The organism is Rhodanobacter umsongensis, assembly GCF_042654965.1.
GTDB lineage: Bacteria > Pseudomonadota > Gammaproteobacteria > Xanthomonadales > Rhodanobacteraceae > Rhodanobacter > Rhodanobacter umsongensis.
In genome coordinates this window covers 1-114828 of record NZ_JBHSMK010000011.1, presented here as the reverse complement: position 1 = coordinate 114828, position 114828 = coordinate 1, and the positions used below count along the sequence as shown (strand labels likewise).

The window sequence follows — 114828 nt, the reverse complement described above, 5'->3', positions numbered from 1 at the left end:
GCCGTCAATCACCTTGTCGGCGCGGGCCTTGACTGTCGCGTTGCGAATGCCGTTGGCGATGATGAAGTACCACGACAGGAACGACATCACGACGAGCGTCACGAAGACGACCCAGCCGAGCCAGTCGAAGTTCTGCATCAGGTTGCCAAAACCCATCTGTTTCATGGCTTCGGCGTTGGTATTGCCACCCATGGCCTGTGCGGCATCGGTTGTTGCAGGAGTCTGTAGGAACATAACGCTACCCTAGGGAAGTCAAGCGTGAACTGTAAACCGTAACCGGATGACGCTGGTTACAGCTGATTGAGATTGAAGTTGACCGGAACGCGTGCGTACCCTTCAACTTTTTGTCCATTTCGAATGGTGGGATTGAAGCGCCAGCTGCGTGCGGCATCCATGGCTGCACGATCGAGTTCATGATAGCCGCTGGACTTGTCGACCTTGATGTCCTTCGGCGAACCATCAACACCCACCAGGATCATCAGTATCACCGTACCTTCGTGCCGTTGGCGAACAGCCTGCGGCGGGTACTTCGGCTGAAGACGACTGTTGTAGCTGAGGTCCGAACTGGCCGTGATCTCCGATGGCGGTGCCGGTGGCGCCGGTGGTGCCGGCGGCGGCGCCTGCACCGCATTCTGCGAGACTTCCTCCACCGGAGGTGGCGGGGTCGGCGGCGGCGGGGTCGGTGGCGGCTTGATCTGCTGGATGATCTTCGGCGGTGGCTGCTTCGGCGGCTCCGGCGGCGGCGGCGGCGGTGGTGGCGGCGGCGGCGGCGGCTCGATGAAGTTCACCTGGACGATGCGTTCCTTTTCCTTGTGATTCTGATTCGGCGGCGCCATGGGCGCCACGATCAACAGAAACGCAAAAGCATGCAGCCCAATGGCTACTGCAAGCGCCCAGGTTCGCTTCCAGCTAAATGGCTCGCGCCCGTTTTCTTCGTTACTTGAGGCCATCTGTCACTTGTCTGAAGCTGATCAATCGGAGAGAACGTTGCCGCAGGACGTACCACGAAACCGTCTGGATTATCTGGACGGAACTCGCCACTGGGGAGACGCGGGGAAAGGTTTTCAACGGTACAACAGCACATGACATTTGTATAGCTGTCCCGGGGCGAATGAATGGACGTCCATCCGCGCCATCGGCCATGTCGGGCCCAACTACTGTCAGCCGGCGCCGGCCTTCTTGAGCCACGCCTGGGCCTTCGCCGCTGTTTCCGGCTGCTGCGCTGCCTTCTTCATCGCAGTGATCGCCGCGGGCTTGTTCTTCAGTCCGCGCTCGGTTTCGGCGAGCAGCATGTAGGCGACGCCTTTCTGCTTGACGCCCTTGTCGATACCCTGCTGGATAAGACCCTTGGCTTGGCCGTACTTGTTCTCGCTCAACAGCAGTCGCCCAGCGCGCAGCGCGGGTTCGCCGTCCTTGGCCAGCGGTACCGCCTTGTTGTAGGCGTCGATTGCCGCACTGGTGTTGTTGGCGAGTTCGGCCGATTGGCCCAGCAAGACGTAGGTATCGGCACTGGGCTTGACCACCCCCTTGTTCATGCCGTCCTGGAGCACCTGGCCGGCCTTGATCGCGTTGGGTGCCGGATCGGAACTGTCCTGCCCGGTGATCAGATACATCTTCGCGAGGCTCACATAGTTCGCTTCGCTCTTGAACGCGCCATTGCCCCGGGCCTTTTCCAGCAACTGGATCGCTTCCGGGTACTTGTGCGCCTGCATCAGCACGGCCGCGGCATTGTTGAGCGCGGTCGGGTCATCGGGGTTGGCGGTAACCTGCTGCTGGGCCAGCGCCGCAGCCTTGTCATCCTGGCCGGACTCCGAATAGCTGGCCATCAGGATCTGGTTCCAGCTCGGTTCCGGTTTGTCGGTGAGCGACTTGGCCTTGTTGATTGCGGCGATCGCCTCGGGGTACTTGCCCAGCCGGTAGTCGGCATTGCCTTCGAGCGCATAGGAGGCCGCGGTTTCCTTCTTGCCTTCCGCGCGCCACTTGGCGAGGGTGTCCAGGGAAGCCTGATATTGCTCATCGGCCATCTGGAACTGCGCCAACATGTATTCGAGCTGGAAGTAGGTGTCGTTCGGCATCACGCCGAGCGCGAGCGATCGTTGCAGGAGGCCGATTGCACCCTTGGTGTCGTTGGCGTTGTACTTGAGGCTGGCCAGACCCTGCAGCGCCAGGGCCTGGGCGTACTTGCTCTTGCTGCCATCGACGATCGGCTGCAACAGTTGCTCGGCCTTCGCCTGATCGCCGGCAGCCACCGCGTCCAGCCCCTCGTTGAGGGCTTTCTGATCCTTGGCACTGGTCAGATCGAGTTTGGGAGCGACCCGGGTCGCGTTCGGGTATTGCACTTCCTGCTTGGGCTTGGTGTCGGAGCCGCGTGCCAATACCGGACTGCTGACGAGGCTGAGCAGCAGGGCTGCGCTGGCCAGCAAGGTTAACCCTGGGGCATGCTTCATGATGATCCTCGTATGTCGGGAGCGCGCGAAAGACGAACGCGCGGGGGTGGCGGAGCGTAACCTGAGGCGGCGGCTGATAACAAGTTGCACCGCCGCATCAAAGATCGTTGCAAATCAATAGCTTGTAGATTCCATTTGCGAAGACGGCGTGATTTGTCCTTTTCACCGACCCGCCGCACGGCATTCGCCGTGAGAACCCGGGATTCACCGCGGTGATGCCGTCGAAGGCAGCCGGCCAGCCATAGGGCGCCCGACCTGCCCAGGATTCAGATGTCCAGATTGGCCACCTTCAGCGCGTTCGCCTCGATGAAATCGCGGCGCGGCTCGACCGCTTCGCCCATGAGCATGGAGAACATCTGGTCGGCGGCGATCGCATCCTCGATACCGACCTGCAGCATACGCCGCGTTTCCGGGTTTACCGTGGTGTCCCACAGCTGTTCCGGATTCATTTCGCCTAGGCCCTTGAAGCGCTGGATGCTGCGCCCCTTCTTCGCCTCTTCCAGCAGCCAGTTGCGCGCTTCAACGAAACTCAGCACCCCGCGCGAAGCATTGCCCCGACGCGCCACCGCGTCGGGCTGGATGAGCCCGGCGATCTGCTGGCTGATCATCAGGATGGCGCGGTACTCGTTGCTGCTGAAGAAGGGCTGCGGCAGGAACCATGTATGGCTGAGCCCATGTTGCTCTTTTACCACTTCGATGGCCGCGGGCTGCTCGCCGGAGGCCGGACGCAGCAACATTCTGTAGTGCGGTTTGCCCAAGCCGCTGGCCGCGAGCCGCTGCGTCGCCGCCTCCAGCCATCCTTGCATGGCAGCCGGGTCACCCCACAGGGCGGGTTCCAGGGGCGTGTGTTCCAGCAAGGCGTTCAGCACGCCTGCGTCGAAGCGATGTGCCAGCTTGGCGATCTGATCGAGTGCTTGCTGATAGCCGCGCAACAGCTTCTCCAGCGCTTCGCCGGCGATCGGGGGCGCGTCCGGGCTGTAGGTGAGCGTGGCGTTGTCAACGGCGCTGGAGATCAGGTAGTCGTTCAGCGCCGTGTCGTCCTTGATGTACAGCTCCTGCTTGCCCTGCTTCACCTTGTACAACGGCGGCAAGCCGATGTAGATGTGGCCGCGCTCGATAAGTTCGGGCATTTGCCGGTAGAAGAAGGTCAGCAGCAGGGTGCGGATATGCGAGCCGTCGACATCCGCATCGGTCATCAGGATGATTCGGTGGTAGCGCAGCTTATCGGGGTTGTACTCGTCCTTGCCGATGCCGGTGCCCAACGCGGTGATCAGCGTGCCGACCTCGGCCGATGCCAGCATGCGGTCGAAGCGCGCCTTCTCGACGTTGAGTATCTTGCCCTTCAGCGGCAGCACAGCCTGGGTCTTGCGGTTGCGACCCTGCTTGGCCGAGCCGCCGGCGGAGTCGCCCTCGACCAGGAACAGTTCGCACAGCGCCGGATCTTTTTCCTGGCAGTCGGCCAGTTTGCCGGGCAGGCCCGCAATGTCCAGCGCGCCCTTGCGCCGGGTCATCTCCCGCGCCTTGCGCGCGGCTTCGCGGGCGCGCGCCGCATCGACGACCTTGGAGGCGATCGCCTTGGCTTCATTCGGGTGCTCGAGCAGGAATTCGCCGAGTTTCTCGTTGACGACCTGCTCCACCACCGTCTTGACCTCGGACGAGACCAGTTTGTCCTTGGTCTGCGAGGAGAACTTCGGGTCGGGCACCTTGACCGACAACACCGCGATCATGCCCTCGCGCATGTCGTCGCCCGAGAGCGATCCCACCTTGGCGGTCCTGGCCAGGCCCGACTTCTCGATGTAGCCCTGCAACGAACGGGTCAGCGCGGCCCGGAAGCCGGTCAGATGGGTGCCGCCGTCGCGCTGCGGGATGTTGTTGGTGAAGCAATACATCGACTCCTGGTAGGAGTCGGTCCACTGCATCGCCACTTCCACCACGATGCCATCCTGCTCGGCCGTCAGGCTGATCACGTTGGGGTGCAGTGCAGTCTTGAGCTGCGCCAGATGCTGCACGAACGAGCGGATGCCGCCTTCGTAGGCAAACGTGTCCTGGCGACCTTCGGCGCGCTCGTCCTTCAGCTCGATGGTGACGCCCGAGTTGAGGAACGCCAGTTCGCGCAGGCGCTTGGCCAGGATGTCGTAATGGAACTCGATGTTGCTGGTGAACGTGGCCGGGCTGGGCCGAAAGCGCACCAGGGTGCCGCGCTTGGTCGTCGGTCCGACCACCTTGAGCGGATACAACGGCTCGCCCAGGGAATACTCCTGCTGGTGCTCCTGGCCGCCGCTGTAGATCGTCAGCCACAGGTGGTCGCTGAGGGCGTTCACTACCGACACGCCTACACCATGCAGGCCGCCGGAGACCTTGTACGAGTTGGCGTCGAACTTTCCGCCCGCGTGCAGCACCGTCATCACCACTTCGGCGGCTGAGCGGCCCTCTTCCGGATGGATGTCGACCGGAATACCCCGGCCGTTGTCGCTGACGCTGACCGAACCGTCCTCAAGAATGACGACTACCACCTTGTCGCAATAGCCGGCCAGCGCTTCATCGATCGCGTTGTCCACGACTTCAAACACCATGTGATGCAGGCCGGTGCCGTCATCGGTATCGCCGATGTACATGCCGGGGCGCTTGCGCACCGCTTCCAGGCCCTTCAGAACCTTGATGTTGCTGGAGTCGTAATGGGATTCGTTGAGAGGTTCGTTCATGCGTTGACCGTTTCCTGACGCCGTGACCCGCCCGAAACGGCGTCATGAAAAGCCGGGCAAGGGTTATGCAATCTTTGGGAGATGCAACCTTTTGATTATAGCAGGCGCGTCACTTGGCCTTGTTCCACGTGGAACACCCGCGAGGGCACGTTGGTCAATGCCTGCGGCATTTCGGTTCCCGTGAGCAGGACCTGCGCCCCAGCCGCAACCAGCTGGGCGACCACTGCACCCTGATGGGCCTGATCCAGTTCGGAGGCGAGGTCATCCAGACACACGATAGGCCATTCGCCGCGGTGCTCCGCGTACAGCTCGGCTTGCGCCAGCAGGCAGGCCAGCGCGGTGAGCTTTTCCTGACCGCGTGACAGGTGTTCTCGCAGCGGGGCGTGCTCGAACGCAATCGACCAGTCCGCGCGATGGGCGCCCGCAGTGGTGTGGCCGCGCGCCCGGTCCCTGCCCCGCTGAGCCCGCAACTGCTGGGTCAGGTCCTGGTCATCGGACCATCCCCGACGGTAGCGCAGATCGAGCTCACCCAGTTCCGGCAGCAGGCCGGTCACACTTGCTCGCAGTTTGGGTCGCAACAGATCCAGATACGCCTGACGCTGTCGATCGATGTGCGCGCCGGACAATGCCAGCTCCGCCTCCCAAGGCTCGAACAGCTCGTCGGCAGGCATCGACGGCGACCGAAGGAGACTATTGCGCTGCTTCAGGGCTCGCTGATGGCGACGCCAATGCGATAGGAAGTCATGTTCCACGTGGAACACGCCCCAATCGAGAAAACGGCGACGCTCCTCGGCGGCGCCCGCGATCAGCGCGTGCGAACCGGGCTCGAAACAGACCACCGCACACTCGCGCACCAGCTGACCGATGGCGACGTTGACGCCTTCCACCCTGGCTTCCCAGCGGATTCCGCTCCGGCCGAGCCCCACCCGACAGACGCGATCATCGGCGTGACGGACTTCAGCGAACACCGATAGTCGGGCGGCCCCACGCGATAACAGAGCCTCCCTGGCGCCACTACGAAACGAGCGTGCATGCGATAGCAGGAAGGCCGCCTCGAGGATGCTGGTCTTGCCCGCCCCGTTGGCGCCCACGAAAAGATTGATTGCGGGGTCAAGCTCAACATCGGCATCCGTGATGCAGCGCAAACCCTGCATGCGCAGTTGTTCCAGCCTCACGCGACGGGTACCCACAAGCAGCAACGCCGGAGTTCCTGCGTGGAACCCCGGCGTTGCCTGTGTTTGTTGCGCGTGGCAAACGACATGCGGGCCCGGTCAGAGCCGCAGCGGCATGATCACGTGTCGGGCGTGCTCGTTGTCGTGCTCCTGGACCAGGCAGCTGGACTGGGCATCCCGCAGGCTGAGCCTGGCTTTGTCTCCACGCAGGGCCGCCAAGGCATCGAGCAGGTAGCCGACATTGAAGCCGACCGCCAGATCCGACACATGAGTTTCGGCCTCGACTTCCTCGACTGCTTCTTCCTGCTCCGGATTGTGCGCAACGATGCGCAGCTTGCCCGGCGACAGCTCCAGTCGCACGCCACGGTACTTCTCGTTGGACAGAATCGCGGCACGCTGCAAGGCGCCGCGCAGGACCTCGCGGTCCAGAGTGGCAGTCTTGTCCGCGCCGAGCGGAATCACCGCCTCATAATCGGGAAAGCGGCCGTCGATCAGCTTGGAGGTAAACACCACGTCGCCGCGGCGGACACGCAGGTGGTTGCGCCCGAACTCCAGTTCCACCTGACCGTCCCCGGTTTCCAGCAAGCCGACCAGTTCGTTGACGCCCTTGCGCGGAATGATGATCTGCCGACGCGTGGTAACCGAGCTCTGCAGCTGGGTCTCCTTCATCGCCAGACGATGGCCGTCGGTTGCGACGCAACGCAGCGTGTGTTCCTGCAGATCCAGCAACATGCCGTTCAAGTAATAGCGTACGTCCTGGTTCGCCATCGCGAAGGCGGTGCGCTCCATCAGATCGCGCAGGGCCTCCTCCGGCAAGCTCACCTTCTCCACCAGTTCGATCTCGTCGACCGTGGGAAACTCGCTGGCGGGCAAGGTCGTCAGCGTGAAACGGCTGCGCCCGGCGTTGAGGGCGACGCGGTCGCCATTGAGCTTCAGCTCGATCCGGGCGCCATCGGGCAACGCGCGCACGATATCGAATAATTTGCGCGCCGGGATGGTGATCTCGCCGTCGACCAGCTTTTCAGCGTCCGCCGTGGCGACCATCTCCACTTCAAGATCGGTACCCGTAAGCGACAATCTGCCACCACCTACCTTGACCAGCAGATTCGCCAGCACGGGCAGAGTCTGGCGGCGTTCCACCACACCGACGACCTGCTGTAGCGGTTTGAGCAGAGCTTCTCTTTGAATGCTGAATTGCATGGCTTTGCTTCCCCTATACCTGCTGTTCTGTCTTTAAAAGAAGTTTAGTAGTTGTTGTAGGCACTGTGGGTAACTTTTAAATATGAAATTTCTATTTACAATCAATAACATGAACGAAATTTAAGTTGTGGCCCCGGAGGCTGGCTGGCTGTGGGCCATTTGTGGATAACTTGCCAGGCCGATCCATCCACCCATTATCCACAGCTTGGCGCACCGGTTATCCATAAACTTTGGCGTCCGCACGGAATCAGCCGGTCAGTATGCGGATCAGCTGTTCCCAGTCCTGGCGCATGCGTGGATCGGTCTCGATAAACTTGCGGATCGTCTTGCAGGCGTGCATCACCGTGGTGTGGTCGCGCCCGCCGAACGCTTCGCCGATCTCCGGCAGGCTGTGTTCGGTCAGTTCCTTCGACAGTGTCATCGCGATCTGCCGAGGACGCGCCAGCGAGCGCACGCGACGTTTGGACAGCAGGTCCTGCAAGCGTACGTTGAAGTACTCGGCGGTCACTTTCTGGATGTTGGGGACGGTGATGGCCTGGGCATGCGTCGCGAGCAGATCGCGCAGCGTTTCCTCGGCGAAATCGGTGGTGATCGGCTTGCCGTAGAAATTCGCGCGGGCCGCGAGCGTATTCAGCGCGCCCTCCAGATCGCGCACGTTGGAGCGGATGCGCTTGGCCAGCAGCATCGCCACGTTTTCATCCACGGCCACGCCCTTCTCGTGTGCCTTGGCCAGCAGGATCGCGGCGCGCGTCTCGAAATCCGGTGGCTCGATCGCCACGCTCAAGCCCCAGCCCAGGCGTGATTTCAGCCGCGGCTCCAGCTTGTCCACCTCCTTCGGGTAGCGATCGCAAGTCAGGATGATCTGCTGCTTGGACTCGAACAGCGCGTTGAAGGTGTGGAAAAACTCTTCCTGCGTGGTGTCCTTGCCGGCGAAGAACTGGATGTCGTCGATCAGCAACGCGTCGACCGAGCGGAAGCGCCGCTTGAACTCGTCCATGCTCTTGGCGCGCAAGGCCTCGATCATCGAGCCGACGAACTGTTCCGAACGCAGATACATGACCTTGAAATCGGGGTTGCGCTCGCGCATCAGGTTGCCGGCCGCATGCATCAAATGAGTCTTGCCCAGTCCGGTGCCGCCGTACAGCAACAACGGGTTGTAGGCGCGGCCGGGGTTGGTCGCCACCTGCATGGCGGCGGCCTTGCCCAGCTGGTTCGACTTCCCCTCGACGAAGGTCTCGAAGGTGTAGTGGGGGTCCAGGTTGTGTGCAAACGGCACTGCCGGCGCGGTCGCGGCGCGGGCTACCGGCGCGGCTGCCTGCTTGCCGGGCACCGGCGGCCGCGCCGAATTGGAGCCCACATCCAGGCGTACCGGCCAGGCCGTGCCATGCAGTTGCTGCAGCACCGTCTCGATCCGCGTCAGATAGCGCTCGCGCACGGTGTCCAGGGTGTAGGAATTGGGCGCGAACAGCTGCAGGCCGCCGGCATCGTCGCGCGCCTGCAATGGCATCAACCAGGTATGCAGGTCTTCGGCGCTGACATCGCCTTCGAGGCGCTCAAGGCAGCGCCGCCACAGATCACTCATGAATAAAATAGCCACAGCTTCGGGGCGCGTGCGCGCGGGGATGGGCTAGTCTAGCAGCCGGTGCCGGCATCGCCGGGCAGGATATCCACAAGGCTATCCACAGCTTTGCCGCTGGCGTCATTTGACAGCACCGGCGAATACCCCACATACTTTCCAACCTTTTTATCCACATTCCCTTCGGAGTAAGCCATGAAGCGGACCTTCCAGCCCAGCAAGCTCAAGCGCGCTCGCACGCACGGTTTCCGTGCCCGTATGGCCACCGCCGACGGTCGCAAGATCCTCAATGCCCGTCGCGCCAAGGGCCGCAAGCGCCTGATCCCGTAAACAGGGCGAGCGTGATGTCCAGCGCCGGGTTTCCGCGCGATGCGCGGTTGCGGCGGCCAAGTGACTTTGCCGCCTTGCGGACAAGCAGCGGACGCGCAGGCGGCCGCTGTTTTCATATGCGTTATCGCGACAACGATCTGGGTCACGCGCGGCTCGGCCTGGCGATCTCCAAACGCGTTTCCAAACGTGCGGTCGAGCGCAACCGCATCAAGCGATTGCTGCGCGAATCGTTCCGGCGCGTGCGTCATCAACTGCCGGCGGTCGACCTGATGGTGATGGCGCGCGAGCAGGCCGCCGGCGTCCCCGGCGCGCAACTGTTGATCGAGATCGACGGGCTGTGGAAAAAGCTGCTGGCGAGCCGGCCCGCGACGTCCGCACCATTGAAGCCGGCTGACGACACCACCACAATCGTCCGTTGACCTTTTCCTTTCCTGTCTCCGCGGCGTTGGCATGTGTCGTGGCGTTACCCGGATCTGCTACGCGATGAATCAAACGCGCACCTTTCTCTTGTTTGCCCTGATGGCCGTGGCCTACCTGCTGTTCATCGCCTGGGAGAAGGACTACGCGCCGCCGCCGGCCCGGCCCACGGCCGCCGGCGCGAGCAGCGCGGCCATCCCGTCGGCGGACGGCAGCGTGCCAGGTGCCATCCCTAGCGCGAGCCCTGCCGCAGCGACGGCTGCCGGCCCCGCGATCGCCGCCGCCACGCACGCCGGACAAATGCCTTCGCAACTGATCAGCGTCGATACCGATGTACTGCACCTGCTCGTGGACACGCGCGGCGGCAGCGTGGTGCATGCGGATCTGCTGGCGTATCCGAAAGCGCCGCGTGCGCACAAGCAGCCGAACCCGCCGCCGACCGTACTGCTGGCCAACGACGAGGCGCACTTCTTCGTGGCGCAAAGCGGCCTGGTCAGCAGCAGCGATACCGCGCCGCAGGATCAGCCGAATCATCAGGCGCTGTTCCAGAGCGCCCAAACGACCTACGCGCTGCCCGACGGCCAGAACGAACTCCATGTCGAGCTGACCTGGCAGGATGCTGCCGGCCTGAAGGTCACCAAGACCTACAGCTTCCGACGCGGCAGCTACGTGATCGGCGTGAGCCAGCGCATCGACAATGGGGCGGCACAGACATGGCAGGGCAATGCCTATCAGCAATTGCTTCGGGTCGAGCCACCGCATACCGGCAACTGGCTGACCAATATGTCCAACCCGGAGTCGCGCAGCTTCCAGGGTGCCGCCTGGTACACCGGCGAGAAGTTCGAGAAGCTGCCGTTCAAGGATTTCACCGAGCCGAAGGACCGGCTGGACAGCCAGATCAAGGGTGGCTGGGCGGCGATGCTGCGGTTGTACTTCTTCGCCGCATGGATTCCGCCGACCGACCAGACCGACCACTACGTCACCGAAACAATCAACCCCGACAGCGCACAACCGCGTTATCTGATCCGCGCCGTCGGTCCCGCCCTGAGCGTGGCGCCGGGTCAGAGCATCACCAGCCAGTCGCGCCTGTACCTCGGGCCGAATGTTCAGGGCACTCTGGACGTGATCGCGCCCGGACTGGACCTGACCATCGACTACGGCATGTTCAAGATCATTGCCGTGCCAATGCACTGGGTGCTGTCGCAATTCCACGCGATCAGCAAGAACTGGGGACTGGCAATCATCCTGCTGGTGCTGCTGATCAAGGGTGTGACCTGGAAGCTCACCGCGGTGCAGTACAAGTCCAGCGCCAAGATGCGCAAGCTGGCTCCGCGCATCCAGGCGCTGAAGGAGCGCTACGGCGACGACAAGGTCAAGATGCAGCAGGCCACCATGGAGCTGTACAAGAAGGAGAAGGTCAACCCGATGGGCGGCTGCCTGCCGGTGCTGATCACCATGCCGGTGTTCTATGGTCTTTATTACGTCCTGACCTACAGCCTGGAACTGCGTCATGCCGCGTTCCTGTGGATTCCCGACCTGAGCGCACCCGATCCGTTCTACATCCTGCCGGTCATCTATGCGCTGGTGATGCTGGGCACGCAATGGCTCAATCCGGTTGCCGCGGGCATGGATCCGGCCCAGGCGAAGATGATGAAGGTGATGCCGTTGCTGTTCACGGTGATGTTCGCGTTCTTCCCCGCCGGGCTGTGTCTCTACTATGCGGTCAACGGTCTGGTCGGTCTGGGCCAGCAGTGGTGGGTCACCCATCACGTGGATCGCGAGCAGGACGTGGCCAAGGCCGTCTGATTCCGATCCATTCAGACGCCCGCAATCAGCCGCGATCGGGCGACCGTCGCGGCTGACTTCGTTTAGAGTCCATCCGCCATGGTTGAGCACACCACCGACACGATCGCCGCGATTGCCAGCGCGCCCGGCGCGGCTGGCGTGGGCGTGGTGCGCGTATCGGGCCCGGGCGCTCCCGCGATCGCGCGGGTCTTGCTCGGTCGCATGCCGCAGCCGCGCCACGCGCATTTCGCGGCCTTCCGCGACGGCGCGGGTGAACTCATCGATCGCGGCCTGCTGCTGCATTTCCCGTCACCGGCCTCGTATACCGGCGAGCACGTGCTGGAACTGCAGGGCCATGGCAGCGCCGTGCTGCTGGATCTGCTGCTGCGCCGCGTGTGCGAACTCGGTGCGCGACTGGCGCGGCCCGGCGAGTTCACCGAACGCGCCTTCCTCAACGGCAAGCTCGACCTGGCCCAGGCCGAAGCCGTCGCTGACCTGATCGCGGCGCGTTCGCACGCCGCCGCGCGTGCCGCGCTGCAATCAATGGAAGGTGTGTTCTCGCGCAAGGTCGAGGTGCTGCTGCAATCGCTGATCGCGCTGCGTGTGCACATCGAGGCCGCGATCGACTTCCCCGAAGAGGAAATCGACTTCCTCGCCGACCCCGCCATCGGCCAGCAACTGCAGGCCGTGCGCAGCGAACTGGCCGAGCTGTTGCGTGAAGCGCAACGCGGCCTGCGCCTCAACGACGGTCTGCGCGTGGCGATCATCGGCCGCCCCAACGCAGGCAAGTCCAGCCTGCTCAATGCGCTGGCCGGCAGCGACCGTGCCATCGTCAACGCTGCCGCCGGCACCACCCGCGACGTACTGCGCGAAGCGCTCAGTCTCGACGGCATTGCGCTGGAACTGGCCGATACCGCCGGCCTGCGCGACACCGATGATGAAGTCGAACGCGAAGGCGTGCGCCGCGCCCGCGGCGAACTGCAGCGCGCCGACGTGGCGCTGCTGGTCAGTGATGCCGAACACGCCGACGCCGACCTCGCTTTCTTGACGCCATTGCCGGCAGAGATCGAGCGCGTGGTGCTGATCAACAAGATCGACCGCGACGGCCTCGCCCCGCACAGCGAGAAGCGTGGCCACGCGCGCTGGCTGTGGGCTTCCGCCAAGACCGGTGCCGGTCTCGAGTCCCTGCGCGACCACCTCAAGCATCTGGCTGGCGCGGGCAGTGGCGAAGGCATCTTCAGCGCGCGCCGCCGGCACGTAACGGCATTGCAGCAAGTTGCCGCGCATCTCGACCAGGCCGCCCACGCGCTGGCCGGAAGCCGCGCCGGCGAACTCGCCGCCGAGGAACTACGCCAGGCCCAGCGCGCACTCGGCGAAATCACCGGCAGCTACTCCAGCGATGACCTTCTCGGCGCCATCTTCGGCAGCTTCTGCATCGGCAAATGAGGCAGGGTTTCGGCCCATTGCGTCATCGGTCATCCGGTCGACGCATGGACGTCCAACCCCACACTGCCTTTTTGTTGGAGAAGTCCCGGCTGCGAATGCGGCGGATCGAAATCCACACACTCAATGGATCAGGCCAGCGCGATACCTGCCGTCGTCGTACGCCATCGGCAACCAGGCGTAACGCAAGGCCGGCCCCGCTCCCGCAGGCATGGGGGCGACAACCATCTCCCGGGCATACTGGCGCAAGGCCAGTCCCAATGGCGGGTCCGGCACTGCATCCAGCAACCACATGTCGGCGAGCGAGCCGTCCCGATTGAACGCAAGCAGATAGTCGGCAAAGCCCGCGCGGGGTGCGAGACGACCGCTCGGCGGCAGGAAGGCCTTTGATTCTGGCCAAGGCATCAGGCCATTTGGGGCGGAGGCGCCGCCATTGCCCGCCCTGATTGCGGCGTCGTTCGACGCAATGAAACTGTTCACATCGCTCATGATTTCCGGCATCGTCGATCGTCCGAGCTTGTCGGCAATACGCTGTACCAGCTCTGCCGCGTAGCCGTGGTGCGGGCGTACGCCGTGAGGCAGCAGCAGCTCGTAATGGCCGTATATCTGCGCCCAGTTCATCGCCTCTCGATACTCGTGCATCGCCAGTTCGACCTCGGCCATCTTGGCCATAGCCCGAACACTGCCACGCGTGGCGGCGTTGCCCAGATACAGGCTGGCCTTGATCAAGTCACGCGGCACGAATGAGCCATGCGCGTGTTCGCCCATGTGATAAAGCGAACCCAGCAAATACAGTTCGTGCTGGTTGCCCGTCGCCTGAGCCGCCTGCTCGATCCGGGACAACGCCTGTTGCCGCTGCGCGGTCGGGATGCTGTCGTTCAGCACCTGCGCCCAGGACGCATCGAGAGCGGCTTCATCCGGTGCGGCAGCGCCGACCGGAGGTTGCGTTGTGCCCGCGGCGGCGACTGCGATGTTTTGGCAGGGAACGAGAAGCATCGCCAGGACGATGACGAGGGTGGGCCGGTACGCCTGTCTCATCGTGCGGTCTCCTTACCGCCGGTTGTATCGGCGGTGAAGCTCACTTTACTGCGCCAGCAGGTGCTCCACCTCATGCAGGCGCGGCATGCCGGCCTGCGCGCCGAGCTTGCCCACCGACAGCGCAGCCGCGGCGCAGGCTTTGCGCACGGCTTGGGGCAGGCCCTCGTGCAGGAACACGGCGAGCGCGGCGTTGAAGGTATCGCCGGCGCCGGTACTGTCGACCACCTCGACCTTGAAGCCGGGTTGATGGATCGGCTCGCCTTGCTCGCGGTACCAGGCGCCGTCGCCGCCGCGGGTAAGCACGACGGGGCACGGCGCACGCTGCATCAGGGAGCGGAAATCCTCGCCGGGACCGGCACCGAGCAGGATCGCCAGCTCGTGCTGGTTCGGGGTGACGTATCGGGCGAGCCGCAGCCAGTCGGTGGGCAGTTGCTGCGCGGGCGCGGGATTGAGGATCACCGGCACGCCCAGGCGCTGGCCGAGGCGCAGCGTGGCTTCGACGGTCTCCAGCGGGATCTCCATCTGCACCAAGACGACATCGGCGCGTGCGATCAGCGCATGCGCCCGTTCGACCTGCGCGGGGGTGACCCGCGCGTTGGCCGCAGGCACCACGATGATCTGGTTTTCGCCACCCGCGACGGTGATCGACGCGGTGCCGCTGGCGCAGCCGTCGAGCATGACGAGGTGGTCGAGATCGATGTTCTCCGCGGCCAGGCCGTCGCGCAGCTGCCGGCCGAACGCGTCATCGCCGATGGCACCGACCAGTGCCACTTCCCCGCCAAGACGCGCCGCGGCCACAGCCTGGTTGGCACCCTTGCCACCGGGTAGGGTGAAAAAATGTTCGCCGAGGATCGTCTCGCCGGGGCCGACGAAACGCGGCGCCTGGGTGACGAGATCCATGTTGATGCTGCCGACGACGGCGATGCGTGTCATCTGTTGAGTCCTGCCCTGGTGCTGGCTTCGCTGCGGAAGGGCAAGCTTAACCGTTGGCGCGATGGCGCCGAAACCGCCGCCGGCGGCACGGTGGGCCGCGCCGGACGATGCGAAGAGCGGCCCCTGCGTTGCAGGAGCAGGGTTTCAGGGCGAGGGCACGCGACCGATGCCGGTATCGCCGGGCAGCAGCTCCGGCGCGGGACCCGCCACGGCCAGCAGCGACTGCGCGTAGCTGTCCTCGATGCTGACGGTGGACACTTCATCCCAGCCGAAAAACGAGGCCTCGCGCATCCACTCCGCGTCGGGGCTGAGTTCCTGCATGTTGAAACCGTCTTCCTCGACGCTGACCAGCCGGCCGATGTAGCAGACCTCGGCCTCGTCTTCGCTGTCCACGTGCACGCCAATCACCGGCGCCTGCGCGCCAGCGGCCTGGATCACTTCGCGGATGTTGTCCAGCGGAAAGCCACGCGGCGGCCGCGGCAGGATGTGTTTCAACGCCAGCGCCTTCTCGAAGAAGACGTGGTGCTTGTCCGGCGCCTCCAGTTCGGAAATGTCGCGGTGGCGCATCACGTACATGCCGTCGTAGGTGATGCCGTCGCCGACGACCCACAACAGAAAGAATTCCCGGCCGACGCCGCCCACGTAACCGCAGAAGCTGCCGTGTTCGAGATCCTCGCGCCACAGCCGCACCAGCGTCTGCTGCTGCTGGGCTTCGCGCAACTGGGCGCGCAGGCCGGTGTTTTTCAGTTCGATGATATTGCTCACAGTATCCATTTTATCAGATGGCGCCGACCGGCTTGTTAGGGCTCACGGGTCACAGGATGTAGCGGCTGAGGTCTTCGTTCTGGACCAGGCTGCCCAGTGTTTTGTCCACCAGTTCGGCGTCGATCTGGTATTTTTCGCCGGACTTGTCCGCGGCCTCATAGGAGATCTTTTCCAGCAGGCGTTCCATTACCGTATGCAGCCGGCGCGCGCCGATGTTCTCGGTGCGTTCGTTCACCTGGAACGCCACCTCGGCCAGCCGGTCGACGCCGCTGTCGGTGAAAGTGAGGCCGACGCCCTCGGTGGCCAGCAGCGCGGTGTACTGCTTGGTCAGCGCGTTGTGCGGCTCGCGCAGGATCCGCTTGAAATCGTCCACGCTGAGCGCGGACAGCTCCACACGGATCGGCAGGCGGCCCTGGAGTTCGGGGATCAGGTCGGACGGCTTGGCCAGCGAGAACGCGCCCGAGGCGATGAACAGCATGTGGTCGGTCTTGATCGGGCCGTACTTGGTCGACACGGTGGAGCCCTCCACCAGTGGCAAGAGGTCGCGCTGCACACCTTCGCGGCTGACCCCGGCGTGGCCGTGGTCGCCGCGCTGGGCGACCTTGTCGATCTCGTCGATGAACACGATGCCATTCTGCTCGGCGGCCTCCATCGCCTGCGCGCGGACCTCCTCGTCGTTGAGCAGCTTGCCGGCTTCCTCGTCGATCAGCAGCGGCCGCGCCAGCTTGATCGCCAGCTTGCGCTGCTGGGTCTTGGCGCCACCGATGCTCTGGAACATCTGCCGCAGCTGGGCGCCCATCTCCTCCATGCCGGGCGGCGACATGATCTCCACGCCCACGTTCATGGCGAAATCCAGCTCGATCTCGCGCTCGTCCAGCGCACCTTCCCGCAACTGCTTGCGCAGCTTGTGGCGGGTCTCGTTCTCGATGGCAGGTGCGGGCGCGTCATGGCTCCAGTCGGTCGGCGTCTGGCGCCGCGGCAACAGCGCGTCGAGGATGCGGTCCTCGGCACGATCTTCGGCTTGCGTGCGGACGCGCTTGGCCGCCTGCTCGCGAGTCAACTTGTACGCCACGTCGGCGAGATCCCGGATGATCGATTCGACGTCCTTGCCGACGTAACCCACCTCGGTGAACTTGGTCGCTTCCACCTTCACGAACGGCGCGTTCGCCAGCGTGGCCAGGCGCCGAGCGATCTCGGTCTTGCCCACGCCGGTGGGTCCGATCATCAGGATGTTCTTGGGCGTGACCTCGTTGCGCATGCCAGGCTCCAGCTGCATGCGCCGCCAGCGGCTGCGCAGCGCCACCGCCACCGCGCGCTTGGCGTCGTGCTGGCCAATGATGTAGCGATCGAGTTCGTTGACGATTTCGCGGGGAGTGAGTTCGGACATGGGCTGCGCCGGGATTCGTTAGGGGGTCGGGATTCGTGACGCTGTGGGACGGCGGGTTCCGGCGAGGCGAACCCCGCCACTCCGATTCACAGTTCCTCGATCGACACGTTGTGGTTGGTGTAGATGCAGATGTCGCCGGCGATCTTCAGCGCCTTTTCCACGATGGCGCGCGCATCCAGTTCGGTGTTGTCGAGCAGCGCCATCGCCGCCGACTGCGCGAACGGGCCGCCGGAACCGATCGCGATCAGGCCGTGCTCGGGTTCCACCACGTCGCCGTTGCCGGAGATCAGCAGCGACACGTCCTTGTCCGCCACCGCCAGCATCGCCTCGAGCTTGCCGAAGCGGCGATCGGTGCGCCATTCCTTGGCCATCTCCACGGCGGCGCGGGTGAGGTTGCTGTTGTGTTTTTCCAGCTTCTGCTCGAACAGTTCGAACAACGTGAACGCATCGGCGGTGGCGCCGGCAAAACCGGCCACCACGTCACCCGCCTTGCCGAGCCGGCGCACCTTGCGCGCATTGCCCTTCATCACCGTATTGCCCAGCGTGACCTGGCCATCGCTGCCGATCACGACGCGGCCTTCGCGACGCACGCAGACGATGGTGGTGGCGTGAAACGATTCCATGGAAGCTCCGCGAGATGACTTGAACCGACGACATGGGGCCGTGGTGGTTTCGCTTCAATGTCGATGGAAGCTACGCGCCGATGTCACTACGGGGGGTAAGGCCGGGCCTGGGCCCGTTACGGCTTGCGCTTCGCCCTTGGGTGCGCTGCGTCGTAAACCTTGGCCAGGTGCTGGAAATCCAGATGGGTGTAGATCTGCGTGGTGGCGATGTCCGCGTGGCCGAGCAATTCCTGCACCGCGCGCAGGTCGCCGGAGGACTCCAGCATGTGGCTGGCGAACGTATGGCGCAGCAGATGCGGATGGATGTGCTTCGGGATGCCCTGCTGCAGCGCCAGCGTGTTCATGCGCAGCTGCACCGTGCGGGGGTTGATCGGCGCACCACCGCGACCGCGGAAGACCGGGCCATCGGCCGGCATGCCGGTTTCCGCGCCGAGTGCGCGCAGCGCGGCAATCGCGTGGCGACCGACCGGCACGATGCGGGTCTTGCTGCCCTTGCCGAGCACGCGCACTTCGCCGCCGTCCAGATCCAGATCGATCCAGCGCAGGCCAACCAGCTCGGACAGACGCAGCCCGCTGGAATAGAACAGCTCCAGCATCGCGCGGTCACGCAGCGCCAGCTTGCCGCCGCTGTCGGTCTCGACCAGCGCGGCGGCCTCGTCCACGTCGAGCACCTGCGGCAGCTTGCGGCGCACCTTGGGGCCGCGCACGCCGAGCATCGGCTCGCTGGCCAGCGAGCCCTCGCGGCGGAGTTGGCGAAACAGGCTGCGGCAGGACGACAGCAGCCGCTGCAGACTCTTCGGCGCCAGTCCGCTGCGGTGTTCGGCGGCGACAAAGGCGCGCATCCGGTTCGCATCCAGCGCATCGAACGAAGCCAGCTCCTGTGCATGCATGAATCGCAGCAGCTTGGCCAGGTCGCGGCGGTAGCCGGCTACCGTGTGCGGCGAGGCGTGTCGTTCGTCGGCCAGGCGCGCCAGCCATTGCTCGACCTGTGCTTCGGGCGTCATCGCCGGCTCAGGAGAGATCCCGCGAGCGCGCCAACGCGGCGGTGATGGTGGCGGAGATCATCTTCAGGAACAGCGTGCCCATGCCAGGCTGGAAGCGATCCGGATCGTGGCTGCCGATCGCCAGCATGCCGGAGTCGCCCAGCCGCATCATCGCCACCGAACGGATCTGCGTGGCCGTGGCGCCGAACAGGCGCTCCAGTTTCTCGGCCGACAGCCGGCCGGAGACCGGCTCGTTCTGTTCGAGAAACTCGGCAAACTCCGGCAGTGCTTCGGGACCGCGCACCTGCTGCAACCATTCGGCGCGCGGCAGTTGCGGTTCGTCGTCGAACAGCACCAGACGCACCTGCTCGGTGTGGAAATCCGCGCTGAGCTTGGCTACGACGCTGCGCGCGGTTACCTCCATCGTGTTGGCGCGCAGCAGCGCCACGGTGAGCGCATGCACGCGCTCCATCAGCTGCTCGTTCTCGGCGGCGATCCCGATCAGTTCGGCCAGCCGGCGCTCCAGCTCCGCGTTCTTGTCGCGCAGGCTCTGCAGTTGATAGACCGCCAGCGACGACACCGCGCCCTGCTCGCGCGGCATGGTGAGTTTGGCGGCCAGGTCGGGATACTCGCTGAGAAACTCCGGATGGCGTTTCAGGTAGGCGGCGACCACGCGGGCCTGGGTGGCGTCGTCGAGCAGCGTTGTTGCGGTCATGCAGGGGTATCCTCGAACCAGGGCGGACACGCGGGAAAGCGTGCCGTCGGGCTGGAGTGTGCGATGGACGCGGGCGCGCTTCAACCGCCGCGTCAGGCGGGGCGGCCCGGAACGGTCCAATCGCCCTCGAAGACGAACGCGGCCGGACCGGTCATCCACAGCGTGTGGCCGGGGCCGCTCCAGTCGATCTGCAGGGTGCCGCCGGGCAATTCGACCTGCACGCGATCGTCGACCTCGCCGCGCTGATGCAGCACCGCCATGGCGGCGCAGGCACCGGTGCCGCAAGCCTGCGTCCAGCCTGCGCCGCGCTCGTGCACGCGCAGGCGCAGATGGCCTCGATCGCGCTGCTGCACGAAGCCGGCATTGACGCCTTGCGCGAAGCGCTCGTGGTGCGACAGCAGCGGACCGAGCCGTGCCAGCGCCGGATCGTCCAGGTCGTCCACCACCATCACCGCATGCGGATTGCCCATCGACACCGCGCCGATCTGCAGCGTGTCCTCGCCGACGCGGATGTCGTGGCGATCTGCCGCCGCTTCGGCCGCGAACGGAATCCGCGCCGGCTCGAACCGCGGCTCGCCCATGTCCACGGCGACTTCGTTGGCGCCGAGCAGGCGTACTGTCACCGGGCCGGACGGGCTCTGGATCCGCACGCTGTCACCGAGCGCCAGCGCGCCGGCGCGATGCAGCCACGCCGCCACGCAGCGCACGCCGTTGCCGCACTGGCCGGATGGCGAACCGTCCCCATTCCAGATGCCGTAATAGAACGCGCACGATGCATCGCGCGGCGGCTCAACGCTCAGCAGCTGATCGAAGCCGACACCGGTGTGGCGGTCGGCCAGCGCGCGGATCTGCGCCTCGTCCAGCGCGAAGCCATCGCGCCGGCAATCCAGCACGACAAAGTCGTTGCCGATGCCGTGCATTTTCGAAAAGTGCAGCTGCATGGCGAGAGCGCGTTCAGTGCTGGCTGTCGGCAGGCGTGTCGACGGTGGCCGCGGCGGCCGGCGCGGCGGATTGCGCCGGGGCCGGCACCGCAGCCGGCCTGGCCGGTGGCAGCGTCAACGGACCCTTGTTGCCGCAACCGGCAAGCGTGGCGACAACGAGACAAAGCGGCAGCAGCAGGAGGGATCGGCGCATGGCGAGGGTTCCTTGAGACCGTCGCAGTATAGCGATGCCCGCTGCATCGGCCGCAGCCTCACGGCATCGCCCGTTATGATGCGTGCACAAATCGCACGTCGATGCGGTGAGGGATTCAAAGATGGACTGGAGCACGCTGTTGCGCATGCCGATGACCGTGCTGCTGGTACTGGCGGCGGTCTTGGCGCTGATCACGCTGGTGCAGCTGGTGGTGCTGCGCCGCCACCTGCACCAGCGCCACCACCTGGCGGCCAGCTGGCGCGCGCTGCTGTGCGTGGTCTTCTTCACGCTGACCCTGCTGCTGGCCGGTACCGGGGCCGCCTTGCGCGGCTATCGGCTGCTCGGCGAGGAAGCGCCAGTGGTCGACATCGACGCACGCATCCTGTCGCCGCAGCGCTGGGCGCTCACGCTCAGCTGGCCCGACGGCAGCACTCGCCAGGTGCCGCTGTCCGGCGACGATTGGCGCGTCGAGGCGGTGGTGCTGAAGTGGAAACTGCCCGCGCTGCTGGCCGGCATGCCGCCACTGTACCGCCTCGACCGCCTGTCCGGCCGCTACGACGACGCCGCGCAGGAAGCCGAGGCACCGCGCACCGTGATCAGCTTCGGCGAAGCCGGCACGTTCGACCTGCTCACCCTCAGCAAGCAGTACCCGCGGTGGCTGCCCGAGGTCGACACCGTCTACGGCAGCGGCGCGTTCCTGCCATTGGTCGACCAGGGCCACTACAGCGTCAGCCTGATGCGCACCGGCGCTCTGGTGGCGCGTCCGGATGAGGCGACCGAGCGGCGCATCGGGCAGCCGTTGGGTGGTTAGGACGGGGTGTAGCTGAGAAGGCGCTTGCGGAAGGGTCTGGCGCGAGACTAACCGGCGCGCGGCCCTGGCCAGTGCGGAGGAGCGGCCGGATCCTCGATGGTCATATTGGCGCCCTCCGTTGCACGTACGGGAACCGACGTGGCGTCGAAACCTTCCAGGCAAAAGACATTGACACCGAAGTGGTCGGGGGCCGCGCGCTTGCGATGGAAGACGTAGATTCCGCACCGGCGGCAGAAGTAGTGTTTTGCGCGGCGCGTATTCCACGCATACAGCGTCAACATCTCCTCGCCATCGAGCACGGTAAGCGACTGCTCCGGCACCTTCGCCATCACCGCGTTCCGTTTCGCACACAGCGAGCAGTCGCAGGTGGTGAGTTCCGCGATTGCCCCCTCCACGCGAAACCGTACCGCGCCGCAATGGCAGGATCCTGTGAACATCACGGGATTTCCGCCTCGCCTTCCAGGTAGAAGGCGCAGCCACCCTCCAGTTCAACGCGATCGCCAGCCAGCCGGCAGATGATCTCCCCACCGCGCCGCGAGGCCTGGTAAGCGCGAAGCGCCGTCTTGCCGAGTCGTTTGGCCCAATACGGCGCCAGCGCGCAGTGCGCACCGCCGGTCACCGGGTCTTCCGGGATGCCCTTGGCCGGAGCGAAGTAGCGGCTGACGAAGTCGTAGGTGTCGTCGCCCGGCGCGGTCACGACCACTCCTTTGTGGTCCAGGCGGGCGATTGCCGCGATATCGGGAGCCAGCTCGCGCACGCGTTGTGCACTCTCCAGCACAGCGATGTAGTTGAAAGTATCGCTCAGCACCTCGACCGGAACGGCGCCCAGCGCTTCCCTCAACCCGGGCGGCGAAGCGACGGCTCTGGACGGCCGCATCGGGAAATCCATGACGTAACCCCCAACGGTCCGGCTTACCGTGAGGGGGCCGCTCGCCGTGTGGAAGATGACCGCGTCGCGCTCAGGCTCCAGCCGGTCCAGGACTACCGCGGCGCTCGCCAGGGTGGCATGACCGCAAAGCGGCACCTCGACGGTGGGCGTGAACCAGCGTAGACGATAGTCGCGGCCTTCGGGAACCAGGAAAGCTGTCTCGGCGAGATTGTTTTCGACGGCAACGGCCTGCAGCGTCGCGTCATCCGGAAAGCGGTCCATCAGCACCACCGCGGCCGGGTTTCCTGCAAACCGGCGGGTGGTAAAAGCGTCAATATGGAATATCGGCGTTCGCATGCGGCACCTTGCTGGAAGGCCATTCGGGCCTGCGCGGCGGGAAGAGAAGGTAGAACGCTCGTCAGCAGGACGGCGAGCAGGACAAGCTGACGCTCATGTCCACTCTCCCGTTGAATGTAACGCCTGACGACTGCTAAATCCCGAAGCGCTCATCGGCTGCGCTGCCCGCCTTTTCGCCAACGGTGCCGTTGGCGAAAAGGCGTCGATGCCGCTTCAGGCGGCAGCGTCGGTGCTGCAAGTGACGCCAGCGCAGAAGAACCGGCGGCATCACCGCTTTGTCCGGCAGCGTTGCCGCCAGCAAGTGACACCCACGCCGCATGCAGCGACAACGCCGCGACGCGAAGCGCCGAATAGGCACGGTGCGGCTTCACCCGCTCAGCCCAGCAGCTTCTCGTAGCGCCAGCCATCGGCGCCATCCTGGTAGTACGCCGGCAACGCGCCAATGCGGCGATAGCCGAGTCGCTCGTAAAGCTTGATCGCGCTGTGGTTGTCGGTGCGCACTTCCAGCCGCAGCGCGCGGCAGCGGCGCTGCTGCCCGGCGGCTTCGGCAGCTTCGAGCAGGGCGGTGCCGACGCCCTTGCCGCGCGCCTCGGGCTGGGTGGCGAGCGAATACAGCCGCGCCACGCCGCTGCGCTTGCGGAAGAACAGCACGGCGGTGCCGAGGAAGTTGCGGTGGTTGGCGCTGGCCACCAGCACCAGCGCGGAGTCGCTGTCGAGATGGCGGCGGTACTGCTCGCGGCTCATGCGGTCGCTGTCGAAAGTACGGTCCTCGAGCGTCACCAGGTCATCGAGGTCGGACGTTTCGGCGCGGCGGACGCGCACGCTGGCGGTAGCGGGATGGAGATGCATGCCTGAGGTGGATATCCTGCGCGGCGCGTCGCGCGGCGTCGTGGGGCAGAGGGGCGGGGTGATCGGCACGCGCGGACCATAGCAGGTCGTTGGAGAAGGGCGTGCGTGCCCTCCGACAACTTGCCGAGTCCGGCACCTGTCCGGCCTCGGCCCCGACGAATCAACCACGCCAACATATCGTCCTTCGACAAACCCGTCGGCAGTCGCGGCCATGAAGAGCCGGCGATTTCCGTTAGGCTTGCGGGCGTTTAGTCGAGCTTCAGCGCTTTCGCTTGTACCGCGGCGGCCCTGTGCCAAACTGCGCGCCTTGCGCCAACCAGCCGCCCGCCTGCGGGCCCTCGCCGTAAACCCGCATCGCCCGAGTGGTGTCATGACCCGTCTGGTCATCGTTGTCGAAAAAGCCTCCGACTGGAGCTCGTACTACCCGTCCGTCGACGTGATGAGCGCGATGGACTATCTGCGCGAACCGGTCGGGGGCGACGACGAGCGCACCCACGTGATCAACCTGTGCCGCAGCTACAAGTACCTGGGCACCGGCTACTACGTGTCGCTGCTGGCCGAGGCGCGCGGGCACAAGGTGATGCCCTCGGTGCGCACGGTGAACGACCTGCGCCGGCGCTCGCTGTACGGTGTGGACATCGAGGATCTCAATACCAAGCTCACCCATTTCCTGCCGGCCGGGGGACGCGACACCACCGACTTCGGCATCCTCGTCTACTTCGGCGAGACCGCCTATCCCGCGCTGCAGGATCTGGCGCGGCAGGTGTTCGAATCGTTTCCCTGCCCGCTGCTGCGCATCGAGTTCGAGCGCGAGCGCGTGTGGCAGGTCAGCGCGATCAAGCCGGTCGGCCTGCAGACGCTGGACGACGCGCAGGAAGATGCGTTCGCCGAGGAGCTGGACCGCTTCTCCAAGAAGCTGTGGCGCAAGCCACGCGCGCGCAAGCTGTACCGCTACGACATCGCGATGCTGGTCGACCCGGCCGAGCAGATGCCGCCGTCGAACAAAAAGGCGTTGAAAGCCTTCGTCGCGGCCGGCAAGGAACTCGGCATCGAGGTCGATCCGATCGGCAAGAACGACTACCAGCGGCTGGCCGAGTACGATGGCCTGTTCATCCGCGAGACCACCGCCAGCGACAACCACACCTACCGTTTCTCTCATCGTGCGGAGAAGGAAGGCATGGTGGTGATCGACGATCCCACCTCGATCCTGCGTTGCACCAACAAGATCTTCCTCAACGATCTGATGGTCTCGCGCAAACTCGCCGTGCCGCGCACCGAGATCCTCTACCGCGACGACAGCAAGGGCATGAAGGACGTGATCGCCAAGCTCGGCTTTCCGCTGGTGCTGAAGATCCCCGACGGCTCGTTCTCGCGCGGCGTGGTCAAGGTGGAAGACGAGGAGGCTTTGGCGCAGGCGGCCAGCGGGCTGTTCCAGCACAGCGCGCTGCTGCTGGCCCAGGAATACGTCTATACCGAATTCGACTGGCGCGTCGGCGTGCTCAATCATGAGCCGCTGTACGCGTGCAAGTACTACATGTCGCGCGGCCACTGGCAGATCTACAACCACGGCGCCAAGGGCACCGCGAAGTCCGGCGGCTTCGAGACCATCGCGGTGAGCGATGCGCCGGCGGAGGTGGTCAAGCTGGCGCTGAAGGCGACCCAGCCGATCGGCGACGGCCTGTATGGCGTCGACCTGAAGCAGGTCGGCAGCAAGCCGGTGGTGATCGAGGTCAACGACAACCCGTCGATCGACGCGGGAGTCGAGGACGCTCATCTCGGCGATGAGCTCTATCTGCGCATCATGCGGGAGTTCCTGCGCCGGATGGAACGCAAGCGACAGGGCGTGAAAGGCTGATCCCCCGCCCCCGCCGCTTCCATGTGAGGGGCTGGAGCTTCAATGCCACACCGTCGCGTGGAGCGTGCGCCGCCGTGGCTGGAACAATGCCAGCATTCGACGCGGCAACGCCGGCTCCAGCGCCAGCAGCACGGCCAGCGGTGCACCGAGCAGCCAGAACGCCGGCGTCCAGCCAAGCAGCCCGGTATGCAGCGGAACCAGCGTGGTCAGCAGCAAAGCGCTGCCGCCCAGCAGCCACAGCATGGCGGCGCGCAGCATGCGTTGATGATGCCGCGTGGGCGGGGATGGCGTATGCATGGGTCGTCTCCTTGCGGCGTTGAAGACCGCACAATGCGCGGCGGCCATCTCACGGACTGCGACGTGGCAGGTGCGCTCCGGCGCAAGGCCGACTTGTAGAATGGGCCAGGCAACCAGCCAGGAAATATGCATGCCATCCACCCAGTTCGCCGTGTTCGGCCATCCGATCGGCCACAGCCTGTCGCCACGGATCCATCAGGCGTTCGCACGGCAGTTCGGCATCGAGCTCGACTATCGGGCGATCGACGCGGCGCCGGCCGACTTCATCGCGGCCGTGCAGCGCTTCTTCGCCGAAGGCGGCCGCGGTGCCAACGTCACCTTGCCGCACAAGGCCGCCGCGTTTGCGCTGGCGGCCACGCGCAGCGAAGCAGCCAGCCGGGCCGGCAGCGCGAACGTGCTGACGCGGCTGCCCGATGGCCGCCTCGCCGCCCACAACACCGATGGCGCCGGCATGGTGCGCGACCTGACCGAGCGTCACGACATGGATCTGCGTGGCCACACGGCGCTGCTGCTCGGCGCCGGCGGCGCCGCGCATGGGGTGGCGTGGAATCTGCTGGACGCCGGCGTGGCGACGCTGACCATCGTCAACCGTTCCCCCGAAGCGGCCGATGTGCTGGCCGACGCCATTGGCGATCCGGCGCGTGCGCACACGCGCTACTGGGAGGATCTGGCCAGCATCGGAAGCTACGACCTGATCGTCAACGCCACCTCGGCCGGCGTGCTGGGTGCTGCGCTGCAGCTGCCGTTCTCGCTGGTCGGTTCCCGCGCGCTCTGCTATGACCTCTCCTATGGGGCTGCGGCCGGCAGCTTTCTCACATGGGCGCGGACGGCTGGTGCGCGTTCCGCATTCGACGGGTTGGGCATGCTGGTGGAAACCGCGGCCGATGCGTTCGAACTGTGGCATGGCCAGCGACCGGATACCGGGCCGGTCTATCAATCCCTGAGCCAACCCGCGGCGTGAGCGCACCGAGCTGCCGGGCCGGCTGCGGCGCCTGCTGCATCGCGCCGTCGATCAGTTCGCCGATCCCCGGCATGCCCAATGGCAAACCCGCCGGCGTGCGCTGCGTGCAGCTGACCGGCGACAACCGCTGCGCGATCTTCGGCCGGCCCGAGCGCCCTTCGGTGTGCGGCAGCTTGCGTGCCGAGCCGGCCATGTGCGGCACGGACCGAACCCATGCGCTGGCCTGGCTGGCGCAGCTGGAGATGGCGACGGCTGCGCGGTGACGCCGCGCAGCCACACGGCTGAAACACAAGCTGGCTAACGTGGCGGCATCCGCCGGGAGCACGTCGATGACGGACACTCCTGCGCGCGGCCGTTGCTTGTGCAGCAGGTGTCATGCCCGATTTCCGCTTCGCTTCATCGCACCGATATGCGCTTGCCCTCGTTTCGGCGCTGGTATTGGCCCTCGCCGGCGGCATGTTCTGGTACAGCCGCGCCATGGCGAATGCCTCGTTCGATGATGCGGTAGCGTCGCCAACGGAGGCGACGGCTGCGCCTGCCGACGATGCGCAGAGCGGCAGCGGGATCTTGCTGGGGCTGGCCCGCGAAGCGATGCATGACGGGCGCCTGGTCGCGCCAGCGGGCAGCAACGCCTATGAGTTCTATCTCAGCGTATTGCAGCTGGAGCCGGAGAATCCGACGGCCAGGGACGCATTGCGCGAATCCTTCCCGCGCGCCGCGGTGGAGATCGAACGCACGATCAATCGGAAGGACCTGGAAGAAGCGCGCCGCGAAATCGATCTGCTGCGCGAGTTCGACAGCGACAACTTCACCCTGGCCCTGCTCGGCGGCAAGCTCTCGGCGGCGCGCACCATCGTGATGAAGCAGCATGAGGCAGAGGCGGCTCGCATCCAGCAGTCGTCCGCCCGGAATGCGGCGGCGCTGTAGCCCGCAAGACACGTCGGCGCAGCAACCGCCCGGGCTTCTTCAGCAGCAAATCCGCCTGCCCGGGCTGCATGAAGTCGACCACACGAACCCGCCGCACCATCATCAGAGGGACGCCAGATAGTCGTCCTTCAGCCGCACGTAGTGGTCGGCCGAATAATGCAGCTGCTCGATCTGGCGGTCGCTGAGCAGGCGCACGAATTTCGCCGGGTTGCCCAGCCACAGCTCGCGCTCGCCGACCACCTTGCCCGGCGGGACCAGTGCGCCGGCGCCTACGAAGCCGTACTTCCGCACCACCGCGCCATCGAGAACGCTGGCGTGCATGCCGATCAGGCAGTAGTCGCCGATCGTGCAGGCGTGCACCACGGCGGCGTGGCCGATGGTGACGCCCTCGCCGATCAGGCACGGAAAGCCCGGGCCGTATGGGCCGGCGTGGGCGACGTGCACGATGGCGCCGTCCTGGATGCTGGTGCGCGCGCCGACGCAGATGTGATTGACGTCGCCGCGGAGCACCGCGCCCGGCCAGATCGACACATCGTCGCCAAGCGCGACGTCGCCGATCACGCTGGCGGCGGGATCGATGTAGACCCGCTCGCCGAGGGTGGGGGCGATGCCCTTGAAGCTGCGCAGGGATTTCATCCGGGCATGGTAGCGGCCCGCGAGCCCGGCGTGGCGCGTGCGCCGCCAGGCACGGGCGCGATCCGCGGCGCCGTCACGACCCATCGCTTGATTTCGCTCCGCCTGATCGCCACGCTGGTGGTCCGCCTAGGAGCCTTCATGAGCCACGACAACCCCTTGCTGGCCGACCACACCCTGCCGGCGTTTTCGCAGATCCGGCCGGAACATGTCCGGCCGGCGATCGATACGATCCTGGCCGATTACCGCGCCGGCATCGATGCGCTCGTTGCTCCCGGCGCGCCGCGCGATTTCGCCACGGTGATGTTGACCCAGGAGCGCCTGGAGCAGCGTCTGGCGCGCGCCTGGGCGCCGGTGTCGCATCTGCACTCGGTGGCCGACAGCGAGCCGTTGCGCAAGGTGTATGGACCGGCCGAGGAGGCGCTGACCGATCACGCGATCGAGCTGGGCCAGAACCGCGATCTGTATGCCGCCGTGCAGGCGCTGGCCGACGCGCCGGACTTCGGCACCCTGCTGCGCGCGCAGCGCGCGCTGGTCGAGCATGCGCTGCGCGATTTCAGATTGTCCGGCGTGGCGCTGGAGGAGCCGGCGCGATCGCGCTTCCGCGAAATCGGCGTCGAGCTGAGCAAGCTGGCCACCGAGTTCTCCAACGCGGTGCTCGACGCCAGCGAGGCGTGGCACGAGCACATCACCGACGAACGCGACCTCGCCGGCATCCCCGAATCCGGCCGCGCGGTGCTGCGACAGTACGCCGAGGATCAAGGCCTGGACGGTTTTCTGGTCACCCTGAAACAGCCCAGCGTGCAAGCGGTGCTGACCTATGCCGACGATCGCGGCTTGCGCGAGCGGGTCTACTGGGCCTATCAGACTCGTGCTTCCGACCAGGGCCCGGATGCCGGCAAGTTCGACAACAGCGCGCGCATCGAAAGGATCCTGGCGCTGCGCCATGAAGCTGCGCAATTGCTGGGCTTCGCCAACGCGGCGGAGGAGTCGCTGGCGACCAAGATGGCAGCCTCGCCGACCGAGGTGATGGAGTTCCTGCACGACCTGGCGACCCGCGCCAGGCCGGTGGCGCAACAGGAGCTGGCCACCTTGCGCGAGTTCGCCCGCAGCGAGCTCAAGCTCGACAACCTGGAGTCGTGGGATGTCGGCTATGCATCGGAGAAACTGCGTCAGCAGCAATACGCATTGGACGAGGAACGGCTGAAATCGTACTTTCCGCTGCCGGCGGTGATCGAAGGCCTGTTCGAGCTCACCTCGAAGCTTTACGGCATCTCGCTTGCCCGCCGCGACGACATCGACGTGTGGCATCCGGATGTGCGCTATTACGACGTGCATGATGCCGGTGGCCGCGTGTTCGCCGGCGCCTATCTGGATTTGTACGCGCGCAACGGCAAGCGTGGCGGAGCATGGATGGATGTCTGTCGCGCGCGGTTCGACGACGGCGCACAGCAGCAGCCGGTGGCGTTCCTGACCTGCAATTTTGCGCCGCCGACCGAGGGCAAGCCGGCGCTGCTCACTCACGACGACGTACTCACCCTGTTCCACGAGTTCGGTCACGGCCTGCATCACCTGCTCACCGGGATCGCGCTGCCGTCGATCGGCGGCATCGACGGTGTCGAGTGGGACGCGGTGGAGCTGCCCAGCCAGTTCATGGAAAACTTCGGCTGGAACCGCGAAGCGCTGGATCTGTTCGCCCGCCACCATGAAACCGGCGAGCGTCTGCCGGAAGAGCTGTTCGAACGCATGCTGGCCGCACGCCACTTCCATGCCGGCCTGTTCCTGGTGCGCCAACTGGAATTTGCCCTGTTCGACTTCCTGCTGCATCTCGACTACGACCCCGCCGCGGGCGCGCGAACGCTGGTCGTGCTGGAGCGCGTGCGCAAGCAGGTGGCCGTGCTGCATCCGCCCGCCTGGCAGCGTTTTCCTCATGGCTTCAGTCACATTTTTGCCGGCGGCTATGCGGCCGGCTACTACAGCTACCTGTGGGCCGAGCTACTGTCGGCCGATGCATTCGGCGCCTTCGAGGAGCATGCGGCGGACCACGGCAGCGTGATCGACCGCGCTACCGGCGAGCGCTTCCGCCGCGAGGTACTCGCCGTCGGCGCCAGCCGGCCTGCGCTGGAAAGTTTCATCGCGTTCCGCGGCAGAAAGCCCGAACCTGACGCTTTGTTGCGCAGCCACGGGCTGGCTTGATGCCCGTTCGCTCACCCCGGACCGAGGCCGGGCAGGCTCTGCGCGTCGGCCCGGGCGACGGGCAACGTCGTGGGCTGGCGGCAATGGGCGGGCGGCACCATGTCGCCTTCGCTGACCCGTCATGCGGAGGGCGGCGTTCAGCGCAGCCGGGGTGGGGTGACGAATGCCAACGTCCAGACGAAAAAAAAGCCCGCCGAAGCGGGCTTTTCAAGATCGCTCAATTCCCGGGGGAATTAGGCAACCTGGACTTCCTCAGCCTGCAGGCCTTTCTGGCCCTTGGTGACGATGAACGTGACGCGCTGGCCTTCCTGCAGGGACTTGAAGCCCGTGCCCTGGATCGCGCGGAAATGCACGAACAGGTCGTCACCGCTTTCCGGGGTGATGAAGCCAAAACCTTTGGCGTCGTTGAACCACTTGACTGTACCGCTCTGACGATCCGACATGTAACATTACCTTTGAAGCATGGATGGTTTGCGGCTTGGAGCGTAGGCACCTGGCCGCAATAGGAGCAAGAAGAGGAGTTGCCTCGGACTCTTGCTTTCCCAGCATACACCGGAATATCGGCTTTCGGTAAGTTTTTCGCGCAATTCCTCCGATATTGGTTCGCGCCGGCGCCAAAACCCGGCCAAGTCCCCTTTCAGGCGCATTGTAGCGCCATGGCGTGCCGCTGGCCCGGCGCGAAGCGCTGCCTTGCGCCGGGCCTGATCCGGCGCGCGCGGGAAAAACCGCGTTGACGCATCCCTTACAATGGGGTGATGAAGATCGCCTCATGGAACGTCAATTCGCTGAAGGTGCGCCTGCCGCACCTGACCCAGTGGCTTGCCGACGCGCAACCGGACATCCTGGCGCTGCAGGAGACCAAGCTGGAAGACGCGAAGTTTCCGCTCGACGAGCTGGCCGCGGCGGGTTATCGCGCGGTGTATTCGGGCCAGAAGACCTACAACGGTGTGGCGATCCTGGCCCGTCACCAGCCGATCGACCTGGTCACCGATATCCCCGGCCTCGCGGATCCGCAGCGCCGGGTGCTGGCCGCCACCATCGGTGCCCCGGAAGCGGATCCCGCCCAGGCCTTGCGCGTGGTGAACCTTTACGTGGTCAACGGCAAGGCCGTCGGCGACGAGAAATACGCCTACAAGCTGGACTGGCTGGCGAAGGTACGCGAATTTCTGGCTGGCGAGCTCGCGCGTCATCCCCGGCTGGTGGTGATGGGCGATTTCAACATCTGTCCGGACGACCGCGACGTCTACGATCCGGTTGCCTGGGGCGAGGATATTCTGTGCTCGCCGCCGGAGCGTGCCGGACTCAAGGCGATCACCGATCTGGGCCTGCACGACAGCTTCCGCCTGTTCGAGCCGGGCAACGGCCACTTCAGCTGGTGGGACTACCGGCAAGCCGCATTCCGCCGCAACATGGGTTTGCGGATCGATCTGATCCTGATCGGCGAAGCGTTGAAATCCGTCGCCAGGGCCGCGGCGATCGACCGCGAACCGCGGCGCTGGGAGCGTCCCTCTGACCACACCCCGGTGACGCTGGAACTGGATATCTAAGGCAATGACCGCAAAAACCGAATGGCCCAGCTCGCTGGACGACAACGAACTGGATGAGCTCGATCGCTACCTGCGCGCGCACACCGGCGAGGGCGACCTGCTGCTGGACGGCGTGCACGGCCTGCTCAGCGCGCTGGCGGTCGGCCCGTTGCTGGTGCTGCCGGACGAATGGCTGCCCGAGGTGCTGCACGAGCCGTTCGCCGATGAGAGCGAAGGCAACCGTGTGCTCGCCTTGCTGGCCAAGCTCAATGATTCGATCAGCGCCGAGCTCGACGTCGAGGCTTACGAGCCGATCCTCGGCGAGGTCGAGACGGAAGGTGGCCCGGTGCTTTCCGCCGCCGGCTGGTGCGAAGGTTTCAGCCGTGGCATCGACCTGCGGGCCGCGTTGTGGGAAAACCGCCTGGCCGAAGATCCGCAACTGATGGAATTGCTTGGACCGATCATGGCGTTGGCGGTGGACGAAGGCATCCTCAGCGCCGACACCGAGTTCGAGAAGCTAAGCGAGGACGAATACGACGAATGCCTGGCGCAGGTGCCGGCCGTGCTGGGCGCGGTGAACCAGTACTGGCAGGCCAAGCCGGCGACCGAGGCCGAGGTGGAGACCATGATGCTGCAGCAGCGCCCGGACAGCACCCCGGATGACAACGCGCCGCCGCGCCAGCGCAGCGGCCACTGGGTGCACTGAGAAGCACCCACAGCAGCCCGCTGCGGGCGATGCGCCGGCTGTGCATATCCGGAGCCGGAGAGCATCATCTCCGGGCAGGCCCTCCTGCGATTTCGCGAGCCCATCCATGTCGGAGATCGGCCTGTACGCCCCGCTCAATACACTCAAGCCGGTCGCCGCGGGCATCTGGATCGTCGACGGCCCGATCGTGCACATGGCGGCGCTTGGCATGCGTGCGCCGTTTCCCACCCGCATGACCTTGGTACAACTGGCCGATGGCGGGCTGTGGTGCCACTCCCCGGTCGCACCGGACGAGGCATTGTTTGCGGCGCTCGACGCGCTCGGCCCGGTGCGGCACCTGGTGTCGCCGAACCTGCTGCACTACGCGCACATCGCCGCGTGGAAACAACGCTACCCGCGGGCGGTCGCATGGGCTTCGCCAGGGGTGCGCGAGCGTGCCGCCAGCCAGCGCATGAAGGTGCACTTCGACGCCGATCTCGACGACGCGCCACCGCCCGACTGGGTCGCCACGATCGACCAGCTGCGTTTTCGCGGCAGCCGCGTCATGCAGGAATTCGTCTTCCTGCATCGCGCCAGCGCCAGCGTGATCGTGGCCGACCTGATCGAGAATTTCGAAGCGGCGAAGCTGCCCACGCCGATGCGCTGGATGGCCCGGCTCGGCGGTGTGCTCGATCCGGACGGCAAGGCGCCGCTGGACATGCGCCTGACCTATGTCGGCCACAAAGAGGCAGCACGCGCCTGCCTCGCGCGGATGCTGGCGTGGCAGCCGCAGCGGGTGATCATGGCCCACGGCCGCTGCTACCTGGACAATGCCGCGGCGGAACTGGACCGGGCGTTTCGCTGGCTCGAATGAGATCAGCGTTGCCGTGAGGGAACTATCCGTTCCGGCGCCGATGCTTGGCTAAGTGCCCCCGTGGGGCCATCTTGGTGGTCAGTCCTTCCCCTGCCGGAGCAAGCCATGAGCGATCGCCACCTCACCCGCCGCATCCGCGGTACCGACACGTCCGACGGTGCCGGCGTGAAGCTGAAGCGCATCATCGGCCAGGCCGGGCTGGACATGCTCGATCCCTTCCTGCTGCTGGACGAATTCCGCTCGGACGACGCGGGCGACTACATCGCCGGCTTTCCGGAGCATCCGCATCGCGGCTTCGAGACCGTCACCTACATGCTGGCCGGCCACATGCAGCACCACGACAACCACGGCAACCGCGGCGACCTCACGCCCGGCAGCGTGCAGTGGATGACCGCCGGCCGCGGCATCCTGCACTCGGAAATGCCGCAGCAGGAAGATGGCCTGATGTGGGGTTTTCAGCTTTGGGTGAACCTGCCGGCGAAGGACAAGATGACCGCGCCGCGCTATCAGGACATCGGCCCCGAGCGGATTCCCGTGGTCCGGCCGGCCGAGGGGGTCGAGGTCAAGGTGATCGCCGGCGAGCTGGCCGGCGCCACCGGCCCGGTCGAGGGCATTGTCACCGCACCGGTGTATCTGGATATCGGCCTGCAGCCGGGCGCTGCGCTCACGCTCGACTTGCCGGCGGGTCATCACGGTTTCGCCTACGTGTTCGAAGGCCAGTCGGCACTGGTCGGCGGCGAGCAGCTGCGTCGCAGCGAGCTCGGCGTGCTGTCCGACGGCGAACAACTGCAGCTGGCCGGCGGCGACGAGCCGTCGCGCCTGCTGGTGGTCGCCGGCAAGCCGCTGAACGAAAGCGTGGCGCGCTACGGGCCGTTCGTGATGAACACGCCCGAGCAGATCCACGAAGCGATCGCCGATTTTCGTGCCGGCAAGTTCTGAACGGAGAGAACGCTCTTCGCCATCGCCCTTCTGCCTTGCGGGGAGAGGGGCAGCGCGGAGGGCGCGCTCTTTCGCTGGAACGCGCGCTCACCCCTTCACGCTGCCCAGCAACAGCCCTTCCAGGTAATACCGCTGCATCGCCAGGAACACCAGCAGCACCGGCAGCACGGTGACCACGGAGCCGGCCATCATCAGTTCGTTGTCCTGCGCATGCTCGCGCGCCAGCGAGGCCAGCCCGATCGGCAAGGTGTAGTGCTCCTGTCCGGTCAGCACGATCAGCGGCCACATGAAGTCGTTCCAGGCGGCCAGGAAGGTGAAGATCGCCAGCGTCACCATGACCGGCTTCAGCAGCGGAAGCACGATCTGACCGAAGATGCGCCACTCGCCGGCGCCGTCGATGCGCGCGGCTTCCAGCAGCTCGTCGGGAATGCCGCGCGCGTACTGGCGTACCAGGAAGATGCCGAACACGGTCGCCATGCCGGGCACGATGACGCCGGCGTAGCTGTTGACCAGGCCGATGTATTTCAGCAGCAGGAACAGCGGCAGCATCGCCACCTGCGCCGGAATCACCAGCGCGCCGATCAGCGCCTGGAACAGCCGCTCGCGTCCGGCGAAGCGCAGCTTGGCGAAGGCGTAGCCGGCCATCAGGTTGAACGCGAGCGAAAGTGCGGTGATCGTGCTGGAAACCAGCAGGCTGTTGAGCAGGTAGCGGCCCATCCCGGCATGCACGAACAGCTCGCGGTAGTTGCCCCAGCTGGCATGGCGCGGCAGCAGCGGCGGCGGCAGCGCGCTGGCCTCGCCGGGCGCCATGAACGATACCGACAGCATCCACAACAGCGGGAACAGCGCGACCGCTGCCGCGCCGATCAGCAGGCCGTTGATCAGCGTCTTCGCCAGACGCAGGCTCACGACGTGTCTCCGCGACGGGTGAGTTTCAGCATCAGCATCGTCACCGCGAACATGATGATGAACAGCAGGAACGCCACCGCCGAAGCGGAGCCCAGGTTCCACCACTTGAAGCCTTCGTCGTACATCAGGTACAGCACGCTGGTGGTGCTCTGCAGCGGGCCGCCCTCGGTCATCACGTAGGGCTCGGCGAAAAGCTGGAAATAACCTGACACGGTGAGGATCGACACCATCAGCATCGTCGGCGCCAGCATCGGCAAGGTGATATGGCGGAACTGCCGCCATGGCGAGGCGCCGTCGATGCGCGCGGCCTCGTACAGATCGATCGGAATCGCCTGCAGTCCGGCGAGGAAGATGATCATGTTGTAGCCGAAGTTCTTCCACACCGCGAACGCGATGATCGTCGGCATCGCCCAGTGCGGATCACCGAGCCAGTCGATCGGGTGGATGCCGAGATGGCCGAGCACGAAGTTCGCCATGCCGTACCTGGTGTTGAACAGGTAGCGCCAGATCACCGCCACCGCCACCACGGTGGTCACCACCGGCGCGAACAATGCGGTGCGGAAGAACGGCCTGGCCCGCGCCAGCGGTGAGTTCAGCAGCATGGCGCTGCCCAGCGATGCGGCCATCGACAGTGGCACGCCGACCGCCACGAAATACACCGTATGCCCCAGCGCCGACCAGAACAGCGGCCGCTGCAGCAGCGCCCAGTAGTTGCCCAGCGCGACGAAGCGCAGGTTGCGGATATCGGCCAGCGCGTAGAGGTCGTAGTCGGTGAGGCTTAGCGCCAGAGCGGCGATCACCGGCAGCAGGAAGAACACGCCCAGCACCAGCAGCGCCGGCGCGAGGAACAACCACGCCGCACGTTGCCGGTTCATCGCGCACTCGCCGCCGACGGCTGCGGATGATCGAGCACCCAGCGGCGCTTCTCCAGGATCAGGTCGGCGCGGCGGTCGATCTCGACGACCGCCTGATCCACGGTCAGTTGCCCGGCAACAGTCTGCGCGGCCACCAGCTGCATCTCGTTGGCGATGCGCTCCCACTCCGGCACCGGCGGCGCCGGCTTCACCCGTTCGAGCTGATCGCGGAACGCACGCGCCTTCGGGTCGTTGCGCAGCGCGCCGCCGTCCCACGACGCGCGCCGCGGCGGCATGTCGCCGAGCAGGTCGTAGAAGCGTTGCTGCACCGCCGGCTGCGACAGGTACTCGATCAGTGCCCACGCCTCCTGCTTATGGGGCGAGTTGCGGAAAATCACCAGGCTGGAGCCGCCGGCCACCGCCGCACCCGGACCCTCGGGGCCGGGCAGCGGCGCGGTGGCCCAGTCGTCCTGCTGCGCGGCCGGCAGGCGCGAGCGGAACTCGCCGATATTCCACGGACCGGACAGATAGAACGCGTACACGCCGCGGCCGAATTCCGACCAGGGATTGCCCGCTTCCACGTTGGTGATCGCCGGTGCCTGTCCGAGCTTGAACGTGTCGACATAGAAGCTCAGCGCATGCCTGAAACCGGCGCTTTCGAAATTGCCGTAGCGGCCGCCATCGCGCAGCAGCGGATCGGGTTGCTGCAGGGCCAGCGACATCAGCTGTTCGTATTCGTTGGTCGGCAGCAGGATGCCCCAGCGGTGGCGTTGCGCGTCACTCAGCGCGGCCAGCATCTGTCGCCACTGTGCCCAGTCGCGCGGCGGCGCATCGAATCCGGCGGCCTTGAGCAGGTCGCGGCGATAGAACAGCAGGCGTGTATCGACGTACCACGGCACACCGTACAGCGTGCCGTCGATCACGTTGGTGGCCCAGATGCTGGCGAAATAATCGTTCTGCCGGACTACGCCCGAATGGTCGACGCGCGATTGCAGCGGCTCGAGTGCGTCCAGCGCCACCATTTCCGGCAACCAGGTATTGCCGAGCTGGGTCATGTCCGGCAGCGAGCCGCCGGCGAACGCGGTGAGGAGCTTCTGGTGCGCCGCTGTCAGCGGCAGCTGCTGCACCTTTATCTGGATGTCCGGATGCACGCGCTCGAAATCCGGCAGCAGCCTGGCGATCGCTTCACCCTCGCGGCCGATGGTCCAGACGGTGAGCACCGGGCCGTCGGTGGTCGTTTTCGTGCAGCTGCCGAGCAGCGGCGTACCGATGGCCAGCCCCGCCACAAGCAGGCCGCGCCGCCAGCCGATGGCGGCGCCGGCGATCACGGCCCGGTCGTTGCCTGGCCGAGCCAGCCGCCGGTGAAGCCCGCGCGTTCGAGCCCCTTGCGGATGTACGGATTCTTCTTCATCACCTTCCACACGAAATCGCTGCGCCAGTTTTCGATCATCAGCACGATCGGGCCCTGGTCGATGCCCAGCTGCACATTGTCCACCCAGCCCATGGGCAGCAGTTTGCCGGTGCGCAGCACCGTACGGGTGTGAAAGCTTGGATTGAATGCATCGACGAAGCCGTACTGGTTGTAGATGCCCTTGCCGTAAAGCCGCTTCATCTCCGCCAGCGCGGGAATCACCAGCTCCGGTGCAAACGCGATCGAGCCCGCCGCGGCGGTCGGTGCGATGGTGCCATCGTCGACGATCTCATCCAGCCCTGCACCACGAGCGGTATAGCCCTGGAACTCCTCGCGGCGGCCGTGGCCCTCCACGACGATGCCGCCGGGACCGTTGCTGGCGGTCAGGCCCCACACGTTCTTGCCATAGCCGGTCCAGCCGCCCGGGTTGGCGATGGCGTAATTGCGCTGCGCGATCACGGCGCGACGGCTGTTCTCGAAATAATCCAGACCGTGTTCGCGGCTCCAGGCATCGCGGATGCCGCGGAAGTCGATCCAGCTCTCGCTGTACTGATGGCCGAACAGCGGCGCGAAGTTGAGGAAGGTCTGTCCCTCGAAGGTGCCCCAGGTTCGCTGGTTTGTGGAAAGCCACGCCGTCCACGCCTCCGGCCCGACCGGATGGGTCGGCGAGCCGAGCGCGAGGATGTACACCAGCATGGCTTCGTTGTAGCCCTTCCAGTCGGCCGGGATGAACTTGCCGCCGGGCGTCCAGCCCATGCTGATCAGCGGCGCACGCACCTGCGCCCAGTTCCAGTTGACGCGGCGGTAGATGCGGTCGGCCAATGTGCGGATCTCGCGTTCGGCCGGCGTGTCGCGGTCGTAGTAGGACTGCGCGAACAACACGCCGCCGAGCAGCAGCGTGGTATCCACGGTGGACACTTCGGTCCAGCGCGCAAAACGCTTGCCGCTCTTCATGTCGAGGAAATGGTAGAAGAAGCCCTGGTAGCCGCTGTCGTCGTCCTCGCTGTCGCCCTGCGGTGCGCGGTCGAAGAATCGCAGCGTGGCGAGGGTGCGCTCGGCCGCCTGCGGGCGGGTGATGTAGCCGCGCTCCGCGCCGATGCCGTAGGCGGTCAGGCCAAAGCCGACCGCGGCGATGCTGGAGAACGACTCGCCGGGATAGTGGTCGGGGACCAGTCCGTTGGCGGGATTCGCGCTGTCCCAGAAGAAGCGGAAGCTGCGCTGTTCGAGATCGCCGACCAGCGCCGGGACGGCCGGTGCGCGGATGGCGGGTGCGGCGACGGAGTGTCGTGCCACGCCTGGCATGGCAGCGAACGTCAGCGCCGTGCCGAGCAGGGCGCCGAGCCAGGCATTCCGTTTGAAAATCTTCATCGATACTCAGGGGGTGTGCGGCGGGTTGGCGGCCTATCGAACCGCCTCCTCAGGTGCTCTCGTCTGGCCATCCATACGTCCGCCCGCAATCTGCGGGCGGACGGGAAAGGCGGCGTTGCAGCGTGCCGCGTTGATCAGAACGTATACCGTGCGCCGACCTGGAACCGGCGGGTCTGGTTCGGGTCGGCGCTGGTGGCGCGGCCGAAGTCGGGGTTCGGGTTCATCGTGCCCCAGTTGTACTGGTTGTTGATGTAGCCGTTGTCGACGTCGCGGTTGAACACGTTCATGACGTCGAAGCGCAGCTCCAGCGCCTGGCTCTCGCCCCAACGGAATTCCTTGGCGATCGACAGGTCGAGGTTGAGGTACTTCTGCCCGTACTTGCCGTTCTTGCGATAGATGCAGTTGTAGTCGCAGTTCGGCACGTTGGCGAAGTAGTCGTACGGCAGGCCCGAACCATAGGTGAAGATGCCGGTGAGGCGCGTGTCCCACGGCCCGCGCACGATGCCGTTGAGCACCAGGTGGTGCTTCTCGCCCACATGGTCGGCCGGGTAGCCTGCCGGGTCGACATAGTCGAGCGAGTAGTTGTCGCCACCTTGCTGGCGCGCGCTCTGGTAGGTATAGGCCAGGCCCACGCCCCAGCCGGAGGCCTCGGTGTAAGGCTTGTCGATGCTGACCAGCACATTGCTGGACTGGGTCTTCTTGGATACGTTGTGCAGCACCATGCCGTAGGGACTGCCGGGCATCACATCCAGGGTGAAGCCGGGTACCGGAAGGCGGTTCCACACCCAGGTGAACTGGTCGTAGCCGAGCACGCGGGCCAGCGTCAGCGAGGCGTTCCAGTCGCCCATCACCTGGCGGATGCCCAGGCTGAACTGGTCGGTATGCGGGGGCTTGGTCTTGTTGGCGACTACGTCGATTTCCGAGCTGAAGCCGGCCTGGCCGGAGGCGAGCAAGGTATTGAGGCCGTCAGGCGTGAGATAGCGCGGGTCCCATGCGATGGTGCCCGGGGTGACGCCGCCGGGGCTGAACAGGAACGTGTAGTTGGGCACCAGCGAATGGAGCTCTTCCTGGCTGATCCAGTCGAACGGGGTGCGGTCGTAGTAGCGGCCGGCGCCGCCGAAGAGTGTGGTGCTCTGATCGCCGTCCTTGCTGACGTCCAGCGAGAAGCCCAGCCGCGGCTGCACCGCACCCTTGTAGCCGTCGCGGTTGTGGCCGGTGCTGATGTAGTTCTGCAGGCCCAGGTACTCCAGCGTGGGGACTTGCGCGGCTGGCGTCACGTAATCCTTGTTCAGCGCATTGGTCTCGTAGTCCCAGCGCAGGCCCAGGTTCAGCTGCAGGCGGTCGGTGACGTCCCAGTCGTCCTGGACATACAGGCCGAGCTGGTTGGTGTGCAGGTTGGCGTTGGCGCCAGTGGGCGAGTAGACCGCCTTGTAGGGCGAATTGAAGCCACCGGGGTAGGCGGCGTCTTCGCTGAAGTAATAGGTCGGCACGGTGGCGCTGTTCTGTTCCAGGGTGATGCCGTAGGTGGCGTATTTCACGCCCGCCTTGATGGTGTGCTTGTCCAGGCCGAACCAGGTGAAGTCGTCGCGCAGGGTGCGCTGGTTCTGCCCCTTGTCCTGCAGGTCGCTGCCGCTGCCGATCACCGCAATGCCCGGATCGTAGACGCTGCGCACCGAGCCGGATTCGGCCGAGGTCGGATGCCATTTCGCGTTGCCGGCGTCGAGCAGCAGGTCGTTGGTCCAGCTGTCGCCGCGCGACTGCCACTTCAGGAGCAGGTCGTCGACGTCGTTCTTGCGGTTGCTGCGCGCGCTGTAGGTAGTGGTGCCGCCGAAGCCGAGCTGCTCGCTGTCGCGCCGGGTGGTCAGGCTGAGATCGACGTTGTTGTCGTGGTTGGGCTGCCAGCTCAACTTGCCGAAGAAGGCCCTCTCGTTGAACGGCGCGGAGAAGGTGCCGTTGTACTGGGCGAAGCGCGGGTCGTTGATCTGCACCGTGTTGTTGGCGGTGTCCTTGCGTTCCTCGTAGTTGATGAAGAACTGCACGGTGTCCTTGATGATCGGGCCGCCCAGGGTGAAGCCGCGCTGTTCGCGCTTGTAGTCGGGCTTCTTGACGTGGTTTTTCTTGTCGAACGAGTTCTGCGCGATCATCGACTGGTTCTGGTAGTAGTCGTAGGCCGAGCCGTGGAACGCGTTGGTGCCCGACTTGGTGACCGCGGTGATGATCGCGGTGCCGGCCTGTTCGTACTCGGCCTTGTAGTTGTTGGTCAGCACGCGGAATTCCTGCACCGCCTCCTGCGAGAACGGGTTGCCGCGGGTGGAATCCTGTCCGGCGATACCGCCCTTGAGCACGTTGTTCTTCAGGCTGGCGCCGTCGATGAATACGTTTACATTCTCAGCCGATTGGCCGCCCGCGGAGAAGGTTTTCGTGTTGGGATCGCGCGAAGTGGTGACGCCTGGCACCAGTTTGGCGAAATCGAGAAAGTTGCGCTCGTTCTGCGGCAGCGTCTGGATCTGCTTCTGGGTGATGTTGGCGGCCACCTCGGAGGTGCGGGTCTCGATCAGCGAGACCGCGCTTACCGTGACGCCCTGCAGGTTGGTGGCATTGGCCGCACTGGCGGTGGCCGTGTCCAGGTTGAGGTTCAGCGACTGGCCCACTTGCACCGTGACGGTGCGGCTGGCACTGCTGCCGTTGCCGCTGGCAACGATCGTGTAGCTGCCGGGCGCCAGGCCGACCAGGGTGTAGTTGCCATCGGCACCGACCTTGCCCCGGTTGACGAAGCCGGTGGCGGTATTGGTGGCGACCACGGTGGTTGGTGCCTGCCCTTGCGGCGCCGTGATGTGGCCGCGCAGGGTGGCAGTGGTGGTCTGGGCGCCGGCGAGGCCGGGCAGAAGAAGCGTAGCGACGAGCAGGCCGGCGCAAGCCAGCGAGATCTGTCGGGATAGCATGCGTTGCTTGACCATGATCTGACCCTCTCCCGTAATCAGTGCAAGTAGTTTGGTGTTCTGATGCAGCGTTGCTTTGATGCCGCCTGTAAGCGAGCGCTCCAGGCGGCGCTCGCGCTGAAACCGCTTCGTTGCCGCCGCGGTTTCGGTCGGCAGCGTCCTGCGCCGGCCTGAATGTCTGCGCTATCGGGGTATGGCCACGGTGGACCCGCGCACTACCAACCTGGCCGCGACACGGCGGTGAACGCCGGCTTTCGGCTGGTCGGGTCGGTCGATCTGTTCCCCGAGCAACTCCATCGCCTGGCTGCCGAGCTCGGCGATCTGCACATGGATGGTGGTCAACGGCGGCGTTACGTAGCGCGCCATCGGCACGTCGTCGAACCCGCTGACGGCAATCTCCTCGGGCACGCTGATGCCGGCCTCGCGCAGCGCGGCCATGCAGCCGATCGCCATCATGTCGTTGCCGGCGAACACCGCGTCTGGACGGGGCCGCATCGCCAGCACCTGCTGACCGGCGCGGTAGCCCGATTCCTCGCCGAAGTCCCCGCGCAGCATGATCACCGGGCTGTCCGGCGCTACGCTCGCCAGTGTTTCGCGGTAGCCGAGTTCGCGCTCGGCGGCATCGCGATTGCCTGGCGGTCCCTGGATGAACACGATCCGCTGGTGACCGGTCGACAGCAAATGTTCCACCATCAGCCGGGCGCCGCCGTCGTTGTCCACCGAGAGCGCGCAGTAGTCGTCGTCGGCCAGCCGCGTATTCATCAGCACCGTGGGAAGTCCCAGCGGCAGGTTCTGGCGCAGGAACGCCGCATCGGCATGCGGCGACATCAGCAGCAGCCCGTCGACCCGGCCCTGCATCGCGCGCAGCGCCACCGCGGCGGCGGCGGCATCGTCATGCGAGCTGGAAACCAGCAGGTGCAGGCCGCGCGCGCGCGCGGCGAGATCGATGCCGCGGATCAGCTCGGAAAAGAACTCGCCGTACAGGTCCGGCAACAAGGCGCCGATGGTGTGGGTGCGGCGGGTGATCAGCATGCGCGCGGCGGCGTGCGGCATGTATCGCAGCCGCGCCGCCGCCTCGCGGATGCGTGCGCCGGTTTCGGCGGTGACGCCGCGACCGCCATTCAGCGCGCGCGACACCGACGCCACCGAAACCCGGGCTTCACGCGCCACATCTTTGATGGTTGCTGTCGCCATGCGAGCTTGCCCGGATCCGCCGAAACCCAGCAGTGGCGGCAACGTAATCGTTTTCATGCCGAGTTGTAAAGTGCCTGTAAAAAAAACAAGAGCACCGCTGCGCTGCCGAATGTTGCTGCCGCTCTGTCGACCCCGCGAACCGCCGGGCCGGCGGCACGTCGAAGCGATCCGCGGCTGGTTGTGCTACCCAAGGCTGCACTCGGCGACTGGATGCCGAGCCCTGACCGCGGCGGATCAAATCCGTGAAGGGCGCCACACTTTGGGCCGTTCCCGTCCCTTGTTAAAAATTTCGTCCAGCCGTTAAATCAAGGTTAATCTTCGCGCACTCAGGCGACTGTATCCTCAAGTTCCCGCGGCGCCGAACGATATACGGACAAGCCCCTGTTTTGAATACCATGATGACCCTCCTGACCCTGCTTCTCGTACTTCCCGCCGTGCTGATCGCCAGCGCGGTGAAGGTCGTGCCAGTCGGTCAGGTCTACAGCCTGCACCGGCACGGCAAGCCGGTGCGGCTGCTGTCGTCGGGCATGCACCTGGTGTTGCCGTTGCTGGACCGGGTGGCCCACAAGATCAACCTGGCCGGGCAAACGCTGCGCTTCGAGGAGCCGCTGGCCAACGCGCACGATGTGCGCGGCACGGTGTACTGGCAGGTGCTCGAACCCGAGCGCGCCGATGCGGTGTTCGAGCAGGTCGATCAGCTGATCCGGCGTGGTGCGCAGGAAGCGCTGCGCGGCGAGCCGGCCGGCGAACAGGTCGATCGCCGTGACCTGGGCGCACGGGTGAAGCAGTCATTGAACAGCGCGTTGCGCGAGCGCGGCATGATGGTGACGCGGGTCGAACTCGACGTGGCCTGAACAGGAATGGCGTGAGGCGCCCGAGAGCGCCCGCGCTGCAGGGGATTGCTTGTCTTCGACCCGCCACGGCGGGTTTTCTTTTCTCGCGGCTCCTGGCGCGGTTGGCAAGGCGGGTGCCAGCCGCGGATACTTTGCGCCCCACGCCCCGAGCGACCCCGCATGACCACCCGCGATGCGCTGCAGACGCAACTCGAACAAGGCATTGCCGCGCTGGGCCTGCACCTGCCCGCCGACGCAGTGCCGCGGCTGCTCGACTATCAGGCCTTGCTGGAACGCTGGAACGCGGCCTACAACCTCACCGCCGTGCGCGATCCGGCGGAGATGGTCACCCGCCACCTGCTCGATTCGCTGGCGATCCTGCCGTATGTGCAGGGCCGGACGCTGGCCGACCTGGGCACCGGACCGGGCCTGCCCGGCATTGTGCTGGCGATCGCCGCGCCGGGCCGGGAGATCCTGCTGGTCGATTCCAACGGCAAGAAGGTGCGCTTCCTTCGCGAGGCGATCCGCGCCTTGAAACTCGACGGCGTGCGCGCCGTGCAGTCGCGGGTGGAAGACGTCGAGGGCCAGTACGACTGCGTCACCGCGCGCGCGTTCGCCAGCCTGGCCGACATGCTGGGTTGGGGTGGCCACCTGCTGGCCCCGGATGGCATCTGGCTGGCAATGAAGGGCAAGCGGCCGGACGACGAGCTGGCGGGCATCCCGGCCGGGTTCGGGTTGCGCGGCACCCATGAGCTGGCGGTGCCTGGCCTGTCGGCGGAACGGCATCTGCTGGTGCTGGGGCACGCCTGAGTCAGGCGCTGCCGGATCCGGAACGGCAGCACCGCTTGCCGGCCCTCTTACGTATCGAGCACGCCACCGTTGCTCTCGATCACTCGCGCATACAGCTTGGCGCTGGCCTTGGGCGTGCGCTTCTGGGTGGCGAAGTCGACGTGGTACAGGCCGAAGCGTTTGGAGAAGCCCAGCGACCACTCCAGGTTGTCCATCAGCGACCACGCGTAATAGCCCTTGAGGTTTACCCCGGCCTCGATCGCGCGGTGCAGCGCCTTCAGGTGCTTGCGCAGGTAGTCCGTGCGCAGCGGGTCGTCGAGCGCATCGTTCTCGGCGACCGGTGGATCGTAGAATGCCGAGCCATTTTCGGTGATGTACAGCGGGATGTCGCCGTAGCGCTGCTTGAACCAGGTCAGCGTGTCGGTGAGGCCCTGCTCGAACACTTCCCAGCCGGTCTCGGTGTGGGTCCTGTTCGGTTGGCGTACTGACACCGCCTGCAACGGATAGGCGTTGGCGTCGTGCTTCACCACCGCGCGGGTGTAATAGTTGATGCCGACAAAGTCCACTTTCTGGTTCGTCAGCTCGAGGTCCTCCTCGGGGAAATCCGGCCAGGCTTCGCCGAAGATCTCCCGCAGTTCCGGCGGGTAGCTGCCCAGCAGCGCCGGATCGGCGAACTGCAGGTTCATGTAGGCGTGGGCGCGGCGGGTGGCGGCGAGGTCCTCGGCGCGGTCCGAGTACGGATACTTCGGCTCGATGTTGAACACCACGCCGATCTCGTGCCGGCCGTGCGCCCGATAGGCCTGGATGCCGGCGCCGCTGGCGCGCATCAGGTTGTGCCCGGCGATCGGCGCCTCGAACTTGTTGCGATGACCGGGCGCCAGCGCGCCGTGCAGGTAGCCGCCGTCGGTGACCACCCAGGGTTCGTTGAGGGTGGACCAGCGCGGCACGCGGTCGTCCAGCGCCTTGAACATCACCTCGGCGTACTCGGCGAACCAGTGCGCGCTGTCGCGGTTGAGCCAGCCGCCGCGGTCGTCCAGTGCGGCGGGCAGGTCCCAGTGGAACAGCGTGGCGTTCGGCGCGATGCCGTTCTCCAGCAACTGATCCACCAGCCGCGAATAGAAATCCAGCCCCTTCGGATTGACCCGGCCGGTGCCTTCCGGCAACACGCGCGCCCAGCTGATGCTGAAGCGGTAGCCGCGCAGGCCCAGCGCCTTCATCAACTGCACGTCGTCCTTGTAGCGGCGGTAGTGGTCGCAGGCGATGTCGCCGGTGTCGCCGTTGGCCATCATCCCCGGCGTATGCGCGAAGCGCTGCCAGATGCTGGGGCCGGCACCATCGGCCAGTGGCGAGCCCTCGATCTGATAGGCCGAAGTGGCCGCACCCCAATGAAAGCCGTCGGGAAAGCGGAAGCTGGGGCGGGTCATGCGGGTTCCTGCGGCCAAAGCGCTTGATGTAAACGATTACATCGGCAGAATAGCGGAATGTTCCGTCGATGTGCAGACAGGCGCATGCTGCGGCGATGCGGCCGCCGTGGCCCACCCCCACCGGAGATGTCCATGGCTGCCGTGCGTCTGGACCAGCTGCGCAAGGTCTATCCCAACGGTCACGTCGGCGTGGCCGAGGCCAGCTTCGAGATCGCCGACGGCGAACTGCTGGTGCTGGTGGGGCCGTCCGGCTGCGGCAAGACCACCTTGCTGCGGATGCTTGCCGGGCTGGAGTCGATCAGCGGCGGCACGCTCAGCATCGACGGCCGGGTGGTCAACGCCGTGGCGCCGAAGGACCGCGACATCGCGATGGTGTTCCAGAACTATGCGTTGTACCCGCACATGACGGTGGCCGAGAACCTCGGCTTCGGCCTGAAGTTGCGCGGCCACAAGCAGGCCGACATCGACCGGCGCGTGATGGCGACGGCAAGGACGCTGGAGCTGGAATCACGCCTCGCCTCGCGCCCCGCCGCGCTGTCCGGCGGCCAGCGCCAGCGTGTGGCGCTGGGCCGGGCGCTGGTGCGCGACCCCAAGGTGTTCCTGCTCGACGAGCCGCTGTCCAACCTCGATGCCAAGCTGCGCCTGTCGATGCGGGTCGAGATCGCGCGGCTGCATCGCCAGCTCAAGGCCACCATGGTCTACGTCACCCATGACCAGATCGAGGCGATGACCCTGGGCCAGCGCATCGTGGTGCTGGACGGCGGCGTGATCCAGCAGATCGACACGCCGATGAACCTGTACGAGCGACCGGCCAACCTGTTCGTGGCCGGCTTCGTCGGCAGCCCGGCGATGAACCTGCTGCATGGCGCTCTCCGATACGACGGCGGCTGGATATTGGCCACCGCAAGGGGCGGCATCGCGCTGGGCGAGCCGGCGCAGGCGGCGGCGTGGCAGCCATGGCGCGATCGCGAGGTGGTACTCGGGATTCGCCCGGAGGACCTGCGGCCACGGGACATGGGCAGCGTCGCGCTCTGTGCGCAGTTGGAAGTCATCGAGCCGGTCGGCAACGAGATCTTCCTGAACCTGCGCCACGGCGACCAGACGCTGGTCTCGCGGGTGCCGCCGCGGCCTTTGCCCGAGCCGGGCAGCACGTTGCCGCTGGAGCTGGCGGCCGGGCGGCTGCACCTGTTTGACCCCGCCAGCGGCAGGCGGATCGCGACCTGAGGGCGGGCAGCACTGGGCAGAGTGAGGCATTACACTAACCCTCTCCACGCGTACGGTAGCCCTCCATCCATGGCCCGCATCATCGCTGTCGCCAACCAGAAAGGCGGCGTCGGCAAGACCACCACTGCCGTCAATCTCGCCGCTGCGCTGGCCGCCGCGAAACGAAAGGTATTGCTGATCGACCTGGATCCGCAGGGCAACGCCACGATGGCCTCGGGCATCAACAAGCGCGACATCAAAGCTAGCGGCTGCGAGGTGCTGCTGGAGGAAGTGGAGATCGCCGCGGCGATCGTGCCCACCGACGCGCACTACGACCTGCTGCCGGGCAACGGCGACCTCACCGCCGCCGAACTGAAGCTGATGGACGCGCTGGCACGCGAGCACCGCCTGAAGGAACTGCTGGCGAAAGTCTCGCCGAACTACCACACCATCCTGATCGACTGCCCGCCGTCGCTGAACCTGCTCACATTGAACGCACTGACCGCCGCCGATGGCGTGCTGATCCCGGTGCAGTGCGAATACTTCGCGCTGGAAGGCCTGTCCAGCCTGCTCGACACGGTCAAGGCGGTGCGTCACCGGCTGAACCCGAAGCTGGAGATCGAAGGCCTGCTGCGCACCATGTACGACGTGCGCAACAACCTCGGCAACGAGGTCTCGGCGCAGCTCACCCAGCATTTCGGCGACAAGGTGCTGCGCTCGATCATCCCGCGCAACGTGCGCCTGGCGGAGGCGCCCAGCCACGGCCAGCCGATCCACCTTTACGACCGCAGCTCGCGCGGCGCGATCGCCTACATCGGCCTGGCCGGCGAAATCATCCGGCGCGAACGCGCGCTGGGCCGCCCCGATCGTGTCGATGCGGCCGACGACATTGAACCGGCAACGGCGCCTGCGCCGGTGCACGGCGACAGCGGCCCGGCGCTCAAGGCGCCGGCTGCCAACCAACAGGAATGAGCATGGCTGCTGCGAAAAAACGTGGATTGGGACGCGGGCTGGACGCCCTGCTCGGCGGCGACGGCGAGGCCTCCTCCTCGGTGCTGGCGCAGGAAGGCGAGCTGCGCATGCTGCCGATCCAGCAGATCCAGCCGGGCAAGTACCAGCCGCGCCGGCACTGGAACGACGAGGCGTTGGACGAACTGGCGGCGTCGATCAGGGCACAGGGCCTGATCCAGCCGGTGGTGGTGCGCGAGCTGGGCAGGAACAGCTACGAGCTGATCGCCGGCGAACGCCGCTGGCGTGCCGCCCAGCGAGCCCAGCTGAGCGAGATTCCCGCGCTGATCAAGAAGGTCTCCGAAGAAGCCGTGCCGGCGATGGCATTGATCGAGAACATCCAGCGCCAGGACCTCACACCGCTGGAAGAAGCCGACGCGCTGAAGCGGCTGATCGACGACTTCGACCTCACCCACCAGCAGGCCGCCGACGCGGTCGGCCGGTCGCGCGCGTCCGTGTCGAACATGCTGCGCCTCACCGAACTGCCCGCGTCGATCAAGAAACTGCTCGACGAAGGCAAGCTGGAAATGGGCCACGCCCGCTGCTTGCTGACCCTGCCCGAACGGGACGCGGAAAGCCTGGCACTGGAAGCGGCACGCAACGGCTGGAGCGTGCGCGAGCTGGAGGAAACGGCCCGCCGCGCGCAGAACGCACCGAAAGGCAAGGCGAAAAACACGCCCCCGCGCGATGCCAACATTGCCGACCTGGAACGCCAGCTCAGCGAACGCTTCGCCACCCGCGTCGAGTTGGCGCAGGGCCGTGGCGGCCGCGGCAAGCTGGTGATCCACTATCACAGCAATGACGAGCTGGACGGGATTCTCGGCAAGATCCGCTGATGTGCCTTCCCCATTGGGGGCCGGATCGGCAGGATGGCCGATTTGCACAGCGACGCCGCCCGGAGGATGAGCGCCATGGATGGCGCCGATGAAGGCGGCGCGCAGTGCCAAAGGAGGCTGCGTGCGAAGCGAACTGTCCATGCTCGCGCCAGCCTGCGCACCCTCGCCCGGCCCTCCCCGCCGCGAAGAAACCCCAAGGTCTCCAAAGGGAGAGGGCTACATCGCGGCCACCAGGCATTAAACTGCCCTGCTGCCGCGCCAGGCGCGGCATCTGCCCCTGCTGAAAGGCGTTCCCTCATGCCGCAACTTTCCGTCGTCGTGCCCGTCTTCAACGAGCGGGACAACATTCCGCCGCTGCTCGCCGAAATCGCCGCCGCCCTGCGTGGCCAGGTCGACTACGAGGTCATCTACGTCGACGATGATTCCAGTGACGACAGCCGTGCGGTACTGGCCGCGCAGAAGGCGAGTCACCCCGAGCTGCGCGTGCTTCATCACGTCACCCGCAGCGGGCAGAGCACGGCGGTATGGAACGGCGTGCGCGAGGCGAGGTCGCCATGGATCGCCACACTGGACGGCGATGGACAGAACGATCCGGCCGACATCCCGAAGCTGCTCGCCGCGCGCCATGCGGCGCCGGCGCAGACGCGACTGTTCGCCGGCTGGCGCACCGCCCGCCGCGACAGCTTCAACAAGCGCCTCTCCTCGAAGGTCGCCAACGCGGTGCGCTCGCGCATGCTGCGCGACGCCACCCCGGATACCGGTTGCGGATTGAAACTGTTCGAGCGCGAGGTATTCCTGCGGCTGCCGTATTTCGATCATATGCATCGCTATCTGCCGGCGCTGGTCAAGCGCGCCGGTTTCCAGAGCCAGAGCGTGCCGGTCGGCCATCGCCCGCGCACGGCCGGCGTGTCCAAGTACGGCATGCTGGACCGGTTATGGGTCGGCCTGGCCGACCTGCGTGGCGTGGCGTGGCTGATGCGCCGCGGCAAGGTCACCCAGGTCGAGGAACTCTGATCCAGAGCAAGCCGGGCGGATCTGCGCGACGTATGCTGGAAGCTTCCGCTCGACCGTCCTTGCGGCGATGAAGCGGGCACACCAGACCCTTCGCGGGCCGATCACAGCGGGAGGCCGCCAGCCGTGGGCATCATTGTCAAACGTGTTTACGAGCCAGCCGCGAAAGCCGATGGCTATCGCGTGCTGATCGACCGGTTATGGCCGCGCGGGCTGACGAAGGATGCGGTGCCGCTCGATCTGTGGGCCAAGGAACTGGCCCCCTCGACCGCGTTGCGAAGATGGTTCGGGCACGATCCGATGCGGTGGGACGGCTTTCGCCACCGCTATGCCAGCGAGCTGGATGCACTGGACGAGCACTGGCGACCACTGGCCGAGCGCTCGGCGCGGCATCCGGTCACCCTGCTCTACAGCGCCCGCGACGAGGAGCACAACAACGCGATCGCGCTGAAGGCTTACCTCGACAATTGGTTGCGCATGCATGGCCCGCGGTGAGGCAATGCCCGGCTCAGCCCTCGCGCTGCGGCGTGCCGGATCGGGGCCAGTTGACCAGCGCGATGCGCGTCTGCTCGCGACCCCTTTCGATCAGCTCGCGCGCGCGGTAGAACTCGTAGGCACTGGCCATGTTGCGCGGCAGCTGGATCAGCAGGTCCGGCTCGTAGGCGGACAGGCGCAGTCGCGAGAGGTTGGCCTGCATCAGATCCATCGACTGCGCCAGCAGATCGAACGTGCCGGCCGCAGGCGGATGGTTCTCGCCGTGCGGCATCAGCCGGCTCATGAATTCGCTGACCCGCCGACGGTAGCTGCCGTCGGCACCCGGCTGGCCGGGTGGGGGCGGCGGTGCGACCGTCACGGCCGGGCCATCCACACTCACCGCCAGCAGGTAGTCGGCTGTTTCGCGGATCAGCGGTGTCACCGGCACCGGATTGAGCAGGGCGCCGTCGATCAGGCGGCGGCCATCGATGGTGTGCGGGCGGAACACCGTGGGTATCGCGATCGAGGCGCGGATCGCGTCGAACAGGCAGCCGCGGGTCAGCCAAACCTCGCGCTCGCGATCCAGGTCGGTGGCCACCGCGGTAAACGCCAGCGGCAGGTCCTCGATCTGGGTGTCGCCGATCAGCGCACGCAGGGTCTCGATGATCCGCTCGCCCTTGATCAGGCCGCCGCCGGAGAACGTCCAGTCGAGCAGCCGCAACACGTCGAACTTGGCCAGCGCGCAGACCCAGTCGCGATAGACGTCGAGCTTGCCCATGGCGTAGATGCCGCCGATCAGCGCACCCATCGAGCTGCCGGCGATCGCCACGATCTCGAAACCCTGCGCATCGAGCTCCTCGATCACGCCGATGTGTGCCAGCCCTTTCGCGCCGCCGGCGCCCAGCGCCAGCGCGATCGTCGGCTTGCGCAAGGCGCTGGTCTCGGCAGGTTCGTCACGCGGGATATCTGCAGGCATCGTTGGGTCGTCACGGCATGTGGGCGGTGGTCTGTGCTGAAGTCGGCCGCCGTGCAACCGGCGCGGCTTCCGCCATGATGCACCTCAACCATGACCATTGCGCACGCCACCATGTCCATCGTTAGTCATCCTGTTGACCCGTCGCGCACGCGGATGTGCGCCGGCGCCGGTGCGCCCGCGTGAGCTGGCAGGCATGGGCCACCGTAGCGATCATCGTGGTGGCGATGGGCATGTTCGCCAGCGAAAAACTGCGCATCGACCTGGTCGCGCTGATCGTGCTGGGGGCGCTGGTGATACTGGGCATCGTGAGCCCGGTGGAGGCGTTGTCCGGCTTCAGCAACGAGGCCACGGTGACGGTGGCGGCGATGTTCGCGCTGAGCCTGGGCATCGAACGGTCCGGCGTGCTCGACCCGCTGACCCGCCTGTTGATGAAGATCCGCAAGCCGTGGCTGCTGACCCTGGCGATGATGCTGGCGATCGCCCCGCTGGGCGCCTTCGTCAAGAACATTGCGCTGGTCGCCACGTTCCTGCCGCTGGCCTTGCGCGTGTGCCAGCGCACCGGCACGTCGCCGGCGCGCGTGCTGATGCCGATGGCGTATGCCGCGCAGATGGGCGGCGTGTGCACGCTGATCGGGACCTCGTCGAACCTGCTCGCCGACAGCCTGGCGCAGAAACACGGCATGGCCGCGTTCGGCGTGTTCGAGTTCACCCGCATGGGCGCGGTGCTGGCGGTGGTCGGCATCATCTATCTGATGCTGGTCGGGCGCCATCTGCTGCCCAGGCAGATCGACGCGGCGCTGCCCGATGACATTGATACGGGCAAGTACGTGGCCGAGCTGGAGCTCAGCGGAGAATCCCCCCTGGTCGGCACGGCGATCGCCGACGCGCGGCTCGGCGAGAAGTTCGGGGTCTATCCGCTGGAGCTGCTGCGTGGCGAACGGCGCATGTGGTCGCCGCGCGAGCAGCAGCTGCAGGCGGGCGACGTGCTGCTGGTTCGCGGCGACTGGGGGAAGATCGAGGAGTTCCAGCGCCGCGCCAAGCTGCACAATGCGCCGGAGCGTCGCTACGCCACCGACAGCGACCAACCCCGCGTGCTGGCGCAAATGATGGTGGCGCCGGCCAGCCTGGTGGATGGCCGCACCCTGGCCGAGATCGGTCTGGACTGGCGCTACCGCGCCACCGCGCTGGCGTTGAACCGCCGCGGCGAGGTGCTGCGCGACAAACTCAGCGAGACGCGTCTGGCGGTCGGCGACGTGCTGATGGTGCTGGTCGACGATGAGGCGATGCCGAAGCTTCGCAATGACGACGCGTTCATCGTGCTCAACGAACGCGAGGACGTCCGCGGCATGTCGCGCAAGGCGCTGCTGGCCGCCGCGATCATGGCGGGCGTGGTGCTGGCATCGGGCATGCACTGGCTGCCGATCCCGATCGCCGCCGTCTGCGGTGCGGTCGCGATGGCGCTGGGCGGGTGCTTCGGCCGCAAGGACGTCTACGAAGGCATGGACTGGAAAATCATCATCCTGCTCGGCGCGATCCTTCCGTTGGGGCTGGCGATCGAAAAGACCGGATTGTCCGCGGTGGTGGTGACTGCCGCCATGCATCTGGTCGGCGGTCACGGACCGCTGGCCGCGCTGCTGATGGTGTATCTGCTCACCGCCCTGCTCACCGAGCTGATGGGGCACAACCCTTCGGTGGTGCTGATGGTGGGCATCGCCGCCACGGTGGCCCACGCCACCCACGTCGACCCGCGGCCGTTCGTGGTCGCCGTGGCGTTCGCCGCCGCCACCTCGTTCGCCACCCCGGTCGGCTATCCCACCAACACCATGGTTTATTACGCCGGCGGCTACCGCTTCACCGATTTCATGAAGGTGGGCATCCCGCTGATTGCACTGTTCTGCGCGCTGTCGATGTGGTTGATCCCGATCTTCTGGCCGTTTCATCCGGCCGCGCACTGAACGTCTTTCGCCGCTCTTCCTCGGGAGAGGCGCACGTTGCACCGGGCCGGCTGCGAAGCCCGCTTCGGTCGCCTTTGTGCAGGGCTCCCGCCCTCGCCCTGGCCCGAGGGGCGGCGAACGGACGGTGCGGGTTCGTGCTTTCGTGTGAGCGACGGAACAGCGTGCCGAGGGCAGGCGGACGCCGGGTCTATTGATAGCCGTCCCGCGCCAACTGCAGCAGGATCTTCATTTCTTCGCGCAGCGACAGCGGCGACATCACTTCGGCGTCCGGTCCGTACTTGAGCACGTCCATCAGCAGCTCCTTCGAATTGGAGTAGGGCACCTTCAACTCGTACTTGCCATCGGGCAGCCACTCGCCCTTCTGCTGCGAATGCCAATGCTCGTCGGCAACCCAGCGAGCGGCGTGCGGCGAGAAGCGCAGGGTCGCCCACGCCTTCGGCTTGCCCGCGAAGATGCCGTAGCTGGAAGCGAGCAGCTCGTTGAGGTCGCCCTCCGCCACATCGATGGCGGCATCATCCAGCGACTGCGCCTCGACGATGCGGTCCACCGCAAAACTGCGCAGCGCCTCGCGGTCGTGATCCCATACGTCCAGGTACCAGTTGTCGCGGTAATGGGTCAGCCGCTGCGGTGACACGGTGCGCCGGCTGTCGGCATTGGTGGTGCGGGCGCGATAGCGGAAGCGCAGCTGTTTGCGCTCCAGCACCGCGCCGGCAACGATGCGGAACACCTGTTGATCGAGCTTGCGCTCACCCCAGGGAATCACCCGGATCCGCTCGATCGGCAGCGCCTTGCCACTGTCGTGGTGCGAGAGCAGCCCTTCCATGCGCGCCTTGAACGGCGCCAGCGCGCCGGCCAGCACACCCGGACCGGAACGGCTGATCAGTTCGTTCAACGCCAGCAGCGCGGCCAGTTCGTCGGAGGTCAGCCACAGCCCGGGCAATTCGAACTTCTCACCCTCGCCCACTTCGTAGCGGAACGCGGCCTGGTCGGTGCCGGCGCTTTCGATCGGCGCGCCCAGCGCATCGCGCAGGAAGGCCACGTCGCGGTACAGCGTGGCGCGCGAGCATTCCAGCTCGCCGAGCAGGCGCGACAGCGGCACCGGGTAGTGCGCCGATTTCAACAGCCGATGCAGGGTCAGTATGCGTTCGTAGCGATCCATGGGGTTTCGTCGAGGCATGCGTGGGTGCAGCGTTGTAGCATGGGTGTGCCCTGCGGTGCCCGCAAGTCCATCACGCGCAGAACGATGCCGCGGCGCGATCGCCGGCCCCTCCTTGGATATCCAGCCGGTTCATCGATGCAGCCAGCCCGCCATTTCCACCACACCGCGCCCCCGGCGAATGATCCCGACATGCCGTCGACGTGCTGGCGTGCGGAATCGGTGGCGCCGTTGTGGCGGATCCTGGCGGCCAGCGGTTTCGGCCTGTGGGCATGGCTGGGGCTGGCGCTGTTGCTTGGCCTGTATCCCGCCGGCCGCAACGGCACCTTGATGCCCTTGCTGGTGGGTACGCTGTTGACCGGCACCGGCCTGCTCGTGGCCTGCCTGCCCTGGCGCATCGCGTCGGACTGGTACGGCTGGCGTCCGCGGCGCGACAGCCGGCCGAACCGCGCGGCGTTGCTGGCGCTGGCGACGTTTCTGCCGATGCTGGCCGTGGCGGGCCTGGCGCGGGGCAACAACATCTTCTGGGCGACGCGACTGGCCGGCGCGGCACTGACCGCCTGCAGCTTGTCCAGTCTGGCTTATACCGGCTATCGCTTCTGTCGGCAGCTGTCGCCGCCGGCGCAGCGCGTGGCCACCTCGCTGCCGATCAGCCGGCTGGTCTTTGCCGGTTACGCCGGCGGCCTGTGGCTATGGCTTTGCGTGCTGGCGCTGGGAGAGTCGACGCCGCGGCACGGCTTGTATCCATGGATTGTGCTGTTGCTGGCGCTGGCCCTCCTGCTGGGTCTGCTGGAGGGGCTGGCCTGGCAAGCGCTGGCCGGCTCGGCCAGTCATGGCGGCGTGGCGCGCGAGCAGGCGCTGCGTCCCGCGCGTTTCGCGGCGGCGCTGTTCACCTACGTGATTCCATGCATTGCGCTGCTGCTGACCCGGCATGAAGGCATCGACCTGATCGCCGCGGCGTTGGCCGTGCCCAGCTGCCTGCTGGGCAAATGCGTGGAGCGGAGCCTGTACGAATCGCTGCTGGTGCACGGCACCGCCGCTTGATCGATCGCCGCGGGCAGTGGCCCCATTCATTACGAGTTCAAGCCTTCCCGTTAAGGTAGCGGGCTACGATTATTTAACAAGCGGACCCCTCCCCGATGAAAAAGACCTTGATTGCCGGCCTGCTGCTGGCCGTGTTTGCAAGCTTCGCCGCCCAGGCCCAGGACACTGCCTCCGATACTTCCGGCAACGGCGGCTGGAGTGGTTCGGGCGAATTCGGTTTTGCCTCCGCCACTGGCAATTCGCGCTCGCAGAACATCAACGCCAAGCTCGGCCTGAACCAGGAGAACGAGCAGTGGAAGAACACTTTCTTCGTCGACGCGCTGCGCTCCAAGAGCCAGCAGAAAGTGGTCGACTCGGCCGGCAACACCATCGAGCAGTTCAACACCACCGCCAACCGCTATGACGGCGGCGCCTCGGTCGGCTACAAGCTCGACCCGCGCAGCTACATCGTCGGTGCCGCGCGCTACGAGCACGACGATTTCGGCGCCAACCAGTGGCAGGGCATCGTCTCGCTCGGCTACGGCTACATCGCGTTGAAGGACGAGCGCAACGAGCTGTCGTTCGAAATCGGCCCTGGTTACAAGCGCTATCGCCCGGCCGATGTCGACGTGGTCGTCAACGGCGCACTGGTGCCGCAGCGCCAGGCGACGCAGAGCGAAATGGTGGCCCGCGGCCTGGTCAACTACAAGTACAAGCTGAGCGCCAACACCGCCTTCGAGGACACGTTCCTGATGGAAGCGGGTTCAAAGAACACCTACCTGCAGAACGACGCCGGCCTGGCCGTCAGCATGACCAAGAAGCTGGCGTTGAAGGTCGGCTTCCAGGTCCGGCACAACAGCGACGTCCAGCCGGGCACCAAGAAGATGGACACGCTTACCACGACGAATCTGGTCTACAGCTTCTGAATTGGCCGGTATGGCTGAGCATGACGGCTGAGGAAACGGCTCGGCAAGCTTGACCGCGACAGGCGTTACAGCCCCAGAAAGTCGCTTGCGCCCTGGTCCAGCAAGGCCGCTGCCACCTTGCGGCCAAGCGTCAGCGCCTGGTCGCTCGGGCTGCTGCCTTCGGCCCGCAGCAGCCGGCCGGTGGCGGCGTCGCCGACCAGGCCGCGCAGATGCAGGCCATGTTCGCTGAGCACGCACCACGCGCCGACCGGCACCGTGCAACTACCGCCTAGCGCATGATTCATCGCCCGCTCGGCGGTCACGGCAAGCCGGGTATCGGCGTCGTCCAGCGCGGCCAGCAAGGTCAGCGCCGCCGGGTTGTCGCTGCGCGCCTCGATCGTGATCGCCGCCTGCCCCGGCGCGGGCAGCCAGTCCGGAGCGGCCAGTCGCGAGCGGATGCGCGCGGCCAGGCCCAGGCGTTCCAGCCCCGCGCAGGCCAGCACGATCGCGTCGTAGTCGCCAGTATCAAGCTTGCCGAGCCGGGTGCCGACATTGCCGCGCAGATCGAGCAGGACCAGATCCGGCCGCAGCGCGCGCAACTGCGCCTGCCGCCGCAGCGACGAGGTCCCTACCCGCGCGCCGTGCGGCAACGCCGCGAGATCCGCCCAGTCGTTGCTGACGAATGCATCGGCGGCGTCCGCGCGCGGCAGCATCGCTGGCAACGTGAAGCCTGGTTCGAGCTGCGCGGGTACGTCCTTCAGCGAATGCACGGCCAGGTCGGCGCGGCCTTCCAGCATCGCCACTTCGAGTTCCTTGAGGAACAGTCCCTTGCCGCCGATGGTGGCCAACGGCTGATCCAGGATCTCGTCGCCGCGCGTGCTCATCGGCACCAGCTCCACCGCCAGCCCCGGATGCGCCGCGCGCAGCAGCGCGGCGACATGCTCGGCCTGCCACAGCGCTAGCGCGCTCTTGCGGGTGGCGATTCGCAGGGTGGAAGGATTCATCGGAACTCCGCACGGTTCGGCAAGGTCGCATTGTCGCTTAGTTCGCGCGTGGCGGCGCAGCGGCGTTTGGGCGCAGCGGCTGTCACGCCGATGTTCGCCGGGCTACGATGGGACGGCATTCCACGGGAGTTTCCTCATGCAAAGCGGCAATCCGGCACTGAACAAGAACACCTTCCTCGATGCGGCCAGCGGCGCGCTCGTCGCGCATGGCGACGAGGCCATGACGATCAACGGCACGATCAACCGCACGGGTTTGCTGCTGATCCTGGTGCTGGTCGGCGCCATGTTCAGCTGGAGCCGGTTCCATGGCGCGGAAAGCGCGCCGGCGATGCTGCCGCTGGTGCTTGGCGGCGCGATCGGCGGGCTGATCCTCGGCCTGGTCACCGCGTTCAAGAAGACCTGGGCCCCGGTCACCGCACCGCTGTACGCGCTGGTCGAAGGTGTCTTCATCGGCGCGCTGTCGGCGATCTTCGAGCTGCGTTACCCCGGCATCGTGATGCAGGCGGTGGCGCTGACCTTCGGCACCATGGCGGCGATGCTGCTGGCCTATCGCAGCGGGCTGATCCGCGCCACCGAGAAGTTCAAGCTCGGCATGGTTGCCGCCACCGGCGGCATCATGCTGCTGTACCTGGCCAACTTCGCGATGGGTTTCTTCGGCCACTCGATGGGCTTCATCAACGGCAGCAGCGGCATCGGCATCGCGTTCAGCGCGGTGGTGGTGGTGATCGCGGCGCTCAACCTGATCCTCGACTTCGACCTGATCGAGACCGGTGCCCAGCAAGGCGCGCCGAAGTACATGGAGTGGTACGGCGCGTTCGCGCTGGTGGTGACCCTGGTCTGGCTGTATCTGGAACTGTTGCGCCTGCTGTCGAAGCTGCAGTCGCGCAACTGAACTGAAAGGGCAAAAAGAAAGGCGCGGGTGACCGCGCCTTTCTTCTGTCTGTCGCTCAAGCCTGCGCCGTCGACTCCGCCAGTCGCGGATCATCCGACGGCTGGCCGCCGTGGCGGTCGGCGGCCAGCAGCAGGTAGAACGCCGGCACCACGAACAGGGTGAACACGGTGCCGATCGCCAGGCCGGTGGAAATCACCAGGCCCATGTTGAAGCGGCCTGCCGCGCCGGCGCCGGAAGCGATCACCAGCGGCAGCACGCCCAGGACCATCGCCGCGGTAGTCATCAGGATCGGCCGCAGGCGTACCGCCGCGGCGTGTTCGATCGCCTCGCGCTTGGACATGCCGGCCAGTTGCGAGTGGTTGGCGAACTGCACGATCAGGATGCCGTGCTTGCTGATCAGGCCCATCAGGGTCACCAGGCCGACCTCGGTGTAGATGTTGAGGCTGGTGAACAGGTTGACGAAGATCAGTGCGCCGAACAGCGCCAGCGGCACCGAGACCAGGATCACGATCGGATCGCGCAGGCTGTTGAACTGCGCGGCCAGCGCCAGGAACACGATGATCACGGCGAACAGCAGGGTCGCGCCGAAACCGCCGGACTCCTGCGTGAACTGGCGCGACTGGCCGGCGTAGTCGACGTTGTAGCCGGTCGGCGCGACCTGCTTCACCAGGTCGCGCAGGTAGTTCAGTGCATCGCCTTGCGACATGCCGCTGACGCCGGAAATCGTGGCCGAGTTCAACTGCTGGAAGCGGTTCAGCGACTGCGGCACCACCTGCCTGGTGATCTTGGCCACGGTCGAGGCCGGGATCACCGAGCCGTCCGGCACGCGGATGTAGTAGTCCAGCACCTGGTTCGGATTGAGGCGGTCGGCCTGCAATACCTGCGGGATCACCTTGTACGAGCGGCCGGAGATCGAGAAGTAGTTGACGTAGCCACCGCCCAGCGCCGAGCCCAGCGCGGCGCCCACGTCCTGCTGGGTCAGCCCGAGCGTGGTGATCATGTCGCGGTCGAGGCTGACCGTGCCCTGCGGCTTGTCGACCTTGAGGTCGGAGTCGACGAAGTAGAACTTGCCGCTGGCCTGCGCCTTCTGCAGCACCTGCGAGGCCACCTCATTGAGGTTCTCGAACGGCTCGGTGGTGGTGATCACCACCTGGATCGGCAGGCCCGACGCGCCGGGCAGCGGCGGGAACTGGAACGCGGCCACCCGGCCGCCGGCGATGCCGTTCCACTTCTGCTGCAGGACCTGCTGCAGTTCGTGCGCGCTGCGGTGGCGCTGGTCCCACGGCTTGAACAGCACGCCGCCGATGCCCTGGTTGATGGTGGGCACGCCGGTCAGCTGGAACATCTGCTCGTATTCCGGCAACTGTCTGGACAGATCGAACATCTGCGTCGCATAGACATTCATCTGCTGCGCCGTCGCGTTCGGTGCGCCCACGATCTGGCCGACCACGATGCCCTGGTCTTCTTCCGGGGCCAGTTCGGACTGCGCCGTGATGCCCAGTGCGACAGTGGCCAGCAGCAGCAGCGCGCTCATCACGATGACGACCGACTTGGTCGACAGCGTGTTGTGCAGCACGCGCTGGTAGCCGTGGTGCACGCGATCGAACTGGCGGTCGATGAACTGCACGAAGCGGCCGCTCTCCTGCTCGTTGCGGAAGAACTTCGAGGCCATCATCGGCGACAGGGTCAGCGCGACCACCGCCGACACCGTCACCGCGCCGGCCAGGGTGAACGCGAACTCGCTGAACAGCGCGCCGGTCAGTCCCTTCTGGAAACCGATCGGCACGTACACCGCGATCAGCACCACGGTCATCGCCAGGATCGGTCCGCCCAGCTCGCGCGCGGCAAGCAAGGCGGCCTGCAGCGGCGTCTTGCCTTCCTCCTTCATGTGCCGGTCGACGTTCTCCACCACGATGATCGCGTCGTCCACCACCAGGCCGATCGCCAGCACCAGCGCCAGCAGGGTCAGCAGGTTGATCGAGTAGCCCAGCGCCAGCATCACGAAGAAGGTGCCGACCAGCGACAGCGGCATCGCGATCACCGGGATGATCACCGCGCGCAGGCTGCCGAGGAACAGGAAGATCACCAGGGTGACGATCAGCAGCGCCTCGGCCAGGGTCTTGATCACCTCGTTGATCGAGCTGTTAACGAACTCGGTGCCGTCGTAGACGATCTGTCCGGTCAGCCCGCCGGGGAGCTGGCTCTGGATCTCCGGGAACGCCTCGCGCACGCGCCTGGCCACGTCCAGCACGTTCGCGTCGGGCGCGACCTTGATGCCGATGAACACCGAACGCTTCCCGCTGAAGGCCACGTTGAAGTCGTAGCTTTCCGAACCCAGCGCGACCGTGGCCACGTCCTGCAGGCGCACGATCGCACCGTCGACCTGCTTGATCGCCAGCTGCTTGAACTCCTCGACCGAATGCAGGTTGCTGTCGGCGGTCAGGTCGACCGTCACCGCCTGGCCCTTGCTGGAGCCGACCGCGGCCAGATAATTGTTGGAGGCCAGCGCCGCGTTCACATCGCTGGCGGTGATGCCATGTGCCGCCATCTTGGCCGGGTCGAGCCAGGCGCGCAGGGCGAACTGGCGTGCGCCGAGCAGCTCGGCGGTCTGCACGCCATCGATCGAATCGAGCTTGGGCTTGACCACCCGCGCCAGGTAGTCGGTGATGTTGTTGGTGGGCAGCACATCGCTGTAGAAACCCATGTACATCGCGTCGACGGTCTCGCCGGTCTGCACGTTGAGCACCGGCTGCTGCGCCTGCGGCGGCAGCTGGTTCTTCACCGAATTCACCTGGGTGGTGATCTCGGTCAAGGCGCGGTTGGCGTCGTAGTTCAGGCGCAAGGTCGCGGTGATGGTGGACACGCCCTGCACGCTGCTGGAGGACAGGTAGTCGATGCCCTGCGCCTGCGAGATCGCCTGCTCCAGCGGTTGGGTGACGAAGCCGGCCATGGTCTGCGCGTCGGCCCCGTAGTAGGCGGTGCTGATGGTGACCGTGGCATTCTCGGTCTTCGGGTACTGGCGCACGCTCAGGCTGCTGACGGCGCGCACGCCGAGTACCAGGATCAGCAGGCTGACGACCACCGCCAGCACCGGCTTGTTGATGAACAGGTCGGTGAATTTCATGGCGTTCGCTCAGTGCTCCTGCGGCGCGGGGTGGGCGCTGTCGGCCGGCTTGACGCGGTTGTCGATCGCGATCGGCGCGTCGTTCTTCAGCTTGATCTGGCCACTGGTCACGACCGCGGTGCCGGGCTCGATGCCCTTGAGGATCGCCACCTGGTCGCCGCGGGTCTCGCCAACCGTGACGAAGGTCTGCTTCACCGTGGGCGGCAGCGGCTGGCCCTTGTCGTCCTTGCCTTTGGACGGCTGCACCACGTACACGGTGTCGCCGTACGGGTTGTAGACGATCGCCGCCTGCGGCAGGGTCAAGCGGGGCTGCTGGTTGCCGACATCGACGCTGACCTTGGCGAACATGCCCGGGGTGAGCGCCTTGTCGTGGTTGGGCACGGTCGCCTCGACCTGCACGTTGCGCGTGCCGAGATCGACCTTGGGGCTGATCGCACTGAGCTTGCCGCTGAAACTGCGGCCGGCATACGCGTCCAGTTTCAGGTTCACCGCCTGGCCCACCTGCAACCGGCCCAGTTCGCTCTGCGGCACGTAGAAATCGACGAACAGCGGATCGAGCTGTTGCACCGTCACCACCATGGTGCCGGCGCTGAGATAGTCACCCGGGCTGGTGGTGACGATGCCGGCGCGGCCGGCAAACGGCGCGCGCAACTGCTTCTTGGCCACCACCACTTTCTGCTGCGCCACCGCGGCCTGCCTGCCCTTGAGATCGGCGGCGGCGGCGTCGTAATCGGCCTTGCTGATCGCCTGCGCCGCAAGCTGCTTGCGCGCCCGCTCGAAGGTCAGCTGCGACAGCTGGGCCGCCGCCTCCAGCTGTTGCAGCTGGGCTAAGTCGTCGCCGTCGCGCAACTGCAGCAGCAGCTGGCCCTGCTTCACGTCCTGGCCGGATTTCAGGTTCACCTCGGTGACCAGGCCAGCCACATCCATCGCCAAGTCGGCGCCGTTGGCTGCACGCAGGGTGCCGACGGCGCTCAGTGCGGGTTGCCATGGCTGTGCGCGGGCGTCGGTGGTGCTTACCGTGAACGGCGCCGGCTTCGGCATGCCGTGGATCATGCGCATGACCAGCAACACCTTGATGCCGGCGATCAGCGCGATCAACAGCAGCACGCCGACGATCATCCAGATCATGCGCTTGGTGGTGCTGGGCTTCTTGTCGACGCGCGTAGGCATGCGCGAACTCCTCAGTGGGGTGCAGTGGGTGGTGGGGTGGGCGTGTTTGCCGCGGGGTTGGCCATGCCGGCATCACTGCGCCAGCCGCCGCCTAGGGCGGCATACAGCGCGGCGGTATCGGCCAGTCGCGCGACGCGCGCCTGGATCAGGGCGATGCGCGCCTGCTGGAAGCTGCGCTGGGCATCGAGCAGGTTGAGATAGCCGGTCGAACCGAGCTGGAACTGGCTGTCGGTGAGCGCGAGCTGCTGCGATGCCGCGCTCTCGGCGACGACCTGCGCGGCCAGTCCTTCGGCATCGTATTGCAGCGCCTGCAGCGCATCGGCGACGTTCTGGAACGCGACCAGCACGGTCTGCTGCCAGTCCGCCACGGCCTTGTCCAGGCCGGCCTGGGCGGCGCGCTTCCTGTGCAGCAGCTCGCCGCCGTGGAACAGCGGCTGGGTCAGGCCCAGGCCCAGCGACCAGGCGCCGGAGCCGGCGGAGAACAAGTCGCCTGCGCGCAACGCCTGCGAACCGGCACTGCCTGACAGCGTGATCTGCGGCAGCATCGCCGCGGTGGCCACGCCGACCTGGGCCGACGCTGCATGCAGCTGTGCCGAGGCCGCACGGATATCCGGGCGCTGCTCGACCAGGCCCGAAGGCAAGCTGACCGGAATGTCGCGCGGCAGGCTGATGACATCCAGCGTCAGCGGCGACAGCTCCAGCTGGGCCGGCGTGATGCCCAGGTAGGTCGCCAGCTGGTTCCGCGTCGCGGCGAGCTGGGCGCGCAGTGGCGGCACGGTGGCCTGGGTGGCGGCCAGCTGCGCGCGCACGGCCAGCGTGTCCGATAGCGACTTCGAGCCGATCTGCTGTTGCTGGCGGGCGATCTGCAGGCTCTTGCTCTGGATGTCGAGGATCTGTTCGGTCGCGCGCAGCTGCTCGCGCAGCGAGGCCTCCCGCAGCGAGGCGGTGACCACGTTGGCGGCCAGGGTCAGGTAGGTGGTGTCGAGCTGGGCGCGCTGGTAGTCGGCCAGCGCCAGCTGCGCCTCGATCCCGCGGCGTACGCCGCCGAACAGATCGAGGGTATAGCCGACACTGACCGAGGCGTTGTAGACGGTGAACGGGCCCGGCCCGGCGGAGCCCACCGACTGCGTGGCGGACTGTTTCTGGCGGGTGGCGCCGGCACCGGCGTCCAGCGACGGGAACAGACCGCCGTGGGCCGCATTGGCGTTCTCCTGCGCCTGGCGCAGGGCGGCCTGGGCCGACGCCACGGTGGGGCTATGGCTGAGCGCCGTGGTCACCCGCCGGGTCAGCTCGGCATTCCCGAACGTCGTCCACCAGCGCGCCGGCACATCGCGGCCTTGCAAAAAACGCTGCGCGTCACCGCCGGCAACCCTGATTGCCGCGGTACCGGCCGGCAGTGGCTGCGCCGTAAAGCGGTCCACCGGCGGCGCAGCGGGGCGCCGGTAGTCGGGACCGACCGCGCAACCGGCCAGCGCCAGGCCGGCCAGCAACGCGAAAGCGCCGATCAACGAGACAGGTTTGGCATCAGACAGAAGAAGGGACAAGGGGATAGCCTGGGCAAGGGAGCACCGGGCCGGCAAAATAGCAGACTGGATAGTTCAGATATATAGGGCAATCGTCACAAACTTCGAATTTCTCGACCGGGTCGGCCCCGGAGCCGGCAGATGCCGGCTCCGGGGCCGCACGATCACCGATCGCGGCCGGGCAGCGCGCCATGCTTGCCGGCCTGCGGGCGCCGATCGTCGGCGGCCGCGCGGCCACACCAGAGGAAGGCTAGCCGTGCCCCTGCGAGGGGCGTCACCCGGCCAGCAAGGCGTGCGCCCGCGCCACCACGTTGGCGACCGTGAAACCGTACTCGCGCAGCAGCACGTCGGCCGGGGCGGAAGCGCCGAAGTGGTCGATGCCGAGCATGTCGCCGCGGGCGCCGACGTAGCGCTCCCAGCCCTGCGCCACGCCGAGTTCGACCGCCAGGCGCGCGGTGACCCGGGGCGGCAGGACCTGGTCGCGATAGTCTTGCGGCTGGGCGTCGAACAACTCCCAGCTGGGCATCGACACGCAACGCACGGCGATGCCGTCGGCCTGCAGTTTCTCCGCCGCGTCGAGGATCAGGCCGACCTCGGAGCCGCTGGCGATCAGGATCAGCGACGGCTTGCCGTCCTTCGCGTCGCCCAGCACATACGCGCCTTTGCGCAAGCCCTCGGCGCTGGCGTAGCGGATGCGGTCGAGCGTGGGCACGTCCTGCCGGGTCAGGGCCAGCGACAGCGGGTGCCCGGTCGATTCCACCGCGACTTTCCACGCCACCGCGGTCTCGTTCGCGTCGGCCGGACGGATCACCGTGAGGTTGGGGATGGCGCGCAGGCTGGCCAGTTGCTCCACCGGCTGGTGGGTGGGGCCGTCCTCGCCCAGCGCGATGCTGTCGTGGGTGAACACGTGCACGACGTGCAGGCCCATCAGCGCGGCGAGGCGGATCGCCGGACGCATGTAGTCGGAGAAGATCAGGAAGGTCGCATCGAACGGGATGAAGCCGCCGTGCGCGGCCAGGCCATTGCTGATCGCGGCCATCGCATGTTCGCGCACGCCGTAGTGAAAGTTGCGGCCGGCGTGGCTCCAGCCGCCGCCGTCGGAACCCTGCTTGTCCTCGTCCGGCGGCTCGACCGCCGGGTTGAAGTCACCCAGGCCCTTCAGCGCGGTATGGGTGGACGGATCCAGATCGGCCGAGCCGCCGCACAGCGCGGGCAGCTTCTGCGCGAACGCATTCATCACCTTGCCGCCGGCGACGCGGGTGGCCATGCCCTTGGCGTCGGCGGGGAAGACGGGAACGTCCGCATCCCAGCCGGCCGGCAGGTCGCCGCGCAGCCGCCCCTGCAGCTCCGCGGCCAGCTGCGGGAACGCCCTGGTATAGCCGTCCAGACGGCTGTTCCATGCCTGCTGCGCCCTGGCACCGCGATCTTGCGCTTCGCGCATGTGTTTCAGTGCGGCGTCGGGCACCAGAAAGTCCGGTTCCACCGGCCAGCCCAGCGCCTGCTTGGTCTTCTTCACATCCTCGACGCCGAGCGGCGAGCCGTGCGCCTTGTAGCTGTCCTGCTCGGGCGAGCCGTAGCCGATATGCGTGCGCACCAGGATCAACGACGGCCGCGTGGTGTCGGCGCGGGCGGTATCGAGCGCGGCGTTGATGGCGTCCAGGTCGTTGCCGTCGGAAACGCTGATGGTCTGCCAGCCGTACGCTTCGAACCGCCTGGCGCGGTCCTCCGAGAAGGTCATGTCGGTGCCGGCGGACAGGGTGACGTCGTTGTCGTCGTACAGGCAGATCAGCTTGCCCAGCTTGAGGTGGCCGGCCAGCGAGGCCGCTTCGCTGGCCACGCCTTCCATCAGATCGCCATCGCTGACGATCGCCCAGGTGTGGTGATCGATGATCATGTGGCCGTCGCGGTTGTAGCGCGCGGCCAGATGCGCCTCACCGATCGCCATGCCCACCGCGTTCGCCAGGCCCTGGCCCAGTGGCCCGGTGGTGACCTCGACACCGGGCGTATGACCGAACTCGGGGTGCCCCGGTGCCTTGCTGCCCCACTGCCGGAACTGCTTGATGTCGTCCAGCGACAGGTCGTAGCCGGTGGCGAACAGCAGGCTGTACAACAGCGCCGATCCATGGCCGGCAGACAGCACGAAGCGGTCGCGGTCGACCCATTGCGGATCGGCCGGGTGGTACTTCATGTGCCGCGTCCACAGCGCGTAGGCCATCGGCGCGGCGCCGAGCGGCAGGCCGGGGTGGCCGCTGTTCGCCTTCTGCACCATGTCCACCGACAGGAAGCGAAGCAAGTTGATGCATTGCTGGTCGAGGTCGCTGGACATGGGATTCTCCGGTGGGGTGGTTTCGCAGTGGCGGTGGGAGCGACTTCCGTCGCGATGCTCCATGGTTCTGCCGATACAAGGGCGATCGCGGCCGACGTCGCGCCACTGTCTTCGGCGTGCGATCAGGCAATCGCGCTGTCGACGATCTTCTGTGCTTCGGCCAGCAGGCTCTGCAGGTGTTCTTCGCTCTTGAAGCTTTCGGCATAGATCTTGTAGATCGCCTCGGTGCCGGACGGGCGCGCCGCGAACCAGCCGCTGGCGGCGATCGCCTTGATGCCGCCGATCGCCGCGCCATTGCCGGGGGCCTTGTCCAGCACCTGTTCGATTTTTTCGCCGGCGAGCTGGTCGCTCTTCAGCTGGCCGGGCGACAGCTTCGCCAGCTTGGCCTTCTGTGCCGGCGTGGCGGCGGCCTCGACGCGGTTGGCGTACGGCTTGCCGAGCTCGTCGGTCAGCCGCGCATACAGTTCGCCCGGGTCCCTGCCTTCGCGCGCGGTGATTTCGGCAGAGAGCAGCGCGGGCACCAGGCCGTCCTTGTCGGTCGTCCATACCGAACCGTCGCGTCGCAGCAGCGAGGCGCCGGCACTTTCCTCGCAGCCGAAGCCGAGCGAGCCGTCGAACAGTCCCTCGGAAAACCATTTGAAGCCGACCGGCACTTCGTAGAGCTGGCGGCTGAGCCGCTGCACCACGCGGTCGATCAGCGCGGTGCTCACCACGGTCTTGCCGACCGCGGCATGCGCGCCCCATTGCGGCCGGTGCCGGTACAGGTAGTCGATCAGCACCGACAGATAGTGATTCGGTTCCATCAGGCCGCTGCTGCGGGCGACCACGCCGTGGCGGTCGTGGTCGGTGTCGCAGGCGAACGCCACGTCGTACTGGTCCTTCGATCCGATCAGCCGCTGCATCGCGTACTTCGACGAGGGATCCATGCGGATCTTGCCGTCCCAGTCCACGCTCATGAAGGCGAACTGGGGATCGACTTCGTCGCTGACTACGGTGAGGTCGAGCTTGTAGCGCTCGGCGATCGGCGCCCAGTAAAGCACGCCGGCGCCGCCCAGCGGATCGACGCCCATGTGCACGCCGGCGCGGCGGATGAGGTCGAAGTCGATGATGCTGGCGAGGTCGGCGACATACGTGTTGAGGTAGTCGTGCTCCTGCGTGGTCGCGGCCTTGCGCGCCTGCGCGTACGGCATCCGCTTCACGCCTTTGAGGCCGCCCTCGAGCAGCGCGTTGGCGCGGTTCTCCACCCACTTGGTGATGTCGGTATCGGCCGGGCCGCCATTGGTCGGGTTGTACTTGAAGCCGCCGTTGTCGGGCGGGTTGTGCGACGGCGTAATCACGATGCCGTCGGCGAAACCGGCGTCGCGCCCCTTGTTGTAGACCAGGATCGCGTGCGAGATCGCCGGTGTCGGGGTGAACTCGCCGGCCGTGGAGATCATCGTGCGCACACCGTTGGCGGCCAGCACCTCCAGCGCATTCTCGAACGCCGGCTGCGACAGCGCGTGCGTGTCCGCACCGATGAACAGCGGGCCGTCGATCCCTTTCGACTGGCGGTATTCGCAGATCGCCTGGCTGATCGCCAGGATGTGCGCCTCGTTGAAACTGCGCTCGAACGAGCTGCCGCGGTGGCCGGAGGTGCCGAACGCCACGCGCTGCGCCGGCACCGACGGGTCGGGCTTCAGGTCGACGTAGGCGGCCAGCAGTTTCGGCACGTCGACCAGGATCGACTTCGGTGCCGGCTTGCCGGCGAGTGGGCTGATCTTCTGGCTCATGCGTTTCCCGTGGTCGCGTCATCGCGCAAGTGGCGATAGCGACGGATCAAGGTGTTGGTGGAGCTGTCGTGGCCCAGCTTCGGTTCGCCCGTCGCGGTCAGCTCGGCGATGGTGGTCTTCGCCAGCTGCTTGCCCAGCTCCACGCCCCACTGGTCGAACGAATCGATGTCCCAGATCACGCCCTGCACGAATACGCTGTGCTCGTACAGCGCGATCAGCGTGCCGAGCACATGCGGGGTCAGCCGCGCGGCGAGAATCGTCGTGCTGGGCCGGTTGCCCTCGAACGTGCGGTGCGGCACCAGCGCCTCGGGCGTGCCCTCGGCGCGCACCTCGTCGGCGGTCTTGCCGAACGCCAGCGCTTCGCCCTGCGCGATCAGGTTGGCCATCAGCAAGTCGTGCTGATCGCCGCCGTCTTGGGCAGGCAGCGGATTCAGCGTCTGGCTGAAGCCGATGAAATCGCACGGCACCAGGCGCGTGCCCTGGTGGATCAGCTGATAGAACGAATGCTGCCCGTTGGTGCCCGGTTCGCCCCAGTAGATCGGCCCGGTAGCGTAATCGACGGTCGCGCCGTCCAGCGTGACGTGCTTGCCGTTGCTCTCCATCGTCAGCTGCTGCAGGTACGCCGGAAAGCGCTTCAGGTATTGCTCGTACGGCAGCACCGCAACGGTGGCCGCGTCGAGGAAGTTGCCGTTCCAGACCGCCAGCAGACCCATCAGGGCGGGCAGGTTGCGTTCGAGCGGCGTGCGCCGGAAATGCGTGTCCATCGCGTGGAACCCGGCCAGCATCTCGCGGAAATGCGTCGGGCCGATCGCCAGCATGGTCGACAGGCCGATCGCCGAATCCATCGAGTAGCGCCCGCCCACCCAGTCCCAGAAGCCGAACATGTGGGTGGTGTCGATGCCGAACCTGGCCACTTCACCGGCGTTGGTGGAAACCGCCACGAAATGTCTGGCGACCGCCTTCTGGTCGCCCAGTGCGTCGACGCACCAGCGCCGCGCGGCGTGCGCGTTGGTCAGCGTCTCCAGCGTGGTGAAGGTCTTCGAGCAGACGATGAACAGCGTTTCGGCGGCGTCGAGATCGCGCGTGGCTTCGACCAAATCGGTGCCGTCCACGTTGGAGACGAAGCGGAACGTCATCTCGCGCCGGCTGTAGGCGCGCAGCGCTTCGTACGCCATCACCGGGCCGAGGTCCGAGCCGCCGATGCCGATGCTGACCACGTTGCGGATGCGTTTGCCGCTGTGGCCCAGCCACGCGCCGCTGCGCACCTGGTCGCAGAACGCGGCCATGCGATCGAGCACCGCGTGCACGTCCGGCACCACGTCGTGGCCGTCCACCAGGATCTTCTCGGTGGCGGGTGCGCGCAGCGCCACGTGGAGTACCGCGCGATCCTCGGTGGTATTGATCCGGTCGCCGCGGAACATCGCCTCGATCCGCTGCGGCAATGCACAGGCTTCGGCGAGTTCGCGCAGCAGGTGTAAGGTGTCGGCATCCACGCGCTGTTTGGAATAATCCAGGTACAGGCCGACGTCCTCCACGGCCAGCCGCTCGCCGCGGCTGGGATCGGCGGCGAACAGCTCGCGCAGGTGTTTCGCTCCGATCGTGGCGTGGTGCTGCTTCAGTGCCTGCCACTGCGGCAGCCGGGTGAGTTTCGGGTGGCTCATCGCAGCGCGGGCCCGTTCGACTTGTCGGCGAGCGCGCCGGCCTTGTCGGCGATCCGCTGCAGCAGCTGATGCCACGATTTGACGAATGCCTCGGCACCTTCCTGCTGCAGCTTCAGCGCCAGCGCATCGATGTGCACGCCGGCATCGGCGATCTGGGCCAGCATCGTGTCGGTGTCGCCGCCGTCGAGCGCCATCACGCCGTGCAGTTCGCCGTGGTCGGCGAACGCGTGCAGGGTCTTCTCGGGCATCGTGTTGATGGTGTCGGGCGCGGCGAAGGCGCTGATGTACAGCGTGTCGGAGGCCGCCGGATCCTTGGTGCCGGTGCTGGCCCACAGCAGGCGCTGCGGCATCGCGCCGGCGGCGGCGAGTTTCTTCCAGCGCTCCGACGCCAGCAGCTTGCGGTAGGCGCGGTACGTCTGCTGGCCCACCGCGATGCCGAGCTTGTTGTGCAGCGCCTCGGGCAACTGCTTGTTGGCGGCCACGTCCCAGCGGCTGATGAACAGCGAGGCCACCGAACCGACCTTCGGGTCCAGGCCGGCCGCGACGCGCCGTTCGATGCCGCGCAGGTAGGCGTCGGCGGCGGCCTGGTACTGGTCGCAGGAAAACAGCAGGGTCACGTTGATCGGGATGCCGAGGAAGATCGCCTCCTCGATCGCCGGCACGCCCTCGGGGGTGCCGGGAATCTTCACGAACAGGTTGTCGCGGCGGCCCTGCGCGTGGATCTTCTTCGCTGCAGCTACCGAGCCGGCGGTATCGGCGGCCAGCAGCGGCGAAACCTCCATCGAGACCCAGCCATCGACATGATCGGTGGCGTCGAACACCGGCTGGAACAGGTCGGCGGCGCGGCGCAGGTCTTCCAGCGCCAGCTCGGTGAACAGCGCCTCGCCGGACAAGCCGGCCAGGGTCTTGGCGTGGATGCCGGCGTCGTAGGCGTCGCCGTCGCCGATCGCGGCATCGAAGATGCTGGGATTGGAGGTGAGGCCGGTGATCGAGTCCTCGGCGATGTAGCGCGCGAGCGTGCCGTCGTCGAGCAGGCTGCGGGTGATGTTGTCCAGCCACAGGCTCTGGCCGAGGTCGTGCAATTGCCGGGTCGCTTTCATGCTTGCTCCATGGCTCCAGTTCGATGCGGATTCGGTTTCGGTGCGGGCAGGCCTTCAGCCTGCCGGAAGACTGATGACGGGCGCGTCCTGCAGGAAATCGGCAAGCTTACGCCCGCGCAGATCGCCGATGCACGCGATGGTGATGTCCGGCGCGGGGTCGATGGTTTCGTTTGCCGCCTCGGCAGCGTAGTGGCCCTGCTGCACGAACACCGTGGTCAGCCGCTGGCCCAGCCGCTGCTTCATCTCGGCCAGGACATGCGGCTTGTCGTCGATCATCACGTAATGCGCAGCCGGGTAGCGCTGCTGCATCGCCACCAGCATGCGCTGCTTGTGCAGGTAGATCAGTACCTCGCCGCGCAGCGCGTCCCAAAGGCCGGCGCGCTGGATCTTGCGCGGCTGGAACACCACGTCGCCATCGGACAGGATCGCGGCGGGCCCCAGCGTGCGCAGGTGCGCGATGGTCTCCAGTGCATGCGGATACAGCCGTTCGGCGAACGGATACTCCAGCAGGTACTTCGACATCTGCAGCAGCGAGGGGTCGTTGTCGAGGCCCTCGCGGAAGTGCTGCAGCGCGCCGAGGTAGTCGGCGTAACCGAGCTGGTCGCGCAGTCGCGCGTAAATCGCCCAGTAGCGGTCGCGCGCGTCGGCACCAAAGGCCTGCAGCAAGGTGTCGCCGAGGTCGGCGGCGAAGCGGTCATTGTCGAGCAGGGTGTTGTCGACGTCGAGCAGGAATGCCACCGACGCAGCCGAGTCGGCAACGGATTCATGGCGGCTCAGCATGGCGCGCTCTCCTCGGTCTTCGGATCGTGCCAGCCCTCGTCGCCGCTGACGACTTTCGCCGCGGCAGGCGGACCCCAGCTGCCGGGCTCGTAGAAGCTCACGCCGTGCTGGTCGTGCAGCACCGGATCGACCACCGCCCACGCCGCCTCGACACATTCGTCGCTGGTGAACAGGGCGTTGTCGCCGCGGATCGCGTCGCCGAGCAGCCGCTCATACGGCGACATTTCCGGTGCCGACGCATGTCGCGCCACCAGCTCCACCGCCTCGCCCTGCATCGCCTCGCCGGGCTTCTTGACCCGTGCGCCCTCGGCAATGACCACCTCGGGGCTGAGCCGGAAACGGAAGTAGTTCGACTGCGTGGGGCCGATCTCCTCGAAGATCGGCAGCGGCGGCGTCTTCATGTCCACCATCACCTGGGTGGTGGTAATCGGCAGGTTCTTGCCAGCCCGGATATAGAACGGCACGCCGGCCCAGCGCCAGGTGTCGATGTACAGGCGCAGCGCCACGAATGTCGCCACATCGGAATCCGGCGCCACGCCATCGATCTGGCGATAGCCGTTGAACTGGCCGCGTACCACGTCCTTCGGATCCAGCGGGCGCATCGCGCGGAACAGCCGCAGCTTCTCGGCGCGCAGCGATTCGGGATCGCCGCCCACCGGCGCATCCATCGCCAGCAGCGAGGTCACCTGCAGCAGGTGGTTCTGCAGCACGTCGCGGATCGCGCCCACGCCCTCGTAGAACGAGCCGCGGCCGTCCACGCCGAAGTTCTCGGCCATGGTGATCTGCACGCTGTCGATGTAGTTGCGATTCCACACCGGCTCCAGCACGGTATTGGCAAAGCGGAAGTACAGCAGGTTCTGCACCGGCTCCTTGCCCAGGTAGTGATCGATGCGGAAGATCGCCGACTCCGGAAACACGCCGTGCAGCGTGCGGTTCAGCGCCCGCGCGGAAGCGAGATCGCGGCCGAACGGCTTCTCCACCACGATGCGCGCACTGTCGGCGCAACCGGCCTGCTGCAGATTCGTTGCCACCACGCCGAACAGGCCCGGGGGGATCGCCAGGTAATGCAGCGGCCGCTGCGCATCGCCCAGCGCCTGCTTCAACTTCTTGAACGTGGCCACGTCGTTGTAGTCGCCATCGACGTACTGCAGCCGCGCAGCGAGCTTCGCAAAGGCCGCCTCGTCGACGCTGCCGCCGTGGTCCTTGGCGGCCTGCGCCAGGCTGTCGTGGGCGCGCTGGCGCAATTGCTCGACGCCCCAGCCCGAATGCGCCACGCCGATGATCGGCAGGTCCAGTCCGTCGCGCAGCATCATCGCCTGCAAAGCGGGGAAGATCTTCTTGTAGGCCAGGTCGCCAGTGGCGCCGAAAAAGACCAGGGCATCCGAGCGGGGTGTCGGCATAACGGGCGTTCTCTCCATGGGATTTGGCCGTGTGCGCTGCAAGCGCAGCGCACACGGCACACGATGCGAAATGGGATGTTGCCTCAACCAGGTCGCACCGGCGGTTTACCTTTCAGCCTGCGCGCCGGCAAGTTAAATTGATGCATAAGCCCGACGTTCCGCGGCACGAACCAGGGGCTCCGCCGATCCAGCCGTCGACTTCAAACGAGATGCTGCCGCCACGGCAGCGGCCCTCGTAGTTCATGCGCCCTCTCCTTGCCTGCCATGTTCCCGGAAGCGCCGGCGCCGGCGACGAACCGGCGCGTCCTCCGCTCGCCGCCGCGCAGCGGTCGAGCCGGAATGGTACTCAGGTGCGCGGATGGTTGAGCTCCACGGTGTGTTCCGCGCCGTCATCGGTCAGCGGAAGGCGGCCATCCGCCTGCGCCACGCCATCCAGCCACACGGTACTCACCGTGCCGGGATCGCTCTGGCGCAGGTTGATGCGGTACAGCGTATCGCGATGCCGATAGTCCAGCGAGAAACCTTCCCAGTCCGCCGGCAGCACCGGCGTGAAGCGCAGCTTGCCGGCTTCGAGGCGCAGGCCGAGCAGGGACTCGACGATCAACCGGTACATCCAGCCCGCGGAGCCGGTGTACCAGCTCCAGCCGCCGCGGCCGACGTGCGGTGCGACCGCGTAGACGTCGGCGCTGACTACGTAGGGCTCGACCTTGTAGACGTCCATCTGCGCGGCGTCGATGCCGTGGTTGACCGGATTGATCATGCGCAGCAGTTCCCACGCGCGGTCGCGGTCGCCCAGTTCGGCGAAGGCCATCGTGGCCCAGATCGCCGCGTGCGTGTACTGCCCGCCGTTCTCGCGCACGCCGGGCACGTAGCCCTTGATATAGCCGGGATCGAGTGCGGACTTGTCGAACGGCGGCTCCAGCAACTGCACCAGGCCGGCATCACGGCGCACCAGATGCTGGTCGAGGGAGTTCATCGCCTGCAGCCGTCGCTCGGGCGAGGCGATGCCGGACAGCACGGACCAGCTTTGCGCGATGGAGTCGATGCGGCATTCGTCGTTGCTGCTGGAGCCCAGCGGCGTGCCGTCATCGAAGTACGCGCGCCGATACCAGGCGCCGTCCCACGCATGCTGCTCCAGCGCCACGCGCAGCTGGCCCACCTCGCCTTCGCAGCGTTGCGCGAAGGCTTCGTCGCCGTGCAGCCGGGCCACCTCGGCAAAACGTGAGAGCACCTCGCAAGCAAAGAAGCCCAGCCACACGCTTTCGCCGCGGCCGGCCTCGCCGACCCGGTTCATGCCGTCGTTCCAGTCGCCCGCGCCGATCAGCGGCAGGCCGTGCACGCCGCGCGGCAGGCTGTGCTCGATGGCGCGCACGCAGTGCTGGTACAGCGTCTCGCTGAGGCCCGACGGCTGTGGCAGGTCGTAGTAGGACTCCTCGCCGGGATGCAGCGGGCGCCCTTCGATGTAGCCCACACGCTCGTTGAGCACGCCGGTGTCGGCGCTGGCCAGCACGTAGCGGCTGGCGGCCAGCGGCAGCCACAGGTAATCGTCGGAACAGGCGGTGCGCACGCCGCGGTCCAGCGGCGGATGCCACCAGTGCTGCACGTCGCCTTCGGGGAACTGATGCGCGGCGCACAGCAGCAGCTGCGCGCGCGCCAGCTCCGGCGCGGCGTGCAGGGTCGCCATCGAATCCTGCAACTGATCGCGGAAGCCGAACGCACCGCCGGACTGGTAGTAGCCGCTGCGCGCCCAGATCCGGCAGGCGATGGTCTGGTACATCAGCCAGCCGTTGGCCAGCACGTCGAGCGCCGGCTCGGGCGTGTGCACCTGCACGGCGCCGAGCGTGCGCGCCCAGTGCGCGCGCACCTGGTCCAGCGCCCGGGCGGCGCTGCCGCTGCCGCGAAACCGTTGCACCAGCGCGCTGGCGTCGGCGGCGTCACGGCCCAGCCCGAGCCGGAAGATCACCTGGCGCCGCTCGCCGTCCTCCAGCGTCACCGCCATCTGCAGCGCCGCGCACGGGTCCAGCCCCGCGCCGAGGCGGCCGGACAGGTGCGCGCGCGCCAGCCCGGCGGGTGCGGCGGTGCTGCCGTTGCGGCCGATGAACTCGCGGCGATCGCCGTCGATGCCGCGGGCGGGATCGTCCACGTCGAAGAACGCCACGCGGTTCGGGAACTCGGTGTTGTAGGCATTGCGGGCGAACAGCGCGCCGCTGGCCGGATCGGACTCGGTGACCACATGCATCGAGGTGCGCTCGCGCAGATCGCCGAGCAGCCATTCGACATAGCCGGTGACGCTGAGCCGGCGTTGCTGGCCGGATGCGTTGTGCAGTTTCAGCACGGAGAACTTGACCGATGAATCCAGCGCCACGTAGATCCACAGTTCGGAATGGATGCCGTCCTCGTCATGCTCGAACACGCTGTAGCCGAATCCGTGGCGGGTGGTGTAGCCGCCGTTGCCGCGCGCAGGCAATGGCGTCGGCGACCACATGTGGCCGGTTTCCTCGTCGCGCAGGTAGAGCGCCTCGCCGCTGCCGTCAGCGACCGGATCGTTGTGCCAGGGGGTGAGGCGGAACTCGTGCGCGTTCTCGCCCCAGGTGTAGGCGCTGCCGCTTTCGGAGATCACCGTGCCGAAGTGCGGATTGGCCAGCACGTTCGCCCACGGTGCCGGCGTGGCGTCGCCCGGTGCCAGCGTGATCACATACTCGCGGCCATCGGCGCTGAAGCCGCCGAGCGGGTTGGCCAGCTGCAGCGCCGGTGGCGTGGCAGCGACCGGCGCGACCGACGGAACGCGCGGGGGCTGGCTGGCTTCGAAGCGCGGTGCGTGCGTCTCGGCGCGGCGGCGGCTGATCTGTTCGGCCAGCGTGCCGCGATTGTCGGTCAGGATGATGCGCGCGCTGGCCTGCATCACCATGCGGTCCTCGCTGGACAACTGTTGCGCCGGGCGCACGAAAATGCCGCCCGGCCGGTCGAGCAGGCTGGCCTCGCTGCCCGAGGCGATCAGGCCCATGATCTGGTCCTGCAGCTCCTGCCGGTAGCCGGCGCGGTCCTCGTTCCAGATCACCAGATCCACCGCCAGCCCTTTCAGCCGCCAGTACGCGTGCGCCTGCACCAGCTGGCGCACCAGTTCGATGCGCGCCGGGTTGGCGATCTGCAGCAGCACGATCGGCAGGTCGCCGGAGATCGACTGCCCCCACAGGCCGGACTGCCCGCGGCGGTTGCCGCGCAGGATGCCGGGCTCGGCGCGCAGGCTCGCGTTCGGGTAGATGATCGAGGTGGCCATGTGTTCGTACAGCTGCGCATCGGCGAGGCTGGAATTGAGCTGGCGCAGCAGCACCTGGCTGTGCGTCCAGGCCAGGTCGAACACGCGATCGGCGAGGTGGCGGTCGCGGTACTTGCCGATCAGCTGCAGGCAGCCGTCGCGGCTGTCGGCCAGGCCGGTGACGAAGTCGATGGTGGCCGACTGCTCCGGCTCCAGCGTGATGCGGCAGCGGATCGCCACGATCGGATCGAGCACCGACCCTTCGCTGTCGGAAAGTTGCGCCTGCTCGCGATCGAGCATTCGCGGTTGCGCCAGGCTGCGGCCCCGGCCGATGAAACGGGCGCGGTCTGTCTCGTACGAGATCGCGTCGATGTCGGCGTCGTGCGCGGCCAGCAGATGGCACATCCAGGGCACCTGTTCGTTCGCCGCGCGCGGCCGCCGCGTGCACACGATCGCCTGCAGCTGCGGCACCAGTTCGGTCTGCACGAACAGCTTGCTGAAGGCCGGATGCAGGGCATCGGCGAGCGAGGACGCCAGCACCACTTCGGCGTAGCTGGTCAGCTCGATCGTGCGCCGCGTGCGGCTGCGGTTGGTGATTCGGGTGCGGCGCAGTTCGATGTCATCCTCTGGCGACACCACGATCTCGGTGTGCGCATCGAACTCGCGCTCGCGCACGCGAAACTCGGCACGCGCGTCGGAGAAGATCGCCTCGAACAGCTCGGTCTTCTTCAGCGTCGGTTGATACGCGGTGGACCAGTACTCGCCGCTGGCCACGTCGCGCAGGTAGCAGAACATGCCCCAGTGATCGCGGGTGCTGTCCTCGCGCCAGCGGGTCAGCGCCAGCTCGCCGCGGCGGCTGTAGCCGCCGCCGGCGCTGGAGACCATCGCGTGGTAGCGGCCGTTGGACAGCAGCTGTACGGCCGGCCGCGCCCGGTCCGGGTCGGTGAACACGCGCAGTCGCGCTTCGGCCGCGCGCGTCTGGCCGTCCACTTCGGGGAAGCCGGAGGCGTGCAGGTACTCCGCCGCGGTCTTCGGCACCCGTTCCTGCAGCAGCAGGCTGGTGGCCTGGAACTGTGGATCGGATTCGAACCGCCGCTGCATCGGCCGCTCCAGCAGTGCGTACGCCAGCGCCAGCAGGCTCATGCCCTGGTGGTGCGCCATGAACGACTGCACCAGGGCGGAGGACTGCCCCAGCGGCAGCCGGGCCGGCGTGTAGTCGATCGCTTCGTACAGCCCGTAGCGGCCCGCGGCACCGACCTCGGCCAGCCGCTGCAGGTTCTTGGTTGCGGCCGCTGGCGCCACCATCATCGCCAGCGCGGTCGCGTACGGCGCGATCACCACGTCATCGCCGAGGCCGCGCTTGAGGCCCAGTCCGGGCACACCGAAGGCGCGATACTGGTAGGTGAAGTGCGCATCCAGCGTGTTGTAACCGGATTCGGAAACGCCCCATGGCACGCCGAGCTGGCTGCCGTATTCGATCTGGCGCGCCACCGCGGCGCGGCAGGTCTGGTCAAGCAGGGTGCCTTCGTAGCTGGGCATCACCAGGGTCGGCATCAGGTATTCGAACATCGAGCCGGCCCACGACAGCAACACCGGCTCGCCGCCACTGGTGGTCAGCAGGCGGCCGAGCGAAAACCAGTTGTCCTGCGGCAACTGGCCCTGCGCGATGCCGACGAAACTGGCCAGCCGCGCTTCCGAGGCGAGCAGATCGTAATAGCTGGTATCGAGGCGACGGTCGTCCACGTTGTAGCCGACTGCCAGCAGGTCGCGCGCGGTGTCGTACAGGAAGCGGTAGTCCATCAGCGCCAGATCGCCGGCCTGCTGGGCCAGCAGCTCGATCGCCGCGATGCGGTCGCGGGCGCGCTCGCGCGTACCCTCGGCGCCGGCGATGGTGGGCCAGCACAGCGGTTCGATCCATGCCAGTTGCCGCAGCGTGGGAATCCCGTCGAAGCTGGCCTCGTCATCCGACGGATCGAGATTGAACAGGGCCGCTTCATCGCACAGGTCGCTGCATTGCTCCAGCAAGGCGGCAAGCCAGAACTCGGTATCGGAACCGGTTTGCGGAGCCAGCGATTGCGCCAGCGCATGCGCATGGTCCAGCTGCCGCTGCAACAGGGCCAGCGCGGCGCCGGTGGTCGCCGGCGGTGCCGACAGCGCCGCCTGCAGTTCGCGCTGCATCGGCTCCAGCATGTCATCGCGACCCGGCTCGAGCGCGTTGCCCAGCACGTGCACTGTATCGAGCAAGCCCTGCAGCACGCGCGGCTGGAACACCGGCTCGTTGATCAGCGCCAGCAGGCCCGGGCGCAAGGTCAACAGGTGGCCGGCGAGGTTGCCGCTGTCCACCGCCGAGATGTACAGCGGCGCCAGCGGCTGCAACGTCTGGGTGTCGTACCAGTTGTAGAAATGGCCGCGATGCCCCGGCAGCAGCTGCATGGTCGCCAGGGTGTGATGGGTGCGGTCGAGCAGGCGGTTGACGCTGAGGAAGCCAAAGTCGAAGGCGGCCAGGTTGGCCAGCAGCGCCATGCCGATGTTGGTCGGCGACGTGCGGTGGGCGATCACCGGGCCCGGGCGCTCCTGCAGGTTGTCCGGTGGCAGCCAGTGCTCGGCGGGGCCGACGTGGGTCTCGAAGAACGCCCAGGTGCGCCGCGCCAGCTCGCGCAGGAATCGCGTCTGCGCCGGCGTGGGGGCGAACTCGTCCGCCTTGCGCGGCTGGCTGACCCACCACGCCAGCGTGGGCGACAGCAGCCACAACAACAGCAACGGCGCGGCCAGCAGCAACGCCATCGGCCGCTCCAGCATCAGCGCGACGCCCAGCAGCGCAGCCAGCAGCGGCCCGATCCACATCAGCCGCCACAGCGCCGCCGGCGCATTGCTGCCGCGCCGCTCGACCTCGCTGGATGTCTGCCACTGCAACAGATGCCTGCGGCTGATCCCCATGCGCCACAGCGTCCGGCCGATCGCGTCCAGCTGGTACAGCATCTCGTGCGGCAACCACGCCAGCCCCAGCGCCATCCGCGCGAAGTGCTGCATGCCGGCCTTGAAGCCGGCGCGCAGGTGCTGATCGATCTGCACATCGCGCGGCTTCTGCACCAGTTCCAGCAGGGCCGACAGCAGCGGCGGCACCAGCACCATCGACAGCACCGCCAGCGTCCACGAGAACACCGGCGAGATCGCCAGCCAGCCGGTCACCAGCAAGACCAGCAGCGACGTCGGCACCAGGCTGCGGCGCAGATTGTCCAGGATCTTCCAGCGCGACAGCGCGGTCAGTGGATTGCGGCGCCAGCCGTCGCGCGCGGTCGGCGCCCACGGCAGCAGCCACGGCAGCAGCTGCCAGTCGCCGCGGATCCAGCGATGGCGGCGCTTGATGTCGGCGCCGTAGCGCGCCGGATACTCCTCGAACAGCTGCACGTCGCTGAGCAGGCCGGCACGCGCGTGGCAGCCCTCGACCAGATCGTGGCTGAGGATGCGGTTCTCCGGAAAGCGCCCGTCCAGGCTGAGCTCGAACGCATCGACTGCGTAGATGCCCTTGCCGATGAACGAGCCTTCGCGGAACACGTCCTGATAGACGTCCGAAACCATCTGCGTGTACGGATCGATGCCGGCGTCGCTGCCGTACAACTGGGCGTAGCGGGAGCGTGCGCTGCTGGGCAGGCTGATCCCCACGCGCGGCTGCAGGATGCCGTAGCCGGAGACCACGCGCCGCTGCCGCGGGTCGTACACCGCGCGGTTGAGCGGGTGGTCGATGGTGCCGACGAAGGCCTGGGCCGAATCGCGCGGCAAGCCGGTGTCGGTGTCCAGCGTGATCACGTAATGCACCGGCGGCAACGCGGCGATGTCGCCGACGATGAGCATGAAACGGTCCTGCGCATTGCCGCGCAGCAGCGCGTTGAGATCGGCCAGCTTGCCGCGCTTGCGCTCGTGCCCCATCCAGCAGCCTTCGGCGGCATTCCAGCGGCGCGGGCGGTGGAACAGGAAAAAGCGGTCCGCCTCGACGCTGGCGTAGTGCTCGTTGAGCGCTTCGATGCGCCGCTGCGCCAGCCCGAGCAGCGCGGCGTCGCCGGGCAGGGTTTCGCTGCCCGCGTCGGCGAAGTCGGTGAGCAAAGCGAAGTGCAGATGCTCGTCGCGGTTGCCGAGGAAACGCACCTCGAGCGCCTCCACCAGATCCTCGACATCCTGCGCGCTGGCGAACAGGCTGGGGATCGCCACCAGCGTGCGCGCGCTGGCCGGGATGCCGCGCGAGTAGTCCATCCGCGGCAGCAACTGCGGCGCCACCGCCATCGTGGTGGTCCAGTTGAGCAGGCTCAAGCCAAGCTGGCTGGCCAGGATGATCGCCGGGATGGCGATCGCGATCACAGCCCACAAGGAAAGGCCATCGTGCGCGGCCGCGAGCACCAGCGGCCGCGCAAATGCAAACGTCAGCAGGGCCAGCAGGCCCAGGTAGATCGGCAGCGGCGCGCGATCGAAACCGCGCCGCAACTGCTCGGCCAGCTGCGGGCGAATGCCGAGCTGGCGTTCGAGCTGGCGCCTGCCGCGGTCGATCAGGTACAGGCCGACATGCTGCGCCACCGCGCCGGTCGACGCGTCCGGCTCGCACAGCGCGACGGCCGCCGAGGCCACCTCGAACTCCGTCAGCCGGTGCTGGCGGGCGAGCGCCTCGACCACGTGGCGATAGCGGTCGCGCGTGGCGAAGTCCATCGCCGCGTAGACGCCGGCCGGATCCTGTCGCAGCCGTTGCTCGACCACGCTGCTGTACTCGACGAACTCGCGCCAGTCGATCGCGGACAACGCGCGCAGGCTGCCGATGCTGTTGCTGATGGTGACCTGGTTGGTGGCCTGCTGCTGCGCCTCGGACTGCACCAGGTGCTCGATGCTCTGGCCCGATTCGGCCAGGCGCTGTTCGATCCAGCTCAGCGGCAACGCCAGTGCCGGGCTCTGCCCTTGCAGCCGGCGCGCCATTTCGGCCACGAACGGGCCGGTCATCGGCGGCTCCGAGCGGGCCATGTCGGCAACCACCAGCACCACGCTCTTGGGATCGCGTTCGGCGGTCGCGGTCATGGCGTCGGCCCAGCGCACCGCCTTGCCGCGGTAGCGCCAGTCGGCCATCACCCGCGCGGCGACGCGGCGCAGGTTCTCGATCAGCGCCAGCCGCAGCATGATCGGGATCGCCCACAGCTCGCCCAGCTTCAGCGGGGTCACGCTCTGGTAGGCGCCGATGAAGCGGCGCAGGCTGCTGGTATCGACGCGGCCATCGCCGTGCGAAATGATCTCCAGCGCGATGTCGTACACGCGCGGCAGGCCCGCCGACGGCCCGCTTTCCAGCCGCGGCAGTTCGCGGCTGTAGCCCTTGGGCAGATGCCGCCGGGCCAGCCGGATCTGTTCCTCGATCAGGTAGAAGTTGTCCAGCAGCCATTCGCCGGCGGGCGTCACCCGCCGCTTGCGCCGGCTGGCGTCGGTCAGCCGGTCGCAGGTATGCGTGAGCACCGCCTCGTTGTCGGCCAGCCGGGTCAACAGCAGGTCGGCGCTGGCGCGCGCGGCGACCCGGTGCTGGCGGGCCAGGGTCTGGCCATGCCGTTCCATCTGCTCGGCACTGAACAGCTCCGAGCGCAGCGCCGGCTCCTGCTCGGGCCGCGCCAGCGCCGCCGCGCGGCGGCGGCGGAACGCGCGCAAACGCCGCAGCTGGAGCAGATCTAGAACGCTGCCGATATTCAACTGCACTTTCCTTGGGGGTGGATGGCCGGATGCCGCCCGCGGCGGGCTGCCGTGGCCGCCGGCTTCCGCTCGGACGGTACGCCCCTGCGTGTGAAGAGCGCGCACGCTACGATGTGCGCTCACCCCGTTGCCGGAGTCGTGCCGTGCCGTTGTCGATCCGCCCCGCCCGCCCTTCCGACCTGCCCGAGCTCGTTGCATGGAATGCCGCGATGGCGTGGGAAACCGAACACCGGCAACTGGATCGCGAGACCTTGCAGCGCGGCGTCGCCGGCGTGTTCGAACACCCCCGGCGCGGCTTCTATCTGATCGCCGAGCGCGACGGCGTGGCGGTGGGTGGGCTGCTGGTGACCTACGAATGGAGCGACTGGCGCGACGGCGATTTCTGGTGGATCCAGAGCGTCTACGTGCACCCCGACGCGCGTCGCGGCGGCGTGTTCCGCGCGTTGTACGCCGCCGTGGCGGAGCGCGCGGCCGCGGCTGGTGCGGTCGGTGTGCGGCTATATGTGGAAACCGACAATCGGCGTGCGCAGGCGACCTATGAGGGTCTCGGCATGCAGCGCTGCCACTACGCGATGTATGAGGCGCTTGCGTAGGCGCGTACCGGCCGGCTTCGGCGCCCCCTGGCGATCACTGCATGCTCACGCCGGTTCGCCCAGCAGCTTCTGGAATTCCGCCGCCGGCAGCGGTGCGCCGTACAGGAAACCCTGCAGCTGCGAACAACCGGCGAGGCGCAGGAACGCGCCCTGCTCGCGCGTTTCCACACCTTCGGCGATCACCAGCTTGTTGAGGCTGCGCGCCATCGCGATGATCGCGCTGGTGATGGTAGCGGTATCGCGATCGCTGGTGAGGTCGCGCACGAACACGCGATCGATTTTCAACGCGTCGATCGGAAAATGCTTGAGGTACGACAAGCTGCAGTAGCCCGTGCCGAAATCATCCAGCGACAGCCGCACGCCGCGCTGCTTGATCCGCTGCAGCAGGTCGGTGGTGGCGTCGCCGCCGGACATCACCATGCGCTCGGTCAGTTCCAGTTCGAGCAGGTGGGCGGCCAGCCCGGTTTCCTTCAGCACGCCGTCGAGCCAGCTGTAGAAATCGGCATGCTGGAACTGCAGCGGCGACACGTTCACCGATACCGCGACGGGCTGCCCGCGCAACTGCCACAGCTGTGCCTGCTTGCACGCCTGGCGCAGCACCCACGCGCCGATCGGCAGGATCAGGCCGGTATCTTCCGCCACCGGGATGAACTGGTCCGGTTCGTACTGCACGCGCCCGTTCGCATGCCAGCGCAACAGCGCCTCGGCGCCGACGATGCGGCCGCTCTGCGCATCCACCTTCGGCTGGTAGTGCAGGCTGAGCTCGCGCCGCGGCAGCGCCTGGCGCAGCGCCGTCTCGATGCGCCGCTGTGCGCGAGCGCGTTCGTTCATCGAAGCGGTGAAGAAGCGGTAGCCGTGCAGGCCTTGCGCCTTCGCCGCGACCAGCGCGGTTTCCGCGTGCTGCAGCAGGCTTTCCGATTCCAGCGCGTCGTCCGGGTAGATGCTGATGCCGATGCTGATGCGCAAGCCGAGGTCGGCGATGTGGATCTGTTCGACCTGGTTGATCAGGTTCTGGCACAGGCTGGCCACTTCGCCGACGCTGTCCAGGTGCGGCAGCACCACCACGAACTCGTCGCCGCCATAGCGGCTGAGAAATTCCTCGCCGGGCAGGCAGCGATGCAGTTGCCCGGCCAGCGCGCGCAGCACGTTGTCGCCCGCCGCGTGGCCGTGCAGTTCGTTGATCCGCTTGAAGTGGTCGATGTCCAGATAGACCAGCGCCGCGCGCTGCTGGCGGCGGCTGGCGGTGGCCAGCGCCTGGGCGATGTGACCGTGCAACTGGCTGCGGTTGGGCAGCCCGGTGAGCGTGTCGTGCTGGGTCAGGTGGATCATCTTCAGCGCCAGCGCGCGCGTTTCGCTGATGTCGTGGAACACCAGCACGCCGCCGATGACATTGCCGGCGTGGTCATGGATCGGCGCCGAGGAATCCTCCACCGGCGTGTCGAAGCCGTGGCGGTGGCGCAACAGCGTCTTGCCGGCCAGGTCGACGATGGTGTTGCGGCCGATCGCGGCACGCAACGGATTGGCCACCGGTTGGCCGTGCTCGGCGTCGAACAGCTGGAAGATCTGCTCGATCGGCCGGCCCTGCGCTTCGTCGCTGGTCCAGCCGGTCATCGCCTCGGCGATCGGGTTGAGCGAGGTCACGCCGAGCTGCGGATCGGTGGTGATCACCGCGTCGCCGATCGAGCGCAAGGTGACCTCGGCCAGTTCCCGTTCGCGATGCAGCGCCTCCTCGAACGCCTTGCGCTGGCTGATGTCCTGCACCTGCGACACGAAGTACAGCGGTGCGCCGCGCTCGTCGCGCACCAGCGACACGGCGAGCAGGATATGCACGACGTGGCCGAGCTTGTGGAAATTGCGCTTTTCCAGCTGGTACGACTCGCGCTGGCCGGCCACCAGCTCGGCCATCAGGCCCTGGTCGGCGGCGAGGTCGTCCGGGTGGGTAAGCCGGGCGATGTTCAGCGCCAGCAATTCCTCCTCGCGATAGCCCAGCATCTGGCACACCGCGGCATTGACGCGCAGGAAATGGCCGTCCGGATGGGTCAGCGCCATGCCGATCGCGGCATGCTGGAACGCGCCGAAAAAGCGCTGCTCGCTCTCGTGCAGCTGCAGCTCGAGAGTGTGCCGCTCGGTGATGTCGATCAGTGCGGTGAACACGCCACGCACGCGGCCGTCGGTGTCGAAATCGGGCTGGAAATTGCCGTGCGCGTAGCGGCGCTCGCTGCCGTTGTACAGCTCGCCCTCGAAGCTCGCCAGCGCTCCGGCGTAGGCCTTCTCCAGCGCCGGTGCCGCGCGGTGGTAATTGCGCTGGCCGACCACGTCGACCAGCCGGCGCCCGAGCAGGACCTGCGGGTCGACGCCGAGCCAGTCGCGATGGATTTCGTTGGCATAGCGGAACCGCTGCTCCGCATCCAGATAGGCAAGCAGCACGGGCGCGCCGCGCGATATTCGCGCGGGCCAGTCCGGCCCGTGCGAAGGTGATGGCAATACCTCGGCAGACTTGGGCGGCCGCATGGTCTTTCCGTCAACGGGTGCGCGCCCCCTGTCGGCGCCCTCGCATCATGCGCCGAGTTTCCGCCCCGATACAAACGTCCGGGCTCGGCCGGCGCCGACCGGCTCAGTGCAGCGTGCTGGCCGGCGCGCCCAGCCGGCCGTCGTCATCCAGCACCACGCGGCCCAGCGCGTGCAGTTCGGCGGCGATGCCGTAGCGATCGGCCAGCAAGGCCAGCAACGGCGCCAGCGCACCCGGCTGCAGGGGATAGCCGTGCGCCAGCGCCAGCGCGTTGCCGCCGTCGCGCTGCGCCACGGTGATCGCGATGATGCCCAGGCCGGCCGCCTCGTGCGCGAACAATGCCGGCGGCTCCCTGCCGGGCACGGCGGCGGCGAGGGTTTCCAGCACATAGCCCGCCCCCGCCTCGACCGCTTCGCCGGCATCCGCCTGCAGCGACAGCGGCAGCCGATGGGCGGCGAGCAGGGCGGCGTGCTGGCGCAACTCGAACAGCACGCCGGCAAGTGCGTGCGCCCGTTCCGCGGCATCCCCGGTTTGTGCTGCCAGCCAGCGCGACGGTGACTGGGCCAGCACGGTGCCCTGCTCGTAGCGCAGGCTCAGCCCGCGCGCGCTCAGCGTCGTTTCGCTGCGCTCGGGGCTAAGCAGCGCCGATTCCAGCAGTGTCCACAACGACGCCAGGTTGACGTGTTCGTACTGCACGCAGGTCAGCGCCAGCAGATCGTTGCGGCTGAGGTAACGCACGTGCTCCAGCCGGATGCCCAGCGTGCGCATCAGCCAGTCGGCGGTCAACGCGCTGGCTTCGCCGCGCCCGACCAGCTGGATTTCAAGTTCGCCGGACAATTCGTCCGCCAATGATTCGGAGGCCAGCAGGCTCATCGGCAACAGGCGCATCGGACCCCCGGCGAAAACGGACGAAGGTTCCAGCGGCTGCGCCGGCATGTGGCCTTCGTGGCTGCCGAACGCGACCACGTTGTCCAGCTGGCCGCGCGGCACGCGGCGGGCCAGTTCGTCCAGCGTCGCCCATACCGGAAAGCCCGGGCGCAGCAGTTCGACTTGATCGAACAGCGCACCCGCCAGGGCCAGCCGGGCGGCATCGACCTGCGGCACCAGCGCATGCAGGTCGGCGGCGACCAGCTCCGCCAGCTCGGCGGCTTCGTCGCGGCTCAGGGTCGTTCGCGGAGGCGGCTCGCCGGCCACCGGCTCCAGGGCCAGCACGATCGGCAGGGCGAGCAGCGTGTGAGCTTCCACGGCGGCAATCCAAACGGCAAAGGAGATCGATTCTATCAGTGAGGACCTGCCGATCCGTCCGGCAGCCGCGGTGCGACCACCGGCACGCGCGCCGGACATCATGCCGACCGTGCTGAACGGATCAGCACATCGTCGGTCGTTCCGGGCTTTCGCCGCGCGGCATCGCGGGTTAGCCTTGAACGACTTGAGTGGTGGACAGTTTCGAGCATGGAAAACACGCAAAGACGCGTCGGGGTGATTGGCGGCCTACGCATTCCGTTCTGCCGCAACAACACGGCCTATGCCGACGTCGGCAATTTCGGCATGTCGGTCAAGGTGCTCGGCGCGCTGGTGGAACGGTTCGGACTGCACGGCGTGGAGCTGGGCGAAGTGGCGATGGGTGCGGTCATCAAGCATTCGTCGGACTGGAACCTGGCACGCGAGGCGCTGCTCAGTTCCGGGCTGGCACCGACCACGCCGGGGATCACCACCGCGCGCGCCTGCGGCACCTCGCTGGACAACGCGATCATCGTGGCCAACAAGATCGCCGCCGGCCAGATCGCCGCCGGCATCGCAGGCGGTTCAGACACCACCTCCGACGTGCCGATCGTCTACGGCACGCGGCTGCGCAAACGGCTGTTGGCGATGAACCGCGCGAAGACGCCGCTGGACAAACTGCGGACGGCGCTGCGCGGATTTTCCCTCGGCGAATTGAAGCCTTCGTTTCCCGGCGTCGCCGAGCCACGCACCGGCAAGTCGATGGGGGACCACTGCGAGCAGATGGCGAAGGAGTGGCACATCGGCCGCGAGGCACAGGATCAGCTTGCACTGGACAGTCACCACAAACTCGCCGTTGCCTACGACGCCGGCTTCTTCGACGATTTGCTGGTGCCGTTCCGCGGCTTGAAGCGCGACGGCTTCCTGCGCCCCGATTCGACCCTTGAAAAACTGGCTTCGCTGAAGCCGGCGTTCGACAAGACCTCCGGCCACGGCACTCTCACCGCCGGCAACTCCACCGGGCTGTCCGATGGCGCGGCCGCCGTGCTGCTGGCCAGCGACGCGTGGGCCGCGCAGCGCGGCCTGAAGATCCAGGCGTATCTGCGCGACGCCGAGGTCGCCGCGGTGGATTTCGTCCATGGCGAGGGCTTGCTGATGGCGCCGACCATCGCGGTGCCGCGCTTGCTGGCGCGCCATGGCCTCAGCCTGCAGGACTTCGACTATTACGAGATCCACGAGGCGTTCGCGGCGCAGGTGCTGTGCACGCTGCGCGCATGGGAGTCGGCCGACTACTGCAGGAACCGGCTCGGCCTCGACGCACCGCTGGGTCCGATCGACCCGGCCAGACTCAACGTGCACGGTTCCAGCCTCGCCGTCGGCCATCCGTTTGCGGCCACCGGCGCACGCATCATCGCCACGCTGGCGAAGATGCTGGAGCAGAAAGGGTCCGGTCGCGGCCTGATCTCGATCTGCACCGCCGGCGGCATGGGCGTCACCGCGATCCTCGAGCGGCCATGAAGGCGAGCGCCTGACCGTGCTTCGCCTGCGCACCACCACTGGCCTGAGCATGCTGGCACTGGCGATCGGCATCGCCGGCACCGGCTGGCTGAGCACGCTGACCGGCGACTGGCAGGGGCCGCCCGCGCGCTTTGCGGCGGCGCGGAGCCCGGCGCCGCGCGCCCTGCCCTCGCCGCGGCGCTCGCACGCTTCGGTCCGGGTGGTGCGGACGTCGCGGGTACTGCCGGATCTTGTCGCCGCCCAGGGTGATGCGCAGGCCAGCGAGCCTGCCGCATCGGAACTCGTGCCGCTGGCGATGCCCGGCGATATCTCGCAATCGTGGGAAGAGCTGCGCGGCCATCTGGACGGCCGCGTGTTGCTGCATGTCGGCGTCGATGGCAACGGCCGGGTCAGCACGGCCAGCGTGAGCGAATCCAGCGGCGATCCGGTTCTCGATGCGCACGCCCTGCGCAGCGTGCGCGGCTGGCGCTTCGCGGTGCCGTCGGACCACCCCGACGGTCTCAGCGGCATCTTGCTTATGCGCTTCTCTTCCCAGGGCAATCGCGTCGCGCAACTGCCGTAAGGTGCTGGTCCAGGGGCAGCGCGGCAGGAACAAGGGTTTCGTCTGCCCTGGGCAGCCGGGCTGCTCTTCTCTTTGGACAAGCAGGAAGGGAAGTGCCTCACCCTCCGCGGAAGGGTGCAAGCTCCGCCCCGGAGCTCCGCTTCGAGGCATCGGGCGAGCGAAAGCACTTCAGGCTGCCTGCTTCGACAAAACCCGCAGCGCAAAATCACAGCACGCCCTTGGCCCCTACCCCGAACGCCGTGAACAGCCGCGTGATGATCAGTTTTGGCGACAGCGCCACGTCGGGGAAATCGCCGACCGGTGCGTAGCAGGCGTAGAAGTTCGGGTCGGTGGCGCGCAGCGGCTGGCAGTCGGGCTTGAGATCGAAGCTGGTGGCGTAACGGAACGGCCACAGGTCGAACAACGGCAGGCTTTCAGAGACGGTGCCGATCACCTGGTTGAGATCGCTCAGCACCGGAATCACCGCCCGCCGCGGAGCGATCACCCAGGCATTCTCCGGCTGGGTATCGCGCAGGATGCTGCGACGCAGCTGGTCGGCGAACGTGCGGTCGTAGACGATCACGCCCGCCTCGGTGTTGTAGTGGTCCGAGCGCGGGTCGAAGTTGTGCGAGCCGACCATCGCGAACGCATCATCGATCACGATCGACTTGGCGTGCAGGCCGAAGCGACGGCCTTCGCTAAGCAGCGGCGCCGGCCGGTTGTTGCTGCCGCGGCTGCCGAGCAGGTGAAAGCGCGCCTGCGAGGCGCTGGCCGGGCTGGCGGTTTCCGATGGCAGTTGCAGGGTGTCCGTGCCGAGATTGGCCAGCTGGTTGTCCACCGCGGGACCGGACGCGTGCGGTTTCAGCTCGTGGATCTCGAAGCCGAACTTCTTGAGGTAGCGCTTGCGGTGCTTGTACGACATCGCATACACGGCGAATGCGTCGGTCGAGGCCAGCGAGTTGGTCGACACGATCACCCGCGGCGGCTCCGCGCGCCGGTGCAGTCGCCTGAAGATGCCCTGGGCGCGCTTGCTCATCACCAAGTACGGCGTCTGCAGCAGCACTTCGCGCCTGGCGCCGGCGATCATGCGCATGATGTGGTGGGTGAAATCCAGCGCACGGCGCTTGTCCGGCTTGGTGGTCTTGGCCGGCAGGTCGCTGAAATAGTCGACCTTGCCGGTCTGCAGCGTGGGCTCGACCAGCCACGCCTGCAACCAGGCCGGATCCGCGGCCACCTGTTGCAGGCGGGCCACCCGCAACGGCCGGCGGTAATGCGGCGGTTGCCAGACTGGCGTGGCGGCATCGGACAGGATGCGCTGGTTGACGTCGCGCAGGTGGGTCAGCGGTTCGGTGCGCTTGTGCTGCCAGAACAACTCGAAGCTGGCGGCCATCTGGCGGGCGGCAGGGCCGCCGACCATCACGTCCCGGTCCACGTAATCGAAATCGTCATCCCAGTTGAAGTAGCGGTCCTGGTAATTGCGCCCGCCGGTGATGCCGATGGCGTCGTCCACCAGCATCAGCTTGTTGTGCATGCGCTGGTTGAAATGCATGAAGCAGCACAGCACGCCCGCGGCGAACTCCAGCGGCTGGGTGTGCGCCTTGTGGAAGGTGGGGTTGTACAACCGCACCTGCAGGTTGGCGCTGACCCGCGACAGCCGGTCGAGCAGATCCATGTTGTCCAGCGAGAACAGCTGGTCGGCCAGGATACGCACCTGCACGCCGCGGCGGGCCGCCTGCACGAGTTCGTCCAGCACCAGCTGGCCGGTGTCGTCCTGGTCCCAGATGAAGGTCTGCACGTCGATCGACTGTTGCGCCGCGCGAATCAGGTTGATGCGCGCGGCCAGCGCCGGCTCGCTGTCGTCCAGCAAGGTCACCACGTGCACCGGCTGTTGCGGTGTGGACGCGGCCAGCGCCTGGAGGGCTGCGGCGCGCAGCGGGGAAGGCACGGCGCAATGGTCGGGTCGGGCACAGGTGGTGCTGTGGTCGACGGTAGCGGCGACTACCGTGTCCGCGCGCCGGATCTGCGTGCGGGACAGCGTGCAGCCCTGCAGCAGCAGGGCGCCGAGCAATAGCGGGAGGAGGACGAAACGTCGCGGGAAATGGGGCATGCGTGGATGATACGGAAGATGCATGCGGCATCCGTGACGGCGCCCCGGACAGGCGCCGCTCAAGCGCGCTCGATGGCGGGTGCGGGCGGCCGCGTCACGGCGGCGCCGATCGCGGGAGTGGTTGTCAGGGCGACCAGAACGCATCCAGCCTGGCGTTGCCCGGTTCCAGCGAGCCGTTCAGATGCAGCACGGCCAGCGCCCCCAGCGGCATGCCGCGGAACTCGTCGGAACGGCCTTCGACCAGCAGCGCCACCAGCCGCTCGATGCCCGGGTTGTGGCCGACCAGCATCACGGTGCCGGCGTCGTCATGCTGGTCGAGCAGAGCCAGCAGTTCACCGGGCGAGGCATCGTAGATCTCGCCCAGCATCAGCGGAACCGGTGCGGCGTCGATCGCGGCCAGTGCCAGTCGGGAGGTCTCGTCGGTACGGCGGGTCGCCGAGCACAACACACGCTCGGGCCGCACACCGTGCGCAGCCAGCCAAAGCCCGGCGGCCTGTGCCTCCTGTTCGCCGCGGGCGCTCAGTGGGCGCTGCTGGTCGTCGCCGGTGGTTTCTATCGGAACGGCTTCGGCGTGCCGCAACAGAATGAGTTCTTGCATGGAAGGCTCCGGAGTGGACGCGCGGGCGCGCGATGGCGGCATCAAGAGGGGTCGGTCAGTGCTGGCGCCTGATCCAGCGCAGCAGCGGCTTCCAGTCCTGCTGGTGGTTGCGTACCTGCTCGGACTGGTAATCGAAGATGCCCTTGCCCAACGCGCTCAGCAGCACATAGGCCTGGTTGTCGCGCAACTGCGCGACGACCGGAAATGCCGATTGTTCGGCGAGCTGGGCGATCGCGTCCTGGCTGGCGTTTGTCCACGGCTTGAGCCGGTTGGCGACCAGCGCCACCGGCAGCTTGCCCCGGCGAATGCGGTTGATCGATTGCAGTTCCTCGATGAAACCGAGCGTGGCGTGCAGATCGAACGAGGATGGCAGCACCGGCACCAGCAGCACGTGCGCCTGCTCCAGATAGGGTTCCAGCTCGCGCTCGCCGGAGCCGGCGGCGGTGTCGATCAGCAGTTGCTGGGTGTCTGGCGGCAGTTTCTGCAGCGAGCGGCGACCGCCTTCCAGCGCCAGCACACCGGGGACGTTGTCCGGCCTGAGCGTCGCCCAGCGAAAACTGGACCCTTGCCGGTCGGCGTCGACGATGGCGGTGTGCTGCCCGGCCTGTGCCCACTGCGCGGCGAGCTGTGTCACCAGCGTGCTCTTGCCGCAACCGCCCTTGCTGCTTGCCACCAGCGTCGTAAGCATCGACTCACCCTTGTCGCGGAAGGTGGCCCAAGCCTACACGGCCGCGGATGCCGCGCAAAGCGGCCCGGCGGGAGGCGTCAGCCCGCCTTGTGCGGTTCCCAGCCGGCCGGCGCGTCGACCGGAATGCCGCCATCGCGCAAGGCGGCCAGAAGCAGGCTCATCTCGGTGCCGCCGTTGCGGGCCAGCGAGAGCAGGTGCTGGGCGAGCGCCGGATCCTCCTGCGCCCGCGCCAGCAGCTGGGCGAAGCTCTGCACCTGCCAGATCAGGTTGCGCCGGGCGGCCTTCGCCTCCTGCTGCTGTGCCGGATCGTCGGCCAGCACTTCGCGCAGATGCAGGCCGAGCGAGCGTGCCAGCGGGCTGGAACCCCATTCCAGGGTCTTGCCCAGCTTTACGCAATCGGACTTGATCGAGGCATCCTCGGCAGCGTTCTCGCACAGCTTGGCGATGAGTTGCAGGGTCGGTTGCGGCTGCGTGCTGGCGACGCCGTAAACCAACATGGTCTGCATGCCAACCGCGCCGGCCTTCGCGGCCGGATCGAAGGTATCCGCCGGTGGCGGCAGCACTCCGATCGAGCTGGCCAGCGCCTTCAGGCTGGTGCCGGTGTAGTCGTCGTACAGTTTTGCCGTGGCGGCCTTGCTCAGATCCTCGCGGGCGGCCTCCTGCTTCATGTCGTGGGCGTCGGCGCCCAGCTTGAGCAGCCAGACCGCGGCGTTGTCCGGCGCCTGGGTGAGCAGTTGGTCGAGTGCGGCGGTATTCGGACAGGCGTCGGCCTTGGCGTCGCAATCGGCCAGTCGCACCCAGCTGACGGCGGCATCCGCGCCCTCGGCCTGTGCGGCACGCCCGATCAGCCCGTGGAAGCTGTTGCTGGGCGGCTGGTTGAACAGCGGCCGGGCGAGCAGGGCGGCACCGAGCAGCGGCAGGGCATCGGCCCGTGGCGCGAGCACGCTGACCAGATCGCGTTGAAAAGCCAGCTGGGCGTCGTCGCGCGCCCTTGCCTGCCTGTCCGGTCCGGCGTGACTCCTGTCAGGGACCTTGGCGGCAAATGCCGGCGCGACCAGCAGCCACAGCGCGCAGGTCATGGCGAAACAGCGCAATTCACGCATCATCGATCGAATCCGCAATCAAAGCGTTCAGCATACCTCGCGCAGATTAAGCGCGGCTGATGCGGATGCCGCCGGAACCCGGCAGGTGCCCCAGCTTGTTAGGATGTCCGTTTCGGCGCACGGCCGCGCCCTCACGACCGGAGACGCTCAGTGGATCATTTGTCGACATTTGCCGATGGCGCGCCGTGGTTCGCCGGCTGGGGCACGCTGGCCCTGATCAATGCCGCGCTGGCGCAGGGCAGGAACCGCAGCGGTTTGCTGTGGTTCCTGCTGTCGCTGCTGCTGGGGCCGATCGCCACGCTGCTGCTGGTGCTGCTGCCCAAGGTGCGCAACACGCTGTTTTGAGAAGCACCCTGGCCGGATGGGAACCCTCGCGGCTTACTCGCCCAGCGCCTCGCGCATGAACTCCGGCTGCGCCAGTGCGCCCTTGTGGATCTCGGCGTTGTAGTAGCGGGTGGGGAAGTTCTTGCTCAGCGCGCCGCGCTCGCGGAAGCCGGACAGGTCGCCGCCCTTGCGCGCCATGGTGCAGCTCCACCAGCCGGTCGGGTAGCACGGCTGCGGGAACGGCAGCGTCTTCACCGCGCTGAAGCCGCTGGTGCGCATGGCGGAGCGCATCGACTTGATCAGGTCCAGATGCGCCAGCGGCGATTCGCTCTGCTGCACCAGCAGGCCGCCGTGGCGCAGCGCCTTGTAGCAGCTGGCGTAGAACGCGGCGTTGAACAGGCCTTCGGCGGGGCCGACCGGGTCGGTCGAGTCGACGATGACCAGGTCCAGCGATTCGGGTTCGGCGTCGGCCATGTACTTGATGCCGTCGATGAACAGCAGCTCGGCGCGCGGGTCGTTGTTGGATTCGCACAGTTCGGGGAAATACTGCTCGGCCAGGCGGGTCACGCGCTCGTCGATCTCCACCTGCACCGCGGACTCGACTTCCTCGTGCTTGAGCACCTCGCGCAACGTGCCGCAATCGCCGCCGCCGATGATCACGACGCGCTTGGCGCGCGCGTGGGTGAACAGCGCCGGGTGGGTCATCATCTCGTGGTAGAAGAAGTTGTCGCGGGTGGTCAGCATCACGCAGCCGTCGATCACCATCAGGTTGCCCCAGTCGGTGGTCTTATGGATCTCGATGGTCTGGAACGGGGTCTTCTCCGCGTGCAGCAGTTGTTCGGTGCGGAAACCGATGGAGGATCCGGAAGCCTGGTGGGCTTCGGTGAACCAGCTGGGCTGCGACATGGCGGACGTTCCTGACGAATCGGTGGGAAGGACAAGACCGCCAATTGTAATGGCAACGACGGTGGACGTACCGGCGGTGCCGCCGAACGCATTGCGCATATCGTCACAGGCGCCCATTACAATGACGGTTGGTCATGCCGGCGCAGCGCGTCGGCGGCCGACAAGCCCGATCGGCCCCGCGGCGTGCGAGGCTTCCGGTCGCTCGGGCTCGTGCTCTTCGAGAGCAGCACCGTCAAGGCTCGCCGCTGCGACTGCATCATCCGTTGGTAAAAGGAGCAACGCTGATGGCGAACCATTGGAATACCGACTCTGCCCGTCATACCTACGCCGTGCCGCATTGGAGCGACGGCTATGTGGACGTCAGCGATGCCGGCGACATCGTGATGCGCCCGCGCGGCGCAAACGGCCCGGCTCTCTCGCTGCCGCAGATCGTCGAGCGCGCCCGCGCCGACGGCCTGCGTCTGCCGCTGCTGGTGCGCTTCCCCGACATCCTGGCCGACCGCCTGGCGCGGCTGCAGGACGCGTTCGCCAGAGCGATCGCCGACCATGACTATGCGGGCGGCTATACGGCCATCTATCCGATCAAGGTGAACCAGCAGCGCGGCGTGGTCGGCGAGCTGGTCGCCGCCGGAACACACGGTTTCGGTCTTGAAGCGGGCTCCAAGCCGGAGCTGATGGCGGTGCTGGCGATGGCGCGGCCCGGCTCCATCGTCATCTGCAACGGCTACAAGGATCGCGAATACATCCGCCTTGCGCTGATCGGGCGCAAGCTCGGCTTGCGCGTGCACATCGTGATCGAGAAGCTGTCGGAGCTCGACCATGTGCTCAGCGAGGCGAAGGCGCTCAACGTCGAGCCGCTGCTCGGCGTGCGGGTGCGGCTGGCCTCGATCGGCGCCGGCAAGTGGCAGAACACCGGCGGCGACAAGGGCAAGTTCGGGCTGTCCCCGAGCCAGGTGCTCGGCCTGATCGAACGGCTCGACGCGGCCGGCCTCAAGCACACGCTTAAGCTGCAGCACTTCCACATGGGCTCGCAGATCTCCAACGTGCGCGACATCGCCAACGGCATGCGCGAGGCCACGCGCTATTTTGTCGAACTGACCCGGATGGGGGTGCCGCTGGAGATCGTCGACGTGGGCGGCGGCCTCGGCGTGGACTACGAAGGCACCCGTTCGCGCAGTCACAACTCGATCAACTACTCGATCGAACAGTACGCCGCCACCATCGTGCAGTCGCTGGCCGAGGCAGTGGCTGAAGAAGGCTTGCCTGCACCGCACATCCTCACCGAAGCCGGCCGCGCGATGACCGCGCACCACGCGGTGATGGTGGTCAATGTGACTGAAGTGGAGCCGGTGCCGGCCGGCGCGATCCCGCCGCCCTGCGCGGAAGAACCCGCCGTGCTGCGACGGTTGCGCGAGGCCTGGGACGAACTCGATCGGCGTCCCGCGCTGGAGCTGTTCCACGAAGCCCAGCATCATCTGCAGGAAGGCCAGACGCTGTATGCGCTGGGCCAGCTGGCGCTGGCCGACCGCGCGCGGCTGGACGAGATGTTCTACGCGATCGCCGGCGCCGTGCGTGCGCGCCTGTTGCCGGCCGAGCGTTCGCACCGGCAGGCGCTGGACGAGCTGGACGAGAAGCTGGTCGACAAATACTTCGTCAACTTTTCGGTGTTCGAGTCGATCCCCGACGTATGGGCGATCGGGCAGATCTTCCCGATCGCACCCATCGCCCGGTTGGACGAGCCGCCGACCCGCCGTGGCGTGATCGTCGATCTCACCTGCGATTCGGATGGCCGCATCGACCACTACGTCGATGCCGACGGCGTCGATGTCAGCCTGCCGCTGCATGAGCTCAAGGGCAGCGAGAGCTACCGTCTCGGCATCTTCATGGTGGGCGCCTACCAGGAGACGCTGGGCGACATCCACAATCTGTTCGGCGACACCGATGCGGTCAATGTGCGCGTCGACGGTGATGGCTACACCTTTGCCCATGTGCGCCGTGGCGATACCACCGACCTGATGCTCGATTACGTCGGCTACGACCTGGAGGCGTTGCGGCAGAGTTATCGCGAGCGCATTGCCAGCGCGGGCGTGACCGGCACGGAATCCGGGCAGCTGTACGACGCGCTCAACGACGGGCTGACGGCGTACACCTACCTGGCCGAGGACACCCATTGATTCAAAGCCCCTCTTCCGTTGGGAGGGGTTGGGTTGGGGGTTCGGCCGAAGCGTGGATGCTCCGGCCATGCCGGAGCCCTCATCCGCCGCTTCGCCCACCTTCTCCCGCGGGGAGAGGGGAAAAATCCAGCCCTCTGACTTCTCGAAGGAGCAACGCATGACGAGTCTCAACGGCAAGGTCGCCCTGATCACCGGCGCGGCCAGCGGCCTCGGCAAGGCGATCGCCGAGCTGTACGCGACGCACGGTGCCAGCGTGGCGATCGCCGACATCGACCAGGATGCCGCAGACAAGGTGGCAGCCGGGATCAACGCGGCCGGCGGCAAGGCGATCGGCATCGCGATGGACGTCACCAGCGAGGACGCCGTCAACGCCGGCACCGACAAGGTGGTCGCGACGTTTGGCCATCTGGACGTCCTTGTCTCCAACGCCGGCGTGCAGATCATCAACCCGATCGAGCAGTTCGCCTTCGCCGACTGGAAGAGGATGCTGGCGATCCATCTCGACGGCGGCTTCCTCACCACCAAGGCTGCGCTGAAGCACATGTACAAAGATGACCGTGGCGGCATCGTGATCTACATGGGCTCGGTGCACTCGCATGAGGCGTCGAAGCTGAAGTCGGCGTACGTCGCCGCCAAGCACGGCCTGCTCGGCCTGGCCCGCACGCTGGCCAAGGAAGGCGCGCCGCACAACGTGCGCTCGCATGTGATCTGCCCGGGCTTCGTGCGCACGCCGCTGGTCGAGCGGCAGATTCCCGAGCAGGCGAAGGAGCTCGGCATCACGGCAGACGAAGTGATCAGGAACGTGATGCTGAAGGACACCGTCGACGGCGTATTCACCACCGTCGAGGACATCGCGCAGACCGCGTTGTACCTCGCTACCTTCCCTTCCGCGGCGTTGACCGGTCAGTCGATCGTGGTCAGCCACGGCTGGTTCATGCAGTAAACAGGGCTGGCGGACTCAGTCGCGGTGCACCTGCAAGCCGGCCGCCGACTGGCTGACCGGCATCACCTCGATGCGGTTGATGTTCAGGTGCGGCGGCAGGCTGGCGATCCACCAGATCGTCTCCGCGATGTCGCCGGCGGTAATCGGCCGTGCCCCCGCGTAGAGCTGGTCCGACGCAGCCTGGTCGCCACCCGTGCGCACCAGGGTGAACTCGGTTTCGGCCATGCCCGGTTCCACCGAGGTCACGCGCACGCCGGTGCCGTGCAGATCGCTGCGCAGGTTCTGCGAGAACTGCGTGACGAAGGCCTTGGTGCCACCGTACACGTTGCCGCCGCGGTAGGCGTAGCTGGCCGCGATCGAGCTGATGTTGACGATCGCGCCGCGGCGCTCGATCAACTGCGGCAGCAGCAGGTGGGTCAGCGTCACCAGCGCGGTGACGTTGACGTCGATCATCTGCTTCCACTGGGCCAGATCCGCCTGTTGCGCCGGCGCGGTGCCCAGCGCCAGGCCGGCGTTGTTGACCAGCAGGTCGATGCCCGCGAAGGCCGGCGGCAGGTTCGCGTGCGCGGTGCGCATCGCGGCCTCGTCGCGCACGTCGAATGCCGCCGCATGCACCCGCTCGGCATCGTGCCGCGCCAGCAGCTGCTGCAACCGCTCCATGCGCCGGCCACTGGCGATCACCCGCCAGCTGCCAGCCAGGAAGCGTTCCACGGTGGCCGCGCCAAACCCGGAGGTGGCGCCGGTAATCCAGACTGTCTTGGTGGTCATGCGGGAAAGTTTAGCGGGAGACGACGGTGGCAGGCCTAGCGGCCTTCCTTCAGTGCAATCGCATTTATCCCTGCCGATGCCAGGCGCTGCTTGGTCGATTCCAGTTCGGTCGCCGAACGGAACGGGCCAAGACGCACGCGGTGGTAAGCCTGCCCGCCGATGTTGACCGATTGCACGTTGGCGACAAAGCCTTGCATGGCAAGTTTCGCCTTCAAGGTTTCGGCATCGGCCGCGTTGGGAAACGCGCCGACCTGCAGCAGGTAGCCACTGCCGGTCGCCGGCTGCGGCACGGCGGTGGCCGGGGCGGCGGTGATGTTCTCGCTGACCGCGGCCGGGGCGTTGCTCGGCGGCACAGCTGCCCGCTGGGCGGCAACCTGCTGTTGGGCCTGCAACTGCTCGGCCTGCTGCCTTTGCTGCTGCTCGGCACGCGCCTGCGCGCTGATCTCGGCGTCGGGGATGCGCACTTCCTTCTCGGACAGCACCGAATAGAAATCGAACTGCGGCTTCTTCGGCGCGCTGTCGCCGGCGGCCGGTTCAACGACGCCAGGTTCGCTGCCGCGCTCGGCGGTGGCCTGCGGGTTCGCTTGGGGGCCGCTGGGCTTGTTCATGCTGGTCAGCAGGCTGCCGCGCATCATCACCGCCATCAGGATTGCGCCGGCCACCAGGCCGATGACGGCGTAGCCCCAGCCCGGGAAACCGTTGTTGCCATTGCGCACGGCCTGCCGGCCCTTGCCCTTGCGTGCTGCCATTACATCTTCTCCGGGGCGTTCAGCCCCAACAAAGCCAGGCCATTCTTCAACACTTGCCGGGTCGCCACCACCAGGGCCAGGCGCGCATTGCGCAGCGAAGCGTCCTCGACCAGGAACTGGTGCGAGTTGTAATAGGTATGGAACGCGTTGGCCAGCTCGCGCAGCCACGCGGCGACCAGGTGCGGCTCCAGGTTCGCCGCGGCGGCATCGACCAGTTCCGGATATCTGGAGAGTTCGGTGAGCAGGATCTGCTCATGTTCGTTATCCAGCCGTGCCAGGTTGGCGAGACCGTCGGCCAGGTCGAACGTGAAACCCTTCTCGGGGGCCTGACGCAATACGCTGCAGACGCGGGCATGCGCGTACTGGATGTAGTAGACCGGATTGTCGTTGCTCTGCGAACGCGCCAGGTCGATATCGAACACCAGCTGCGAATCGGACTTGCGAGCGATCAGGAAGTAGCGCGTGGCGTCGCGGCCGACTTCATCGATCAGGTCGCGCAGAGTGACGTAGCTGCCGGCGCGCTTGGAGATCTTCACCTCCTCGCCGCCCTTGATCACCGTGACCATCTGGTGCAGGACATACTCCGGCCAGCCCGGGGGAATGCCGCAATCCAGCGCCTGCAAGCCGGCTTTCACCCGTGCCAGCGAACCGTGATGGTCCGAACCGAGTTCGGTGATCGCGCGCTGGTAGCCGCGCTGCCACTTGCTGCGGTGGTAGGCCACATCGGGCAGGAAGTAAGTGTAGGTGCCGTCGGACTTGCGCATCACGCGGTCCTTGTCGTCACCGAAGTCGGTGGTGCGCAGCCATAGCGCGCCGCCTTCCTCATAGGTGTGGCCGTGCGCGACCAGTTCGCGCACGGTCTCTTCCACCTTGCCCTCGCTGTACAGCGAGGACTCCAGGAAATAGGTGTCGAAGGTAACGCCGAACGCCTGCAGGTCCAGATCCTGTTCGCGGCGCAGGCTGGCCACGGCGAAGTGGCGGATCGCGTCGAGGTCGTCGACATCGCCGGCAGCGGTTACGGTTTTGCCGTCGGCCACCACCGATTCGCGATCGAGATAGGCGCGCGCCACGTCGGCAATGTAGTCGCCGCGGTAGCCGCCCTCCGGCCAGCCACTTTCCTCCGGGGTGATGCCGCGCGCCCGCGCCTGGACCGAAATGGCCAGGTTGGTGATCTGCACGCCGGCGTCGTTGTAGTAGTACTCGCGCCGGACATTCCAGCCGGTGGCATCAAGCAGTCGGCTCAGGCAGTCGCCGATCGCGGCGGCACGGCCATGGCCGACATGCAGTGGGCCGGTCGGGTTGGCCGAGACAAACTCCACGCCGACGGTCTTGCCCGCTCCGCTCTGGTTGCGGCCATAGGCTTCACCCTGCGCCAGGATGCGGCGCACTTCGGCGTGGTACGCGCCAGCGGCCAGATAGAAATTGATGAAGCCGGGGCCGGCGATCTCCACTTTGTCCACCAGGGCGTTGGCGGGCAGCGCCGCCACCAGCTTCTCGGCCAGCTCGCGCGGTTTGGCGTGCGCCTGCCTGGTCAGCAACATCGCCACGTTGCAGGCGAAATCCCCGTGTTCGCGACTGCGTGCGCGCTCGATCACGAAGCCAGGCAGGCTCAGGTCGGCAGGCAGGGTGGCAATGTCTTGCAGGGACTGGATCGCCCGCAGCACCAGTTCGCGCAGCTGTTCTTTCACGGATGGGCTTGGTTTCGTGATGGAACCGGCAATCCTAACAGACCGTCGCGCGAGCGAGAGGCGCCGAGCCCGCGACCCGCGCCGGGGCGGCGGCGCTGGCTTCTACCGCCGGCAGGTTGCGCCGCGCCTTGTGGATAAGTCTGTGGGGAAAGCTTGCCGGCGGGGGGTCTGTTCTGGAGGCTCGCCGCCGCACGCTGGTTCGGCAAGCCAATTAAGTCAAAAATATCAGCGACCTACATAGACAACCTGCGGACGGAGACACGATGCGCCCGGTAGACGCTGTTTTCTCGATTTGTGCATAAGTATCGGCGACTTGGGGATACTTCATGCGCGCGCCAATGTCATCGGCCGGTCACGTGGCGCTGCGACACTGCCGCGGCCTGGACATGACTCCCCTCCATGAAAGGCACCGGAGACGCCGCTCTCTCCACCTCCCAAAATCGGCCCCGCGGCGTGGATCATTTCACGCCGCTTTTTTGTGGCTTCGGCGGGTAGTCAGATCAGGCCACGGGCGGCCATCGACACCGGCTCGCCGAAGCCGATCACCAGATGATCGAGCACCCGCACGCCGACCAGTTGCAGCGCGTCGCGCAGCTCATGGGTGATCGCGCGGTCGGCCGCGCTGGGTTCGGCCACGCCGGAGGGGTGGTTGTGGGCAAAGATCACGGCGCAGGCATTGTGCTGCAGACAGGCCCGTACCACCTCGCGTGGATGCACGTTGGCGCCGTCGACGGTTCCGCGGAACAGTTCCTCGAATGCCAGTACGCGGTGGCGGTTGTCCAGGTACAGGCAGCCGAACACCTCGTACGGCAGGTGGCGCAGCCGCGCGCGCAGGTAATCGCCACTGTCGCGCGGATTGCCCAGGCCGGGTCTTTCCTGCAGCTGTTCGGCCAGGCTGCGCCGGGCCAGTTCCAGCGCGGCGGCGATGCGCGCGCGCTTGGCCGGACCCAGCCCGCCGGCACGGATCTGCTGCTCCGGGCGGCTCAACAGTGCACCGAGACTGCCGGCGTTGGCGAGCAGTTCGCGCCCCAGCGCCAGCGCGTCCTTGCCGCGGCTGCCGCTACCCAGCAGCACCGCCAACAGTTCGGCGTCGGACAGCGCGGCGCTGCCGCGCGCCAACAGTTTTTCACGGGGACGTTCCCCTTCAGGCCAGTCGCGAATGCTCATGCCTGCAAGTTGCCGCACGGCGCCCTCGTCAGGCAGCGGTGCCGAGGAATGAATCCGGTAAGCTACGGCTCTGCCCGATTGTCAGGCCCGTCTTACATGAGTCTTGCCCAACGCCGCATCCTGCTGGGAGTGTCCGGCGGCATCGCCGCCTACAAGTCCTGCGAACTGGTTCGACGTCTGCGCGATCTCGAAGCCGAGGTGCGCGTGGTAATGACCGAGGGCGCCACCCATTTCGTCAGCCCCACCACGTTCCAGGCGCTGTCCGGGCAGAGCGTGCGGGTGAGCCTGTGGGACGCGCAGGCCGAAGCGGCGATGGGGCATATCGAACTGGCGCGCTGGGCCGAGCGCATTCTGGTCGCGCCGGCCAGCGCCGACCTGCTGGCGCGACTGGCGCACGGCCAAGCCGACGACCTGCTGACCACGCTGTGCCTGGCCAGTGCCGCGCCGCTGTATCTGGCACCGGCGATGAACCAGCAGATGTGGGCACACCCCGCGGTGCAGGCGAACATTGCCACCTTGCGCCAGCGGGGCGCGCAGCTGCTGGGGCCGGCGGTGGGTGACCAGGCCTGCGGGGACATCGGCAGCGGCCGCATGCTGGAGCCGCACGAATTGCGCGACGCGCTGGCTGCCTCGTTCGGCAACCAGTCACTGGCCGGCTTGAGGGTGCTGGTCAGTGCGGGGCCGACCTACGAAGACATCGACCCGGTGCGGTTCATCGGCAACCGCAGTTCCGGCCGGATGGGTTTCGCGGTGGCCGAGGCGGCCGCGCAGGCGGGTGCGGAAGTGACCCTGGTGGCTGGACCGGTCAGCCTGGCCACGCCGGCCGGCGTGATGCGACGCGTCGACGTGCGCAGCGCCGCGCAGATGCACGCGGCGGTGATCGGCGCGGCGGTTCATGCGGACATCTACATCGGTGCGGCCGCGGTGGGCGACTATCGCCCGCTCGAGGTGTCCGCGGTGAAACTTAAAAAGCGCGATGGCGACGACCTGACCCTGCGCCTGGGCGAGAATCCGGACATCCTGGCCAGCCTTGCGGCGCAAACCGAGCACCCGTTCCTGGTCGGATTCGCTGCGGAAACGCATGATGTGGCGGACTATGCGCAGGGCAAGCTGCGCCGGAAGGGGCTGGACATGATTGCGGCAAACCAGGTGGGCGGTGGCCTTGGTTTCGAGGCGGCCGACAATGCGTTGACCCTGTACTGGGCCGACGGCGCGGCCGAGCTGGCGCGGGCGGCGAAACCCGAGCTGGCGCGCCAGCTGATCGCCCACGTGGCTGCACGCTACCGGGCGACGCGCGGATGACGATCGATGTCGAGCTGAAGATCCTCGATTCGCGTCTCGGCGACAGCATTCCGCTGCCGCAGGCCGCCACGCCCGGCAGTGCCGGCATGGACCTGCGCGCCGCGCTGGATGCGCCGCTGACCCTGGCGCCGGGCGAAAGCGCCCTGGTGCCCAGCGGTATCGCGATCCACATCGGCGACCCGGGCTGGTGCGCGCTGGTCGTGCCGCGCTCGGGGCTGGGCCACAAGCACGGACTGGTGATGGGCAACCTGGTCGGGGTGATCGATGCCGACTACCAGGGCCCGCTGATGATCTCCTGCTGGAATCGCGGCACGCAGTCGTACACCATCGCGGTGGGCGACCGCATCGCCCAGTTGCTGCTGGTGCCTGTTGCGCAGGCGCGGCTGAACATCGTGTCCGATTTCGCGGCGAGCGAACGCGGCAGCGGCGGCTTCGGTTCGACCGGTATCCAATGACCAGGCGCGGACTCGGCATCCATGGGATGCGCGCGCCAACACAGCCGCGGGGGCGGGTATGGCGATGAACATCGCGAGGGAACGGCTGCGCAATCTGCAGATCGACTGGCGGGCGTTGTTTCCCCTGGCGGGCGCGACCCTCCTGCTCATGCTGGGGCTGTTCTGCGCCTGGCAGACCTGGCTGATCGCCGACGAGAGCAGCGCGATCGCACGGGTTCATGCAGCCCAGGATCAGGCCGTGCAGGCCATGGCCGACGAAGTTGCCGCACAGCGCGGCAAGGTCGAGAAAGTGCTCGCCGGGCTGGACCCGGCCACCTTGATGAGCGATCCGGTGCAGTCCGCGGCAGCGTTGCGCCTGCAATTGCCGCAGGCCAAGAAGCTGGAGTTGTACAGCGGCGACCTGAATGAGGTGCTGAAAGCCAATTATCGCGAGTTCGGTTATGCCAAGGCGGCCCAGTTGATGGCGGCGCAAAGTAGCGAAGGCGTGCCGCTGGCGCAGAGCGTTTCGTACGGCGCCGGTGATCGCCGGCTGAGCCTGGTGATGCCGCTGGGGCCACCGCAGCAGGCCCAGGCGTGGGCATGGGTCGAACTGCCGTTCGCACCGTTGCGGCAGCGTTTCGAGACGATCTCGCCCGCTGGCGGCCGTCTGGACCTGCGCCAGGGCGACGAGCGCGGCAATGTGCAGCTGTTTTCGCACGGCGCCTCTTCGGCGGAAGCCGAGGCGACCAGCAAGCCGGTCGCCGGCAGCGTGTTCAGCGTCGGTGCCGGCCTGCCGAGCGCCTTCATCGTGCTTCCGCGCGTGTGGCCGCTGGCCGCGTTGCTGGCGCTGCTCGGGTTGGGCGCCGGTGGCTATCTGTTGCGGTTGCGCACGCGTCGGGGCGAGCCCCTCGTCGATGAACCCGAGGAGGTACCCCTGCCTGTACGGACCCAGCGCGCCGCGGCAGCGACCAAGCCCCCGATGCCGCCAGCCGTTCCGTCGCAGGCCACGCCGGTCGCCGCGGCGACCGCGGTGGATCCCAGCATCTTCCGCGCCTATGACGTGCGCGGGGTGGTCGGCAAGAGTCTGAACAAGGAGGTGGCGCACGCGCTCGGTCAGTCGATCGGCACGCTGATGGGCGAGAAGGGTCTACGCGAAATCGTGGTGGGTCGCGATGGTCGGTTGTCGGGGCCGGAGCTTGCCGGCGCGCTCGCCGACGGATTGCGCGCGGCCGGCATCGACGTGATCGACATCGGCGCCGTGCCCACGCCGGTGGTCTATTACGCAGCCTATCGTTTCAATACCGGCTGTGGTGTGGCCGTCACCGGCAGCCACAACCCACCGGACTACAACGGCTTCAAGATCGTGGTCGGCGGCGAAACCCTGTCCGAGGGAGCGATCCAGGATCTGTACCAGCGCATTGCCAGCGGCGCGCTAGAGAACGGCGGCGGCGGCGGCCTGCGCCAGGTCGACGTGGCACCCGACTACATCGAGAAGATCGTTTCCGACGTGCTGGCCGAGCGTCGTCTGAAGCTGGTCGTCGACTGCGGCAACGGCATTCCCGGCGCGATCGCGCCGCAGGTGCTGGAGGGCGTCGGTTGCGAAGTGGTTCCGTTGTACTGCGACGTCGACGGCAGTTTCCCCAACCACCACCCGGATCCTTCGGACCCGCACAACCTGGAGGATCTGATCCTGTCGGTGAAGCGGACCGGCGCCGACCTGGGCATCGCCTTCGACGGTGACGGCGACCGCCTGGGCGTGGTGACGCAATCCGGCGAAATCATCTATCCGGATCGTTTGCTGATGCTGTTCGCGCGTGATGTGCTGTCGCGCCAGCCCGGCGCCACCGTGATCTATGACGTCAAGTGCACCAGCCACCTGAAAGGTCAGATCCTCGATGCCGGCGGAAGCCCGCTGATGTGGCGTACCGGTCATTCGCTGATCAAGGCCAAGATGCGCGAGACCGGCGCCGAACTGGCTGGCGAAATGAGCGGGCATTTCTTTTTCAAGGAGCGCTGGTTCGGTTTCGACGACGGTATCTACGCCGCTGCGCGACTGCTGGAAATACTCGCGGGCGACCTGCAGGGGCGCAGCCCGGAGGAGATCTTCGCGACGTTGCCGAGCACGGTGTCCACTCCCGAGCTCAAGATCGAGCTGGACGAGGGCGAGCACTATCGTTTCATGGACAAGCTGCGCCAGCAGGCGAATTTCGACGAAGCCACCCTGATCACCATCGACGGCCTGCGCGCCGACTGGCCGGATGGCTGGGGTCTGGTGCGCGCATCCAATACCACGCCGGTGCTGGTGCTGCGTTTCGAAGCGGACAACGCGGCGGCGCTGAAGCGCATCCAGCAGCTATTCCGCACGCAACTGCTGGCGGTGGACGGCAAGCTCAAGCTGCCGTTCTAGAAACGGTGGGCTTCGACGACATCGAGGTTCATGCCAGGTCCCCTTCTCCCCGTGCGGAGAAGATGTTGCAGGACACTTGAGCGAGCTTGCCGGGTTCGTTGCGCTACGTTCCGAGGGCTGCGCAGCGCAGCCCTCGCGTTGGACGGAAGCTGGAGTGCCTAGCTCACCCCTGCTCCGCCGACTTGTTCTGAGCCGCCTTGAGCTCACGGTAACGCGCCAGTTCCTTGGCTTGCTGTTGCACGGTTTGCTCGTGCAGGCCCTGCTGGCGGTGCAGCGTGTTGCGTAGTTCGGTCACGACGCCGCGTTGCTCGGCAATGCGGTCGGCCAGGTACTTGGGTACCGGTTGCTTGGCATTCTCCAAGTCGGCGGCGCGGCCGAGCAGATCGGTCAGCGCCTTTTCCTGGCTGCGCAGGTTGATCTGCGTGGTGTGGATCTGCTGGTCGATGGTATCCAGCGACTGCTGCTGCGAGATCCGGTAGGACTCTTCATCGGGGTAAGCCGCCAGCATCTGCGCTTCGGCATCGATGATCTGCTGGGCCGCGCGCTGCCTTGCCGCTTGCTCCTCAGCCAGTTTGTTGGCGGCGGCTCGTTCCTGGGCGTTCAACTGGCGCGGCACGTGCTGCACCACCAGGCCGCGGTCGTTGACCAGGTCGTAGCCGAACTTCATGGCATCGGCGGTCAGGCTGTCGCTGAAGTGCATCAGGCCCTGCCCGTCATGCCACTTGTAGCGGATGCTGCCGGTGTTCTGCGCGTGCGCCGTCACGCCTGCAAGCAGCATGAAGGAAGCAACGACAAGCAATGATCTACGCATGAGATTCCCCTTGCCCTCCAGTATAGCCATCGCCATCGTGCTGCCTAGCCGTGCATTCGGGGCAACGATCGCCACCGTGACCGGGTTCGCTGGAGTTTACGCAGCCCATGGTGAACTCAGCGCTGAACCCCGTAGCGTTGACGGTAGGCCAGCAGGCGGGCGTGCTCGGCGGCCAGGGCGGGATGTTCTTCGGCATAGGCCAGCACGTCGTCGAGGCCGGTGATCGCGATGACCGGGATGCCATAATCGGCCGCCACCTCCTGCGCGGCGGAGCGTTCGCCCTGGCCGCGTTCCTGCCGGTCCAGCGCGATCAGCACGCCCGCGGGCGTCGCGCCGTTGGCGCGGATCAGGGCCAGCGACTCGCGCACCGCCGTGCCGGCCGTCATCACGTCATCGACGATCAGCACGCGGCCGGTGAGCGGCGCACCCACCAGCACGCCACCTTCGCCGTGATCCTTGGCCTCCTTGCGGTTGTAAGCCCAAGGAAGATCGCGGTTGTGCTGCTCGGCCAGCGCGATGGCGGTAGCCGCGGCCAACGCGATGCCCTTGTAGGCCGGGCCGAACAGCATGTCGACGGCGATGCCGGAATTCACCACGGCGGCCGCATAGGCGCGGCCGAGGCGGGCCAGCGCGGCGCCGGAATCGATCCGGCCCATGTTGAAGAAATACGGGCTCAGGCGGCCTGATTTCAGCGTGAACTCGCCAAAGCGAAGCACTTCGCGCTGCAGGGTGAGTTCGATGAAGTCGCGCTGGTAATCGTGCACGGGTCGTCTCGCTGAGTGGAATCAGGTGAGCGCAGCAGCAGGAGCCACTGGCCGGAACGAGCGCCATGGTACAGCCGGCCACCGTCGCCGATGCCGGCACGGGCTTTCTGGCGCAGGGGTTTCCGATCGCGCCGGTGCCGGGATGTGCCTCGCAGGTCGGCGGAGCGGCACCGACCTTGCCCCTTCGCGATCGCGGGTGCCGCGGTTGTTATGATCACCCATCACGACTTCAGGACAGTCCATGCGCATCATCAGCCTCAACGCCAACGGCATCCGCTCGGCCGCGACCAAGGGCGTGTTCGACTGGCTGCACAAGCAGAACGCCGACGTGGTCTGCCTGCAGGAGACCAAGGCACAGGAACATCAGCTCGCCGATGCGATGTTCCGACCCGACGGCCACCACTGCTTCTACCGCGACGCCAGCAGCAAGAAGGGCTACAGCGGCGTGGCGATCTACGCGAAGCGCGAGCCCGACCAGGTGCTGACCGAGCTGGGCTGGGACGAGTTCGACAACGAGGGCCGCTACATCGAGGCGCGCTTCGGCAATCTCAGCGTGGTCTCGCTGTACTTCCCGTCCGGCTCCTCCGGCGACGAGCGCCAGCAGTTCAAGTTCAAGGCGATGGAGTGGATCACGCCGATCTTCGACCAGTGGCTGGCCAGCGGCCGCGACTATGTGATCTGCGGCGACTGGAACATCGTGCACACGAAGAACGACATCAAGAACTGGTCGTCCAACCAGAAGAACTCCGGCTGCCTGCCGGAAGAGCGCGCCTGGCTGGACCTGCTGTTCCAGCAGCGCGGCTGGGTCGACAGCTTCCGGGCGATCAAGCCGGAGGCGGTCGAGTACACCTGGTGGTCCAACCGCGGCCAGGCGCGGGCCAACAACGTGGGGTGGCGCATCGACTACCAGGTGTGCACGCCGTCGCTGCGCGGGCGGCTCAAGGATTGCGCGGTCTACCGCGGCGAACGCTTCTCCGACCACGCGCCCTACATCGTCGACTATGCCGACTGAGCCGCTGCCGGTGCGGCCGGCGAAGCCATCGGTATGGCGGGCGTTTGCGCAGCCGGCGGCGTGGACGATGTTCCTGTTCGGCTTCTCCTCGGGGCTGCCGTTTCTGCTGGTGGCCGGCACGCTGGCGTACTGGCTGAAGGAAAACGGCATCGTGCTGAAGGACATCACGATGATCGCCAGCGCCGGCATGGCCTACGCGCTCAAGTTCGTGTGGGCGCCGCTGCTCGATCACTGGCGGATCCCTGGCTTCGCCCTGTTGGGCCAGCGCCGCGGGTGGCTGCTGTTCGCGCAGTTGGGCGTAGTTGCCGGCCTGCTGGCGATGGCTTTGTTGACGCCGACGCTGCTGGTGCCGTTCGTGATCGCCACGCTGTCGGTGGCGTTGTTCGGCGCCACCCAGGACATTGCGGTGGACGCCTATCGCATCGAGATCGCGCCGATCGAGGCACAGGGTGCGTTGGTCGCGACCTACTCGCTGGGCTACCGGATCGGCCTGCTGCTGGCCGGCGCGGTGGCGCTGATCCTGGCCGACCATGTGTCATGGCGGCTGGTATACGCGGCAATGGCGGTGGTGATGGCGGTGCCGGTGGCGGCCACGCTGATGGCGCGCGAGCCGGATGTCTCGCGCAGTCGACCCGCGCGCTGGCGCGACGCGATGCGTGAGAGCGTGATCGATCCGTTCGCCGACTTCTTCCGCCGTTACGGTTGGGTGCTGGCCGGCGTCATCCTGCTGTTCCTGCTGCTGTTCAAGATGCCCGAGCAGGCCACCATCGGCGGCATCATGAGCCCGTTCTACCGCGACATGGGCTTCTCCAAGACCGAAATTGGCGCGGTCACCAAAATCTACGGCATCTGGATCGGTATCGTCGGCGTGTTCATCGGCGGCGCAGCGGTGGCCCGGTGGGGTGCGTGGCGCCCGCTTGGCGTCACCATCGTACTGTGCGGCTGCAGCAACTTGCTGTATCTGCTGCTGATCGCGCATCCGGCCGATCTGGTCGTGCTGACCTTGGTGATTTCGGGCGAGAACCTCACCCTCGGCATGCTGGGTCCGCCGACGGTGGCGTTCCTCTCGTCACTGGTCAACCAGCGGCACACCGCCACCCAATATGCCTTGTTGAGCTCGCTGGTCAATCTGCCGGGCAAGCTGCTGGGATTCTTTGCCGGCGGCATCGCCACGGCGGCCGGCTATGGCGGCTACTTCATCATCACGGTGCTGGCCGTGTTGCCGGCGATGCTGCTTTTCGCCTGTCTGTGGCCGCGCCTGCGCGGCTTCGAGCGCGAGCGCGAACAAGCGGAGGCAGTGGGCTGAAGGCTGCCGTTGACGGCGGCGTGGCGGCGTTCACAGTGCAATTGCCAAGTCATCCACGGAATGGCGCTCGCACCGTCCGGCTTTCGCCGCGGCTATGCAAATATCGGGTGCAGGGGCATATGCAACATGGAGTGACGCTTGTGCCGGACATGATCTTGCAACACGTCGACAACCTGCTGGCCGAACGCGTCAGGGCGATGGCCAGGGATCGGCAATGGTCGATCAACGATGTCCTGCTGCACGCGCTGCGGCATGGCTTGGGCATGTCGGCCGCGCAACAGCTCAGCGAAACCCTGCGCGATCCGCAGGCGCTGATCCAACCGGGTGATCATTGGGAGGCGGCGGAACAAGGCGCGTTCCAGGAGGCGTTGCACGCCCTGGTACAAACCCACCCGACTCAGCTGGCGCCGGAAAGAATCCGATCCGGCGACTCCGGCCCCGGCGCCGAGTAGATCGCTCCCAGCACCCGCGGCCCGCGCGCGCCGGTCACCGCCGGCAGGTTGCCAGGCAGACCGAGCAGGCGCTGCCGCGCCAGCCAGGCAAAAGCGGTCGCTTCCAGAAAATCCGGATCGACGCCATAACGCAACGTACTCACCACCACGCGCGGAGCCAGCAGTTCGCCCAGGCGCCGCATCAACGTGCCGTTGTGCACGCCGCCACCGCAAGCAAGGATCTCTTTCGTCGCCGGTGCGTGTTGGACGATTGCGGCGGTGACGCTGCGGGCGGTCAACTCCAGCAGCGTCGCCTGCACGTCGGCCGGACTCAACGAGGCCAGCTGCGCATGACTGGCCAGCCAGCCCAGGTGGAAGTGTTCGCGGCCGGTGCTCTTCGGTGGCGGCAAGGCGAAATAGGCATCTGCCAGCATCGCGTCAAGCAACAACTGGTCGATGCGGCCGCTCGCCGCGAACGCGCCATCGCGATCGAACGGTTCGCCACAGTGACGTTGGCACCAGGCATCGAGCAGGCCATTGGCCGGGCCGGTGTCGAAGCCGCGCACGCTGCCGTCGCCGCCGAGCAGCGTGACATTGGCAATGCCGCCGAGGTTGAGCACCGCGCGCGCAACGCCGGTCCGCCCCAGCAGCATCGCGTGCAGGGCCGGCAGCAGCGGTGCGCCTTGCCCTCCTGCGGCGATGTCGGCGCGGCGGAAATCCGCCACCACATCGATGCCGCAACGCTCGGCGATGACGCTGGGATCGCCCAACTGCAGCGTGAACGGATAGTCGCCGTTTGGACGATGGCGCAAAGTCTGGCCGTGCGAACCGATCGCTCGCACATCATGCGCCGCCGTACTGCCTTGTTCGAGCAGCTGCAGGGCGGCGTCGGCGAAGGAGTGCCCGATTTCGACGTCCAGACGTCCAAACGCATCCACGTCGAGCATGCCCTCCCCCTGGGCCAGCGCAAGCACCCGATCACGCAGGGTCGATGGCCACGGATGGGCGTGGCTGGCCAACAGCTGGGGCGCCCCGCCACCGAAGCGGACAAGCACCGCATCGATGCCGTCCGCGCTGGTGCCGGAGATCAGCCCGAGGTAGAGCGCCGAGGCGTCATTCACGCGTGCGTCGCACTCAGTTGTCGTTGTTGGTGGGGGCGCTCGTACGGGCCAGCTTGATGCGCACATCCAGCTCGGTCAGGCGCGCGAGCTGGGGTTTCACCACCTGCGCCTTGAAGCGGGCCAGTTGCGCCGTTGGCAGGGGCTGTGGTTGCGGCAACGTCACCGTTTGCGGATTGCGCTGGGCGCCGTTGACGCGGAACTCGTAATGCAGATGCGGGCCGGTGGCCAGACCGGTCATGCCGACGTAGCCGATGACCTCACCTTGCCGCACGTGCTCGCCGACATGCTGGCCTTTCACGAAGCGCGACATATGGCCGTAGGCGGTGCTGATCGTGTTGTTGTGCTGGATCACCACGAAGTTGCCGTAGCCGTGCTCCCAGCCGTGGTACTTGATCACGCCATCGCCAGCGGCATGGATCGGCGTGCCGCTGGGAGCCGCGTAGTCCACACCTTTGTGCGCGCGCATGCGGCCCAGGATCGGGTGCAGGCGCGCCACGCTGAAGGTCGAGGAGATCCGTGTGAAGTCGACCGGGATGCGCAGGAAGGATTTCTGGATGGGCCGGCCGTCCTCGCTGAACCAGCCATAGTCGCCATCGGCCTTCTTGAAACGATAGGCGGTATAGCGCTTGCCCTGATTGATGAACTCGGCAGCAAGGATGTCGCCTTCGCCGTAGCGCATGCCATCGCGGTAGATGTCGTTGTAGATCACGGTGAAGCTGTCGCCGAGCCGCAGATCCTGCACGAAATCGACGTCGTACTTGAACAGGTCGGCCAGCTTGCCGACCATCGCCGCGTCCATGCCGGCCTGGTCGCCGGCGGCATAGAGGCTGCTGCGGATGACGCCATGCGCCACCTGTTCGCGCAGGTCCATGTCGCGCTGCTGGAACGAAACGGTGGGCTGCGCGCCGTCGAAGCGAACGATCGCTCGACTGGCCTGGTCCTGATCGAAGCGGAAGCCGTTGAGGCTGCCGTCGCTGCCGATCAGGAAATCGAACTCCTGGCCGGGGCGGATGTTGTGCAGGGCGGACTTCGCGCTGCCGGCTGCGTCCATCACCTTCTGCAGGTCGGCCATGCCGAGGCCGCGGGCGTTGAAGATATCCGACAACGTCTGCCCGGGCCGTACGCGCACTACCTGCCAGTCGTCCACGGCCGCGGTGGCGCTGATTGGCGCCATCTTGGGGAGCGCCAGCGGCAACAGGGAATGCACTTCAGCAGCGGGGGCGGGACGCATGGCGCTGGCCCACGCTGGCATGATGAAGCCGGAAAGCAGGGTGATCAGCAGCGCGGTAGCTGCGAGAACGAAATGTTCGCGGTGCCAGCGGATGGGCTCGATCTCGCCCGACCGATTGAACGACCAGTGCGAGCAGCGCTCATAGAAATGGGAGTGACGCCGTTGGGCCTTGCGACAGATCGCCAGCTTGCGGCCGTGCCGCGCGCCTTGCTTTTCTTCAGCCATGCTATGAACGCCCTGCGGTACAAAGTAACAAACTGCGCGTACCATAGCGGCCATGTGCAAATGGCGTCAACGCCTTTTCCATCAAGGGTTTGCACGACATTCCTGGTTAACACACAATTAACGGCGACAGCACGGCCGGGGCTCCGGCTGGCTGCGGCCATCTGCGACTTTTGAGAGGAATGCATGAGCGAGCTCAAGCAGGCGCTGACCACGATTGAGCGTGGCGCCGACGAAATCATCAAGCGGGAAGATCTGGCCGAGCGGCTGAAAAGCGGGCGCCCCCTGCGGATCAAGGCCGGCTTCGATCCGACAGCGCCCGATCTGCATCTGGGCCATACCGTCCTGTTGAACAAGATGCGGCAGTTCCAGGATCTGGGGCATCAGGTGATCTTCCTGATCGGCGATTTCACCGGGATGATCGGCGACCCCACGGGCAAGAATGTGACCCGCAAGCCGCTCACCCGCGCGGACGTGCTGGCCAATGCGGAAACCTATGCCGAGCAGGTCTACAAGGTGCTCGATCGCGAGAAGACGGAGCTGCGCTTCAACTCCGAATGGTTTGGCCAGATGTCCGCCGCCGACATGATCAAGCTCGCCGCGCAGCACACGGTCGCGCGCATGCTCGAGCGCGATGACTTCACGAAACGCTATGCCGCGAAGCAGCCAATCGCGATCCACGAGTTTCTGTATCCGCTGGTGCAGGGCTACGATTCGGTGGCATTGAAAGCTGACGTGGAGCTCGGTGGCACCGACCAGAAGTTCAACCTGCTGATGGGCCGCGCGCTGCAGGAACACCACGGCCAGCCGCCGCAGATCGTGTTGACGATGCCGTTGCTGGAAGGGTTGGACGGCGTCAACAAGATGTCCAAGTCGCTGGGCAACTACATCGGCATCAACGAGCCGGCAATCGATATCGTCACCAAGACGATGAAGATCGGCGACGAGCTGATGTGGCGCTGGTTCGAGCTGCTCAGTTTCGACGTGTCGCTGGACGAGTTGGCAAAGATGAAGATGGACATCGCCAGTGGCGCGCTCAATCCACGCGATGCCAAGCTGCGTCTCGCACGCGAACTCGCTGCACGCTTCCATGGCGTGCCGGCTGCCGAGCTTGCAATCGCCGGCTGGCACGCGGTCGTGCGCGGCGAAGGAGACACCTCGCTCTTGCCGCAGGTCGATATCACCGTACCGGCGGAAGGCGTGCGTATCGCAGCCCTGCTCAGCGCAGCCGGTTTGACTGCCAGCAATTCCGAGGCCAGTCGCAAGTTGAAGGAACGCGCCGTACGTGTCGACGCCGAAGTCGTGGAGGATGCACAGCGCGTCTTCAGTGCCGGCTTCGAGGGAGTGGTGCAGGTGGGCAAGCGCAACTTTGCCCGCGTGAGGCTCGTGCTCGCCTGATTCGAGCGCCATTGCCGTCCGGAGCAGGGTGGGCGCATGGATAGCCGAAAAAATAAAATTGCTCGCCAGCACAGCGCCTTGCGAAGATTTCATGAATTTCTTCAAAAGAAACGCTTGCCAAATAAAGCTCAGGCCGTACTATTCGCGGCCCGCAGTCGCCCAACGTCGCAAGACGGACTGACGGGACCCCTCGAAGAAGCTGCAACGAGGGTGTTGACGGTCTAAAAAAGCGATGTAGAATGGGCGGCTCACCGGGGACGAAATGTTCTCGTGGCGATCGAGAAATCGGTGGCAAGTGATTGATCTTTGACAGTGTGCGCAGGTGAATTGTGTGGACGTCTTGTGCTGGAGGGTTACGACCTGTCCAAGCAATGCAAGCGTC

At 66.7% G+C, this 114828-nt stretch carries 96 protein-coding genes (1 of these 96 only partly in view); 38 read left to right on the top strand and 58 right to left on the bottom strand.

Annotated features, from left to right (window positions below; all coding sequences use genetic code 11):
* The 8 genes from ACFPME_RS17255 to ACFPME_RS17220 form a co-directional block, all read right to left on the bottom strand.
* Positions 1 to 192 carry the 5' portion of a MotA/TolQ/ExbB proton channel family protein gene (locus ACFPME_RS17255; protein ID WP_377306991.1) on the bottom strand. The gene continues 534 nt to the left of window position 1, outside the view, so the window shows 192 of its 726 coding nt (coding positions 1–192); its start codon is at positions 190 to 192; the stop codon falls past the left edge of the window.
* Positions 193 to 290: 98 nt separating this feature from the next.
* Complete coding sequence (locus tag ACFPME_RS17250; protein WP_417715026.1) at positions 291 to 836, bottom strand: energy transducer TonB; 546 nt, start codon at positions 834 to 836, stop codon at positions 291 to 293.
* A gap of 324 nt (positions 837 to 1160) precedes the next feature.
* Positions 1161 to 2447 (bottom strand): tetratricopeptide repeat protein, encoded by a 1287-nt coding sequence (locus ACFPME_RS17245; RefSeq protein ID WP_377306929.1) that lies wholly within the window; start codon positions 2445 to 2447, stop codon positions 1161 to 1163.
* 266 nt (positions 2448 to 2713) lie between these two features.
* Complete coding sequence (gene gyrB, locus ACFPME_RS17240) at positions 2714 to 5149, bottom strand: DNA topoisomerase (ATP-hydrolyzing) subunit B (RefSeq protein ID WP_377306928.1); 2436 nt, start codon at positions 5147 to 5149, stop codon at positions 2714 to 2716.
* Between the two features lie 95 nt (positions 5150 to 5244).
* The gene (recF, locus tag ACFPME_RS17235; protein ID WP_377306990.1) at positions 5245 to 6324 is read right to left on the bottom strand and encodes a DNA replication/repair protein RecF; all 1080 of its coding nucleotides are present in this window, start codon (positions 6322 to 6324) and stop codon (positions 5245 to 5247) included.
* A 96-nt stretch (positions 6325 to 6420) separates the two neighbouring features.
* Complete coding sequence (gene dnaN / locus ACFPME_RS17230) at positions 6421 to 7521, bottom strand: DNA polymerase III subunit beta (RefSeq protein ID WP_377306927.1); 1101 nt, start codon at positions 7519 to 7521, stop codon at positions 6421 to 6423.
* A gap of 247 nt (positions 7522 to 7768) precedes the next feature.
* Positions 7769 to 9103 carry a chromosomal replication initiator protein DnaA gene (dnaA, locus tag ACFPME_RS17225; RefSeq protein ID WP_377306926.1) on the bottom strand — a complete coding sequence of 445 codons (1335 nt, stop codon included), beginning with the start codon at positions 9101 to 9103 and terminating at the stop codon, positions 7769 to 7771.
* Positions 9104 to 9153: 50 nt separating this feature from the next.
* Entirely contained in the window at positions 9154 to 9294 is a 141-nt protein-coding gene (locus tag ACFPME_RS17220) for a hypothetical protein (protein WP_377306925.1), read from the bottom strand.
* Between ACFPME_RS17220 and rpmH the strand changes: the two genes are divergently transcribed.
* From rpmH to mnmE, 4 genes are all read left to right on the top strand, one after another.
* Complete coding sequence (gene rpmH / locus ACFPME_RS17215) at positions 9293 to 9427, top strand: 50S ribosomal protein L34 (RefSeq protein ID WP_008211413.1); 135 nt, start codon at positions 9293 to 9295, stop codon at positions 9425 to 9427. The two genes, ACFPME_RS17220 and rpmH, sit on opposite strands and share 2 nt — an antisense overlap.
* A gap of 14 nt (positions 9428 to 9441) precedes the next feature.
* Complete coding sequence (gene rnpA, locus ACFPME_RS17210) at positions 9442 to 9846, top strand: ribonuclease P protein component (RefSeq protein WP_377306924.1); 405 nt, start codon at positions 9442 to 9444, stop codon at positions 9844 to 9846.
* A gap of 64 nt (positions 9847 to 9910) precedes the next feature.
* Positions 9911 to 11650 carry a membrane protein insertase YidC gene (gene yidC / locus ACFPME_RS17205; protein WP_377306923.1) on the top strand — a complete coding sequence of 580 codons (1740 nt, stop codon included), beginning with the start codon at positions 9911 to 9913 and terminating at the stop codon, positions 11648 to 11650.
* A 78-nt stretch (positions 11651 to 11728) separates the two neighbouring features.
* Positions 11729 to 13075: a tRNA uridine-5-carboxymethylaminomethyl(34) synthesis GTPase MnmE gene (gene mnmE / locus ACFPME_RS17200; protein ID WP_377306922.1), complete on the top strand. Its 1347-nt coding sequence runs from the start codon at positions 11729 to 11731 to the stop codon at positions 13073 to 13075.
* Between the two features lie 120 nt (positions 13076 to 13195).
* On the opposite strand, the gene ACFPME_RS17195 is transcribed toward mnmE, so the two are convergent.
* The 9 genes from ACFPME_RS17195 to lptM all read right to left on the bottom strand — a co-directional run bounded on the left by ACFPME_RS17195 (position 13196) and on the right by lptM (position 20650).
* Positions 13196 to 14110 carry a hypothetical protein gene (locus tag ACFPME_RS17195; RefSeq protein WP_377306921.1) on the bottom strand — a complete coding sequence of 305 codons (915 nt, stop codon included), beginning with the start codon at positions 14108 to 14110 and terminating at the stop codon, positions 13196 to 13198.
* Between the two features lie 45 nt (positions 14111 to 14155).
* Positions 14156 to 15043, bottom strand: coding sequence for a ribokinase (gene rbsK / locus ACFPME_RS17190; RefSeq protein ID WP_377306920.1), 888 nt, complete (start codon positions 15041 to 15043; stop codon positions 14156 to 14158).
* Positions 15044 to 15187: 144 nt separating this feature from the next.
* Positions 15188 to 15817, bottom strand: coding sequence for a hypothetical protein (locus tag ACFPME_RS17185; protein ID WP_377306919.1), 630 nt, complete (start codon positions 15815 to 15817; stop codon positions 15188 to 15190).
* 40 nt (positions 15818 to 15857) lie between these two features.
* Positions 15858 to 17195, bottom strand: a complete 1338-nt coding sequence (gene hslU / locus ACFPME_RS17180; protein ID WP_377306918.1) for an ATP-dependent protease ATPase subunit HslU — start codon at positions 17193 to 17195, stop codon at positions 15858 to 15860.
* An 86-nt stretch (positions 17196 to 17281) separates the two neighbouring features.
* Entirely contained in the window at positions 17282 to 17818 is a 537-nt protein-coding gene (gene hslV / locus ACFPME_RS17175; RefSeq protein WP_377306917.1) for an ATP-dependent protease subunit HslV, read from the bottom strand.
* A gap of 116 nt (positions 17819 to 17934) precedes the next feature.
* Positions 17935 to 18822: a tyrosine recombinase XerC gene (xerC, locus tag ACFPME_RS17170; RefSeq protein WP_377306915.1), complete on the bottom strand. Its 888-nt coding sequence runs from the start codon at positions 18820 to 18822 to the stop codon at positions 17935 to 17937.
* A 7-nt stretch (positions 18823 to 18829) separates the two neighbouring features.
* Positions 18830 to 19516 carry a DUF484 family protein gene (locus ACFPME_RS17165; protein WP_377306914.1) on the bottom strand — a complete coding sequence of 229 codons (687 nt, stop codon included), beginning with the start codon at positions 19514 to 19516 and terminating at the stop codon, positions 18830 to 18832.
* A 92-nt stretch (positions 19517 to 19608) separates the two neighbouring features.
* Complete coding sequence (gene dapF, locus ACFPME_RS17160) at positions 19609 to 20457, bottom strand: diaminopimelate epimerase (protein WP_377306913.1); 849 nt, start codon at positions 20455 to 20457, stop codon at positions 19609 to 19611.
* Between the two features lie 13 nt (positions 20458 to 20470).
* Positions 20471 to 20650 carry an LPS translocon maturation chaperone LptM gene (lptM, locus tag ACFPME_RS17155; protein WP_377306912.1) on the bottom strand — a complete coding sequence of 60 codons (180 nt, stop codon included), beginning with the start codon at positions 20648 to 20650 and terminating at the stop codon, positions 20471 to 20473.
* 121 nt (positions 20651 to 20771) lie between these two features.
* Here lptM and ACFPME_RS17150 point away from each other — a divergent pair, with 121 nt between their 5' ends.
* Positions 20772 to 21461, top strand: a complete 690-nt coding sequence (locus ACFPME_RS17150) for a hypothetical protein (RefSeq protein ID WP_377306911.1) — start codon at positions 20772 to 20774, stop codon at positions 21459 to 21461.
* Between the two features lie 47 nt (positions 21462 to 21508).
* Here the strand turns inward: ACFPME_RS17150 and ACFPME_RS17145 are convergent, their stop codons facing one another.
* From ACFPME_RS17145 to ACFPME_RS17135, 3 genes are all read right to left on the bottom strand, one after another.
* Entirely contained in the window at positions 21509 to 21898 is a 390-nt protein-coding gene (locus ACFPME_RS17145) for a GFA family protein (RefSeq protein ID WP_377306910.1), read from the bottom strand.
* The gene (locus ACFPME_RS17140; RefSeq protein ID WP_377306909.1) at positions 21898 to 22686 is read right to left on the bottom strand and encodes a PhzF family phenazine biosynthesis protein; all 789 of its coding nucleotides are present in this window, start codon (positions 22684 to 22686) and stop codon (positions 21898 to 21900) included. Before ACFPME_RS17140 ends, ACFPME_RS17145 begins: the two co-directional genes overlap by 1 nt.
* Before the next feature lie 375 nt (positions 22687 to 23061).
* Positions 23062 to 23535, bottom strand: a complete 474-nt coding sequence (locus ACFPME_RS17135) for a GNAT family N-acetyltransferase (protein WP_377306908.1) — start codon at positions 23533 to 23535, stop codon at positions 23062 to 23064.
* A 370-nt stretch (positions 23536 to 23905) separates the two neighbouring features.
* Between ACFPME_RS17135 and ACFPME_RS17130 the strand changes: the two genes are divergently transcribed.
* Positions 23906 to 25390: a RimK family protein gene (locus ACFPME_RS17130; RefSeq protein WP_377306907.1), complete on the top strand. Its 1485-nt coding sequence runs from the start codon at positions 23906 to 23908 to the stop codon at positions 25388 to 25390.
* 39 nt (positions 25391 to 25429) lie between these two features.
* Here ACFPME_RS17130 and ACFPME_RS17125 read toward each other — a convergent pair whose 3' ends face one another.
* Complete coding sequence (locus ACFPME_RS17125; protein ID WP_377306906.1) at positions 25430 to 25687, bottom strand: hypothetical protein; 258 nt, start codon at positions 25685 to 25687, stop codon at positions 25430 to 25432.
* Positions 25688 to 25817: 130 nt separating this feature from the next.
* Between ACFPME_RS17125 and aroE the strand changes: the two genes are divergently transcribed.
* The 3 genes from aroE (at position 25818) to ACFPME_RS17110 (ending at position 27575) form a co-directional block, all read left to right on the top strand.
* On the top strand, positions 25818 to 26648 hold the full coding sequence (aroE, locus tag ACFPME_RS17120; RefSeq protein ID WP_377306905.1) for a shikimate dehydrogenase: 831 nt from the start codon (positions 25818 to 25820) through the stop codon (positions 26646 to 26648).
* Positions 26645 to 26911, top strand: a complete 267-nt coding sequence (locus tag ACFPME_RS17115; protein WP_377306904.1) for a YkgJ family cysteine cluster protein — start codon at positions 26645 to 26647, stop codon at positions 26909 to 26911. Before aroE ends, ACFPME_RS17115 begins: the two co-directional genes overlap by 4 nt.
* A 112-nt stretch (positions 26912 to 27023) precedes the next feature.
* A complete protein-coding gene (locus ACFPME_RS17110; RefSeq protein ID WP_377306903.1) occupies positions 27024 to 27575 on the top strand; it encodes an energy transducer TonB in 552 nt (183 codons plus the stop codon).
* Positions 27576 to 27677: 102 nt separating this feature from the next.
* Here the strand turns inward: ACFPME_RS17110 and ACFPME_RS17105 are convergent, their stop codons facing one another.
* Positions 27678 to 28211: a gamma carbonic anhydrase family protein gene (locus ACFPME_RS17105; RefSeq protein ID WP_377306989.1), complete on the bottom strand. Its 534-nt coding sequence runs from the start codon at positions 28209 to 28211 to the stop codon at positions 27678 to 27680.
* 138 nt (positions 28212 to 28349) lie between these two features.
* Here ACFPME_RS17105 and ACFPME_RS17100 point away from each other — a divergent pair, with 138 nt between their 5' ends.
* Entirely contained in the window at positions 28350 to 30404 is a 2055-nt protein-coding gene (locus tag ACFPME_RS17100) for a M3 family metallopeptidase (RefSeq protein WP_377306902.1), read from the top strand.
* A gap of 233 nt (positions 30405 to 30637) precedes the next feature.
* On the opposite strand, the gene ACFPME_RS17095 is transcribed toward ACFPME_RS17100, so the two are convergent.
* Positions 30638 to 30847, bottom strand: a complete 210-nt coding sequence (locus ACFPME_RS17095; protein WP_007082376.1) for a cold-shock protein — start codon at positions 30845 to 30847, stop codon at positions 30638 to 30640.
* 312 nt (positions 30848 to 31159) lie between these two features.
* Here ACFPME_RS17095 and xth point away from each other — a divergent pair, with 312 nt between their 5' ends.
* The 4 genes from xth to ACFPME_RS17075 all read left to right on the top strand — a co-directional run bounded on the left by xth (position 31160) and on the right by ACFPME_RS17075 (position 34428).
* Positions 31160 to 31951, top strand: coding sequence for an exodeoxyribonuclease III (xth, locus tag ACFPME_RS17090; RefSeq protein WP_377306901.1), 792 nt, complete (start codon positions 31160 to 31162; stop codon positions 31949 to 31951).
* A 4-nt stretch (positions 31952 to 31955) separates the two neighbouring features.
* A complete protein-coding gene (locus ACFPME_RS17085; RefSeq protein ID WP_377306900.1) occupies positions 31956 to 32636 on the top strand; it encodes a YecA/YgfB family protein in 681 nt (226 codons plus the stop codon).
* A 106-nt stretch (positions 32637 to 32742) separates the two neighbouring features.
* Positions 32743 to 33489: a DUF4336 domain-containing protein gene (locus ACFPME_RS17080; protein WP_377306899.1), complete on the top strand. Its 747-nt coding sequence runs from the start codon at positions 32743 to 32745 to the stop codon at positions 33487 to 33489.
* Between the two features lie 105 nt (positions 33490 to 33594).
* Positions 33595 to 34428 carry a pirin family protein gene (locus tag ACFPME_RS17075; RefSeq protein WP_377306898.1) on the top strand — a complete coding sequence of 278 codons (834 nt, stop codon included), beginning with the start codon at positions 33595 to 33597 and terminating at the stop codon, positions 34426 to 34428.
* 87 nt (positions 34429 to 34515) lie between these two features.
* Here ACFPME_RS17075 and ACFPME_RS17070 read toward each other — a convergent pair whose 3' ends face one another.
* The 6 genes from ACFPME_RS17070 to ACFPME_RS17045 form a co-directional block, all read right to left on the bottom strand.
* Positions 34516 to 35337, bottom strand: a complete 822-nt coding sequence (locus ACFPME_RS17070) for a carbohydrate ABC transporter permease (protein ID WP_377306897.1) — start codon at positions 35335 to 35337, stop codon at positions 34516 to 34518.
* The gene (locus ACFPME_RS17065; protein ID WP_377306896.1) at positions 35334 to 36212 is read right to left on the bottom strand and encodes a carbohydrate ABC transporter permease; all 879 of its coding nucleotides are present in this window, start codon (positions 36210 to 36212) and stop codon (positions 35334 to 35336) included. The genes ACFPME_RS17070 and ACFPME_RS17065 overlap by 4 nt, the downstream gene beginning before the upstream one ends.
* Positions 36209 to 37519, bottom strand: coding sequence for a sugar ABC transporter substrate-binding protein (locus ACFPME_RS17060; protein ID WP_377306895.1), 1311 nt, complete (start codon positions 37517 to 37519; stop codon positions 36209 to 36211). The genes ACFPME_RS17065 and ACFPME_RS17060 overlap by 4 nt, the downstream gene beginning before the upstream one ends.
* Positions 37516 to 38970 carry a glucoamylase family protein gene (locus ACFPME_RS17055; protein WP_377306894.1) on the bottom strand — a complete coding sequence of 485 codons (1455 nt, stop codon included), beginning with the start codon at positions 38968 to 38970 and terminating at the stop codon, positions 37516 to 37518. Before ACFPME_RS17055 ends, ACFPME_RS17060 begins: the two co-directional genes overlap by 4 nt.
* Positions 38971 to 39104: 134 nt before the next feature.
* A complete protein-coding gene (locus tag ACFPME_RS17050; protein ID WP_377306893.1) occupies positions 39105 to 41927 on the bottom strand; it encodes a TonB-dependent receptor in 2823 nt (940 codons plus the stop codon).
* A gap of 165 nt (positions 41928 to 42092) precedes the next feature.
* A complete protein-coding gene (locus tag ACFPME_RS17045; RefSeq protein WP_377306892.1) occupies positions 42093 to 43103 on the bottom strand; it encodes a LacI family DNA-binding transcriptional regulator in 1011 nt (336 codons plus the stop codon).
* A 395-nt stretch (positions 43104 to 43498) separates the two neighbouring features.
* On the opposite strand from ACFPME_RS17045, the gene ACFPME_RS17040 reads away from it, so the two are divergent.
* Together ACFPME_RS17040 and rsmG are read left to right on the top strand one after the other, a co-directional pair.
* A complete protein-coding gene (locus tag ACFPME_RS17040) occupies positions 43499 to 43957 on the top strand; it encodes an SPFH domain-containing protein (RefSeq protein WP_377306891.1) in 459 nt (152 codons plus the stop codon).
* Positions 43958 to 44116: 159 nt separating this feature from the next.
* A complete protein-coding gene (rsmG, locus tag ACFPME_RS17035; RefSeq protein ID WP_377306890.1) occupies positions 44117 to 44746 on the top strand; it encodes a 16S rRNA (guanine(527)-N(7))-methyltransferase RsmG in 630 nt (209 codons plus the stop codon).
* 47 nt (positions 44747 to 44793) lie between these two features.
* Here rsmG and ACFPME_RS17030 read toward each other — a convergent pair whose 3' ends face one another.
* The gene (locus tag ACFPME_RS17030) at positions 44794 to 46149 is read right to left on the bottom strand and encodes a GH1 family beta-glucosidase (RefSeq protein ID WP_377306889.1); all 1356 of its coding nucleotides are present in this window, start codon (positions 46147 to 46149) and stop codon (positions 44794 to 44796) included.
* Between the two features lie 132 nt (positions 46150 to 46281).
* Here ACFPME_RS17030 and ACFPME_RS17025 point away from each other — a divergent pair, with 132 nt between their 5' ends.
* From ACFPME_RS17025 to ACFPME_RS17005, 5 genes are all read left to right on the top strand, one after another.
* Positions 46282 to 47373 (top strand): ABC transporter ATP-binding protein, encoded by a 1092-nt coding sequence (locus ACFPME_RS17025; RefSeq protein ID WP_377306888.1) that lies wholly within the window; start codon positions 46282 to 46284, stop codon positions 47371 to 47373.
* Positions 47374 to 47442: 69 nt separating this feature from the next.
* Complete coding sequence (locus ACFPME_RS17020) at positions 47443 to 48324, top strand: ParA family protein (protein ID WP_377306887.1); 882 nt, start codon at positions 47443 to 47445, stop codon at positions 48322 to 48324.
* A 2-nt stretch (positions 48325 to 48326) separates the two neighbouring features.
* Positions 48327 to 49196 carry a ParB/RepB/Spo0J family partition protein gene (locus ACFPME_RS17015; protein WP_377306886.1) on the top strand — a complete coding sequence of 290 codons (870 nt, stop codon included), beginning with the start codon at positions 48327 to 48329 and terminating at the stop codon, positions 49194 to 49196.
* Positions 49197 to 49493: 297 nt separating this feature from the next.
* Positions 49494 to 50210 carry a glycosyltransferase family 2 protein gene (locus ACFPME_RS17010; RefSeq protein ID WP_377306885.1) on the top strand — a complete coding sequence of 239 codons (717 nt, stop codon included), beginning with the start codon at positions 49494 to 49496 and terminating at the stop codon, positions 50208 to 50210.
* 123 nt (positions 50211 to 50333) lie between these two features.
* Positions 50334 to 50702, top strand: coding sequence for a DUF488 domain-containing protein (locus tag ACFPME_RS17005; protein WP_377306884.1), 369 nt, complete (start codon positions 50334 to 50336; stop codon positions 50700 to 50702).
* A gap of 13 nt (positions 50703 to 50715) precedes the next feature.
* On the opposite strand, the gene ACFPME_RS17000 is transcribed toward ACFPME_RS17005, so the two are convergent.
* Positions 50716 to 51657, bottom strand: coding sequence for a patatin-like phospholipase family protein (locus ACFPME_RS17000; protein ID WP_377306883.1), 942 nt, complete (start codon positions 51655 to 51657; stop codon positions 50716 to 50718).
* A 179-nt stretch (positions 51658 to 51836) separates the two neighbouring features.
* On the opposite strand from ACFPME_RS17000, the gene ACFPME_RS16995 reads away from it, so the two are divergent.
* Positions 51837 to 53612 carry an SLC13 family permease gene (locus ACFPME_RS16995; protein WP_377306882.1) on the top strand — a complete coding sequence of 592 codons (1776 nt, stop codon included), beginning with the start codon at positions 51837 to 51839 and terminating at the stop codon, positions 53610 to 53612.
* Positions 53613 to 53799: 187 nt separating this feature from the next.
* On the opposite strand, the gene ACFPME_RS16990 is transcribed toward ACFPME_RS16995, so the two are convergent.
* Positions 53800 to 54771: a helix-turn-helix transcriptional regulator gene (locus tag ACFPME_RS16990; protein WP_377306881.1), complete on the bottom strand. Its 972-nt coding sequence runs from the start codon at positions 54769 to 54771 to the stop codon at positions 53800 to 53802.
* 189 nt (positions 54772 to 54960) lie between these two features.
* On the opposite strand from ACFPME_RS16990, the gene ACFPME_RS16985 reads away from it, so the two are divergent.
* Together ACFPME_RS16985 and ACFPME_RS16980 are read left to right on the top strand one after the other, a co-directional pair.
* Entirely contained in the window at positions 54961 to 55812 is an 852-nt protein-coding gene (locus ACFPME_RS16985) for a hypothetical protein (RefSeq protein ID WP_377306879.1), read from the top strand.
* 95 nt (positions 55813 to 55907) lie between these two features.
* On the top strand, positions 55908 to 56717 hold the full coding sequence (locus ACFPME_RS16980; RefSeq protein ID WP_377306878.1) for a DUF481 domain-containing protein: 810 nt from the start codon (positions 55908 to 55910) through the stop codon (positions 56715 to 56717).
* A gap of 65 nt (positions 56718 to 56782) precedes the next feature.
* Here the strand turns inward: ACFPME_RS16980 and hemC are convergent, their stop codons facing one another.
* Positions 56783 to 57700, bottom strand: coding sequence for a hydroxymethylbilane synthase (gene hemC, locus ACFPME_RS16975; protein ID WP_377306877.1), 918 nt, complete (start codon positions 57698 to 57700; stop codon positions 56783 to 56785).
* Between the two features lie 136 nt (positions 57701 to 57836).
* Between hemC and ACFPME_RS16970 the strand changes: the two genes are divergently transcribed.
* Positions 57837 to 58592 carry a Bax inhibitor-1/YccA family protein gene (locus ACFPME_RS16970; RefSeq protein ID WP_377306876.1) on the top strand — a complete coding sequence of 252 codons (756 nt, stop codon included), beginning with the start codon at positions 57837 to 57839 and terminating at the stop codon, positions 58590 to 58592.
* Between the two features lie 55 nt (positions 58593 to 58647).
* On the opposite strand, the gene ACFPME_RS16965 is transcribed toward ACFPME_RS16970, so the two are convergent.
* From ACFPME_RS16965 to ACFPME_RS16920, 10 genes are all read right to left on the bottom strand, one after another.
* Positions 58648 to 61716, bottom strand: coding sequence for an efflux RND transporter permease subunit (locus ACFPME_RS16965; RefSeq protein WP_377306874.1), 3069 nt, complete (start codon positions 61714 to 61716; stop codon positions 58648 to 58650).
* 9 nt (positions 61717 to 61725) lie between these two features.
* The gene (locus ACFPME_RS16960; RefSeq protein WP_377306872.1) at positions 61726 to 62886 is read right to left on the bottom strand and encodes an efflux RND transporter periplasmic adaptor subunit; all 1161 of its coding nucleotides are present in this window, start codon (positions 62884 to 62886) and stop codon (positions 61726 to 61728) included.
* Positions 62887 to 62897: 11 nt separating this feature from the next.
* Entirely contained in the window at positions 62898 to 64430 is a 1533-nt protein-coding gene (locus ACFPME_RS16955) for an efflux transporter outer membrane subunit (protein WP_377306871.1), read from the bottom strand.
* 253 nt (positions 64431 to 64683) lie between these two features.
* Positions 64684 to 66735, bottom strand: a complete 2052-nt coding sequence (tkt, locus tag ACFPME_RS16950; protein WP_377306870.1) for a transketolase — start codon at positions 66733 to 66735, stop codon at positions 64684 to 64686.
* A gap of 122 nt (positions 66736 to 66857) precedes the next feature.
* Complete coding sequence (gene pgm, locus ACFPME_RS16945) at positions 66858 to 68504, bottom strand: phosphoglucomutase (alpha-D-glucose-1,6-bisphosphate-dependent) (protein WP_377306869.1); 1647 nt, start codon at positions 68502 to 68504, stop codon at positions 66858 to 66860.
* Positions 68501 to 70165, bottom strand: a complete 1665-nt coding sequence (gene pgi, locus ACFPME_RS16940; RefSeq protein WP_377306868.1) for a glucose-6-phosphate isomerase — start codon at positions 70163 to 70165, stop codon at positions 68501 to 68503. Before pgi ends, pgm begins: the two co-directional genes overlap by 4 nt.
* The gene (tal, locus tag ACFPME_RS16935; RefSeq protein ID WP_377306867.1) at positions 70162 to 71265 is read right to left on the bottom strand and encodes a transaldolase; all 1104 of its coding nucleotides are present in this window, start codon (positions 71263 to 71265) and stop codon (positions 70162 to 70164) included. Before tal ends, pgi begins: the two co-directional genes overlap by 4 nt.
* 54 nt (positions 71266 to 71319) lie before the next feature.
* The gene (locus tag ACFPME_RS16930) at positions 71320 to 72045 is read right to left on the bottom strand and encodes an HAD family hydrolase (RefSeq protein ID WP_377306865.1); all 726 of its coding nucleotides are present in this window, start codon (positions 72043 to 72045) and stop codon (positions 71320 to 71322) included.
* Complete coding sequence (zwf, locus tag ACFPME_RS16925) at positions 72039 to 73445, bottom strand: glucose-6-phosphate dehydrogenase (protein WP_377306864.1); 1407 nt, start codon at positions 73443 to 73445, stop codon at positions 72039 to 72041. The genes ACFPME_RS16930 and zwf overlap by 7 nt, the downstream gene beginning before the upstream one ends.
* 346 nt (positions 73446 to 73791) lie before the next feature.
* Positions 73792 to 82410 carry a GH36-type glycosyl hydrolase domain-containing protein gene (locus tag ACFPME_RS16920; protein WP_377306863.1) on the bottom strand — a complete coding sequence of 2873 codons (8619 nt, stop codon included), beginning with the start codon at positions 82408 to 82410 and terminating at the stop codon, positions 73792 to 73794.
* A gap of 143 nt (positions 82411 to 82553) precedes the next feature.
* Between ACFPME_RS16920 and ACFPME_RS16915 the strand changes: the two genes are divergently transcribed.
* The gene (locus ACFPME_RS16915) at positions 82554 to 83003 is read left to right on the top strand and encodes a GNAT family N-acetyltransferase (RefSeq protein WP_377306862.1); all 450 of its coding nucleotides are present in this window, start codon (positions 82554 to 82556) and stop codon (positions 83001 to 83003) included.
* Positions 83004 to 83048: 45 nt separating this feature from the next.
* Here the strand turns inward: ACFPME_RS16915 and ACFPME_RS16910 are convergent, their stop codons facing one another.
* Together ACFPME_RS16910 and ACFPME_RS16905 are read right to left on the bottom strand one after the other, a co-directional pair.
* The gene (locus ACFPME_RS16910) at positions 83049 to 85514 is read right to left on the bottom strand and encodes a sensor domain-containing protein (RefSeq protein WP_377306861.1); all 2466 of its coding nucleotides are present in this window, start codon (positions 85512 to 85514) and stop codon (positions 83049 to 83051) included.
* A gap of 103 nt (positions 85515 to 85617) precedes the next feature.
* Positions 85618 to 86757: a hypothetical protein gene (locus ACFPME_RS16905; protein ID WP_377306860.1), complete on the bottom strand. Its 1140-nt coding sequence runs from the start codon at positions 86755 to 86757 to the stop codon at positions 85618 to 85620.
* 207 nt (positions 86758 to 86964) lie between these two features.
* On the opposite strand from ACFPME_RS16905, the gene ACFPME_RS16900 reads away from it, so the two are divergent.
* Both ACFPME_RS16900 and ACFPME_RS16895 read left to right on the top strand, forming a co-directional pair.
* Positions 86965 to 88251: an acetyl-CoA C-acetyltransferase gene (locus ACFPME_RS16900; protein WP_377306859.1), complete on the top strand. Its 1287-nt coding sequence runs from the start codon at positions 86965 to 86967 to the stop codon at positions 88249 to 88251.
* A gap of 16 nt (positions 88252 to 88267) precedes the next feature.
* Positions 88268 to 88813 carry an energy transducer TonB gene (locus ACFPME_RS16895; protein WP_377306858.1) on the top strand — a complete coding sequence of 182 codons (546 nt, stop codon included), beginning with the start codon at positions 88268 to 88270 and terminating at the stop codon, positions 88811 to 88813.
* Between the two features lie 205 nt (positions 88814 to 89018).
* Here ACFPME_RS16895 and ACFPME_RS16890 read toward each other — a convergent pair whose 3' ends face one another.
* The 4 genes from ACFPME_RS16890 to ACFPME_RS16875 form a co-directional block, all read right to left on the bottom strand.
* Positions 89019 to 90923: a phospholipase D-like domain-containing protein gene (locus ACFPME_RS16890; protein WP_377306857.1), complete on the bottom strand. Its 1905-nt coding sequence runs from the start codon at positions 90921 to 90923 to the stop codon at positions 89019 to 89021.
* A gap of 100 nt (positions 90924 to 91023) precedes the next feature.
* Positions 91024 to 91497: a SixA phosphatase family protein gene (locus ACFPME_RS16885; protein WP_377306856.1), complete on the bottom strand. Its 474-nt coding sequence runs from the start codon at positions 91495 to 91497 to the stop codon at positions 91024 to 91026.
* Positions 91498 to 91552: 55 nt separating this feature from the next.
* The gene (locus tag ACFPME_RS16880; RefSeq protein ID WP_377306855.1) at positions 91553 to 92185 is read right to left on the bottom strand and encodes a nucleotide-binding protein; all 633 of its coding nucleotides are present in this window, start codon (positions 92183 to 92185) and stop codon (positions 91553 to 91555) included.
* Between the two features lie 77 nt (positions 92186 to 92262).
* Positions 92263 to 93291: a hypothetical protein gene (locus ACFPME_RS16875; protein WP_377306854.1), complete on the bottom strand. Its 1029-nt coding sequence runs from the start codon at positions 93289 to 93291 to the stop codon at positions 92263 to 92265.
* A gap of 147 nt (positions 93292 to 93438) precedes the next feature.
* Here ACFPME_RS16875 and ACFPME_RS16870 point away from each other — a divergent pair, with 147 nt between their 5' ends.
* Positions 93439 to 93633, top strand: coding sequence for an antitermination protein NusB (locus tag ACFPME_RS16870; protein ID WP_113728510.1), 195 nt, complete (start codon positions 93439 to 93441; stop codon positions 93631 to 93633).
* A 33-nt stretch (positions 93634 to 93666) separates the two neighbouring features.
* Here the strand turns inward: ACFPME_RS16870 and speE are convergent, their stop codons facing one another.
* The gene (speE, locus tag ACFPME_RS16865) at positions 93667 to 94518 is read right to left on the bottom strand and encodes a polyamine aminopropyltransferase (protein ID WP_377306853.1); all 852 of its coding nucleotides are present in this window, start codon (positions 94516 to 94518) and stop codon (positions 93667 to 93669) included.
* A 284-nt stretch (positions 94519 to 94802) separates the two neighbouring features.
* Here speE and speA point away from each other — a divergent pair, with 284 nt between their 5' ends.
* Both speA and ACFPME_RS16855 read left to right on the top strand, forming a co-directional pair.
* Positions 94803 to 96692: a biosynthetic arginine decarboxylase gene (gene speA, locus ACFPME_RS16860; RefSeq protein ID WP_377306852.1), complete on the top strand. Its 1890-nt coding sequence runs from the start codon at positions 94803 to 94805 to the stop codon at positions 96690 to 96692.
* Positions 96693 to 96849: 157 nt separating this feature from the next.
* Positions 96850 to 97635 carry a 3-hydroxybutyrate dehydrogenase gene (locus ACFPME_RS16855; protein WP_377306851.1) on the top strand — a complete coding sequence of 262 codons (786 nt, stop codon included), beginning with the start codon at positions 96850 to 96852 and terminating at the stop codon, positions 97633 to 97635.
* Between the two features lie 15 nt (positions 97636 to 97650).
* On the opposite strand, the gene ACFPME_RS16850 is transcribed toward ACFPME_RS16855, so the two are convergent.
* From ACFPME_RS16850 to radC, 4 genes are all read right to left on the bottom strand, one after another.
* The gene (locus tag ACFPME_RS16850) at positions 97651 to 98403 is read right to left on the bottom strand and encodes an SDR family NAD(P)-dependent oxidoreductase (RefSeq protein ID WP_377306850.1); all 753 of its coding nucleotides are present in this window, start codon (positions 98401 to 98403) and stop codon (positions 97651 to 97653) included.
* A gap of 35 nt (positions 98404 to 98438) precedes the next feature.
* Positions 98439 to 99152 carry an SPOR domain-containing protein gene (locus ACFPME_RS16845; RefSeq protein ID WP_377306848.1) on the bottom strand — a complete coding sequence of 238 codons (714 nt, stop codon included), beginning with the start codon at positions 99150 to 99152 and terminating at the stop codon, positions 98439 to 98441.
* Positions 99152 to 100840, bottom strand: a complete 1689-nt coding sequence (argS, locus tag ACFPME_RS16840; protein ID WP_377306847.1) for an arginine--tRNA ligase — start codon at positions 100838 to 100840, stop codon at positions 99152 to 99154. Before argS ends, ACFPME_RS16845 begins: the two co-directional genes overlap by 1 nt.
* 495 nt (positions 100841 to 101335) lie before the next feature.
* Positions 101336 to 102007, bottom strand: coding sequence for a RadC family protein (gene radC / locus ACFPME_RS16835; RefSeq protein WP_377306846.1), 672 nt, complete (start codon positions 102005 to 102007; stop codon positions 101336 to 101338).
* A gap of 96 nt (positions 102008 to 102103) precedes the next feature.
* Here radC and coaBC point away from each other — a divergent pair, with 96 nt between their 5' ends.
* Genes coaBC through ACFPME_RS16820 form a run of 3 tightly spaced genes read left to right on the top strand, consistent with a single transcriptional unit; the run spans position 102104 to position 106150 of the window.
* A complete protein-coding gene (gene coaBC, locus ACFPME_RS16830) occupies positions 102104 to 103309 on the top strand; it encodes a bifunctional phosphopantothenoylcysteine decarboxylase/phosphopantothenate--cysteine ligase CoaBC (protein ID WP_377306845.1) in 1206 nt (401 codons plus the stop codon).
* Positions 103306 to 103764, top strand: coding sequence for a dUTP diphosphatase (dut, locus tag ACFPME_RS16825; protein ID WP_377306844.1), 459 nt, complete (start codon positions 103306 to 103308; stop codon positions 103762 to 103764). The genes coaBC and dut overlap by 4 nt, the downstream gene beginning before the upstream one ends.
* A 58-nt stretch (positions 103765 to 103822) precedes the next feature.
* Positions 103823 to 106150 (top strand): phosphomannomutase/phosphoglucomutase, encoded by a 2328-nt coding sequence (locus ACFPME_RS16820; protein WP_377306843.1) that lies wholly within the window; start codon positions 103823 to 103825, stop codon positions 106148 to 106150.
* 163 nt (positions 106151 to 106313) lie between these two features.
* Here the strand turns inward: ACFPME_RS16820 and ACFPME_RS16815 are convergent, their stop codons facing one another.
* Both ACFPME_RS16815 and pyrE read right to left on the bottom strand, forming a co-directional pair.
* Complete coding sequence (locus ACFPME_RS16815; RefSeq protein ID WP_377306842.1) at positions 106314 to 106961, bottom strand: DUF4124 domain-containing protein; 648 nt, start codon at positions 106959 to 106961, stop codon at positions 106314 to 106316.
* Between the two features lie 116 nt (positions 106962 to 107077).
* Positions 107078 to 107725, bottom strand: a complete 648-nt coding sequence (gene pyrE / locus ACFPME_RS16810; RefSeq protein WP_377306840.1) for an orotate phosphoribosyltransferase — start codon at positions 107723 to 107725, stop codon at positions 107078 to 107080.
* Between the two features lie 241 nt (positions 107726 to 107966).
* Between pyrE and ACFPME_RS16805 the strand changes: the two genes are divergently transcribed.
* From ACFPME_RS16805 to ACFPME_RS16795, 3 genes are all read left to right on the top strand, one after another.
* Positions 107967 to 108737 carry an exodeoxyribonuclease III gene (locus tag ACFPME_RS16805; protein WP_377306839.1) on the top strand — a complete coding sequence of 257 codons (771 nt, stop codon included), beginning with the start codon at positions 107967 to 107969 and terminating at the stop codon, positions 108735 to 108737.
* A complete protein-coding gene (locus tag ACFPME_RS16800) occupies positions 108727 to 110043 on the top strand; it encodes an AmpG family muropeptide MFS transporter (RefSeq protein WP_377306838.1) in 1317 nt (438 codons plus the stop codon). The genes ACFPME_RS16805 and ACFPME_RS16800 overlap by 11 nt, the downstream gene beginning before the upstream one ends.
* 149 nt (positions 110044 to 110192) lie before the next feature.
* A complete protein-coding gene (locus ACFPME_RS16795; RefSeq protein ID WP_377306837.1) occupies positions 110193 to 110495 on the top strand; it encodes a hypothetical protein in 303 nt (100 codons plus the stop codon).
* On the opposite strand, the gene ACFPME_RS16790 is transcribed toward ACFPME_RS16795, so the two are convergent.
* On the bottom strand, positions 110441 to 111595 hold the full coding sequence (locus ACFPME_RS16790; RefSeq protein WP_377306836.1) for an anhydro-N-acetylmuramic acid kinase: 1155 nt from the start codon (positions 111593 to 111595) through the stop codon (positions 110441 to 110443). The genes ACFPME_RS16795 and ACFPME_RS16790 overlap by 55 nt on opposite strands.
* Positions 111596 to 111608: 13 nt before the next feature.
* Positions 111609 to 113051, bottom strand: coding sequence for an OapA family protein (locus tag ACFPME_RS16785; protein WP_377306835.1), 1443 nt, complete (start codon positions 113049 to 113051; stop codon positions 111609 to 111611).
* A gap of 183 nt (positions 113052 to 113234) precedes the next feature.
* On the opposite strand from ACFPME_RS16785, the gene tyrS reads away from it, so the two are divergent.
* A complete protein-coding gene (gene tyrS, locus ACFPME_RS16780) occupies positions 113235 to 114446 on the top strand; it encodes a tyrosine--tRNA ligase (RefSeq protein WP_377306833.1) in 1212 nt (403 codons plus the stop codon).
* The last annotated feature ends 382 nt before the right edge of the window (positions 114447 to 114828 follow it).

Bases quoted from the DNA above. Each gene is read 5' to 3' on its own strand.
- speA (WP_377306852.1), top strand. From the start codon at position 94,803: ATGGCGAACCATTGGAATACCGACTCTGCCCGTCATACCTACGCCGTG.
- ACFPME_RS17165 (WP_377306914.1), bottom strand. From the start codon at position 19,516: ATGACCGCAACAACGCTGCTCGACGACGCCACCCAGGCCCGCGTGGTC.
- xerC (WP_377306915.1), bottom strand. From the start codon at position 18,822: ATGACGCCCGAAGCACAGGTCGAGCAATGGCTGGCGCGCCTGGCCGAC.
- ACFPME_RS17110 (WP_377306903.1), top strand. From the start codon at position 27,024: ATGCCCGATTTCCGCTTCGCTTCATCGCACCGATATGCGCTTGCCCTC.
- zwf (WP_377306864.1), bottom strand. From the start codon at position 73,445: ATGCCGACACCCCGCTCGGATGCCCTGGTCTTTTTCGGCGCCACTGGC.
- rpmH (WP_008211413.1), top strand. From the start codon at position 9,293: ATGAAGCGGACCTTCCAGCCCAGCAAGCTCAAGCGCGCTCGCACGCAC.
- ACFPME_RS16880 (WP_377306855.1), bottom strand. From the start codon at position 92,185: ATGCTTACGACGCTGGTGGCAAGCAGCAAGGGCGGTTGCGGCAAGAGC.
- ACFPME_RS16875 (WP_377306854.1), bottom strand. From the start codon at position 93,291: ATGATGCGTGAATTGCGCTGTTTCGCCATGACCTGCGCGCTGTGGCTG.
- hemC (WP_377306877.1), bottom strand. From the start codon at position 57,700: ATGAATCCTTCCACCCTGCGAATCGCCACCCGCAAGAGCGCGCTAGCG.
- hslU (WP_377306918.1), bottom strand. From the start codon at position 17,195: ATGTCCGAACTCACTCCCCGCGAAATCGTCAACGAACTCGATCGCTAC.
- ACFPME_RS17015 (WP_377306886.1), top strand. From the start codon at position 48,327: ATGGCTGCTGCGAAAAAACGTGGATTGGGACGCGGGCTGGACGCCCTG.
- ACFPME_RS16820 (WP_377306843.1), top strand. From the start codon at position 103,823: ATGGCGATGAACATCGCGAGGGAACGGCTGCGCAATCTGCAGATCGAC.
- ACFPME_RS16910 (WP_377306861.1), bottom strand. From the start codon at position 85,514: ATGCGGCCGCCCAAGTCTGCCGAGGTATTGCCATCACCTTCGCACGGG.
- ACFPME_RS17020 (WP_377306887.1), top strand. From the start codon at position 47,443: ATGGCCCGCATCATCGCTGTCGCCAACCAGAAAGGCGGCGTCGGCAAG.
- ACFPME_RS17040 (WP_377306891.1), top strand. From the start codon at position 43,499: ATGATGACCCTCCTGACCCTGCTTCTCGTACTTCCCGCCGTGCTGATC.
- ACFPME_RS16850 (WP_377306850.1), bottom strand. From the start codon at position 98,403: ATGACCACCAAGACAGTCTGGATTACCGGCGCCACCTCCGGGTTTGGC.
- ACFPME_RS16805 (WP_377306839.1), top strand. From the start codon at position 107,967: ATGCGCATCATCAGCCTCAACGCCAACGGCATCCGCTCGGCCGCGACC.
- ACFPME_RS16900 (WP_377306859.1), top strand. From the start codon at position 86,965: ATGGAAAACACGCAAAGACGCGTCGGGGTGATTGGCGGCCTACGCATT.
- ACFPME_RS17135 (WP_377306908.1), bottom strand. From the start codon at position 23,535: ATGCATCTCCATCCCGCTACCGCCAGCGTGCGCGTCCGCCGCGCCGAA.
- ACFPME_RS16965 (WP_377306874.1), bottom strand. From the start codon at position 61,716: ATGAAATTCACCGACCTGTTCATCAACAAGCCGGTGCTGGCGGTGGTC.
- ACFPME_RS17055 (WP_377306894.1), bottom strand. From the start codon at position 38,970: ATGAAGATTTTCAAACGGAATGCCTGGCTCGGCGCCCTGCTCGGCACG.
- ACFPME_RS16855 (WP_377306851.1), top strand. From the start codon at position 96,850: ATGACGAGTCTCAACGGCAAGGTCGCCCTGATCACCGGCGCGGCCAGC.
- ACFPME_RS16845 (WP_377306848.1), bottom strand. From the start codon at position 99,152: ATGGCAGCACGCAAGGGCAAGGGCCGGCAGGCCGTGCGCAATGGCAAC.
- ACFPME_RS17080 (WP_377306899.1), top strand. From the start codon at position 32,743: ATGTCGGAGATCGGCCTGTACGCCCCGCTCAATACACTCAAGCCGGTC.
- dapF (WP_377306913.1), bottom strand. From the start codon at position 20,457: ATGCAGCTGCACTTTTCGAAAATGCACGGCATCGGCAACGACTTTGTC.
- ACFPME_RS16990 (WP_377306881.1), bottom strand. From the start codon at position 54,771: ATGGATCGCTACGAACGCATACTGACCCTGCATCGGCTGTTGAAATCG.
- ACFPME_RS16785 (WP_377306835.1), bottom strand. From the start codon at position 113,051: ATGGCTGAAGAAAAGCAAGGCGCGCGGCACGGCCGCAAGCTGGCGATC.
- yidC (WP_377306923.1), top strand. From the start codon at position 9,911: ATGAATCAAACGCGCACCTTTCTCTTGTTTGCCCTGATGGCCGTGGCC.
- gyrB (WP_377306928.1), bottom strand. From the start codon at position 5,149: ATGAACGAACCTCTCAACGAATCCCATTACGACTCCAGCAACATCAAG.
- tal (WP_377306867.1), bottom strand. From the start codon at position 71,265: ATGAAAGCGACCCGGCAATTGCACGACCTCGGCCAGAGCCTGTGGCTG.
- speE (WP_377306853.1), bottom strand. From the start codon at position 94,518: ATGTCGCAGCCCAGCTGGTTCACCGAAGCCCACCAGGCTTCCGGATCC.
- tyrS (WP_377306833.1), top strand. From the start codon at position 113,235: ATGAGCGAGCTCAAGCAGGCGCTGACCACGATTGAGCGTGGCGCCGAC.
- ACFPME_RS17105 (WP_377306989.1), bottom strand. From the start codon at position 28,211: ATGAAATCCCTGCGCAGCTTCAAGGGCATCGCCCCCACCCTCGGCGAG.
- tkt (WP_377306870.1), bottom strand. From the start codon at position 66,735: ATGTCCAGCGACCTCGACCAGCAATGCATCAACTTGCTTCGCTTCCTG.
- ACFPME_RS17130 (WP_377306907.1), top strand. From the start codon at position 23,906: ATGACCCGTCTGGTCATCGTTGTCGAAAAAGCCTCCGACTGGAGCTCG.
- ACFPME_RS16890 (WP_377306857.1), bottom strand. From the start codon at position 90,923: ATGCATCTTCCGTATCATCCACGCATGCCCCATTTCCCGCGACGTTTC.
- ACFPME_RS17250 (WP_417715026.1), bottom strand. From the start codon at position 836: ATGGCGCCGCCGAATCAGAATCACAAGGAAAAGGAACGCATCGTCCAG.
- dnaA (WP_377306926.1), bottom strand. From the start codon at position 9,103: ATGAGTGATCTGTGGCGGCGCTGCCTTGAGCGCCTCGAAGGCGATGTC.
- ACFPME_RS17050 (WP_377306893.1), bottom strand. From the start codon at position 41,927: ATGGTCAAGCAACGCATGCTATCCCGACAGATCTCGCTGGCTTGCGCC.
- ACFPME_RS17150 (WP_377306911.1), top strand. From the start codon at position 20,772: ATGGACTGGAGCACGCTGTTGCGCATGCCGATGACCGTGCTGCTGGTA.
- ACFPME_RS16930 (WP_377306865.1), bottom strand. From the start codon at position 72,045: ATGCTGAGCCGCCATGAATCCGTTGCCGACTCGGCTGCGTCGGTGGCA.
- dnaN (WP_377306927.1), bottom strand. From the start codon at position 7,521: ATGCAATTCAGCATTCAAAGAGAAGCTCTGCTCAAACCGCTACAGCAG.
- mnmE (WP_377306922.1), top strand. From the start codon at position 11,729: ATGGTTGAGCACACCACCGACACGATCGCCGCGATTGCCAGCGCGCCC.
- ACFPME_RS17145 (WP_377306910.1), bottom strand. From the start codon at position 21,898: ATGTTCACAGGATCCTGCCATTGCGGCGCGGTACGGTTTCGCGTGGAG.
- ACFPME_RS17185 (WP_377306919.1), bottom strand. From the start codon at position 15,817: ATGGATACTGTGAGCAATATCATCGAACTGAAAAACACCGGCCTGCGC.
- ACFPME_RS16960 (WP_377306872.1), bottom strand. From the start codon at position 62,886: ATGCCTACGCGCGTCGACAAGAAGCCCAGCACCACCAAGCGCATGATC.
- rnpA (WP_377306924.1), top strand. From the start codon at position 9,442: ATGTCCAGCGCCGGGTTTCCGCGCGATGCGCGGTTGCGGCGGCCAAGT.
- ACFPME_RS17085 (WP_377306900.1), top strand. From the start codon at position 31,956: ATGACCGCAAAAACCGAATGGCCCAGCTCGCTGGACGACAACGAACTG.
- ACFPME_RS17065 (WP_377306896.1), bottom strand. From the start codon at position 36,212: ATGAACCGGCAACGTGCGGCGTGGTTGTTCCTCGCGCCGGCGCTGCTG.
- hslV (WP_377306917.1), bottom strand. From the start codon at position 17,818: ATGGAATCGTTTCACGCCACCACCATCGTCTGCGTGCGTCGCGAAGGC.
- ACFPME_RS17220 (WP_377306925.1), bottom strand. From the start codon at position 9,294: ATGGCTTACTCCGAAGGGAATGTGGATAAAAAGGTTGGAAAGTATGTG.
- ACFPME_RS16970 (WP_377306876.1), top strand. From the start codon at position 57,837: ATGCAAAGCGGCAATCCGGCACTGAACAAGAACACCTTCCTCGATGCG.
- ACFPME_RS16985 (WP_377306879.1), top strand. From the start codon at position 54,961: ATGCCGTCGACGTGCTGGCGTGCGGAATCGGTGGCGCCGTTGTGGCGG.
- ACFPME_RS17010 (WP_377306885.1), top strand. From the start codon at position 49,494: ATGCCGCAACTTTCCGTCGTCGTGCCCGTCTTCAACGAGCGGGACAAC.
- ACFPME_RS17030 (WP_377306889.1), bottom strand. From the start codon at position 46,149: ATGACCCGCCCCAGCTTCCGCTTTCCCGACGGCTTTCATTGGGGTGCG.
- pgi (WP_377306868.1), bottom strand. From the start codon at position 70,165: ATGAGCCACCCGAAACTCACCCGGCTGCCGCAGTGGCAGGCACTGAAG.
- ACFPME_RS16800 (WP_377306838.1), top strand. From the start codon at position 108,727: ATGCCGACTGAGCCGCTGCCGGTGCGGCCGGCGAAGCCATCGGTATGG.
- ACFPME_RS16980 (WP_377306878.1), top strand. From the start codon at position 55,908: ATGAAAAAGACCTTGATTGCCGGCCTGCTGCTGGCCGTGTTTGCAAGC.
- ACFPME_RS17245 (WP_377306929.1), bottom strand. From the start codon at position 2,447: ATGAAGCATGCCCCAGGGTTAACCTTGCTGGCCAGCGCAGCCCTGCTG.
- ACFPME_RS17075 (WP_377306898.1), top strand. From the start codon at position 33,595: ATGAGCGATCGCCACCTCACCCGCCGCATCCGCGGTACCGACACGTCC.
- radC (WP_377306846.1), bottom strand. From the start codon at position 102,007: ATGAGCATTCGCGACTGGCCTGAAGGGGAACGTCCCCGTGAAAAACTG.
- dut (WP_377306844.1), top strand. From the start codon at position 103,306: ATGACGATCGATGTCGAGCTGAAGATCCTCGATTCGCGTCTCGGCGAC.
- coaBC (WP_377306845.1), top strand. From the start codon at position 102,104: ATGAGTCTTGCCCAACGCCGCATCCTGCTGGGAGTGTCCGGCGGCATC.
- ACFPME_RS17125 (WP_377306906.1), bottom strand. From the start codon at position 25,687: ATGCATACGCCATCCCCGCCCACGCGGCATCATCAACGCATGCTGCGC.
- ACFPME_RS17025 (WP_377306888.1), top strand. From the start codon at position 46,282: ATGGCTGCCGTGCGTCTGGACCAGCTGCGCAAGGTCTATCCCAACGGT.
- ACFPME_RS17100 (WP_377306902.1), top strand. From the start codon at position 28,350: ATGAGCCACGACAACCCCTTGCTGGCCGACCACACCCTGCCGGCGTTT.
- aroE (WP_377306905.1), top strand. From the start codon at position 25,818: ATGCCATCCACCCAGTTCGCCGTGTTCGGCCATCCGATCGGCCACAGC.
- xth (WP_377306901.1), top strand. From the start codon at position 31,160: ATGAAGATCGCCTCATGGAACGTCAATTCGCTGAAGGTGCGCCTGCCG.
- pgm (WP_377306869.1), bottom strand. From the start codon at position 68,504: ATGAGCCAGAAGATCAGCCCACTCGCCGGCAAGCCGGCACCGAAGTCG.
- ACFPME_RS16795 (WP_377306837.1), top strand. From the start codon at position 110,193: ATGATCTTGCAACACGTCGACAACCTGCTGGCCGAACGCGTCAGGGCG.
- ACFPME_RS17140 (WP_377306909.1), bottom strand. From the start codon at position 22,686: ATGCGAACGCCGATATTCCATATTGACGCTTTTACCACCCGCCGGTTT.
- lptM (WP_377306912.1), bottom strand. From the start codon at position 20,650: ATGCGCCGATCCCTCCTGCTGCTGCCGCTTTGTCTCGTTGTCGCCACG.
- rsmG (WP_377306890.1), top strand. From the start codon at position 44,117: ATGACCACCCGCGATGCGCTGCAGACGCAACTCGAACAAGGCATTGCC.
- rbsK (WP_377306920.1), bottom strand. From the start codon at position 15,043: ATGACACGCATCGCCGTCGTCGGCAGCATCAACATGGATCTCGTCACC.
- ACFPME_RS16885 (WP_377306856.1), bottom strand. From the start codon at position 91,497: ATGCAAGAACTCATTCTGTTGCGGCACGCCGAAGCCGTTCCGATAGAA.
- ACFPME_RS16815 (WP_377306842.1), bottom strand. From the start codon at position 106,961: ATGCGTAGATCATTGCTTGTCGTTGCTTCCTTCATGCTGCTTGCAGGC.
- ACFPME_RS17000 (WP_377306883.1), bottom strand. From the start codon at position 51,657: ATGCCTGCAGATATCCCGCGTGACGAACCTGCCGAGACCAGCGCCTTG.
- ACFPME_RS17195 (WP_377306921.1), bottom strand. From the start codon at position 14,110: ATGAGACAGGCGTACCGGCCCACCCTCGTCATCGTCCTGGCGATGCTT.
- ACFPME_RS17045 (WP_377306892.1), bottom strand. From the start codon at position 43,103: ATGGCGACAGCAACCATCAAAGATGTGGCGCGTGAAGCCCGGGTTTCG.
- ACFPME_RS17095 (WP_007082376.1), bottom strand. From the start codon at position 30,847: ATGTCGGATCGTCAGAGCGGTACAGTCAAGTGGTTCAACGACGCCAAA.